Genomic DNA, 115,343 nt, shown 5'->3' with positions numbered 1-115,343 from the left:
TCTCGCGCATTTCCTCAACATGGGAATAAGTCGAGGCACACTGATCGGAGATCTGGCTGAAGGAGTCCTGGCGCGCCGATGCTCGTGCGGGCAGCAAGGCGAGATCGGAAACCGTCTTGCGAAGACCCTGCACGGTCTCCGTTGTCGTCTTGCCATCCAGAACACCGGTCAAATGATCGAGACTATCGACCAGGCTACCGAGATTATCCATCACCGATACCAGTACGGCGCCGCCATCGAGAAAGGATTTCTCGATCCGCGAATGGGCGGAGGCAAGCTTCACCTCAAAATCGGAGTGCGGATTGCCGGTCGAATGGGCCTTGAAAACTGGTCGCACGAAAACACCTCACAAGAGCGATATTTCGGCACATTAGCTCCAATTCAAGAATGACAGGTAAATTCTGCAAAACATTCGCATCGAATTCGAGATAATGACAAACCTTCAAGAGGACCCTCGAGCCGGATGCATTTTCGCACCCGGCCAGCGACTTAACAGCGACTTAAAACGCTTATTGTTCACCCAGCTTCATCAATGGATCATACTCCTTGCCCTCGACGGTCTTCACCACCGCCTGACCGCAATAGGTCTGGTTGACGGCAGGGTTGAATGTCAGACTGGGCGAGCCGTGCAGTTCCCAGCCCTTGTTAAGGGCATCGGTCACCCGGTGACAGAAGGTGGCGTCGTCAGGACCCGTGAGGAAACGATAGACTTTCATAGGGATCATCCTTTCTGGAGTGGAGATGATGGTCTTGGTTCAAGACAGAGACAGTTTGGACAAAAGATACTCGGCTTCGGCGACATGCAGCCGCTCGATCATCCGGCCATCCCGATTGATGACGTTGAGATGCGCTGCCTCAGGCGCGGCAAAAGCAGCGACAATCGCCCGCGCCTCGGCGACCTCGGCTTCCGATGGTCCGAAATACCGATTGGCCGCCTCGATCTGGGCCGGGTGGATCAGCATCTTTCCGTCAAAGCCCATCGAACGGCCCTGGCTGCATTCGGCTGCAAACCCGTCCAAATCGCGAAAATCGTTGGAAACCGCATCAATGACATCAAGTCCGTAAGCCCGGGCAGCCAGGACCACCTGCATCAGCCAGGGAGCCAGATATTGGCGGCCAAGGCCCGGTGGCACTCGGGTTTCCTTGCGCAGATCATTCAGCCCGACCACAAGGCATTCCAGCCCCAGCGCCGCGCTCGCCTTGGCAAGCTCCGCCGCCGCCAGCACAGCCTTCGGTGTCTCGATCATCGCCCAGAGAGCGGGCTCCGTCCCGGCACCCGCTCGAAGCCGGTCCAGATCTTCCACCCGTTCAGCTTTGGGCAGCAAAACAGCATCTGGCTTGATCGACTCGACAAAGGATAAATCCTCGGCAAACCAGCTCGTATCACTGCTGTTGACGCGGATAATGGCTTCACGACCGTTCAAATCCGCGTGTTGGAGAAACTGCCGCAGGTTGCTGCGTGCCTCGGTCTTGCTCTCCTCTGCAACCGAATCCTCCAAATCAAAAATCACTCCATCGCAAGGCAGTGACAAGGATTTTTCCAATGCGCGAAGGTTGATAGCGGGAACGCTGATCAGCGAGCGACGAAAACGCTGCCTGCGATTGGGCGGATTGATCTGCATGGCGCTTCGCCTTTCGGTTGTCTGACTTTCGCTGCGACAAGGGTTGCGACCTCAATAACTCTTGTAAAGCGTCAGGAGAAGCCCCACCTTCAAACCATTGAAAGGAACATACGATGCAGAACCTTCGTGCTCTTGGATTGCTCGGCCTCGGGGTCATTGCCTTGACTGCGGCAGCCTTATTGACTTTCTCGCTGACGCTTGTGCTCGGTGTCGTTTTGACGGGAACGCTGGCCTGGCGCGCTTTGACGCTTAAGCCCAAGCCGGTTGCCGTCCACGCCCGAAAGCGCCAGTCCGAAGAGCAGCAGCCGGTGCGGATCTGGAATGATGGGCGCGGTACCATTATTGATATGTAATGGTTCTTAGGACCCATATGACTCTACGTCGCTGAAAAGAGCGGTTCCAAGATTCTCCTTCAAATCAGAAGGCTTTTCGGTTATGCGAAAAGCCAATCTCATTCAGGTCCAGTGAAGGTAACGTCTATGGAAAAGTTCACGAAGCTCACCGGGGTCGCGGCACCGCTGCCGGTCGTCAATGTCGATACGGATATGATCATTCCCAAGGATTATCTGAAGACGATCAAGCGTACTGGCCTTGGAACAGGCCTGTTTGCCGAAGCCCGCTATAATCAGGACGGCTCGATCAATCCGGATTTCGTGCTCAACAAGCCCGCCTATCAAAATGCCAAGATCCTGGTCGCTGGCGACAATTTCGGCTGTGGCTCCTCGCGTGAACATGCGCCGTGGGCTTTGCTGGACTTCGGCATCCGTTGCGTGATTTCCACCAGCTTTGCCGATATCTTCTACAATAACTGTTTCAAGAACGGCATCCTGCCGATCGTCGTCAGCCAGGAAAACCTGGAAAAGCTGATGGATGACGCCCAGCGCGGCTCAAACGCAGTCGTGACCGTGGATCTGGAAAGCCAGGAAATCACCGGTCCGGATGGTGGCAGCATCAGCTTCGAAATCGATGAGTTCAAGCGCCATTGCATGCTGAATGGCCTCGATGACATTGGCCTGACCATGGAGAAATCCAGCTCGATTGCTTCGTTCGAGACGTCCAACGCAGCATCTCGCCCCTGGGCCTGATCTGAAGTCATTGCCCACAACCCGTGGCAGTCATACCGAAGGCGGAACGCAGGTTCCGCCTTTTTCTTTGCCATCGAGCATGGCCAAACCGTACCGTTAGCAGCGCTGGCGTCCTTGAATTGCCCTTGATCGCCCGATAAAACCGCCGCACTCCTGTTTCAAACGAGGTCGGCTCATGACAGTTCGCAAACTCTTCCTTCTTCCTGGCGATGGCATTGGGCCTGAAGCCATGAACGAAGTTCGCAAGATCGTTTCCTATATGAATTCCGCGCTGGGTGCGGGCTTTGAGACCGACGAAGGTCTGGTTGGCGGTTGCGCCTACGACGCGCATGGGGCCGCAATTTCCGAGGCTGACATGGCCAAGGCGATGGCTGCGGATGCCGTACTGTTCGGCGCTGTCGGCGGTCCGAAATGGGATGGCGTCGAGTATGACGTTCGCCCGGAAGCTGGCCTACTGCGGCTGCGCAAGGACCTAGAATTATTCGCCAACCTGCGTCCGGCGATCTGCTATCCGGCGCTGGCCTCTGCTTCCTCGCTGAAGCCGGAACTGGTCGAAGGCCTCGACATCCTGATTATCCGAGAGCTGACCGGCGGCGTCTATTTCGGTGAGCCGAAAACCATTACCGACATCGGCAATGGCCAGAAGCGCGCCATCGACACCCAGGTCTACGACACCTACGAAATCGAGCGGATTTCTGCTGTGGCCTTCGAACTGGCCCGCACTCGCCGCAATGCGGTCTGCTCGATGGAAAAGCGCAATGTGATGAAATCCGGCGTGCTCTGGAACCAGGTGGTGACGGCGCTGCACAAGGAGAAATTCTCCGACGTCAAGCTCGAGCATATGCTGGCCGACGCCGGTGGCATGCAATTGGTGCGTGCTCCAAAGCAATTCGACGTCATCGTCACCGACAATCTGTTCGGCGACATGCTGTCGGACGTCGCCGCCATGCTGACCGGCTCGCTCGGCATGCTGCCCTCCGCTTCGCTTGGCGCCCCGGATGCCAAGACCGGCAAGCGCAAGGCACTGTATGAGCCCGTCCATGGCTCGGCACCGGATATCGCCGGTCGCGGCATTGCCAACCCAATCGCAATGATCGCCTCGTTTGCCATGTGCCTTCGCTATTCCTTCGCCATGGTCGATGAAGCCGACAAGCTGGAAAAAGCCATCGCCAACGTGCTCGACAAGGGTATTCGCACCGGCGACATCATGGCGGACGGCTGCAAGCAGGTCGGCACTGTCGAAATGGGCGATGCAATCCTCGCCGAATTCCAATCCCTGATGAACTGATCGACGGGGTTGATGAGGATTTCCAGCGCAAGACGCAGGCTTGCGCTGGAACAGGATTGCAGTGTCACATAGCTGAAGACATACCCCTGTATGTGCTGGTTCTCTGATAAGGGACGCAGCGCACGGGGGTCGCGATGACAATTCTTGCCAGGATCAAGAACGGCCGACGACGTGTGCCGGATTGCCGGACGCGCCTGTGTCTGTTGGCGGGGTCAAGTCTGGTTGTGTTGATGGCGCTGCTGTTCGATAGCGCCATCGGCAATGCGGGCCGCCTGACCTGCCCGGTCTTTTACCGGATTGCCACCGTTCTGACCCGCATCGGCCAATCTGACTGGTGCCTGCTGGTCAGTTTCCTGATCGCCATTGAGGCCGCAGCGGCATCGCGATTGGCCAGAACGGCGGAGGACAGGTGCCGGGCGCTGTTCGTCAGCGCACTTAGCAGCTACGCTTTCCTGTCGATCGCTGGTTCCGGAATTGCTGCCAACCTGCTCAAGAGAGCCTTCGGCCGGGCTCGCCCCGATCAATTTTCGGATGCCGGTGCCTTCGACTTTCTGCCCTTTGCCGGTTCGGCGCGTTTTGAGAGCTTTCCGTCCGGTCACGCCACCACCATCGGAGCACTGATGATGATCGCTGCCCTGATCGCCCCACGCCATCGCCCGATCCTTGCCATCGCCGCTCTTTGGCTCGGCATGACAAGGGTGATGGTCGGTGCGCATTACCCGAGCGACGTGGTGGCCGGTCTGGGCTTCGGGGCCTGGTTTGCGTGGATCGTAGCGCTCGGCTTTGCCCGTCGTGGACTGGTTTTCCGCCTCTCTTCCGACGGCAATCTCGTTCTGCGGCAAAAACTGATCGGGGATGGCGGCCAACGGTATGACATGCCGCAGAGGGCGCAGACATCCCAACAGGAACCCAACCCGTCCTTGTCTGCGGCAGCAGCCTGAATAAGAAAGGCGCCCGGAAAGTCGATTTCCGGGCGCCTTGACGTGTGACAGGAAGGGATCAGCCGTCGATATCGTTATTCTTGGTTTCCTTCAGGAAGATCATGCCGATGATGAAGGACATCCCGGCGATGATAATCGGATACCAGAGGCCGTAATAGATATCGCCCTTGGCCGCGCTCATCGCGAAGGCCGTCGCTGGCAGCAGGCCGCCGAACCAGCCATTGCCGATGTGATAGGGAAGCGACATGCCGGTATAGCGAATACGGGTCGGGAACATTTCCACCAGCATCGCGGCAATCGGCCCGTAGACCATGGTGACATAGATCACCAGCACCGTCAGTACGGCAATCAGCGGCACCCATTTGACCTGGGCGGGGTCCGCCACCATCCTGAATGCACCGCCATTGGCAACGGTATAGACCGCCATTTCAGGAGCAGCCGCAGCTGTTGCCTCTTCCGGGGTCAGCAACTTGTCGGTGACGAGCTTTGCTGTAGGTACCATAGTCTTGGCCCCGGTGCGGACAGTGTCGGCACTCAGACCCAGTTCCGCATTGGCGGCGATAAAGCCGTCAAGCTTGCTATCGGGGACCTGAACCGGCGCCCGAACCAGCGGATAACCGTTCTGTTGCAGGGCGACATTGATCTTTTTCTGCAGGGCGGCATCCAGAGCCTTGGCATTGGCGCCAGCCTTGACGGCGTCATAGCTTTCAATCTGACTATCGCCAAGCTTTACCGTCGCAGCCGAGCCAGCCGGGCCGGGTACCACTTCATACGGCACGGAATTCTTGGTCAAAAGCGCCGTGGCTATGTCGCAAGAGGTGGTGAATTTTGCCGTGCCGGTCGGATTGAACTGAAAATTGCAATCCTTGGGATCGGCAGTCACCGTTGCCTTCAATGTATCCTGCGCCTGCGCCAGAGCTGGATTGCCAGCCCAGGTCATCGCCTTGAACAGCGGGAAATAGGTCACCATAGCCAGAAGCAGCCCCGCCATGATGATCGGCTTACGGCCGATCTTGTCGGAAAGCCAACCGAAGACCACGAAGAACAGGGTGCCGAACGCCAGCGCGATCGCCACCATGATATTGGCGGCCTGTGGATCGACCTTCAGAACATTCTGCAGGAAGAACAGTGCATAGAACTGGCCGCAATACCAGACAACTGCCTGGCCGGCGACAGCACCGAACAGGGCGAGAATGGCGATCTTGGCATTCTTCCACTGACCGAAAGCTTCAGAAATTGGCGCTTTCGACTGAGTACCCTCTTCCTTCATTTTCTTGAAGGCGGGCGATTCGTTCATCTGCATGCGAATCCAGACGGAAATCCCGAGCAGAATAACCGACAGAAGGAAAGGAAGACGCCAGCCCCAGGCAGCAAAGGCTTCCTTGCCCATGGCCGTCTGGATACCGAGAATGATCAGCAGCGACAGGAACAACCCAAGCGTCGCCGTGGTCTGGATCCAGGACGTATAGAAACCGCGACGGCCATGCGGCGCATGTTCGGCCACATAGGTCGCAGCACCCCCGTATTCACCGCCCAGCGCCAGGCCCTGCAACATGCGCAGCACGATCAGGATGATCGGGGCAGCGATGCCGATGGTCGCCGACCCTGGTAGAATGCCGACCAGGAAGGTCGAAGCGCCCATTATCAGGATCGTTACCAGAAACGTATATTTTCGCCCGACCAGATCGCCCAGCCGTCCGAACACCAGCGCGCCGAAAGGCCGCACCAGAAAGCCGGCGGCAAAAGCCAGCAGTGTGAAAATATTGCGGGTGGTTTCAGGATATTGGGAAAAGAAGGTCGCGCCGATGTAAATCGCCAGCGAACCGTAGAGATAGAAATCATACCACTCGAAAACCGTGCCGAGCGAAGAGGCGAAAATGACCTTTCGCTCCTCCTTGGTCATGCTGCGCGGCGCGGCGTGCAGGCTTGCGGCATTTGCCATTGCTGTTCCTCCAGAACGAGTTCTCCGATGGCCGCGCACCTTCCTCCAAGGCTCAATTCGCGGCTCCGAATTACCAACAGACTGACAGAATTCAGGGGAAATCGAGAGGCATGCTTTGGGCTTATGACTTTCGTCTAATGTTTCAGTCGGTTCGTCGACATGGAAATGGACGATCCGTTCGAGAATTTGCACGCGCGCGGCGCCTATTTGCAGCGTGAATTTCTTGACACCGGCACAAAACCCGGTAAAGGCAAGGACGAAAGGATCATGGAATGCGCGCACTTGGCTTTTACAGTGCTGACCATCTGGAACCGGCAGGCTCTGCCCGGGCGATGATGGCGTTTGCCATGTCCTCAACCACCAAGGCCAAAACGACGACCAAAACCGTCTGACGTCTCTGGCCTCCGCTCTCTCCCCGGCACGGCCGGGGACAAGGAAGACGCGGTCACGCGCCTTCCCCCTCAAAAAACCGAGGAGAGACAGAAAGAGAGCAGGAAAATGGGTTTCAAAGTTGCAGTCGTAGGCGCCACCGGCAATGTCGGGCGCGAAATTCTCAATATTCTCGTCGAACGCGGTTTTCCGGTCAGCGAAGTCGTGGCACTCGCCTCGTCCCGCTCGCAGGGCACCGAAGTGTCTTATGGCGACAAGGTTCTGAAGGTTCAAAACCTGGAGAACTATAATTTTTCCGATACGGATCTTTGCCTGATGTCGGCGGGCGGCACGATTTCGCAGAAGTGGTCGCCGAAGATCGGTGCTCAGGGCTGCGTGGTCATCGATAACTCCTCGGCCTGGCGCTACGATTCGGATGTGCCGCTGATCGTGCCGGAAGTAAACCCGGACGCCATCACCGCCTTCAAGAACCGCAACATCATCGCCAATCCCAATTGCTCGACGGCCCAGCTGGTCGTGGCCTTGAAGCCGCTGCATGATTTCGCAACCATCAAGCGCGTCGTCATTTCCACCTATCAGTCGGTGTCCGGCGCCGGCAAGGAAGGCATGGACGAGCTGTTCACCCAGACCCGCGCCGTCTTCGTGGCCGATCCGGTCGAGTCCAAGAAGTTCACCAAGCGGATCGCCTTCAACGTCATCCCCCATATCGATAGTTTCATGGAAGATGGCTATACCAAGGAAGAGTGGAAGGTCCTGGCCGAAACCAAGAAGATGCTCGATCCGAAGATCCGCGTGACCTGCACAGCCGTGCGCGTTCCCGTCTTTATCGGTCATTCGGAATCGGTCAATATCGAGTTCGAACGGGAAATTTCTCCTGACCAGGCCCGCGACATCCTGCGCGAAGCACCGGGCTGCCTGGTGATCGACAAGCATGAAGACGGCGGCTACATCACCCCCGTTGAATGCGCTGGCGAAGACGCCACCTACATTTCCCGGATCCGCGAGGACGCCACGGTTGAAAACGGCCTGAATATCTGGGTCGTCTCCGACAATCTGCGCAAGGGCGCGGCTCTCAATGCCGTTCAGATCGCAGAATTGCTGGTCAATCGCGGCTTGATCAAGCCAAAGGCCCTGGCAGCCTGAAGACGGGATTTCGGCAACGGCTGGACGCAATCGCGCTCAGCCGTTTTGCCTTGCTCGACTTGAATGCAGATAAGCCGGATGCAGCCGAAAGGCGGCTGCCCCCCTTCCCTTTTCCAGACGAGGTATCGATGCGAACCAGGACGTTTTTTGCCATAGCTTTCACGGCTCTTGCCACAATGGCGACAGCACAGGCTGCAAATGCCGCCCAATGCGGCAATACGTCCGCCGGTTTCGAGCAATGGGTGGAAGGCTTCAAGCGGGAAGCAGCAGGCCGTGGCATCAGCCAATCGGTTCTCGACCGCTCTTTTGCCAATGTCCGCTACAATGTCCCGACCATCCGGGCCGATCGCGGCCAGAAGAGCTTCAAGCTCTCCTTCGATGAATTCATGAAAAAGCGCGGTGGGCAAACCATTATCAGCCGCGGCAAGTCGATGAAAAGAGCCAATGCCCCGCTTTTCGCCAGCATCGAGCGGCGTTTCGGCGTGCCAGCTGGCCCGATCATCGCCATCTGGGGCATGGAAACCGGGTTTGGCAGCTACATGGGCAATGAACACACGCTGTCCGCTGTCTCGACCCTGACCTACGATTGTCGTCGCAGCGATTATTTCCGTGAGCAGCTTTACGCCGCCTTGAAACTGGTGGCCGATGGCGATCTGGACGTAAATTCCCGAGGTGCTGCCCATGGGGAAATCGGCCAGACACAATTCCTGCCGAAAAACGTCACGCTCTACGGCGTTGACGGCGACGGCGACCGCCATATCGATCTCATCCATTCCCGCGCCGACGCCCTGTCGTCTACGGCTAATTTCCTGAAAGGCCATGGCTGGCAGCCAGGCCTTGGTTATCAGCCGGGCGAGCCGAATTTCTCCGCCATCGGCGGCTGGAATGCGGCCACGGTCTACCAGCAGGCGATTGCCTATATCGGCAAGCAGATCGACGCTCCCTGAGAGCTACAGGACCGTGGAGAAAACCGGCATGGCTTTCGCTTCGTGTCTATAGATTAGAACAATCCATGAATGAAGGGCGGAGCATTGAAAAATGCACCGCCTTTTTGCTTAGAAGTGTACTAATTTGATATTATCTTATTGGTTGCAATTTCAGTTATTGCGTGCATTAATACCCTCTAAATTTCAAATTTAGGTTGATATGATCGAGGGGGGCTTCGTGAAAAATATCAAAGTCGCGACATCGTTTGTTGCAACACTCTGTCTTATCGCTGGCTCGGCCAGCGCCCAGAGCCTTGTCTATACGGATCAGGGCAGCAACTGGTCCGCGATGGATCGAGCGATCTATTACACTCAGGACCAAGGATCGCGCCTGATGCCGCTTTCCTGGATGCAGGCGCTCACCTTGCCGGATGGCACGCCGTTTCTCACCGACAATCTGACGCGATATGGCTATCTGACAATGGATGGCCCGAACAACGGGCTTCCGGTTGGCTTTACCGTGACGGGCCCGGATTCCCGCAAGGAGGTGGGCATGACTTGCGCCGCCTGCCACACACGGGAAATCGCCGTTTCCAATATCCGATACCGCATTGATGGCGGGCCAGCACTCTCCGATTTTCATAGCTTCCTGCTGGATCTAGATGCAGCCACACAGAAACTTGCCTCCAATCCAGCAGCCTTTGATAGTTTTAGCAAAACGGTTCTAGGAACGGATTACCAGGATCCCAGCAGCCGCGCGCAATTGCAGGTGGATTTTACGCTTTGGACCCAACGCTACCATGCTATCGTCAGCAAGGGCGTTCCCCATGAGAGTTGGGGTGTTGGCCGACTGGACGCAGTGGGGATGATCTTCAACCGGCTCACGGGCCTTGATCTCGGTCCGCCGCCATCACGGTTGATAGAAGACAATATCCAGCCCGCCGATGCGCCGGTCCGTTATCCGTTCCTGTGGAATGCCGCCATCCAGGACCGGACCCAATGGCCAGGCTTTGCCGCCAATGGCAGCGATATTCTGGGCCTGGCGCGCAACGTGGGTGAAGTCTATGGGGTATTCGGTGTTTTCGAACCCACCAAGGAAAAATGGTCGCTGCTCGGCTATGATTATTTGAAGGGTAACTCCGTCAACTTTGATGGGCTCAGCACTTTGGAGGATCTGATCAAGCAGATGGGGCCTCCCAAATACCCCTTTCCCGTCGATGCGACGCTCGCCAGCAAAGGCGAAACACTTTTCAACACTTGGCGCGGTACCAATGGAAATGGCAGCAGTTGTTTCGATTGCCATGGCCAGAAGCCCGGCACGCCCTCGCTCGGTAATGCCACCTGGGCCACACCCCTGGTGGATGTCGGAACTGACAGCCGTGAATATAATGTCATGAACTGGACGGCCTCACCCGGTGTGATGACAGGCGCCCGCATTCCCTTCGCCAACGACAAACTCGCCGCAACCTCGCCGTCCATCGATATTCTGACCGTTGCGGTCGAAGGCAGCATTCTACAGCATTATGCCGAGAGCATATTCGATCTGCGCGACCTGAAATTTCCGTTGTTGCAGAGTGCCATCGACGATGCGTTCGAGTCGAAGCTGCCAGAGCTCAACCTGTCCTCGGATCTCAGGGAGTTGCAGAATGCCTTCCCGCGCTCGCAGGGTCAGACATTGGCTGCGGTCCAGGCAAAAATCTCCACCGCAAGGAAAAATGCTGCACTCAAAGCAACCGGAAGTACGGCTGGCCAGGCACCGGACTCGTCGAATTCTCCGACCACCGAATTCAAATACGAGTCCCGGGTTCTCTACGGCATCTGGGCCACGGCACCCTATCTGCACAACGGTTCGGTTCCAACCCTTGCGGATCTGTTGAAATCGACCGCCCACAGACCACAGAAGTTCGCTGTCGGCGCCGATTATGACCCGAAGCTGGTCGGCATCGCCGCAACCCAAACCGGATTGAATACGATCACGCAGACGACGGATTGCAGCCAGCGAAATTCCGGCAATAGCCGCTGCGGCCATGAGTTCGGCACCGACCTGTCCGACAATGACAAGGTGGCACTGCTCGAATATCTCAAGACACTGTAATAAATTACGCCACTGTAAACAAACAACGGGACCGGTTTATCCGGTCCCGTTGCATAGAAGAGGCTCTCAAGCCTTCGATACATTGACGATGGGCGACGTTTTTCCGACCGAAATTACGGATCAAGCCGCCGGAAATCGCGGCTGTCGGGGTCCATTACCCATAATTCTCCATTGGAGATATCGAACCAGGCACCATGGATGGCCAATTTGCCCTCCTCTTCCAAAACCCTTACATTGGGAAAAGTGCGCAGGTTTTCAATGGAGTTGCGGATCGAGATCCGCTCCATCGCCGTCTGGCGCTCAGCATCAGTCATGACTGAGGCATTCTGGATCTGCTCGGCGGCGGGCTTGATCAGGTTCATCCATTTTCCGATGAAATCGCCAGGAGACAGCGGCTCGGAATCCGGGTCCAATGCAGCGCGGATACCACCGCAACGCCCGTGGCCCATGACGATGATGTTTTCGACCTTCAAGGCCTGAACGGCAAATTCGAGCGCCGCGGAGGTTGAGTGATATTGGCCATCCGGCTCATAGGGCGGCACCATATTGGCGACATTGCGCACCACGAACAATTCACCCGGACCACAGTCGAAGATGGTTTCTGGGGCCGATCGGGAATCGCAACAGGCGACGACCATGGTTTTGGGGTTCTGGCCCTGCTCGGCCAAGGCACGATACCGGTCCCGCTCGTCGCTGTAGCGGCCGTTCATGAAGTTGCTGTAACCGGCGAGAAGGGAAGCTGGAAAATCTGTCATGGCTCTGGATTATCGCGGCGCAGCACGGTTGACAAGCAAGGAAAACCACCAGTATCCGCGGCCTTCACACGTCATGGGCGAACTGGCCTGCTGGCCGGATGCAGCAGCCTGCGAATCTGCACCAGCGCCATCGGCGTGATCAGGCTCGATTGGTCCTGTTCCAGGGTCAGTTCGTCACTCTGGCGTTTCAGTGATCGTGCCAGGACCTCGTATACGCTGGCTGTCGCCAGTTGCAGGGCCTTTTCCTCGCTATGGCTCTGAAGAAGCCTCGCAAGAAGCAGTGCCGAAAACAGATCGCCCAACCCGTTCGGCACCCCGTCCATCGCCCGGTGTTCGGCCAGCAGCGCATTGCGGTTCGACAGAAGCAGGTTGCCGATACTGCCCGCCATCATCGGTACCGCTGAGGTAACCGCCATCAGCGACGGCCCGAGCGACAGGGCCGCATCGATGATCGCAGCGTTGGTTTCCAGCCCGGCACCGGCCATCCAGGCCAATTCATAGCGGTTGGGCGTCGCGATATCGGCCAGCGGGATCAGGTGATCGCGGATCGCAATCGCCGTCGCCTCCGGCACGTAGAGGCCTTGCAGATCGCCGATGACAGGATCGCAGAGATAAACGAGATCAGGATTTTGCTGCTTCAACGCCTGAACCAGTCGGGCCACAGCCAATGGCTGGCGAGCACTGCCGAAATAGCCCGTCATGACAGCCTTGACCTCGGATAACCAGGGAGCCCGGATCAGGTCATCGATGGCTGCATCGAAGACCTCATCTGGAAAGCTCATGCGGGTGGAGGGACCGTGGCCCGGATGCCAGGGCAAGACCACCGTTGGCATCGACCAGACTGGGAAGCCAAGGCTTTCAAGCGCGAAGACGGCGGCGCGATTGCCGACCGATCCGCGAATGACATGGCTGGAAATGGCGATGACGGCACCGGCGGGGCTTTCGGACATGGATGGATGAAACCTCGTGAACGTGTAATCCTACTCGACGCTTTTGAGGAAGTTTTGTCAAATTTTGATGGCTGGCGGCGTAAATTCGGATGCTTTTTGGGATTTTGTCTTCAGAAAAATGAAAAAAACAAAAAATCGGCTTGTGGAACCCACATTTGCCCTAACAGATATGATTCTGAAATCACTGGTAGTGCACAGTGACGATGATACCGCAGCAAAATGCCTTGGAGGAAAGTCGTGGTTGCAGCAAAACGGGTAAAACGGGACCAGCTTTTTGAGCTTGCCAGATCCACAGCCGGAGAAAACCAGCCCGGTCTCATCGATCCGGCCGCCCTTTTCGGACGCGCCAGCGATGACGATCTCCAGCATTACGACGCCGCAATGCTTCGAGCGGCGGCCCTTCGCGCCAGCCAGGACCTGCAAGACTGGCAAGGCAAGGCAGCACAAGTGCGCATTGCCCCCGTCGAAGGCATCGCCGCCGATGGCGCAAGCCTCAGCGTGCTGTCCATCGTCGATCGCAACAAGCCGTTTCTCTACGATTCTGTCATGGGCGAGGTCACGAGCCAGTTTCGCGATATTCATCTCACCATCCATCCAATTCTGGTCCAGACGGAGGGTCGCTGGGCACTCGCTGACACCCAGACCGAAGCCAGCGACCGGGTCAGCTATATCCAACTGCATCTGGCACCCTTGAACGAGGATCAAGCCAAGGGACTTGCGGAGCGGCTCCAGTCCGTCGTTGCCCAGGTCGGCACCGTTGCCAGTGACTGGCAGCCGATGATCTCGCTGCTCGACAGCGTCATGGCCGAATTGACTGAGCAGTCCAATGTCAAGCGCAAGACGGAACGGGCCGAAGCCATCGCCTTTCTGGAATGGCTGCGCGACGATAATTTCACATTCCTCGGCATGCGCGAATATCTCTATTCCGGCGAAGGCGCCGGTGCGACATTGGAACGCGACAAGGGCCGTGGACTGGGCATCCTCTCCAATCCCGATGTTCTGGTGCTGCGCCAGGGCCGTAATGCCGTGACAACCACGCCGGAAATCCTGGCTTTTCTTCAAGGGCCGGATGACCTGATCGTCACCAAGGCCAATGTCAAATCCGTGGTGCATCGCCGCGCCTATATGGATTATATCGGCATCAAGCGTTTCGATGCCGCAGGCAAGGTTGTCGGTGAGTTGCGGGTCGTCGGCCTGTTTACAGCCACCGCCTATACCCATTCCGTCAATCACATTCCTCTGCTGCGCGCCAAGGTCGAGAAGGTCACCGACCAGTTCAATTTCGACCCATTGAGCCATTCCGGACGGATATTGCAGAACACGCTGGAATCCTATCCACGCGATGACCTGTTCCAGATCGATACCGAAACGCTTTCGCGCTTCTGCGAGCAGATCATGGATCTGAGTGAGCGGCCAAGGGTGCGCGTGCTGCAACGCATCGACCATTTCGACCGTTTCGTCTCACTGCTGGTTTTCGTGCCACGTGAGGAATATAATTCGCTGGTGCGCGAAAAGATCGGCGCCTATTTCACCAAGGTCTACGATGGCCGCCTCTCGGCTTATTATCCGGCTTTCCCGGAAGGTGGCGTGGCGCGGGTGCATTTCATCATCGGCCGGTCGGAAGGCAAGACACCGCGCATCGCCCAGAACAAGCTGGAAGAAGCGGTCAAGGCCATTACCGCCCGATGGGATGACCGCTTCGCAAGCCTTGCGCCGCCGAAATCGCCGCAACTGGTCGTCAGCCGCGCCTTCGAGGATGCCTTTACGCCGGAAGAGACTGTCGCCGATCTCAGCCATATCCAGACCTGCCTGTCCGGTGCGAAAGCCTCCATCGCCTTCCACAATCGCCAGACGGCGGAAGGCCAGACGCTTTATCTCAAGGTGTTCCACGCCGGTCATCACCTGCCACTGTCGCGGCGCGTGCCGCTGCTGGAAAATCTCGGCTTCAGCGTCGTCAGCGAGCGAACCTTCGACATTACCGTCAAAGGTACTGGCCAAGCCGCTGGCAAGACCGGGGATCAGCTGGTCGTGTTGCATGACATGGAACTGGCGGTTCGCGCTGGCCAGGATTTCGACATTGCCCGGCATGGCGCCCGTGTGGAGGCCACGTTCCTTGCCGTCTTCAACGGCGTGGTCGACAACGATGCCTTCAACCGGCTGGTGTTGAGCACTGGGCTGAATGTCGGCGAAGTGGCTGTTCTGCGCGCCTATGCGGCCTATCTGCGCCAGGCGGGCTTGGTCTATTCCCTCACCTATATTGCCGAAACACTGAACAAATATCCTGAGATCACCGCCGATCTCTTCACTCTGTTCCACCAGTCTTTCGATCCGAAGCTTTCTGAAAAATCGCGTCCGCGCAAACTGGCGGAACTGCGCGACGGTATTGAGACGGCGCTCGCCTCCGTACCGAGCCTGGATGAGGACCGTATCCTGCGGCGTTACCAGAACGCTGTTGATTCGACCCTTCGCACCAATTATTTCCAGAAAAGCCCCTCTTCGCAGAAAAACAGCGGCAGCACTGTCAAGCCGATGCTGGCTTTCAAATTCGATCCGCAACAATTGGACGGCCTACCGCAACCGCGCCCGTTCCGGGAAATGTTTGTCTATGGGGTTGAGGTCGAGGGCGTGCATCTGCGCTTCGGCAAGGTTGCCCGTGGCGGCTTGCGCTGGTCGGACCGCGCCCAGGATTATCGGACCGAAGTGCTTGGCCTGGTCAAGGCGCAGCAGGTCAAGAATGCGGTGATCGTGCCTGTTGGCGCCAAGGGCGGCTTCTTCCCCCGGCAATTGCCAAGCCCCGCCAACCGTGAAGACTACCTTCGGATGAGCCGTGAAGCCTATATGACCTATATCCGCACACTGCTGTCGATCACCGATAATATCAAGGACGGTGCGGTCGTCGCCCCCGCCGATACGGTGCGGCTGGATGGAGACGACCCCTATTTCGTCGTCGCTGCCGACAAAGGCACAGCAACCTTTTCCGATACGGCCAACGGTCTGGCCCGCGAGGCCGGGTTCTGGCTGGACGATGCCTTCGCGTCCGGCGGCTCTGCCGGTTATGACCACAAGAAAATGGGCATCACCGCCCGAGGTGCCTGGGAAGCTGCCAAGCGGCATTTCCGCGAAATGGGTGTCGATATCCAAAAGACACCCTTCACGGTCGCAGGCGTCGGTGACATGTCGGGAGACGTGTTCGGCAATGGCATGTTGCTGTCACGCAAGATCAGGTTGATCGGTGCCTTCGACCACCGTGACATTTTCATCGATCCCGATCCGGACATGGAAAAATCCTTCCAGGAACGCAAGCGGATGTTCGGCCTCGCCCGCTCCAGCTGGCAGGATTACGATAAGACATTGCTGTCCAAGGGCGGGATGATCATTTCGCGGACGGAAAAGTCAGTCACCTTGACCCCGCAAGCCGCCGAGGCAATCGGCCTTGCCAAGAAAGTGGCGACACCGTTTGAAATCATGACCGCGATCCTGAAGGCGCCGGTCGATCTGTTGTGGTTCGGCGGTATCGGCACCTATATCAAGGCGCTGTCGGAAACTGACGCAGAAGTCGGCGACCGTGCCAACGACCCGATCCGCATTACCGCGGATGAGGTCGGCGCGAAGGTGATCGGCGAAGGTGCCAATCTCGGCGTCACCCAGAAGGGCCGCATCGCCTTTTCGCTGAAGGGCGGACGGTGCAATTCCGACGCCATTGACAATTCGGCAGGCGTCAACTCCTCCGACGTCGAGGTCAATATCAAGATTGCCCTGTCAACGGCGGTATCAAGCGGTCGCCTCGATCTCCCGGCGCGCAACAAACTGCTGGCCTCGATGACCGAGGAGGTCGGCGAGCTGGTCTTACGCAACAACTACCTCCAATCCCTGGCGATTTCGCTGGTGGCACGCCAGGGCAGCGGTAATCGTGATGAGCTGTCGCGGTTGATGACCGTATTGGAGGCTTCTGGCCGGTTGAACCGCAAGGTGGAAACCCTGCCGGATGATGCGGCGCTGGCGGAACGCTACGCCGGTGGTCAATCCCTCACCCGCCCTGAAATCGGCGTGCTTCTGTCCTACGCTAAGATCTCGCTGTTTGATGATCTGGTCGAAACCAGCCTGCCGGACGATCCCTATTGCGCCAGCATTCTCAGCAATTACTTCCCGAAGAAAATGCGCCGACCTTACGCCGATGACATTGCCACCCATCGGCTGCATCGTGAAATCATTGCGACGGTGCTTGCCAACCATATCATCAACCGTGGCGGCCCCGGCTTCATGGCGTGGATGAGCGACGCGACTGGCGGTACGGCGGAGGATATTGCCAGAGCTGCTCTTCTGACCCGCGATGGGCTGGATCTGCGGGCCTATTGGGACCGGATCGACGCGCTGGACGGGGAAATTTCCGGCGAAGCCCAGAACGATCTCTACCAGCGGGTCGCCACGGTCTACCGCGTCTTCACCAAACTGGCCATTGATACACGATTGGCCACCGGTGACCTGTCGGATGTAGTGCGCAAGTTGAAAAGCGCGATCAAATCCTTCAAGGGCTTCAGCCGCTCGGTCACGCCAGCCGATTTCTCGGCGCAAATTGGTGCCGAGGCCAGCGCCATGACCGCTGCGGGCGTGCCGGAGGATCTAGCCGAGGACCTCGCCGAATTGTGGAGCCTGACGGTTACCCCGGAAGTTATTTCTGTTGCACTTCGGGCCGATGCCAGCCTGCAAAAGGCAACCGAAGGCTATTACAAGGTCAGCGAAATCTTCCGGATCGGCAGGCTGCTGTCGTCGGTCGAAAAAATCCCGACCAGCGACCATTACGACAGCCTGGCCCGGCTGCGCAGCCTGGATCTGGTGCTGAAGGCGCGGCGCAATATCGTCGTCCAGGCCCTGACCCAGCACGGGGACAGCCGCGATCCGGTTGCGGCCTGGCGGTCTGCGGATACACTGCGGATCAACAGATTGGGCAGCGAGTTGATCGCGCTCACGGAAGGCGATCCGAGCCTGTCACGCTTGACCGTTGCCGCCAGCCTGCTGACGGACATCGCCCAAGGCGCTGCGTGAAGGCCCATTGAAGCTGTCATGAGATAATGCCAGTGTCGCCGCCGAGATCATCGGCGGCGACAGGTACGACAATGCAATCAGATGCACAGACAAGGCAGGCCAGCAGATCCGGCATATGGGGCTGGATGCTGTTCGACTGGGCCGCCCAGCCCTTCTTCACCGTGGTCACAACCTTTATTTTCGGTCCCTATTTCGTCTCCCGCTTCACCAGCGATCCCGTCAGCGCACAGGCTGCGTGGAGCAATGCAGCCACCGTCGCCTCGGTGGTGATCGCCCTGCTCTCCCCGGTCCTGGGTGCCATTGCTGACCGCAGCGGCTCGCGCAAGCCCTGGATCGCCTTTTTTGCTGTCATCAAGATCACCTGTCTGCTGCTGCTGTGGGAAGCCGTTCCCGGCTCTCCGGTGATCTTTCCGCTGGTGCTGTTCAGCCTTGCCTCAATCGCCGCCGAATTCTCTATCGTCTTTAACGATTCGATGATGCCGAGGCTGGTGAGTGCCAAAGATGTTGGGCGGATTTCCAACATGGCCTGGGGGCTCGGCTATCTCGGCGGGATGATTGTGCTGATTGCCGTCGTGCTGTTCGTTGCCGCCAACCCTGAAAGCGGCAAAACCATTTTGGGCAGCACGCCGCTGTTTGGTCTAGACGCCACGACGGGCGAGGATGCCCGTGTGACCGGGCCGGTCTCGGCGCTCTGGTATCTGCTGTTCATCCTGCCAATGTTCTTCTTCACACCCGACCAGCAGAAGGGCGATCCGTTTGGCAAGGCGGTGAGAGCCGGGCTTGCCGACCTCAAGGCCACGCTACGCGAGGTGCGGCGCCGGGCGGGTATCCTGAGGTTTCTCATTGCCCGAATGATCTATCAGGACGGTGTCAACGGCCTGCTGATCCTCGGCGGGGTGTTTGCCGCCGGCATGTTTGGCTGGTCAACGATGGAAATCGGTATTTACGGGATTATTCTCAATGTCGTCGCCATTTTCGGTTGCGCCCTTGCCAGCCGGTTGGATGCGGCGCTCGGCTCGAAAACCATGGTGATCATCAGCCTGATCCTGCTTTTAACGGCCACCTTCGGCATCATTTCCACCGGCCCCGGCTTCACCGCCTTCGGCCTGATACCGCTTTCGCCTGATAGTACCGGCAGCCTGTTCGGCACGGCGGCGGAAAAAGTCTATATTCTCTACGGCATTATGATCGGCCTTGCCTTCGGCCCAGTTCAGGCCTCGTCCCGCTCCTACCTCACCCGCAGCATCGCTCCTGAGGAAGCAGGCCGTTATTTCGGCATCTATGCGCTGTCGGGCCGCGCCACCAGCTTCATGGCAACCCTGTCATTTTCCCTGATCACCACCGCCACTGGCTCATCACGGGCGGGCATGGCGAGTTTGGTCATCTTTCTCGGCGTTGGGCTGGTGCTGCTGCTGGCGACGCCCTACCCGGCTGATAAGAAGAGCTGAAAAATCCAGCTTCAAATCTGAATACTGCATAAAAAACCGGCTGAGATCACTCTCAGCCGGTTTTCATGTTTCAGATAGCAGAACTCTTACAGGCTGATGGCGAAAGCTCCGTCCTTTTCAGTGACAGCTGCGCCGTTGGCCGTGACTTCGTAGCCAGAACCATCAGCCTTGCGGCTTGCAGTGATCGCCACGGCCTTGCCGCCGATGCTGACCTCTGCCTCATAGGAGGAGAGGCTGGACGGCAGCGCGGGCTTCAGGCTGATGCCCTCACCCTGACGGTGAATGCCGAGGAAGCCTTCCAGTGCGAAGCGGTAGAGCCAACCAGCCGAGCCGGTATACCAGGTCCAGCCGCCGCGCCCTTCATAGCCGGGGCCGCCATAGACATCGGCAGCCACGACATAGGGCTCGACCCGGTAACGATCGGCTTCATCGGTTGTCTCGGCATGATGAACCGGGTTCAGCATCGAGAACACTTTCCAGGCCTCGTCGTTGCGTCCAAGCTTGGACAGAGCTAGACCCGTCCAGATCGCCGCATGGGTATATTGACCGCCGTTTTCGCGCACGCCCGGCGGATAGGACTTGATATAGCCTGGGTCCAGACGGCTCTTTTCGAACGGCGGAGTGAAGAGACGAACGATCCCCACTTCGTCATCGATCAGCCGTCCGACCACCGAGTTCATAGCCTGCTGCTGACGCTCCGGCTCGGCAAAGCCAGACAGAACCGACCAGGACTGGGCGATGGCGTCGATCCGGCATTCATCCGACTGGTCGGAGCCCAACGGATCGCCATCGTCGAAATAGCCACGACGATAGTGATCGCCATCCCAACCGGCTTTTTCCAGCGCAGCCTTCAGGCTCTTCAGGTATTTCGCCCAAGCCTTGACGCGGCTTGAATCCTTGCGCTCCTCGGCAAAGGGCGTGAACACCGTCAAGGCATTGGCAAGGAACCAGCCGAGCCAGACGCTTTCGCCGCGCCCGGCAACGCCGACCCGGTTCATACCATCGTTCCAGTCGCCGCCAAGGATCAGCGGCAGACCGTTGGTGCCGGTGCGGGTGATGGCGAGATCGAGCGCCCGGGCCGCATGTTCATAGAGCGGTGCCTTTTCAGCGGAAATTTCCGGCTTGAAGAAGGCATCGTGACGACCGAGTGCCAGCGTCGGACCATCGAGGAAGCTGACGTCTGTATCCAGGATAGCCTTGTCGCCGGTGGCCGTGACATAGGAATGGACGGCATAGGCCAGCCAGACCACGTCATCGGAAATCGTGCTGCGAATGCCGGCACCGTTCTGCGGCAACCACCAATGCTGCACGTCGCCTTCTTTGAATTGCCGTGAAGCGGCATTGAGGATCTGATCACGAGCAAGTTCCGGCCTGTAGAGCAGGAAGGCAAGGCTGTCCTGCAACTGGTCGCGGAAACCATAGGCTCCCGATGCCTGATAGAAACCGGCGCGCGCCTTGATGCGGCAGGCCAGCGTCTGATAGGGCAGCCAGTGATTGACCATATGGTCGAAGGCCTTGTCGCCGGTCTTCACCTTGATATGGCCGGTGAAATCACCCCAGAACGACTTGGCTTCGGCCAGCGCCCCGTCAAAGCCCTTGGCTTTGGCAGCAGCAATCACGCTGCGGGCCTGTTCGATGCTCTCGGCGTCACCCAGCAGGAAGGTGACGGATGCTTCTTCGCCCGGCTGCAAGGTGATGTCGAAGGCCAGCGCCGCGCAGGGATCGCCTTCCGGATCGATGGAGCCGGACAGCGGCGAGCCCTTGGCCACGGCCTGCGGCATCTTGATATCCCCATGCCGACCGATGAATTCACGGCGGCTGGAGGCAAAGCCCGTTGCCGTTTCCACGGCGGTCAGGAAGGCGAAGCGACCCGAATAGTCGATGCTATAGGGGTTGGTCGCCAGCAGCGCTCCGGTTTCCGCATCATGGGACGGCAGCACAAAGGCAGCCGTCTTCTGCGGATTGTTGCCGAGAATCCATTCGACATAACCGTAGCTGCGCAGGCGACGAGCACTGTCGCCGGTATTGCGGATTGTAAGCCGGGTAAAGCGAACCGGCTCAACCTGATCGACCGTGACGGTCAATTCGACCGCAAGACCAGCAGCTTCGGTCGAGAACACCGAGTAACCAAGGCCATGACGGGTTTCATACACCACATCCTGCCGGTTGCTGGCTGCCGAAATCGGGCTGACCACTTCGCCGCTGTCGAGATCGGCCACATAGAAGGCCTCGCCCGTGCGGTTGGTGACGGCATCGTTCGACCATGGCGTCAGCTGATAGTCGCGCGAATTGCGGCTCCAGGTGAAGCCTGAGCCTTCGGCGGCAATATGGAAGCCGAAATTATCGTTGGAGATCACGTTGATCCACGGCTGCGGCGTCGATTGGCCGGGGCCAAGCCTCACCACATATTCGGCACCATCGGCAGCAAAGCCGCCATAGCCATTCCAGAATTCCAGATCGCTACCATCGATGGCAGGAGCAACAAGATCGGTCCGTCCGGCCATGACCGGCACCGGCGGATACCAGTCGGCGTCAATGGCATCCACTCCGCGCGGTGCTGCAAACAGCTCGGCGGCATGGGTCACCTGATCGGTGATCTTGCCATTGCGGGCATGTAGCACGACGCGGGCGGCAGCGAGCACGGCATTCCAGCCGCTGTCGTCCATCAGGTCGCGGCGTACTGCAAACACATGTTGCTGGCCGCCTTCGGCCTGCTTGGTGCGCATGCCCTCAGCCAACTGTTCCAGGGCATGCTGCATGTCCTGCGCATAGGATGCGGCCCGCTCGTTGAGAATCACCACATCGGTGACGACGCCATGACGTTGCAGGTAATCCTGGGCGCTCAAAGCTTCGCGGACCACTTCGGTGTCCATCTCGTCATTGATACGCACCGCGAAGATCGGGTAGTCGCCGGAGATCGAGTTTGGCCACAGCGCCGATTGCGGGGCGAGACCAGCGCGCACGGTTTCCGGATCGGCCCGCAGATGCATGTCGGGATAGACCAGATAGCGACCAAGCTGCTGGAAGGCGGCGGCCTGCTGCGAGGTGATGCCGATATGGCGCATCTCGACCTGGGTACGGGTCCAGGCATGCAGCATTTCGTGGTTGAACGCATCGGGATGACGATAGCGCTCGATGGCCACATCGACTTCCTGACGGCTCGGGGCGGCGATGGTCCAGTAGACCACGCTGACCTTTTTGCCAGCAGGAACGCGCAGCACGCGGCGGAAGGAGGCGATTGGATCGAGCGTAAACCCGTCCGAACCAGACAGAACCGCATTCGGATCGAAGGCCGCAGCCTCGGCCAGTGTGCGGCCACGGCCGATGAACTTGTAGCGGTCGGTCTCGAATTCGGTATTGCGGCCCGGTCCCGACGTATCGGAGACCAGATGCGCCACGCAGATATCCGGATCGCTCGGCGAACGCTTGTTACGCTCGATGCGGATCACGTCGCCCTTACGGCCAAGCTCGGTTTTCACGAACATCCGCGAGAACACCGGATGGGCATTGTCATTGTCGTCACTCGACAGGACCGGCTCCATATAGGAGGTCACTTCGATGAAGCGGTCCTCGGTGCCGGTGTTGAGCAGGGTGACACGACGGCCTTCGGCGTCATGTTCGGTGGCAACCACGCATTCGACAGTCGAGGTGATATCGCCAACCGTCTTGGTGAATTCAGCCTTGTCGTCGCTGAACACCACACGGGTCTTTTCCTCGGCGGCCCGACGCGGGGCAGCGGTCGTTGACCACCATTCGCCCGACGCCGTATCGCGCAGGAAGATGAAGGTGCCGTTGCGGTCTTCGGTCGGATCGGCCTTCCAGCGGGAAACGGACAGGCCGTTCCAGCGCGAGAAGCCGGAGCCGGTGGCCGTCAGCATCACTGAATAATGGCCGTTCGACAGCAGAACCAGTTCGCGGTCCTTGGACAGCGGATCGGTAATGGTGCGGATTTCCGGCCGCAGCAGGTCGGCCTGGCCCTTGCCGGGGGTCTGCGGCTCGTATTTGGCGCTCATCACAGGGATTTCGCGCGGTGCCTTTTCCTGCAACAGCAGTTCGGCTGCTTCGATCACCGGATCGGCGTGGAAGAGTTCACGCAACAAGCCATTGAAGGTGACGTTGGCAATCGCCGCAATCGACATGCCGTGATGGTGGGCATAATAATTGTAGACGACTGCGCAGGTCTTGCCCTTCGGCACCCGGGTCGGAGTGAAATCGACAGCGTCATGGAAACCATAGGCGCCAAGCGCGCCAAGCGCCCGGAGCTTTTTCAGGTTTTCAGCCGCTGCCTTCGGATCGTACTGGCTGGCGAGAATCGACGCATAGGGCGCGATGACCGCGTTCTGACCGAGACCCCGTTTCAGGCCGAGAGTGGGCACGCCGAAATTGGTATATTGATAGGCGAGCGCATGGTCGCGGGCGTTGAAGGCCGCTTCCGAAATACCCCAGGGGATATTGAGACGCTTGCCGTGGTTCATCTGTTCCTTGACGATCAGGTTGTTCGTCTGGTTCAGAATACCCCCCTGCCGTTCCTGCATGACCAGCGGCGGCATCAGATATTCGAACATCGAACCGGACCAGGACACCAGAGCCGCACGTGAGCCGATCGGCACCACCTGACGGCCCAGCTTGTACCAATGTTCGGTGGGCAGGTCGCCCTTGGCGATGGCAAACAGCGAGGTCAGACGGGCTTCAGAGGCCAAAAGGTCATAGCAGGCCTCGTCCAGTTCCATGGTCTCAACACGATAACCGATGGAAAGCAGACGCCGTTCCTTGCGGAACAGGAAGGCGAAATCCATCGAGAAGGCGAGATCGCGGCTGCGATCACGCAGGCTGGCCAGACGCTGACGCAGCGGCTCGATGTTGGACAGGTCGAAGGCGCTATCGGCGATATGCGATTCGCAGACCGCCACCAGCGCCTCACTCCAACGCAACAGGTCCGTGCTCTTGTCAGAGCGCAGCTCGTGGTGAAGATTGGCCGCCAGCTTCTGGATGTCGCGCGCCAGAACCGCGAGGTTGATGACCCGGATCGAGGCGAATTCATGCTCGCGCTTGACTGAGGCCAGCGCATTGTTGAAACCGATGATCCGCTCATAGAGACGGGTGCGCAACGGGCGCACGGTCTTGCGGTCGTCAGGCAGTTCCTTCAGCGCTTCCATCAGGATACCGCCGACATCGCCGATCCCGTCCAGGCTGCCCTGGAGATGGGCAGACGGGGCTTCGGCCCAATGGCGGCAGGCAGACGAAATCGCAATCAGATGACCAGCAAGATTGCCGCTATCGACCGCAGAAATATAGCGGTTGCCGAGCGATTTCAGCGTGTCGGTATGATACCAGTTGTAAAGATGACCCCGGAACTTGTCCATCTTCTCGACGGTGCCGATGGTCTGTTCCAGCTTTTCGATGGTCTGCTCGAAACCGAGCCAGCCAAAATGACGGGCAGAGACAATCGACAGAAGATAGACGCCGATATTGGTCGGCGAGGTCCGGCGTGCCACCACAGGCTCCGGCGTTTCCTGGAAATTGTCCGGCGGCAGGAAATGTTCGCCTGCATTGGCGAAGGTCTCGTAATAGCGCCAGGTGCGGCGCGCGATGCGGCGCAGTTCGATAACGGTTTCTTCCGGCACCAGCAACCGGTCTTCCGTTTCGGCGGACTGGCTGACATACCAGGCAACCAGCGGCGACAGCACCCACATCAGCGTGAAGGGCAGGCCGATCAGCGCACCGTAACCGGCTTCATAGGCCGAGAGGCCGAAGGCGACGAGGGCCAGCGTCGGTGCATAGCGCATCGTGCGGTAATAGGTCGGAATACTGCCCTGGGCCACCGACTGGATGCTGGCGGCAGTGCGCCATTCCAGCAGCAACTTGCGGCTGACCAGCAGGCGATACATCGAGCGCACGATGGCATCGGCCATCATGCAGGCCATATCAGCGATGAAGACGATACGAAGTGCCACTTGCGCATTGGCGCCGCGCAAATCGGCCCAGAGCGACTGGAAGTGTGCGCTTGGCACGATATCCGTCTGACGTGGCACAAGCGCGTTGATCAGAGAGATTGTTGGCGCAACGAACAGCGAGAAGATCAACAGCAATTGCCAGATCAGCGTGTCGATCGGGCTCATGGCGAACCAGCCGATGACAGACGCGGCGAACCAGGCAATCGGGGTCAGCGACCGGCGCAAGTTATCGACCATTTTCCAGCGGCCAAGCGAGGTAATACCGCGCTTCGGATCGAGAATATAAGGCAGCAACTGCCAGTCGCCGCGCGCCCAGCGATGCTGGCGGGAAATTTCTACTTCATAACGGGTCGGGAAATCCTCGACCAGCTCGACATCGGTCACCAGCGCGCAGCGGGCAAACGAGCCTTCCAGCAGGTCGTGGCTAAGAACGGTATTCTCATCGATCTGGCCCTTGATGGCCCGCTCGAAAGCGTCGACATGGTAAAGGCCCTTGCCGGTGAAGCTGCCTTCGCCGGTAATGTCCTGATAGACGTCAGACACGGTAAAGACGTAAGGATCGAGACCGCGATTGATCGAAAACACCCGCTGGAATACCGAGGCGTCCTTGCCTGTTGTCAGCGAGGGGGTGACGCGCGGCTGGAGAATACCATAGCCGCTGACCACACGACCGGTTACCGGGTCGTGCACGGGGCGATTGATCGGATGATACATCTTGCCGACCATCTTGGTCACGGCATCGCGCATCAACCGGGTGTCGGCGTCCAGCGTCATCACATATTGCACGCCATCCGGCACCGTATTGGCACCGGGCAGGTAGGATGTATCCTTGTCGCCACGTAGCAAAAGGTTCAGCTCATGCAGCTTACCCCGCTTGCGCTCCCAACCCATCCAGCAATCTTCCTGGGGATTGAACAGACGGCGGCGATGCAGGAAATAGAAACGGGTCTTGCCGTCTTCATTGTAGCGGGCGTTCAGCGCAGCGATTTCCCGCTTGGCATATTCCAGCACTTCGAGATCGGCTTCGGTCTCTTCGACCTTGGCATCTGGCCAGTCGCTGAGCAGCGAAAAATACACCTCGCCACGCGGATTGGTGAGGTAATGGACTTCCAGATTGCGCACCAGTTCATCGACATGGTCACGCTTGGAGATCATGCAGGGAACGGCAACCAGCGTACGCGCATCGTCTGGAATGCCCTCCTTGAACTCATAGCCGACCAGACGGGCGGGCTTCAGAACAAAGGTGGACAGCGTGTTGAACAGGCCGGTCGCGCCTTCGGATGCCGGCAGGGCAAACAGCACGACGAGAATGGTGATCAGCGGCACCGAAAGACCAGCGTAAGACAGGTACCAGGCAACGAGTGCCAACGCCAATGCTGTCAGCGCCAGGACGGGCAGGGCGATGGCCAGCCAATGCAACCGCTTGAAGCTGCGGGTGACGGCAATATGCGCAGGCACGCGATAACCGACCGCACGCTCCAGCGCTTCCTTCTGTGCGCCCACGAGAACGCTGCCGACATTGGACGGCGCATCGGAGAGATCACCGGTCGACGCGGCAGCCTTCGACAGATCGATGGCGATCTGGGCTATTTCCAGCTCGCTCTTGTCGGAACGGCGCGCCAGCTTTTCAATCGTGTTGCGGTAGCTGTTGCGCGAGCCGAAATCCAGCGCTTCATAATCGCTGTGGCTGCGCAGGATCTTGTCGACATGGCTGACTTCTTCGACCCAGACCGACCATTCGGTATCGTCAATGGTGCGCAGGCCCTTGATGATGCTGCCCATGCTGACATTGCCGGACGAAAGCCGGTTATGCTCGGCGGCCATAGCCTCTTCGGTTGTACGGCCATTGGCCTCCAACCGCTTCTCCAACCAGCTGACGGCAACGGCGGATGTCTGCGAACCGTTGCGCAGGCGATAGAGAAATTGCGTCGCAAACGTATTGTCGTCGGCGAGTGATTCCAGCTGCTTCAAATATTCGCGGCAGGCGGCCTCGTCATTCAGCCGGACGATTTCGTCGGCGGCCTCATTGGCCTTGCGCCGCATCTGCCGGGATTTTTCCACCCGGGTCGAAATGCGCCGCAGGTTTTCCACCAGCACAAAGCGCACCATGGAGGGCAGGGCCCACAATTCGCCGATTTCAAGCGAATGCTCGGACTGATAGCCTTCCGCCAGCGCCGTCATGCTTTCGCGCGTCACTGTGGAATGGGTATGAGCCACATAGAGCCAGGCCAGCGCCATGACGCGGGGAATGATCCGGTCGCCGACCTTGACCGTCGGCAATTGCCGATAGAATTTTTTGGGAAAGTCGCGGCGGACTTCCTGAATCGCTTCTTCGATAATGTAGTGATTGTCCAGCAGCCATTCGGCAGCAGGCGTAATCGTCGCCCCCGCCTCGACATCGGCGGCGGTGGTGCGATAGACGCGCAGGATTTCCCGCTCGTTTTCCTTATGCCGGGCGAAGAAATCGAAATCGAAGAAACCCGGAAGCGTGCTCATCACCGAAGTGGCGAGAGCCTTGGATTTCTCCTGCAACTCATCGATTGTCAGATAGGTAGCCCGGATCGAATCGTTGTGATCGATATTGCGGGTTTCTGTATCGCGTGGCGCTGTGGATGGCGTCATAGATGGGGACATGTTTTCGAATCTGTTACCAGCAAGAGTGAAATCTGCCGCATTGGGATGATGCAGCACTTACATATGCGCAACTGGGCCTAGGGAAAGGCCCGCGGCTGCGGGAAAATCAATGCGGCCATGACGCGCGCCTTTAATAAAGGCTTGGTCAGGCCGGGTAATCCGTCAATCCGGCAAGACGGGCGGAGATGCTCTAGACAGAGTTTCACGTCGATAAACACTTCCTTTGCTTGGGCTCATCCATCTGCCGGTCTTTTGCAAATGATGTCTTCCCGACATTTTTGTCGGCACGACTGTTCATCCTAAGTCTGCCACCCTGCAATGCTCAGTTTGAACCGAAGCTGAACGGATGTTAGGGTCTCCCTCTATAAATTCAGCGAGAACAAATCCAAGATCCTCTGCCCGAGGCGGAGCTTACGAATCGGAAACAGACCATCCACACTTTAGGTTAACTATGTCTCTCTTTTTCTCCAATGCCATGAAAGATGTCGTCGAGATCAGGCGCTACCTCCATCAGCACCCGGAACTGGGACTATCGGAGTTTCACACCTCCGATTATGTGGCGGGAAAACTGGAGGCCATGGGCTATGAGGTCACCAGGGGTTTGGCCCGCACCGGCATTGTCGCCACCTTGCGCAATGGGACCAGCCAGCGTTCCATCGGACTACGCGCGGATTTCGATGCTCTGCCAATCACTGAAGAGACCGGCCTTGATTATGCCAGCCTCACGCCCGGCCTGATGCATGCCTGCGGCCATGACGGTCACACGGCCATGCTGCTGGGTGCTGCCGGTATTCTGGCGGAGCGCCGCAATTTCGATGGCATCGTGCATCTGATTTTCCAACCGGCGGAAGAAAATTTCGGCGGCGCGCGGCTGATGATCGAAGACGGCTTGTTCGAGCGCTTCCCCTGCGATGCGGTCTTTGGCCTGCATAACGACCCCGGCATTGCATTCGGCCACTTCGCGTTCCGGGAAGGGCCGATCATGGCTTCGGTCGATGAATGCAAGATCACCGTGATTGGCCGGGGTGGCCACGGTGCCGAACCACAAAGCACCAGCGATCCGATCGTCGCAGGCGCCAGCATCGTCATGGCGCTGCAAACCATAGCGTCACGCAATATCCACCCGCTCGACCCCGTCGTCATCACTGTCGGCGGCTTTCATGCCGGTGCCGCCAGTAATGTGATCCCGGAGCGGGCGGAAATGGTCCTGACCATCCGCAGCTTTGACGATCATGTGCGCGATGAACTGGAACGCCGCGTTCGAGCTATCGCCGAAGGGCAGGCGGCCAGCTACGGCATGACCGTGGAGATTGACTATGAACGGGGCTATCCAGCCACCGTCAATCACAAGGCGGAAACCGATTACGTGCGCGATCTTGCCAGACGCTTTGCCGGCGAAGGCAAGGTTTTCGATATGCCGCGTCCGACTATGGGCGGCGAGGATTTCGCCTATATGCTCCAGGAAAAGCCCGGCACCTACTTCTTCCTCGGCACCAAACGCACCGAAAACGACCCGCCGCTCCATCATCCGCGCTATGATTTCAATGACGACATCATCCCGACCGGCACGGCATTTTGGGTGGAACTGACTGAGAGCCGGCTAAAACCGGAATAGAGCATTGACAGACTAAAGGCGCGGCTCCTTTCGGAGCCACGCCTTTTTACCAGATAGAATGATTGATTTATCAGGCCTTCACCGCGACCTTGTCGTCATCGTTCAACAAGCCGCTGGTGTGCAGCAAGGCTGCAAAACGGCCACCCTTGGAGCTCAATTCATCATAACCACCCATTTCGACAATACGGCCATGGTCCAGGAACAGGACCTGGTCGGCTTCACGCACAGTCGATAGCCTGTGGGCAATGATAAAGGTTGTGCGGTTCTGGCGCAGCCGGTCGATAGCGGATTTTACCCGCTCTTCGGTCTCCACGTCGAGCGCACTGGTTGCCTCGTCCAGTACCAGGATCGGCGCATCCTTCAGGATGGCACGGGCAATGGCGATACGCTGCCGCTCGCCGCCCGACAGACGGTTGCCACGCTCACCGACGTCAGTATCGAAGCCAGACAGACGGCTTTCGATGAAGTCGGTGGCCGCAGCAGCCTCCGCCGCCTTGACGATATCCTCGTCCGTCGCATTTTCGCGCCCGATGCGAATGTTATCGGCAATCGACCGGTTGAGAATGCCTGCATCCTGAAACACGGTCGCAATCGAGTTGCGCAGCGACTGGCGGGTAATGGTGGAGATATCGGCACCATCGATCAGGATCTGCCCATGCTGCGGCTCATGCACCCGTTGCAGCAGGTTGATCAGGGTGGTCTTGCCGGCACCGGTCGGCCCGACGATGGCAATCGTCTGTCCGGCCTTGACCGTGAAGGACACATCCTTGACGCCCTGGGTGGTATTGGCGAAATCGAAGGAGACATGGCGGAATTCAACATCGCCACGTACAGACTGCAAATCGCGATTGCCAGCCGGCTCATCACGATCCTGCACGGAATCCTCCAGCACGTAGAAATCTTCCAGCTTGGCGCGCGCCTCGAAGATCTGCGTCGAAAACTGGCGCATCTGGTCGAGACGGGCGATCAGCAGATTGGCAAAGCCGATGAAGGCAATAACGTCGCCGACCCGCAATTCGCCGCTCTGCACCAGCATGGTGCCGATAATCAGGATGATCAGCATCGAAGCGGTAGAGGCGATGCGATTGAGGCCGCTGGCAATCGCCCACCAGTCGAGCACCGGATACTGAGCATCGAGCAGCTTGCTGGTAAAGGTCTTCAGGGCCGAGGTTTCGGCCTGGATACGATTATAGCTATGCACGACAGAGACATTGCTGATCGTGTCGCTGACATGGGAAAACACCGTATGGTAGTGGCTCTCGACGGAGGCCTGACCATCCTTGGTCTTGTCCATCACCATCTTGCCGATCGCCACATAGATCAGACCAAGCACGATCAGCACCAGCGTCAGGCGCACGTCCATGGAAAAGGCGGTCGGCACCAGCAACACGAGCGCCACGGCCGTGGCCAGATGGGTTCTCATGAATTCCAGCCAGAGACCAAACAGCGTCTCACTGGCGCGCAGCAGCGTATGCAGCGCGTTGGACGTGCCGCGCTGATGATGCCAGGACAGCGGCATGGAAATGATCCGGCCAAAGGCTTCGGTCAGAAGACTGGCCCGGCGGCCATGCGCCAGCCTGTCGGCTTCGCGGGCGACAAGCACGAAAGCAATCGTGTTGAATATACCAAAGCCGCCCCACAGGAACAGAATATCCTTGACTGGCTTGCCACTGGAAATTGCGTCGATGATCCAACCAAACAGGATCGGTTCGGCAATGGTGATCACCGCCAATATGACGTTGGCCGTCACCACGATGCTAACCTTCAGACGGTAAGCGGCAAGATATTGCAAGGCTCGCCAGTAAATTTGCAACAGGGACATGGCGTCAGTTTCTCCTGATCGGCTTCGAATTGGCCGGTTGAGGCATCGTATCACGATATTTTAAGGAGACGAACCTGAACGCTGCCTATACAGACCCGCAGATGTTGTGCAAAGTCCGGTTTTGGAATTCTCTTTTTCACCATGCTTGCTATGGGTAAAATTTCAGGTAGCCGAATTAACAAACACATAAGCTTAACGTGTATTTTAAGAAATAGTGTTTGATAATAATTAGAGAATGTTAATGTTCAGTCTGCTGCTGAACCTAGGGGGTGCGTGTGAGTGTCAATCATCTCATACAGTTTTTGGCTGTATCTCAGGGATGCCGAAGTCGAGAGGAGCTGATCCTCGAGTTGGAGAAACTTCTCGAGTTTTATAAATTCGATTATTACGGCCTAGTGCGCAGTCCAAAGCCTGACCAAAACCCCATGTCTCTGGTGCTTGCAGGACGGTGGCCGGAAAAATGGCCGCAAATTTATATTACGAAAAAATTTGTGCTGATCGATCCTGCCATTCGCTATCTCGCGCAAGCGCAACGGCCGTTCCGCTGGAGCGAAACGCTGACGGCGTTCAGCCAGGACCCGCATTTCAAACGCATGCAGCGGATGATGATGGATGCCCAGCGTTTTGGTCTCGAAGAAGGCTACATCTTCCCCATCCACGGACGGGGTGGACTGCTGGCCAACATGACCATTGGCGGACGACCGGTGGAGCTGACCCCGATTGAGATCATGCTCTTCGACACGGTGGCGAAATGCGCCTTCTGGCGGCTGGCGGAAATCAATGGCGAAGACGAATTGCTGTCGATGGTGCAAAAAGTCGATGTGCGCCTGACCCGGCGTGAGCTTGAAATTCTCAATTATCTCGGGGAGGGCATGACCTCGAACGAGATGAGCAAATTGCTTGAGATTTCGAACCACACCGTCGATTGGTATGTCAACGAATTGCAGGATAAGTTGAACGCCAAAAACCGGCAACATATGGTAGCAATTGCTTACCGCCTTGGCCTGATCAGCTGATATTTTCATCGTTCTGCTGACTTGCCTAAATTGCGCGATGTCTTGCAAACCGCTATGGATTCTCTTCGCAGGCGCACAATGAGCGCCTGATGAAGAGGAGGCCCATTTGTCTATTTCCAAGATCCTAGTTGCCAATCGCTCCGAAATCGCCATCCGCGTGTTTCGGGCTGCCAATGAACTCGGCATAAAAACGGTCGCCATCTGGGCTGAGGAGGACAAGCTCTCCCTGCATCGTTTCAAGGCAGACGAAAGCTATCAGGTCGGTCGCGGCCCGCATCTGAAGCGGGATCTCGGCCCGATCGAAAGCTATCTTTCCATCGAGGAAATCATCCGTGTCGCCAAGCTGTCCGGCGCGGACGCCATCCATCCAGGCTATGGCCTCCTGTCCGAAAGTCCTGAATTTGTCGATGCCTGCAACGATGCAGGCCTGATTTTCATCGGCCCGACGTCGGATACAATGCGGCAATTGGGCAACAAGGTCGCCGCCCGCAATCTGGCCGTCGAAGTGGGTGTTCCCGTGGTGCCAGCCACCGAACCGCTGCCTGATGACATGGACACCGTGGCCAAAATGGCAGGCGAGATCGGCTATCCGCTGATGCTCAAGGCGTCCTGGGGCGGCGGCGGGCGCGGCATGCGGGTGATCCGCTCCGAAAACGATCTGGCGCGCGAAGTGACGGAAGCCAAGCGCGAGGCAAAAGCCGCCTTTGGCAAGGATGAAGTCTATCTGGAAAAGCTGGTGGAAAATGCCCGCCATGTCGAAAGCCAGATCCTCGGCGATACCCATGGCAATGCCGTGCATCTTTTCGAACGCGACTGCTCGGTGCAGCGCCGCAATCAGAAAGTCGTGGAACGAGCACCGGCCCCCTATCTTTCCGAGGCGCAGCGCCAGGAACTTGCCGCCTATTCGCTGAAAATTGCCAGAGCCACCGGCTATATCGGTGCCGGCACCGTCGAATATCTGATGGATGCCGATACTGGAAAATTCTACTTCATCGAGGTCAATCCGCGCATCCAGGTCGAGCATACCGTCACCGAAGTGGTGACCGGTATCGACATCGTCAAGGCGCAGATCCACATCCTCGAAGGCTTTGCCATCGGCACGCCGGAATCGGGCGTTCCCCGCCAAGAAGACATCCGCCTGCATGGCCATGCCCTGCAATGCCGCGTCACGACCGAGGACCCGGAGCATAATTTCATTCCCGATTACGGCCGCATCACCGCCTATCGCTCGGCGGCAGGTTTCGGCATCCGGCTTGATGGCGGCACCGCCTATACCGGCGCGATCATCACCCGTTTTTATGATCCGCTACTGGTGAAAGTGACCGCTGCTGGGGCATCGCCGCAGGAGGCGATCAGCCGAATGGATCGGGCGCTGCGCGAATTCCGTATCCGCGGTGTCGCCACCAATCTCACCTTCCTGGAAGCGATCATCGGCCATCCGAAATTTCGCAACAACACCTATACGACACGCTTCATCGATACCACGCCGGAACTGTTCGCCCAGGTCAAGCGCCAGGACCGGGCAACCAAGCTGCTGACCTATCTGGCCGACGTGACCGTCAACGGCCACCCGGAAACCAAGGGCCGTCCCAAGCCCTCAGACAAGGCAGCAAAGCCGGTCATTCCCTATATTGATGCCAGTATCACCGATGGCACCAAGCAGAAGCTTGATACGCTGGGGCCCAAGGGCTTTGCCGAGTGGATGCGCAACGAACCGCGTGTGCTTTTGACCGACACGACCATGCGCGACGGCCATCAATCGCTGCTGGCCACCCGGATGCGCACAAATGACATTGCCCGGATTGCCAGCGTCTATGCCCGCGCCCTGCCCAATCTGCTCTCGCTAGAATGCTGGGGCGGCGCAACCTTTGACGTCTCAATGCGGTTCCTGACGGAAGATCCGTGGGAGCGGTTGGCACTGATCCGCGAAGGTGCACCCAACCTGCTCTTGCAAATGCTGCTGCGTGGCGCAAACGGCGTCGGCTATACCAATTACCCTGACAATGTCGTGAAATATTTCGTCCGCCAGGCGGCAAAGGGCGGCATCGACCTGTTCCGGGTGTTCGACTGCCTGAACTGGGTCGACAATATGCGCGTCTCCATGGACGCCGTGCAGGAAGAAAACAAGCTGTGCGAGGCGGCAATCTGCTATACCGGCGATCTCCTGAACAGCGCCCGGCCAAAATACGACCTGAAATATTATACCGCTCTCGCCGCCGAGTTGGAGAAGGCAGGCGCCCATATCATCGCCGTCAAGGACATGGCCGGATTGCTCAAACCCGCTGCCGCGAAAGTCTTGTTCAAGGCGCTGCGTGAGGCGACAAGCCTGCCGATCCATTTCCACACCCATGACACATCGGGTATTTCCGCCGCCACCGTGCTGGCCGCTATTGATGCCGGTGTGGATGCGGTGGATGCGGCTATGGATGCGCTGTCGGGCAATACATCCCAGCCCTGCCTCGGCTCGATCGTCGAGGCTTTGGCCGGGACCGAACGCGATCCGGGGATCGATCCGGAATGGATCCGTCGCATTTCCTTTTATTGGGAGGCGGTCCGCGGCCAATATGCGGCCTTCGAAAGCGATCTCAAGGGTCCAGCCTCCGAAGTCTATCTGCATGAAATGCCCGGCGGCCAGTTCACCAACCTGAAGGAACAGGCTCGTTCGCTGGGGCTGGAAACCCGCTGGCACGAAGTGGCGCAGACCTATGCCGACGTCAACCAGATGTTCGGAGATATCGTCAAGGTCACGCCATCTTCCAAGGTGGTGGGCGATATGGCACTGATGATGGTGGCGCAGGACCTGACGGTGGACGATGTCGAGAATCCGGATAAGGATATTGCCTTCCCCGATTCGGTCGTCTCGATGCTGAAGGGTGACCTCGGGCAACCACCCGGCGGCTGGCCGCAGAGCCTGCAAAAGAAGGCGTTGAAGGGCGAAAAACCATATACGGATGTGCCGGGCTCGCTTTTACCGCCCGCCGATCTCGATGTCGAACGCAAGACCATCGAGGACAAGCTGGAGCGCAGTGTCAGTGATTTCGAATTCGCGTCCTACCTGATGTATCCGAAGGTGTTCACGGATTTCGCCCTGGCCTCCGATACCTATGGCCCGGTCTCGGTCCTGCCGACCCATTCCTATTTCTACGGCATGGGCGACGGCGAGGAATTGTTTGCCGAAATCGAAAAAGGCAAGACGCTGGTCATCGTCAACCAGGCCGCCAGTGCTCCCGATGCCCAGGGCCTGGTGACGATGTTTTTCGAGCTGAACGGTCAGCCACGCCGTATCAAGGTGCCGGACCGCAGCCATGGGGCTTCAGGGGCCGCCGCCCGCCGTAAGGCGGAGGCCGCCAATGCCGCCCATATCGGCGCGCCGATGCCCGGTGTCATCTCGCGGGTCTTTGTCTCGGCAGGGCAGTCTGTAAAAGCCGGAGACGTGCTGCTCTCTATCGAAGCAATGAAGATGGAAACCGCGCTGCATGCCGAACGCGATGGCAAGATTGCCGAAGTGCTGGTGAAGGCCGGTGACCAGATCGACGCCAAGGATCTGCTGATTGGCCTTGAGGCATAACAAACAAAGCGGCGGCGCGCCCATCAGAGTGCGCCGCCCTTATCGCGAAAACTTTTTCTTCGAAATTTTGCAGACGTTACGACCGGTCGGCCATTCCGTCGTCAACGCTTTCCTCGATCCGCTCCATATCATCGTCGGACAGACCGAAATGATGGCCGATCTCGTGGATCAGCACATGGGTGACGATATCGCCCAGTGTTTCCTCATTTTCGGCCCAATAGTCGAGAATGGGGCGGCGATAGAGGGTGATTTTATTTGGCACCTCGCCGGTTTCCATGCTGAAACGCTCGGAAATGCCGCGCCCTTCGAACAGGCCCAACAGATCGAAGGGCGTTTCGAGGGCCATGTCTTCAAACACGTCGTCGGTAGGAAAATCGGCAATCTCGATGATCAGGTTTCCGGTCAGGTCGCGAAATTCCTTCGGTAAATTGCCGAAAGCTTCGATTGCCAGCGACTCGAACGTGCTGATGGTCGGCGCGTGTTTTTCGCGCCAGTCGTCGGATTGGTCTACCCGGGCCATGGGAACTCCTACTACAGCGCCGCGCAGGACTGACATCGCGCACCCGCCATAACACTCGAATGGACTGTGGAGGCCTGTCACCGACCGGCTCGAAGGTCAGGTAAGGGTCGTTCCGCAGTAAGATCCCCCATATAGTCTGTTTAATTGCACTTTACGAGTGCCATTCAAAACCCGGCCAGTTCCGCTTGAAAATGCTGGTAATATGAACTGCCATTGAAGCCGACAGTTCATTTTCTTATTCGTTCACAGCGAGAATGCGTGAGCGGCTTGGTAAAGGGGCGGAGAGACCCCGCCCCCTTTGCAAAGCCTGAGAGAAATAGTCTCAGGCGGATGCCTTGTTCTGCCGGTTGGCAATCAGGTCGTCGACAACGCCAGGATCGGCGAGCGTCGAGGTATCGCCCAGCGCGCCGAAATCGTCCTCGGCGATCTTGCGAAGGATACGACGCATGATCTTACCGGATCGGGTTTTCGGCAGGCCGGGGGCAAACTGGATCTTGTCAGGAGCCGCAATCGGGCCGATTTCGGACCGAACATGTTTCACCAATGTCTGGCGCAAGTCTTCATTGCCCTCATGGCCCGCCATCAGCGTGACATAGCAATAAATGCCCTGACCCTTGATGCCATGCGGATAACCGACCACGGCAGCCTCTGAAACCAGATGATGGGAAACCAGTGCCGATTCCACCTCGGCAGTCCCCAGACGGTGGCCGGAGACATTCAGCACGTCATCGACGCGACCGGTGATCCAGTAATAGCCGTCCTCGTCACGACGGCAGCCGTCGCCGGTGAAATATTTACCTTTATAGGTCGAAAAATAGGTCTGAACGAAGCGATTGTGGTCGCCGTAAATCGTCCGCGCCTGTCCCGGCCAGCTGTCGATCAGGCAAAGATTGCCGTCGGCCGCCCCTTCCAGCACCTTGCCTTCATTGTCCACCAGCTCCGGCTTGACGCCGAAGAACGGCCGGGTCGCGGAACCGGGCTTGAGATCCGTGGCGCCGGGCAGGGGGCTGATGAGAATGCCGCCAGTCTCGGTCTGCCACCAGGTATCGACAATCGGGCAGCGCTGATCGCCGACCACGTTATAATACCATTCCCAGGCTTCCGGATTGATTGGCTCACCGACCGAGCCCAGCAATCGCAGGCTGGAGCGCGAGGAACGCTTGACGAAATCGTCTCCGGCCCCCATCAGCGAGCGGATGGCGGTGGGCGCGGTATAGAAAATATTGACCTTGTGCTTGTCGATGATTTCCCAGAACCGTCCCTGGTCGGGGAAATTCGGCACGCCTTCGAACATCACCGTCGTCGCGCAATTGGCGAGCGGCCCATAGACGATATAGGAATGGCCGGTGACCCAGCCCACGTCTGCCGAGCACCAGAATATCTCGCCGTCCTTGTAATCGAACACATATTCGTGGGTCATCGCCGCATAGACGAGATAGCCACCGGTCGTGTGCAGCACGCCCTTTGGCTTACCGGTGGAGCCGGACGTGTAGAGAATGAACAGCGGATCTTCCGCCTTCATCTTCACCGGCGGGCAATCCGGCTTCACCTTGGCGATTTCCTGATGGTACCAGAGATCGCGCCCCGGAGCCCAGCCGACCTTGCCGCCCGTACGGCGCACCACCAACACCTTGTTGACGATGACATATTGTTTCGCCGCAATGTCGATGGCGACATCGGTGTTTTCCTTGAGCGCCACCGGCTTGCCGCCGCGCACCCCTTCGTCACAGGTGATCACGAAGGTCGATTCACAATCGACGATCCGGCCAGCCAGCGCTTCAGGCGAAAAACCGCCAAACACCACCGAATGCACAGCACCGATACGCGAACACGCCAGCATGGCGTAGGTCGCTTCCGGCACCATCGGCATATAGATGGTGACGCGGTCGCCTTTCTTAACGCCATGCGCTTTCAGCACATTGGCGAGCCGGCAGACATTGTCATAAAGCTGATTATAGGTGATACGCTTGTCGATATAGGGATTGTCCCCTTCCCAGATGATCGCGGTGCGCTCACCGTGGGTTTTCAGATGCCGGTCGATGCAATTATAGGAGACATTGGTCAGCCCGTCCTCGAACCATTTGATCGGTACCTTGCCCTTGAAACTGGTGTTCTTGGCCTTGGTATATGGCTTGAACCAATCGATCCGCTTGCCGTGCTTGGACCAGAATTTCTCCGGCTCCTCAATGCTTTCCTCGTACCATTTCAGGTATTTGTCGTTATCGATCAAAGCCTGGGCCTTGGCGGCCTTTAAAACGGGATAGGTCTTCGCAGACATGAATTCCTCCTGATGTGACGCAGCCATGACAGGCTGCGGAGAGCTCCTCACCTCTCTCAACATGCGACCTGGCATGATGCGGTGCAGTGGCTCTGCATCATGATATAGGTGTCATACTGTCAATTCTTATCAGGTCGCCACATGGCGGCAATTAGACAAAGGTCATTTGTCTTTCAAAGAATTGCATTTCTGCGTCAACCGGCGTATATAGCCGGTGATTTCCCGGAAATTCTGGTTGTATCCACGGCTCGCGCCCGACGGCGCGTACCTACAGAAGGATTGTAATTGCATGGCCCAGACACTGCTTATGCCAAAGGCAACGGCCGTATGGCTCGTAGACAATACGGCGCTGTCATTCGAGCAGATCGCCCAGTTCTGCAAGCTGCACCCGCTTGAGGTAAAAGCCATTGCCGATGGCGAAGCCGCACAAGGCATCAAGGGTCTTGATCCCATTGCCACCGGCCAGCTTTCCCGCGACGAGATCGCGCGCGGCGAAAAAGACATTGCCCACAAGCTGAAGATTTCCGAGCCAAAGGTGCGCGTGCCTGATTCGAAGCGCCGTGGCCCCCGCTATACGCCGGTCTCCAAGCGTCAGGACCGCCCGAACGCCATTCTCTGGCTGGTGCGCAATCATCCTGAACTGAAGGATGCGCAGATTTCCCGGCTGGTCGGCACCACCAAGAGCACGATTGAGCAGATCCGCGACCGCAGCCACTGGAATTCGGCCAATCTCGCACCGATGGACCCTGTGACGCTTGGCCTGTGCAGCCAGATCGATCTGGACATGGAAGTGGAAAAGGCCTCGAAGGGCCGGCCTCTGCCGACCGCTGCCGAGCTTGGTGCCACCCTGCAATCGGCATCGCAGACCGAACATCTCGATTTCTACGCCCAGGAAGAGGAAAAGGAAATCGACGCCAATGCGGTGTTCAAGAAGCTGCAATCGCTGAAATCGACCACTCCCGAAGAAGAAGACGATCAGTATTGATCCGGCATATCAGCGTTGGAAAATTCAAACCCCGGTGGCTCAGCCCCGGGGTTTTGTTTTGAGGGTTTTGTTGGTGAAATCAACAGTACTCAGCGATGGCCGAAAATCGCCGATCCCACCCGCACACTGGTGGCGCCAAAGGCAATAGCCGTCTCATAATCACCTGACATGCCCATCGAAAGACGCTCGACGCCGCATTGCCCGGCCAGCTTCGCCAGAAGAGCGAAATGTGGCCCGGGATTTTCATCGGCTGGCGGAATGCACATCAGTCCGACAATATCGAGGCCGAGTTCCGACCGGCAAAGCGTGACGAAATCCACCGTGTCCTGCGGGGCAATGCCCGCCTTTTGCGGCTCCAACCCGGTATTGACCTGCACATAAAGCCGCAGACGGCGGTCCTGCTTGGCCATTTCCTCGGCCAGCGCGCGCGCTATCTTTTCCCGGTCCACCGTTTCGATCACATCGAACAGCGCCACGGCTTCCGCTGCCTTGTTGGATTGCAAAGGTCCGATCAGATGCAGTTCGATCCCAGGTGTTTCGGCTTTCAGCTCCGGCCATTTTCCTTGCGATTCCTGCACCCGGTTTTCACCGAACACCCGCTGGCCATGTAGGATGACCGGGCGGATCGCCTCCGCATCGAAGGTTTTGGAAACGGCGACCAGCGTCACCGCCGCCGGGGTCCGATCAGCTTCGCGGGCCGCAGCGGCGATCCGGGTCCGCACCTCATCCAGTCGTTCTTCAATGGTCATCGCCAGCCATCCATATTTTGAAATTCCGCCTGTTTTCGCGGCACTGGCCGCGAAAGGCAAGAGGCTTGCAAGCGCATTATCGGCACCGCAGCAAGGAATGCGCCCCAGACTGGCCCGATTCCGGCGCAAAACCTTGACGCTAGGGCTGTTTCATGGTGAAGGTCCACCCAAATTTTCAAGCAATCCGGACGTAGCATCCCATGAGTACAGAACGTTACAATCCGCGCGATGCGGAACCTCGTTGGCAGGAAAAATGGTCTGAAGCGAAAATCTTCGAGACCGATAACGACGATCCTCGCGAAAAATACTACGTACTCGAGATGTTCCCCTACCCGTCTGGCCGCATTCATATTGGCCATGTGCGCAATTATGCCATGGGCGATGTTGTGGCTCGCTACAAACGCGCCCGCGGCTATAACGTTCTGCATCCGATGGGTTGGGACGCTTTCGGCATGCCAGCCGAAAACGCCGCCATGCAGAACAAGGTTCATCCCAAGGACTGGACCTATCAGAACATCGCCTCCATGCGCGCCCAGCTGAAATCCATGGGCCTGTCGCTGGACTGGTCGCGTGAATTCGCCACCTGCGATGTCGAATATTACCAACGCCAGCAATATCTCTTCCTCGACATGATGGAAAAGGGCCTGGTCTATCGCAAGCAGTCCAAGGTTAACTGGGACCCGGTCGATCAAACGGTTCTGGCCAATGAACAGGTGATCGATGGCCGTGGCTGGCGCTCCGGCGCACTAGTCGAGCAACGCGAACTGACGCAATGGTTCTTCAAGATCACCGATTTCGCCCAGGATCTGCTGGACGCCCTGGACACGCTGGATCACTGGCCGGAAAAGGTTCGGCTGATGCAGAAGAACTGGATCGGTCGCTCCGAAGGCCTGGCCATTCGCTGGGAGATCGCAGCTGGCACCGGCCCGCAGGGCTTTACCGACGTGCAGGTCTATACGACCCGCCCTGACACACTGTTCGGCGCCAGCTTCCTGGCAATCGCCGCCGACCATCCGCTGGCCAAGGCACTGTCGGAAACATCCAGCGACATCGCTGCCTTCTGCGACGAATGCCGCAGGGCAGGGACCTCGCTTGCTGCGCTGGAAACCGCCGAAAAAAAGGGCTTGGACACCGGCATCAAGGTCAAGCATCCGCTCGATCCCAGCTGGGAATTACCAGTCTATATCGCCAATTTCGTGCTGATGGACTATGGCACGGGCGCGATCTTCGCCTGCCCGTCCGGAGACCAGCGCGACCTGGATTTCGCCCGCAAATACGGTTTGCCGATCGTGCCGGTCGTCATGCCGAAAGATGGTGACGCCGCAAGCTTTACCGTTGGCGATACCGCCTATGACGGTGACGGCGTGATGATCAATTCCCGCTTTCTGGACGGCTTGACGACACAGCAAGCCTTCGATGTCGTCGCAGGAAAACTCACCGCTGCACAGCTCGGCAATGAACCTGTCGCAGAGCGCCGGGTGAATTTCCGCCTGCGCGACTGGGGCGTATCACGCCAGCGCTATTGGGGCTGCCCGATCCCGGTTATTCACTGTGATGACTGTGGTGTTGTTCCGGTTCCGAAACAGGATTTGCCAGTCAAGCTGCCGGATGATGTCACTTTCGACGTACCTGGCAACCCGCTGGACCGCCACCCGACCTGGCGCAACGTTTCCTGCCCGTGCTGTGGCAAGCCAGCCCGGCGTGAAACCGATACGATGGACACATTTGTCGATTCCAGCTGGTATTACACCCGTTTCACCGCACCATGGGAAGACAAGCCGACCGATCCGGCTGTGGCCAATCATTGGCTGCCAGTCGATCAATATATCGGCGGCATCGAGCATGCGATCCTGCACCTGCTCTACTCCCGCTTTTTCACCCGAGCCATGCGCGAGACCGGCCATGTGGCCGTCAACGAGCCTTTCAAAGGTCTGTTTACCCAGGGCATGGTCGTCCACGAGACCTACCGTCTTGGTAGCGGCACGAATGGCGAATGGGTCGCGCCTGCGGATATCCGCGTCGAGGATGTCGATAGCACACGCCGCGCCTTCCTTCTGTCCTCCGGCGAGGAAGTGACAATTGGCTCCGTCGAAAAAATGTCGAAGTCGAAAAAGAACGTCATCGACCCCGACGATATTCTGGGCTCCTACGGTGCCGATACCGCCCGCTTTTTCGTTCTGTCTGATTCACCACCGGATCGCGACGTGATCTGGTCGGAAGCCGGTATCGAAGGATCGCACCGCTTCGTCCAGCGGCTTTGGCGGCTGGTTTCCGAGGCTGCCGACGTGCTGAGAACCTCTGCATCGACTCCGGCTAAGGATGGTGCGGGTAGGGCGGTTTCCCAGGTTGCCCACAAGACCTTGCAGGCTGTCGGCGCAGATCTGGACAAACTGGCCTTTAACAAGGCCGTGGCGCGGATTTACGAGTTGCTCAATGCTCTGGCAGCCCCGCTGACGCAGGTGGCATCTGGACAGGCCGATGCTGACTTCGCCGCTGCGGTGCGCAACGCCACGGACATACTGATCCAAATCATTGCTCCGATGATGCCGCATCTGGCCGAGGAATGCTGGGCGGTACTGGGCCATTCAGGGATGGTAGCGGAAGCGGATTGGCCGGTTTTCGACGCTGAATTGGTGGCGGAAAACGAAGTGGTCATGCCGGTGCAGATCAACGGCAAGAAGAAGGCCGAATTGACAATTGCGCGCGATGCGGATCAGAATGCCGTCAGCCAAGCGGTGCTCGATCTGGATGCCGTCAAAGCCGCTCTTCAAGGGCAGGCGCCTAAGAAGATCATTGTGGTTCCGCAGAGGATTGTGAACATTGTCGTCTGATTCACGCGTAAATTTATCCCGCCGCGCGGTTCTCGCCGCATCCGTTGGCCTGCTTGGCGCCCTCGCGGGCTGCCAGGTCCGACCGCTCTACGGCGAAGCGCTGGGCACCCGTAAATTGATGGCCTCCATCGGCTTCTCTCCGGCAACGGACAGAGTTGGACAAGAGGTTCGCAACCGGTTGATCTTCCTTGCTGCCGGTGGGCAGGGTGAACCGGCCCATCCCGAATACTTTTTAACGCTTGCCGTTAAAACTGACACGACGGAAGTTCTGATCAACGAAAGCACCGACCGAGCAACAGCTGGCCGCGTGACGGTCAGCGCTGACTATACCCTGAAGAAGGCAAGCGACCTTTCAGTCATGCGTATCGCCCATCGTCAGGCCGTGGCGCTGGTGGACTTTCCGACCCAGGAATTTGCCAAGCTTCGCGCTGTAAGAGATGCTGAAAATCGCGCTGCACGGGAATTGGCCGAGTTGATCTCTGCGGATTTGGCTAGCCTGCTGGTTCGCAAATAATAAACGTGGGTTTTGCCAACATGGAGAGCCCGGTAATCTTCGATGGGATGTTCTTGAACTCACAATGCACAGCGCTATAGGTTGCTTGGGATCACGTTGAGCCGGACAACCTATAGACCTCCTTCAATCCGGCTTGTCTCTTTGGAAAACCGATTCTACTTTTTCCTGACGAACTCTACGGCATCATACGTTTACTCAAACGCATGATGCCGTAGCATTTTAACTTTGCTGCACTGCCTGTCTGACTGACGGTCAAGCGGAGAGACTTGAAGCCATGGTTGAAGTCAAGTCACACGAATTCGATGGCTTTCTGCAAAAATCGGTCCGTCACTACAAGATGTTCCTGGTCTATGGCCCGGATGTCGGCCTTGTGGCTGAGCGGGCCGCAGCGCTCGCCAAATCGACTGGCGTTGCGCTTGACGATCCCTTCTCGGTCATTCGGCTGGATAGTAGCGACCTGCAGAGCGATCCGGGGAAACTATTGGATGAGATGAATGCCCTCGGCCTCTTCGGCGGGGACAGGCTTGTCTGGATCCGTGGTATCGCCAATGAAAAAAGTGTGGTGGATGGGCTACAAATTCTTGCCAAGGACCCGCCTGAATCCAGTTGCCTTATCCTTGAAGCTGGGGATCTCAAAAAGGGATCGGCGACCCGCAAAATAGCCGAACCATCCCGCAATATTGCAGTTATTCCTTGCTACCAGGACGATGCGCGCGCCATCAATGCCTTGATTGACGCGGAGTTCAGCGCCGCTGGAAAAAGACTAACGCCTGCGGCTCGCTCCCTGCTCAGTGAAAGTCTGGGCGGTGACCGTCGGGCCTCTCGCAATGAGATATCCAAGCTGCTGCTCTATTGTCTGCATGACGATCTCGTCGATGAAACCCATGTCGAACAGATTATCGGCGATGCGAGCGCCGTTTCAACGGATGAGGCGGTGGATGCCGTGCTTGCCGGCAATGCCGATGCCCTGCTGCATGCCGTCCAGAAAATTGCCACCTCCAAAACGCCCATGTTCCTTGTTCTCCAGGGTTGCCTCAGGCAGTTTCAGTTACTGGACATCATGCGGAGTGAAATGGACGAAAAGCGTCAACAGGCTGGCCAAGTCATGCAAACGCTTGGCCGTCAGATCCATTTCAAGCGAAAGCCACTGTTTGAAAAATCTTTAAAGAATTGGCCATCCGACGCTCTTGCAGTCGAGATGCGGCGATTACAGGCGGCCATTCTGGCCAGCAGACGTCAGCCATCATTGGAAGATAGCTTATCGCTTCAAACACTACTGGCCATTGCCCTGCAATCAGCGCGGAGGAGCCGCTAACGGCTTCTCCCATTGGCCTTTTCAAGGTCGGAAATGTCAAAGAAAATGATCTTCGGCTCTATTCCATAGATAAACGGTAGCAGAAAAATCCATTCAGAGGTTAGCGCGCCTCGAGCAACCGGCAGATTTCCTCAAGTTGCTCCAGGGTTTTGTAATTGATTCGAAGCTGGCCACCGCCACCTTTGTGATTGATCGATACGTCCAATCCCAAACGGTCCGACAGGCTTCTCTCCAATGCGACCGTATCTGAATCCTTTGCGGGCACCACGTGTGGCTTCGGCTGACCTTGACCCTTGATGTCGTTTTGCGCCAGACGTTCAGCATCTCGGACCGACATACCCTTGGACACGATCTGGCGTGCCAAGCTATTCGGATCGGATGTCGAGACCAAAGCCCGAGCATGGCCAGCAGATAGAGAACCATCGGCCAGCATATCGCGCACGGGATCAGGAAGCTTCAATAGCCGCAAGCTATTGGCCACATGGCTTCGGCTCTTGCCGATGATCTCGCCGAGATCGTTCTGGGTATATCCGTGTTCTGCGATCAGCTGCTCATATCCCATCGCTTCTTCGAGTGGATTGAGATCGGCACGTTGAACGTTTTCGACAATTGCCAATTCCAGAGCGGTGCGATCATCCACATCGCGAACGATGACGGGAATTTCCACCAGTCCCGCCAACTGGGCTGCACGCCAGCGTCTTTCGCCAGCAATGATCTCGTAGCGGCCTGTCCCAATCGTTCGCACGACGACCGGCTGCACAATGCCGTGCTGGCGAATGGAGCCAGCAAGCTCCTGAAGAACCGTTTCGTCAAAGTAACGACGAGGATTGCGTGGATTACGGGACACAAACTCGATCGGCACCATCCGGTCGGCAGAGACCAAGGCTCTACTCTCATCGACAGGAACGGGTTGATCCATCTCGCCAATCAAGGCAGCCAAACCACGACCAAGACGCCGTTTCGAAATATCGTCGTTCATCACGAACCTCTTCGTTCACTCTTCACGCTGGAGTAGGTTTTTACTCGCCACGTCAACACCATTCAAATCGTCAAAACTATACCGATAGGCGCAGGACAGACGATCTAAGCCGCGCGACGTTGCCGCTCCCTTTGGATAACTTCTGACGCCAATTGCAGATAAGCCTGGCTGCCTGCGCATTTCAGGTCATAAAGAATAGCCGGCTTGCCATAAGATGGTGCTTCCGAGACCCTTACATTGCGCGGAATGAGCGTGTGATAAACCTTTTCACCCAAATGGCTGCGGACGTCTGTTACCACCTGCTGAGCGAGATTATTCCGGGAGTCGAACATTGTCAGAACAATGCCTTGGATATCCAAAGTGGGATTAACGTTGCGCCTGACCTGACCAATCGTTTCAAGCAATTGACTAAGGCCTTCCAGTGCAAAAAACTCACATTGGAGCGGCACCAGAATAGAATGCGCCGCAGCCATGGCGTTCATTGTCAGCAAATTAAAAGACGGAGGGCAATCAACCAGCACATAGGAATAGGCCAATCCATCTTGCGACTGCAAGGCAGCCTTCAAACGAAACACTCGATCAGCCTTCTGGGCGATTTCCATCTCAAGCCCTAACAAATCGAGGGTGGAGGGAACAATCGACAGGTTAGGTACAGCCGTATCGATAACCGTTTCGGAAACGCTATGGCTTCCAATCAGCAAATCATAGGAGGACAATTTGCGGTCACGGCGGTCAATCCCTAACCCCGTGCTTGCATTGCCTTGGGGATCAAGATCGACAATCAACACTCGTTCGCCAATCGCAGCCAATGCGGTTGCAAGATTAATAGCGGTCGTCGTCTTACCGACACCGCCCTTTTGATTGGCAATGGTTATGATCCGGTTCTTCTCGTAGGGCATGAGGTCACCTGACTGATCTTACTTTGATCGTGCAAGCCCGCTCACTTCCAGGATGACAGAGTCGGCTTCAAGCACGCTAGGATGTATTACCAGATCGAACGTCCATCGGTCACGCGCATTGTTAACTTCAGACTGGTAATCCCGGCCTTTATGCAGGAGAAAATTAAGATTTTTGTTTTTTTCGGCCCAGGGAGACGCATAAGAGAAAAGCAGATCGAGATCCGCAAGCGCTCGTGCCGAAATTAAATCGCAGTCCGACAGATTTTTATGTGCCTCTTCGATTCGCGCGGGATGAACCCTGCCTCGGGCGCCGGTTTCCATCAGAGCCGTGCGGAGGAAAGCTGCTTTTTTGTTATTGCTCTCGACCAAATCAACCCAGCCGGTGCTAGTTTCCGACAATAAAATCGCAGTAATGACGCCTGGAAATCCACCACCACTTCCCAAATCAATCCAGTGCTGAGGGTTCGGGCGAAGTTTAAACAGCTGTGCGCTATCAACGACGTGCCTGTGCCAGACCTGATCTTTCGTGGAGTTGGCAACAAGGTTGATGACTTTGGACCACTTTCCAAACAGATCAACGAAATGGTCCAGTTTTTCATATGTTTCACGTGAAACACGTAGGCCGGTAAGCCGCTGAAAGAGACTCGCGGACATTGCATCAACCGACATGTCGCAACACACCTTTGTTCAAGAAAGCGATAAGTAAAGAAATAGCCGCTGGGGTCATGCCCTCAACCTTGGCGGCCTGGGAGAGATTTTCAGGACGGATCTTTTCCAATTTCTGCTTTAACTCGTTGGATAGGCCCGATAACGAAGCATAATCGAAATCCTTTGGAATCAACCTGTCTTCATCTCGTTTGGTTGCGGCAATATCGGCATTTTGTCGATCCATATAAACAGCATAGGTCGCATGGATTTCAACGGCCTCCGCGACCTTACTATCCAGAGCAGAAAGTTCAGGCCAGATCCGGGAGAGATTGACAATCGAAATGTCGGGATAAGCCAATAGCTCAAAGGCAGTGCGACGGCGCCCATCCTGATTAACAGGGATGCCAGCGGCAGCCGCTTCATTGGGTGTTAGTTTCCTCGTCTCAAGCATACTGATCGTGTCATCAATCTGATGCTTGTAGTCTTTAAACCGTTTCTCTTGGTCTGAAGCGATACATCCGAGCGCGATACCAATAGGCGTCAAACGCATATCGGCATTATCTGCCCGAAGCGACAAACGAAACTCGGCACGCGAGGTGAACATCCTATAGGGTTCAGTCACGCCATGGCTGATCAAATCATCAATCATCACGCCAATATACGATTGAGCCCGGCTGAAATGAACCACATCCTGGCCGCCTGCCGTGCGTGCAGCATTCAACCCCGCTACCAAACCTTGTGCCGCAGCTTCTTCGTAACCAGTGGTTCCATTAATCTGCCCAGCGAGATAAAGTCCACTCAGCCGTTTCAACTCGAGGCTCGCCGACAATTCACGCGGGTCTATGTGGTCATATTCGATTGCGTAAGCGCTCTGGAGAATCGTAACGTTCTCCAAGCCGGGCAGGGTTCTCATGAACTCCTTCTGTACGGACTCCGGCAAAGAGGTCGATATTCCATTCGGATAGACCGTATGGTCATCCAGACCCTCCGGTTCCAGAAAAACCTGATGGCCATCCCGATCTCCAAACCGGCTGATCTTGTCCTCAATCGAAGGACAGTAACGTGGGCCAACACCTTCGATCTGCCCGGAATACATGGCGGAGAGATGAATATTATCTCGAATGATTTTGTGGGTTGCGGCAGTGGTACGGGTGATTCCACATTCGATCTGCGGATTGGTAATCCGGTCGGTCATGAAAGAGAACGGGACTGGTTGCTCATCAGCCGCCTGCATTTCAAGCTGGGACCAATTGATGGTTCGACCATCCAACCTGGCTGGTGTTCCTGTTTTCAACCGCCCCAGCCTCAGCCCCAACCGCCCCAATGTCACGCTTAAACCGAGTGAAGGGGCTTCCCCCACACGTCCGGCCGGAATTTTTGTTTGTCCAATATGGATCAGACCGCGCAAAAAAGTACCGGAGGTCAATATCACTGACGCGCTGGACAGGCTTTTCCCGTCAGCCAAAATGACCCCTTTAACCGTGTCATTTTCAACATCAAGATCGAACACATCCCCTTCAATGATCTCGAGCTGCGGATGATTGAAAAGAACATTCTGTACGGCTTGACGGTAAAGCTTTCGGTCGGCCTGAGTTCTCGGCCCTCGCACAGCCGGTCCCTTTTTCCGGTTAAGCAACCGGAACTGAATACCTGCGGCATCGGCACATCTGCCCATTAACCCGCCCAGGGCATCAATCTCCCGGACAAGATGCCCTTTGCCCAAACCGCCAATGGCCGGATTACAGGACATAACGCCAATCGTATCGCGCCGATGTGTTACAAGGCAAGTCCGCGCACCAAGCCGCGCGCTCGCATAGGCAGCTTCACTGCCAGCATGCCCACCGCCAATCACAATCACATCAAATCGCCGCGGCATCATTTTCATCTCGACCACCAATGTTTCACGTGAATCATTTTCCGACACAAAATTCCGAAAAGATTTTGCCCAAAAGCGTTTCGGTATCGATACGCCCAACCAGGCGACCCAGTGAGTCACTGGCCAAACGGAGGAAATCCGCCCTGATTTCCAAGCTCAGTCGCCCATCCAAGGCCTGATCAATGAAAGAAACTGCATCTCGCAGGCATTCAATATGTCGCAAGCGACTTGGGATGACAGATTCACTCTGACCAAACCGTTTCCGAATCGAATCAAGAATTACGCTTCGAACCCTATCCACATCGTCAGCAACGTAAGTTGAAATGACGAGATCTCGTTCAGTTTCATCCTTTGCCGATCCAAGATCGACTTTTGTACCGATCGTGATAACCGGAACCGAAACAATATTGATTGTTTGGCCTGGAGATGAAACGTCATCAAGCAACAAAACGAGATCGGCTTCTTCGACCTTGCGCAACGCCCGCCGTATGCCTTCCTGTTCGATGACCTCTTGGGTCTCTCGAATACCGGCGGTGTCATACAAGCGAACGACATAACCTTCAAGATCTATATCACATTGCAGAATGTCCCGTGTCGTCCCGGCATAATGCGTCACAATCGCTACATCCCGACCGGCAAGCGCATTGATGAGGCTCGACTTGCCAGCGTTAGGAGGCCCAGCAATCACAACGTTGAAACCGTCACGAATGATCTCACCTCGCCGGTCATCGACAATAGCCGCTGAAATCTGCGTGCGGAGGTCTATAATGGTATCCCAAACTTGGTCTGACACGGACCCGGGAATATCGCCTTCATCGGCAAAATCCAACTCAGCCTCAATCATCGCACGGCCATAGATCAATTTTTCTCGCCATCCCTCATAGATACCAGTCGCGTTGCCGCTGGCCTGGGCTAGAGCTTGACGCCGCTGCATCTCTGTTTCCGCTGCCAGCAGATCAGCCAGACCTTCAATTTCGATCAAGTCCAGCTTGCCGTTTTCGAAAGCCCGTCTCGAAAATTCTCCTGGCTCTGCAAGTCGGCAACCGGAGAACGAGGCCAGCATAGAGAGCAATGCGCTCACCACGGCGCGACTTCCATGCACATGCAGTTCCCCGCAATCCTCACCAGTGAAGGAGGAGGGGCCGGAGAAGAAAAGGACCAGTCCGCGGTCAATCACCAGTCCATCACGGTGCCGAATCGATCGTAACGTGGCCTGGCGTGGCACAGGCACCATCCCACAGAGTTCTGTTAAAACGGCTTGGACATCATGACCCGATAACCGAATGACGGCTACACCGCTCGGAAGCGATCCGGTCGAGAGGGCAAAAATAGTATCGCCTGCCATTGCTTGAACTCACTCCCTAAGCGCAACCTGTCCTGTGCCCGGATGCACGCCGAAACCTTCATAATCAACAGTGTACCTCAAATGCAAAACCCCCGGCCTTTCGGTCGGAGGTTGTAACTATGAATCCGGCTTAAGAACGCGATAGCGATCAGGTATTCATCGACTCGAAGAAATCGCCGTTGGTCTTGGTCTGCTTTAATTTGTCGATCAGGAATTCGATTGCGTCGGTTGTTCCCATTGGGGCGAGAATCCGGCGAAGAACAAAGATCTTCTGCAGATCCTGACGTGGCACCAGCAGGTCTTCTTTGCGCGTTCCAGATTTCAGAATATCCATGGACGGGAAAATACGCTTGTCGGCGACCTTGCGGTCAAGCACGATTTCCGAATTGCCGGTGCCTTTGAACTCTTCAAAGATCACTTCGTCCATACGGCTGCCAGTATCGATCAATGCCGTTGCGATAATAGTCAGCGATCCGCCTTCTTCGATATTACGCGCGGCGCCGAAGAAGCGCTTGGGGCGTTGCAATGCATTGGCATCCACGCCACCGGTCAGGACCTTGCCAGAAGACGGAACAACGGTGTTATAGGCGCGGCCAAGGCGGGTAATGGAATCGAGCAGGATGACAACGTCACGACCGTGCTCAACCAACCGTTTGGCCTTCTCAATCACCATTTCCGCGACCTGAACGTGGCGCACGGCCGGCTCGTCGAAGGTGGAGGAAACGACTTCGCCTCGCACGGAACGCTGCATATCCGTCACTTCTTCAGGACGCTCATCGATCAGAAGAACGATCAGGTAGCATTCCGGATGGTTGGCGGTAATGGAATGAGCGATATTCTGGAGCAGGACGGTTTTACCGGTCCGCGGCGGCGCGACGATCAAGCCACGCTGGCCTTTACCAAGCGGTGCAACGAGATCAATAACCCGCGAAGAAAGATCCTTGGAGGTTGGGATCTCCAGTTCCATCTTGAACCGCTCATTGGGATAAAGCGGGGTCAAGTTATCGAAGTGAACCTTATGGCGGATCTTTTCCGGATCCTCGAAATTGATCGTATTGACTTTCAGCAGCGCGAAGTAGCGCTCGCCTTCCTTGGGTCCCCGAATTGGACCTTCGACGGTGTCGCCGGTCTTCAGGGAAAACCGCCTAATCTGCGATGGCGAAATATAAATATCGTCCGGACCTGGCAAATAATTGGCATTGGCCGAGCGCATGAAACCGAAACCATCCTGCAGGACTTCGACAACGCCTTCACCAATGATCTCAACATCCTGGCTAGCCAGCATTTTCAAAATGGCAAACATCAATTCCTGTTTGCGCATGGTGCTGGCATTTTCGACCTCAAGCGATTCCGCAAAGGCCAGCAGATCGGTTGGCGATTTGCTCTTGAGTTCTTGTAGCTTCATTTCAGCCATGAAGGGGACCATAATTTAAAACTGTTGGGGAAGGCGTGCGGGGGATAAATTCGGTTCTGCCAGCGAAACCGGCGAAGACGAGAAATGCATGCCATGAAGAGGGGTAGCGGGAAAATAGCGATTCACAGGGCGCGCCGCAAGAGGCGGCGGAAATTTCATTCACATTTTGGTCAACTTGTCAGCGAGAACCCTGCTTTAGAAGGGTTTTACAATGACCAGAATAACAATCACGATCATGAGGACTGTCGGAATTTCATTGAAAGCCCGCCAAAATCGCGGGGTTTTCAGATAATTGCCTTTTGCAAAGGATTTTGTGGCCATGCCGAGATATTCATTCGCGAGGGTGAGACAAACAACCGCAGCCAGTTTGGCATGCAGCCATCCGCCTTGGAATCCGAACACCGACCAGGCGAGGTAGAGACCCAAAATCCAGGAAAGAGCCATGGCCGGGCGCATGATTACATTCATCAGGCGACGCTCCATAACCGCAAATGTCTCGGCCTGGAGCGATCCCTTCGGTGCATCGAAATGGTAGATCAGGAGCCGAGGCATATAGAGCAGGCCCGCCATCCAGGAGATGATCGCGATGACATGCAAGGCCTTTATCCAGAGATAGGATTGATCGGGACCGGCCCAAAACAAGGCAATAGCGATCAGGCAAAAAATGGCAAGGGCCACCAAGGCCCGCAGGCGTGCGGTCTTCCCAGCTGTTTCTCCGCTTTGCCTGCCATTCATCTCATTGCACCTTTTGCCTGACATGCTGCACGAGCTCTCGCACCGTTTCCGGATCGGCTTGTGGCGTAATCCCATGGCCTAGATTGAAGATCAACGGACCGGCGCCAAGCCGATCGAGGATCCTGTCTATGCCATCGCGCATTGCTTGGCCACCGGCAACCGCCAGCATCGGATCGAGATTACCCTGAACAGGTCCGTCTTTTTGCAACTCGGCGGCAAAGGACAAAGGCACACTCCAATCCAGTCCAATTGCATCGGCTCCGGTCTGGCGACGGTAATCCTTCAGGAGCGTTCCAGCCCCTTTCGCAAAACTGATGATTTTTGCGTCGGGACGGTTGAGACGCAGTTTGTCGATGATCCGTTTGACCGGCTTGACGCAAAAATCCGCAAATTCCTCTTCGCCCAGAACCCCAGCCCAGGAATCGAAGATTTGCACGGCATCTGCACCAGCATCGATCTGGGCCTGCAAATATTCGGCAGAAAGATCGGCGAGGTGATCCAGAAGCCGCAGGAAAGCCTGCCGATGACGATAGGCAAACAGGCGGGCCGGGGCCTGGTCGGGGGTGCCGTGGCCAGCGATCATATAGGTTGCCACCGTCCAGGGGGCGCCGCAAAATCCAAGCAGGGTGGTTTCATCCGGCAATGTCTGGCGCAATCGGGACACTGTTTCGATCACCGGGTTCAGATGCGGGAAAACCGATTGTTCCGGTAAAGCCAAAATCTCATCGGCGGTGATCGGCGTCATTTCAGGGCCTTTGCCTTCGGTGAACGTGACGTTTCGATTCAAGGCATCTGGAATGACGAGAATGTCGGAAAATAGAATGGCAGCGTCGAATGCGTAACGACGGATTGGCTGGAGCGTTACTTCCGTTGCCAGTTCTGGTGAATAACAGAGATCGAGAAAACTTCCGGCCTGTGCTCGCGTTTGACGATATTCGGGAAGATAGCGGCCAGCCTGACGCATCAGCCAGATTGGCGGCGGTGAAAGGCTCTGGCCTTCAAGCACTTTCAGGACTTTACGATTTTCAGCGCTCAAAGTCATGCCTTTCAAATTATAAAAAGAGAGATCTTTCTTTTTTCTATTTCTAAGAGTCTGTGAGTAGCAAGGGTTAAAGACAATGCACAGATTAACGATGTTTTAAGGCGCGAGCATGTGCGGCGGGGAGTGCGTTGGGGGCAATTGGGATAATTGTACCGAGATATCAAAAAAATCTAATCAAAATCAAAGTGATAAAGATAGCGTAAAGAGTAGATCGGCCTGTGGATGGATTGGGGATCTCGGCTGAACAGATAAAAATCAGCCACCTTATGCACAGGGCCTGTGAAAACGACGCTGAACGGGTTAGTGCTGTGGAAAAACTGGCTGATATCCCCAGGGCGAAAAGCCAGGGGGAAAGTAAGGCCGATTTCTACAGGTCTATCAACAGCAGGGTCAGGATAGCGTGGAGAACAGAAAAAACTTCTTTCATCTGCACCTGATTTCTGACTCAACAGGAGAAACCCTGATCTCGGCTGGACGGGCAGCGGCGGTTCAGTTTCAGCATTCCAATCCGATCGAGCATGTCTATCCCTTGGTGCGCAATCGTCGGCAGGCCGATGCCGTGCTCCAATCGATCGATAAGGAACCCGGCATCGTTCTTTACACCATCGTCGATCCGGAACTTGCGGACTTCATCGATCGGCGTTGTATCGAGATCGGTGTACCCAGCGTTAACGTGCTAGAGCCGATTATTGGGACATTTCAGACCTATCTTGGTCCACTGGCGCGTCGGCGCGTCGGCGCCCAGCATGTGATGAATGCCGATTATTTTGCGCGTATCGAGGCGCTGAATTACACGATGGATCATGATGACGGCCAGATGGCCGAGGATTACGATCAGGCCGATGTCGTGTTGGTCGGGATCAGTCGAACGTCCAAAACTCCGACGAGTATCTATCTCGCCAATCGCGGCATCAAGACCGCCAATATTCCTATCGTGCCAAACGCGCCGTTGCCCGAAGCCCTGCTCGGTGCAAAAGATCCATTGATTGTTGGATTGATCGCGACATCCGATCGGATTTCACAAGTTCGCGGCCATCGTGAATTGGGCACTGTCAGCGGTTTCGACCCAAGCGACTATACGGACAGGGCCAGCATTGCAGAGGAATTGAAATATGCCCGTTCGCTGTGTGCTCGTCACAACTGGCCGGTGATTGATGTGACGCGGCGATCAATTGAAGAGACGGCGGCGGCAATCATTGCGCTACGCGCCAAGCCGCGCTAATGCCGGACGGTTTTTTAAAGTTGAGGCAATCATGACTATTCCCGTTATTCTTGCATCGACCAGTCCTTTCCGCCGGCAATTGCTGGAACAGGCTGGTTTACGCTTCACGGCGATGGCACCCGATATCGATGAGCGCGAAATCGAAGGTCGGGCCGAACATCAGAACGTGTCACCACAAGAGCTTGCACAGGTCCTCGCCTGCGAAAAGGCCTCGGCCGTGAGCCGGCAGGTGCCGAACGGCCTGGTGATTGGCGGCGATCAGGTTTTGGCGCTAGGCGAACGGATTTACCACAAACCGAAGGATCTGACATTCGCTCGTGGCCAATTGCTCAGCCTGCGGGGTGAAACCCACGTGCTGTATAGCGCGCTGGCACTGGCGAAACAGGGTGAGGTTGTCTGGCGACATGTCTCGACGGCACAAATGACCATGAGGATGTTCAGCGAGACATTTCTCGATGATTATCTCGATCGGGTAGGCGAGGGGATCTTGAAAAGCGTTGGTGGCTACCAGATCGAAGGCTTGGGCGTGCAATTGTTTTCAGATATCGTCGGGGACTATTTTACCATCGTCGGCGTACCACTTTTGCCCCTGATGGAGAAACTACGCGAATTGGACATTGTACATGCATGATTCACGTGAAACATTTTTGACCGGTGCCTTTGTTGCCGGCTACCCAATCAAGCATTCGCGTTCGCCTGTTATTCATAGATATTGGCTTCAGCAGCACGGTCTGGTGGGTGGCTACGAGAAACTCGAGATCAACCCGGCGGACATAGCGGATTTTTTCACCAGCCTCAAAACGGGCAAGACCCGCTATCGAGGCGGCAACATTACCATTCCCCATAAGGAAGCCGCTTTTCAAATGGCGGATGTGCCAGATATGGTCGCAAGGCAACTTGGGGCTGCCAATACGCTTTGGCTTGAAAATGGTCTTATCCACGCCACCAATACCGACGTTTACGGCTTTCTCGCCAATCTGGACCAGGGCCATGCAGGCTGGGACAAGGCGCGCAAGGCTATCGTGCTGGGGGCGGGTGGTGCCAGTCGAGCGATCATTCAGGGATTACTCGATCGGGGATTGGACCATATTCATGTTGTCAATCGAACTCTGTCCCGAGCGCAAGATCTGGCGGATCATTTCGGCGTTGCTGTCCAGGCGCATGGGAGGGATCAGTTGCAGGAGGTTTTGCAGGGCACGGACCTCTTGGTCAACACCACGTCTCTCGGCATGAACGGGGAAGATGTTCCACAGATCGACTGGGACAAGCTTTCTCCCAGCGCTTTGGTAACGGATATTGTCTACACGCCGCTTGAAACCGGTCTGCTACGGCAGGCGAGGGCGGCGGGCTTTGCCACGGTGGATGGTCTTGGCATGCTTTTGCATCAGGCCGTACCGGGATTTGAAAAATGGTTCGGCGTCCGGCCACAGGTGACGGATGATTTGCGGCAGTTGTTGATTGCCGATCTGGAGAAGCAGCCATGATCCGCATCGGTCTGACCGGCTCGATTGGCATGGGCAAGACAACGACGGCAGATTTTTTTCGCCAGGAAGGTGTGCCGGTCTACGATGCGGATGCGGCCGTGCATGACCTGTACCGGGGTGATGCGGTCGCTCCGATCGGCTCGGTGTTTCCCGAAGCGGTTGTTTCTGGAGTCGTAGATCGGGAAATTCTCAGTCGGACTCTGGCTCAGAATCCGGGTAAACTTAAGCAGCTCGAGGCAATCGTTCACCCGCTGGTGCGTGACAAGCAACAGGACTTTCTGGAAGATCAGGAATTGGCGGGCGCCGATCTGGTGGTTTTCGATATTCCGCTGCTGTTTGAAACCGGCGGAGAAAAACGGCTTGATAAGGTCGTTGTCGTCAGTTGCGATGCCGATACTCAAAGGCGTAGGGTTCTGGCGCGACCAGGCTGGAGCGAAGAAAAACTTGCGCTGGTTTTGTCGCGGCAGATGCCGGATGCTGAAAAGCGGGCCCGTGCGGATTTCGTGATTGACACCGGACAAGGCCTTAAGGTGGCACAGACCCAGGTAAAAGCCATCGTTTCCACCCTACGTGGGGAAACTTGACATCAAATCACCAGTGTTTTCTTGGGAAATGACGTGGCGTCTGGAATAGCGATCTGCCAGCAGCCAAAGCTAAACACAAAATCAAGTGACGGAGCAATAATGCGGGAAATCGTTTTCGATACGGAAACCACCGGACTGGAAAGCAAGCTGGACCGGGTGATTGAAATCGGTGGCATTGAACTGTTCAATCATTTCCCGACCGGCCGCAGTTTTCACGTCTATATCAATCCTGCCGACCGGGCCATTCACCCGGATGCCTTGGCAGTTCACGGCATCACACCTGAGTTTTTGAAGGACAAGCCGGTCTTCGCCGATATCGTTGAGGATCTGGTGGCGTTTTTCGATGGCGCGAAATGGGTGGCGCATAATGCCACATTCGACATGGGATTTATCAATGCCGAGTTCGAGAGGTTGGGTCGTCCGCCGGTCGGGCCGGAACATGTTGTCGATACACTGTCTCTGGCGCGGCGCAAACACCCGATGGGTCCCAACTCGCTTGATGCGCTTTGCCGACGCTATGGCATCGACAATTCCCATCGCACCAAGCATGGCGCCTTGCTCGACTCCGAACTTCTGGCCGAAGTTTATATCGAAATGCTGGGCGGCCGTCAGGCGACCTTCGGTCTTGAGCAGTCGGGAAACAGCGACAAGCGATCCCGCACTCAGGATAGCAATATTACGGTAGAAATTGCCGCCCGCCCAAAAACACTGGCACCGCGTCTAACCGAGGCCGAACAGGAGCGCCATGCTGCCCTGGTCAAGCGGCTTGGCCAAAAAGCGATCTGGGCGTATTATAATCAAGTCGAATAATCGTCATTGCCTTATTCGATATAAAAAAAAGCCCGGATCGACCGGGCTTTTTTGTGCTGAGATAAACAGCGAGATGACGCAAGGATCAGTTGACCCGACCCTGCTCCTCGGCAAAGCGCTGGGCAAACATCTGAGCAAAATCGATCGGATCGATCATCAGCGGCGGGAAACCGCCATTGCGTGTGGCATCAGCGATGATCTGGCGCGCGAACGGGAAGAGCAGGCGTGGGCATTCGATGAACAGCACCGGCAGCATATGTTCCTGCGGGAACCCGGTGATGCGGAAGACGCCGCCATAAACCAGTTCGGCTGCAAAAACCACTTTGTCGTCGTCGCGGGCTTCGGCGGTCAGCGACAGGACCACGTCGAAATCATTGTCCGACAAAGGATTGGCGTTGACGTTGACATTGATATTGATCGAAGGGGCCTTGTCCCGGGCCTGGAGCGAGCGCGGCGCACCCGGATTTTCGAAGGACAGATCCTTGATATATTGTGCAAGGATATTCAGGGACGGGCTTTCCGCCCCATTGCTGTTTTCATTGGCCATTGGGGTTCCTCAAGGCTTTTATGGTTCGAGGCCATCTATCATTTCAAGGTGGGCCTTACAAGCCTTTCGCCCTGGCGCTTATCTCTTGCCGTCATCCCCTGGCAACCGAGTCCAGGGCGAGGAGCCGTTGGAATTGTGCCTTTGATAGTCCTTTTCATCGAGATCGATGATGTCCTCTGCTTTTGCCGGCCCTGGTTCCGAGGATGACGGACCGTTTGGGCCTTGCCAGCCAGGCCCCCGTCCGCCACGTTGTACGAAGACAAGTCTTGGGCTGATGATCTTCCAAAGCGCAGAGCGCACCATTGGCACTAGGAGCAGCAGGCCAAGAATATCCGTGATGAAGCCCGGCAATATCAGCAATAGTCCGCCGAACATCTGTGCCGTGCCACTCAGGACGCCTTTGGCCGCTCGTTCCGGGTCGTTTGACCGCGGACGGCGCAGGCGCTGGGCAAGACTGATCCCCTGGCTCCTGAGCACCAGCAGGCCGAGCAGACTGGAGCCGATCACCAGCGCCATCGTGGGCAGAACACCCAGCCATTGCCCGACCAGGACAAAGCCGGCGATCTCCATCAAAGGCAGTAGCAACAGGAAAAGGGCGGTCAGTCGCATTTGGTTTCCTTTAAACGATTATCGTGAGACTCTAAAGAAGTGGCATCGGCTATTTGAATGCAGCATCCAGGCAGACTATATGGAGTGAGAAAGCTTCAAATTAAACAGCGGTGCGGTGGCAATGGGTTCTAATGATTTTGTGACTCTCTTCTTTCTGGTGGCTGCGGTCCTGATTTTCTGGCAGCTGCGCAGCGTATTGGGACGTCGCACTGGCAATGAAAAGCCACCGAAAGATCCTTTCGCCGGACGTCCGGACGCTGCATCTCCAGCAGCGGAAGATGCGCGGGTGGTGACTTTACCCCGACGCGACGAGGCCGATGGCGAGGAACGCCAGACGGCGATCGACGCCTATGCCCCGGCCGGCACCCCGCTGAACCAGCAATTGCGCCAGGTCGTGGAGGTTGATCCGAGCTTTGTGCCAAAGGAATTCCTTAACGGTGCGCGCATGGCCTACGAAATGATTGTCACGGCCTTTGCAACTGGCGACAGGAAGAGCTTGAAGGATCTGCTGTCGCGTGAGGTCTATGACGGTTTTGATGCAGCGATCACCGAGCGCGAACAGCGCGGTGAAGTGATGAAATCCACTTTTGTCGGTATCGACAAGGCGGAAATCACCGGTGCCGAAGTCCGGGGCCAGGAAGTCCAGATCACCGTACGGCTGGTTAGCCAGTTGATTTCCGCGACTTATGACAGTCAAGGTGCGGTGATCGAGGGTGACGCGGAATCAGTTGGCGATGTCAACGATATCTGGACCTTTGCCCGCGACACGCGCTCACGCGATCCGAACTGGAAGCTGATCGCCACCGAATCCGACCAATGAGTGGTGAAGCGACGAAGTTTCGGCTGGAGCCGGTTGGCTTCGACCAACTCCCCGGTTGGGACGCTGACGATCCCTCGGCGCTTTTGCCGGCAATGGCCGATTGCCTGGATTATCTGACCACGGTCAAGCCTTACCGGCCCGGCCAGTTGGGTTTGACTGCGCAGGATCTTGTGCCGCTGCTTGAAAAGGCAGCGGCATTACCACGAGCAGACGGCGACGCATTGCGGCGCCTGCTGGAAGACGAATGCCAGGTTTTTCATGTCGTGCGCACGGATGGGAAGGCGGGTTTCGTTACGGCTTTTTACGAGCCCGACATCGAGGTTTCCGATCATCCTGACGATCTCTATCGCTTTCCGTTTTACCGCAGACCTGATGATTTGATCGATCTTGACGATCAAAACCGGCCTGAAAATATCGATTCGTCCTATGTGTTCGGGCTGAAGAACGATGACGGCGTGACCTATTATCCGGATCGTCAGGCCATCGACCAGGGCGTTCTGCAGGGACGCGGGCTGGAAATCGCCTGGGCCAAATCGAAAGTCGATGTATTTTTCGTCCATGTCCAGGGTGCCGCACGGCTGCGTTATGCGGATGGGCGGGTTGGACGGATTACCTATGCCGCCAAGGCGGGTCATCCTTTTTCCGGTATCGGCGGATTACTGCTAAAGCGCGGTGAAATTGCTGCCGAGGCGATGTCGATGCAGGCGATCCGCGTCTGGCTCGCGTCTCATCCCGATCAGGTCGATGACGTCTTGTGGCATAATCGGTCCTATATCTTTTTCCGAGAAGCCGAGGTTGGTGACCTGTCACGCGGTCCGATCGCGGCGGCGAAAGTGCCGCTGGTGGCAGGACGATCCTTGGCAGTGGACCGGACGATCCATACATTCGGCTTTCCGTTTTTCATTCATTCCCCCACCCTGACGTCCCAAGATCCGACGGGTTTGGATAGCGGCAAGCCTTTTGCGCGATTGATGCTGGCGCTCGATACGGGCTCGGCGATTGTCGGACCGGCGCGCGGCGACATCTTCACCGGCTCTAGCGATGAAGCAGGAAATCTTGCCGGGGCGGTGCGCAACGACGCGGATTTCTATATCCTGATCCCGAAGCAGGCCGCTAAAAGGGTCGAGTCGAGGTTTGGTTGATGGCGGGCAGGGACAGGATCAGTACGGAAGACCGTATTTTGTGGGGCAAGGTGGCGCGCACCACACGACCCATGGCCGGTCGCCTGGAAGAGTTGACCGCCTTTGAAGACGCCTTGACGGAGTTGGAAGCGTCTAAAGTGTTGGAACCCGGCCTTGCTGCCATGCGCGCCTCGCTGGAAAGTTCCGCCGCAAAGCCTGAGCCGAAGAAGCCCTCCGGTCTCCACCATCCGCTGGAGCGTCCTGTCAAGCGCAAGTTGTCGCGCGGCAAGCTCAAGTTGGAAGCCCGCATCGATCTGCACGGACTGTTCCAGAGCGAAGCCCATGCGATCCTGTTGGAGTTTCTTGTGCGCGCCCATGAGCGTGGACTTCGCCACGTCTTGATCATCACCGGCAAGGGCAGTTCGATGGGCAGCGAAGGTGCCTTGAAACGGGCGGTGCCGCTGTGGTTTTCTAAGCCGGAGTTCCGTTACTTGATTTCTTCTCATGAGCCAGCAGCCCATCATCACGGCGGGGAGGGCGCGCTTTATGTCCGCTTGGCGCGCCAGGGCGGAGAGCGATTTGGTGGGGATGGACAATGACCCCCTTCGGCGATGCGGTGCGTGGACTTCGGGAGCGTAAGGGTGTGAGCCAGAAAGACATGGCCAAGGCGATTGGGGTGACCCCAGCCTATCTTTCGGCGCTCGAACACGGACGGCGTGGCAAGCCGAGCTTCGACCTCTTGCAACGCATCGCCGGCTATTTCAACATCATCTGGGATGAGGCCGATGACCTGTTTGCCGTAGCGGGCCTTTCCCATCCCCGGGTGACGCTGGATACCGCTGGTCTGCCTGCTGCCCATACCGCTTTTGCCAACCGGCTTGCAGGGATGATTCGCACCTTGTCGCCCGATGTGATAGAAGATCTCAACGCACTCCTGAGCAGAAGCGAGCGGGACCGTCAAAACCCTGGAAATCCCGTGGAAGCCTGCTGAATTTCATGGCTGCGATTTGGAAGTCGCCGCAAAATCCCTATAGTCGGAAAGTGCCAACGTGTGTGATTCGCCATAATTTTTGTCGTGGCCACGCATATTGCTTATGACACTGGAAAGATCGCTGAATGACTGAAACAACCGATGAAGCAAATGCCGCCAGCACTGCCTATAGTGCTGACTCCATCAAGGTGCTGAAAGGCCTCGATGCTGTCCGCAAACGTCCCGGCATGTATATCGGTGATACGGATGATGGGTCCGGCCTGCATCATATGGTCTATGAAGTCGTCGACAACGCCATTGACGAGGCGCTTGCCGGTCACGCCGATATTGTCACGGTAACGCTGAACGCCGATGGATCGGTGACCGTGACCGACAACGGTCGTGGTATTCCCACCGACATCCATACCGGCGAAGGCATTTCGGCCGCCGAAGTCATCATGACCCAGCTTCATGCCGGTGGTAAGTTCGACCAGAATTCCTACAAGGTCTCCGGCGGTCTGCACGGCGTTGGCGTCTCTGTGGTCAATGCGCTGTCCGTCAAGCTTTCCATGAAGATCCGCCGCCATGGCAAGGTTCATGAAATGAGCTTCACCCATGGCGTTGCCGATGCGCCGCTGGCCGTGACTGGCGATTATCAAGGTCGCTCCGGTACGGAGATCACCTTTCTGCCCAGCACAGAAACCTTCACCCAGGTCGAGTTCGACTATGGAACGCTGGAGCATCGCCTGCGCGAGCTCGCCTTCCTCAATTCCGGCGTCCGCATTTTGCTGACCGACAAACGCAAGTCCGACATCCGCCAGGAAGAAATGCTGTACGACGGAGGCCTTGAAGCCTTCGTGCGTTATCTCGATCGTTCGAAAAAGCCGCTGGTCAGCAATCCTGTCGCCATTCGTGGTGAGAAGGATGGCATTACCGTCGAAGTGGCGATGTGGTGGAACGACAGTTATCATGAAAATGTGCTGTGTTTCACGAACAACATTCCCCAGCGCGATGGCGGCACGCATATGGCCGGGTTCCGCGGTGCGCTGACCCGCCAGATTACCTCCTATGCCGACAGTTCCGGCATTACCAAAAAGGAAAAGGTCACACTTCAGGGCGAAGACTGCCGTGAAGGCTTGTCGGCTGTTTTGTCCGTCAAAGTACCCGATCCGAAATTCTCGTCGCAGACCAAGGACAAGCTGGTTTCGTCGGAAGTCCGGCCCGTGGTCGAAAGCCTGGTCAACGAAGCGCTCAGCACCTGGTTCGAGGAACATCCGACTGAAGCGAAGATCTTGGTGGGCAAGGTTGTAGAAGCTGCCGTCGCCCGCGAAGCCGCCCGCAAGGCGCGCGAACTGACCCGCCGCAAAGGTGCATTGGATATTGCCTCGCTGCCCGGCAAGCTTGCCGACTGCTCCGAGCGTGATCCGGCCAAATCCGAACTCTTCCTCGTCGAGGGTGACTCGGCTGGTGGTTCCGCCAAGCAAGGCCGTTCGCGTGAGCGCCAGGCGATCCTGCCCCTGCGCGGTAAGATCCTTAATGTGGAACGCGCCCGTTTCGACAAGATGCTGTCCAGCCAGGAAATCGGCACGCTGATTACCGCGCTCGGCACGTCCATCGGCAAGGACGAGTTCAATGCCGACAAGCTGCGCTATCACAAGATCATCATCATGACCGATGCTGACGTCGACGGCGCTCATATTCGCACATTGCTGCTGACCTTCTTCTTCCGCCAGATGCCGGAACTGATCGAGCGCGGCCATCTCTATATCGCCCAGCCGCCGCTCTATAAGGTGACGCGCGGCAAATCCATTCAGTATCTGAAGGATGAAAAGGCGCTGGAAGAATATCTGATTGGCATGGGCCTGGACGATGCATCGCTGAAGCTCGGCAGCGGCGAAGTGCGCGCCGGACAGGATCTGCGTGAAGTGGTGCAGGACGCGCTACGCCTTCGCAGCCTGATCGATGGCTTGCATTCCCGTTACAATCGCAATGTCGTGGAACAGGCCGCCGTCGTCGGTGCATTGAATCACGAACTGACCGCCAACCGCGAACGGGCCGAGCAGACGGCGGCGGAAGTCGCCAAGCGTCTCGACCTGATCGCCGAGGAAACCGAACGGGGCTGGGAAGGTTTTGTGACGGAAGAGGGCGGCTTGCGCTTCGAGCGCATGGTGCGTGGTGTCAAGGAAGTGGCGGCGCTGGATGTGGCGCTGATCGGTTCCTCCGACGCCCGCCATATCGACCAGCTCGCCACCCGCTTGAACGATATCTATGGCCAACCGCCAGTCCTGACCCGCAAGGATGGTCAGCAGACCATTTCCGGTCCGCGCAACCTGCTGGATGCCGTGTTCTCCTTCGGTCGCAAGGGCCTGTCCATGCAGCGCTATAAGGGTCTTGGCGAGATGAATGCCGAGCAGCTGTGGGAAACCACGCTCGATCCGAATGTACGCTCGCTGTTGCAGGTTCGGGTCAATGACGCCACCGATGCCGATAGCCTGTTCTCCCGCCTTATGGGCGATGAGGTGGAACCACGCCGCGATTTCATCCAGGAAAACGCCCTAAATGTCGCCAATCTGGACATTTGACGGACCTCACAGATAGCAAAATAAAAAGGCCGTGCTTTGTAAAAAGCACGGCCTTTTTCGTGACTCACGTGAAACATTCGGCCTCACAGCACCGCACAGGCCTCTTTGGTGGACGGTGCGATAAGAGAAGGATCATTTCACTGACCCTTCCGAATAGCCATTCAGGCCTTGAATTTGCCTTCGAAAACCACGGTTTCCAGTGGTTTGCGGTCATTGGGCACTTCCTTTGCCTGCAAGCCTTCAGGCAGGATCGATTTATCCCCCAGCTTGCCAATCGCAACGGCGGCCTCGATATGGAAATCGGCGGGAACACCAAGCACATTGGCAGCCTTGTCGAAATCCACGCCGGTCATGCCATGGGCATGGAAGCCGGAATGGATGGCCTGGAGTGCCAGATAACCCCAGGCGGCGCCGGCATCGAAGCTGTGGCTGCGCGAAGGCTTCGGCGCGGAGCCATCGGGCGCGCGGCTCAGCGTATCGGAAATGACGAAAACCAGAGCGGAGGCATTCTTGGCCCAGCCTTGGTTGAATTCAATCAAGGCACCCAGCAGGGCATCGAAATGTTCGTCGCCCTTCAAGGCATAGACGAAGCGCCAGGGCTGGTAGTTAAAAGCCGACGGCGCCCAATGCGCCGCTTCAAGGATGGTCAGCAATTCGGTTTTGCTCATGGTCTCGCCTGTGAAGGCGCGGGGCGACCAGCGATCGAGGAAGATCGGGTGAATGTCATGGGTGGCGTTACGATGATTGCTGCTTGTCATTATCAAACCTCAAAAATGTGGGAGTCTCGAAACAAGGCGGCACAGGGGTCGCATCATTGCGATCAGCATATGTATCCCGAGACATTGTCACTGATTTTACGGCAGAGTTGCGAAACACCTGACCAAACCTCTTCGCGGCACATAGGGTGTGTGGCCGCAACCGGCAAGGTGTGGCAACCAAGGCCGAAACGCACCGGAAAGCTCCATCACTCCTTTGTCAAGGTGTGAAATCCCATGGGCGGATTCGCGCAATAAAATCTATGAAGTATAAAGGTTTCTGTGCATACTATCTGGTCAAAGGTTGGATAGTGGTGGAGCTAAGCAATTTCTTTACCCCTTTGAACTCCGGCCGGAACCTTGGCTCGACTGGTCCAGTTTAGCTTTGGATGAGTGACAACAGGGAAGAGGCGGATCGCATCGATGTTTTATCAACTGTATGAAATGAATCACGCAGCCATGGCTCCTTTGCGTGCCACGGCAGATGCCATGCGTCTGGCCTTCCGCAATCCGCTAAACCCGCTGACCCATACTGTTATCGGCCGGACAATGGCCGCAGGCTTCGAGGTGATCGAGCGCAACACGCGGCGCTATGGCAAGCCCGAATTCGGTCTTCCGACCACGGTGATCGACGGATCGCCGGTGAAGATCACCGAGGAAATCACGTGGTCCAAGCCGTTCTGCAATCTCATTCATTTCAACCGGAGCCTGACCCAGCCCCGGAGTGACGACCCAAAAATCCTGATCGTCGCGCCGATGTCAGGCCATTACGCCACCTTGCTGCGCGGCACGGTCGAGGCATTGCTGCCGAGTGCCGATGTTTATATTACCGACTGGATCGATGCCCGCATGGTGCCGATGACGGACGGAACTTTCGACTTCGATGACTATGTCGATTACGTGATTGAGATCCTGCATCATCTCGGCCCAAACACCAATCTCGTCGCCGTCTGCCAGCCCTCCGTTCCCGTACTGGCGGCCGTGGCCCGGATGGAGGCAGAAAACGATGAATTCGTGCCGTCCTCCATGACATTGATGGGTGGCCCGATCGATACGCGCATCAATCCGACAGCCGTTAATGAGCTGGCCAAGAACAAGCCGATTGAGTGGTTTGAGGAAAACGTCATCATGAACGTTCCTTGGCCACAGCCGGGTTTCCTGCGGCCCGTTTATCCGGGCTTCCTTCAGCTTTCAGGATTCATGTCGATGAATCTCGATCGGCATATGATTGCCCAGAAAGATTTCTATGTGCATCTGGTGAAGAACAACGGCGATTCCGCCGAAAAGCACCGGGAATTCTATGATGAATATCTGTCGGTTATGGATCTGACCGCTGAGTTCTATCTGCAAACGGTAGAAGCCGTGTTCATGCGGCATGCCCTGCCGAAGGGCGAGCTGATGCATCGTGGCAAACCGGTCGATTGCGGCGCCATCCGCAATGTGGCTCTTTTGACGGTCGAAGGCGAGAACGACGATATTTCCGGCGTCGGCCAGACAAAGGCGGCACAAACGCTCTGCACCAATCTCGCCGATGACAAGCGCATGCATTACATGCAGCCGGATGTCGGCCATTACGGCGTCTTCACCGGGTCTCGGTTCCGTCGCGAGATTGCGCCGCGCATCGTTGCTTTTGCCAAGCAGCATTCCAATCAACCGACCTCGGCAGCAAAGCGGGCAACGATGGTGAAGCGCGTTATCAAGGGTGGAAAGTCGGCCTGAGGGAAAATCGAATTTCCCGAATTTTTCGAGTGATTTAGCAAATTGCGAATGACGCACGCTTGAAGGTTGTACCCGCCATTCCCATCTCGAATATGTCCGGTCGCATGGTGCTTGCCGGACATAACGAGGATAATGGAATGAACCAATCAGCATTGCTGCGTCCAGGCTGGACGCCTGCGACGATTGCCATGATGGTGCTCGGCTTCGTGATCTTCTGGCCGCTTGGCCTTGCCATGCTTGCCTATATTTTATGGGGCGATCGCTTCCGCACATCGAAACGGAACGCAAATGAGGCTATGGACGCCATGTTTTCAAAATGCTGCGGCAGCCGCCGCTCACGCAATCGCAACCGCTTTAGCGCTTCCAGTGGTAACCTCGCCTTCGATGAATGGCGTGTCGCAGAACTGGAGCGCATCGAGCAGGAACGTCGCAAGCTTGAAGAAATGCGTGAGGAATTCGAGGCCTATGTCCTGGAATTGCAGCGCGCCAAGGATCAGGATGAATTCAACCGCTTCATGAACCAGCGTAATGCCAACCGCCGGGATGAGCGCGGCAGCGATGTCCAGACCTTCACTCAGGACTGATCATCATGTATTTCGATAAAGGCCGAGGTCCTTTTGGATCTCGGCCTTTTTTATGAGCTCTAGATCAGTGATATAAGGCCAAGACTGGAGCGAATCAGGTAAAAGACCCAGATGTTTCCCTTGTTTTTGCGAAGTCCGACCACAGCGGTGAAAAAGCCGAAAGTTCCGGAAAGCCGCGAGTTGATCGTGGCCGGGCGTGCGGTGCCGCTTGCCATTCGCGAAAACCTGCGCGCCACCCGCATTACCCTGCGGATCGAGCCCGGTGGTCGGGGCCTGAAAATGACCATTCCCAAAGGGGTGCGTAAAGGCGACGTCAACGATTTTATCGAGCGGCATCGCGGCTGGCTGGAAAACAAACTGGCACGCTTTTCCGATGATACGAAAGTCAGGGCAGGGGGCATGATCTCGCTGCGCGGCGTTGCACATCGTATTGTGCATACCGGTCAGCTGCGCGGTATCAGCCAGACGGCGGTAGAGGATGGTGAGCCGGTGATCCGCATCAGCGGCCTGCCGGAACATGCCGGTCGCCGGCTGTCGGCTTTTCTGAAAAAGGAAGCACGGCTTGATCTGGAGCGGCTGGTCGCCATTCATACCGGGCGACTTGGAAAACCGGCAAAAAGCCTGGCCCTGAAGGACACCCGAAGCCGTTGGGGCTCTTGCTCCTGGGAGGGGAATTTAAGCTTTTCCTGGCGCATTGTCATGGCGCCCCCCTCGGTGATCGACTATCTCGCTGCCCATGAGGTGGCGCATTTGAAGGAAATGAACCATGGCCCGCAATTCTGGGCGCTGTGCAAACGTCTTTGCCCGGGCATGGATGAGGCCAAGACCTGGTTGAAGCGGCATGGATCGGAATTGCATGCCCTCGATTTTGACTGATTTGGCTCGACTCCGCGGCGATTTCATGTCACTTCGCTGACATGAAACCTGATGTCAAAATTTGTGGATTGAAGACCGAGGAAGCCGTCGAAAAGGCTGTCACCCTTGGCGCCACCCATGTCGGCTTCATCTTCTTTGAGAAAAGCCCAAGACATATCGAACCCGATATCGCCGGACGCATTGCCGAAAAGGCGCGAGGCAGGGCAAAGATCGTTGCCGTCACCGTCGATGCGGACACCGATGACCTTGATGATATCGTCTATCTGCTGAAGCCGGATATCCTGCAATTGCATGGCCATGAAAGCCCGGAACAGGTGCTGACCATCAAGGCGCTCTACGGTCTTCCTGTCATGAAGGTGTTTTCCATCCGCGAACCCGCTGATCTTTTGCAGATTGATGCCTATATAGGGATAGCAGACCGTTTTCTGCTGGATGCCAAGGCGCCTGAAGGCTCCGATCTGCCGGGCGGCAATGGTGTCACCTTTGATTGGCGTCTGCTGCGCGATCTTGACGCAGACGTCGATTACATGCTTTCGGGTGGGCTCAACAAGGACAATGTCGGGCAAGCCCTTGCCGAGACGGGAGCGCGAGGCCTGGATGTATCTTCCGGCGTCGAAAGCGCGCCAGGCGTCAAGGATCTCGAACGGATGGATCAGTTCTTCGCCGCCGTCAGGCTGGCAACGGCCACAGCGCCGGTTTCAGGGAGTGTACAGTGAACCAGAACCCAATCCCGAATTCCTTCCGGTCCGGGCCGGATGAAGATGGCCGTTTCGGCATTTTCGGAGGCCGCTTCGTGGCCGAAACCTTGATGCCGCTGATCCTCGATCTGCAGGCGGAATGGGAAAAGGCCAAGACCGACCCCAGCTTCAAGGCTGAACTCGATCACCTCAACACTCATTATACCGGGCGTCCGAGCCCGCTCTATTTTGCCGAGCGGCTGACGGCGGAGCTTGGTGGCGCCAAGATCTATTTCAAGCGCGATGAGTTGAACCATACCGGTTCGCACAAGATCAACAATTGTCTCGGTCAGATCTTGCTGGCCAAGCGCATGGGCAAGACCCGGATCATCGCCGAGACCGGTGCCGGTCAGCACGGCGTGGCCTCGGCCACGGTCGCAGCCCGCTTCGGCCTGCCCTGCATCGTCTATATGGGCGCCACCGATGTGGAGCGCCAGGCACCGAACGTGTTCCGCATGAAGCTGCTCGGCGCGGAAGTTCGCCCGGTGAGTTCAGGGCATGGCACCTTGAAGGATGCGATGAACGAGGCCCTGCGCGACTGGGTCACCAATGTCGATGAAACCTATTACATGATTGGCACGGCTGCCGGTCCGCATCCCTATCCGGAAATGGTCCGCGAGTTCCAGTCGGTGATCGGCAAGGAATCCCGCGACCAGATGATGGCTGCCGAAGGCCGCCTGCCGGATATGCTTGTGGCTGCTGTCGGTGGTGGGTCCAACGCGATCGGCCTGTTCCATCCGTTTCTGGACGATGAGAGCGTACGGATGATCGGCGTCGAAGCTGGCGGCAAAGGGCTTGATGGCAATGAACATTGCGCCTCGCTGACTGCTGGAACCCCTGGCGTCCTGCATGGCAACCGCACCTATCTGCTGCAAGACAGCGATGGACAGATCAAGGATGGCCATTCGATTTCCGCCGGGCTTGATTACCCGGGTATCGGTCCTGAGCATTCCTGGTTGAAGGATATGGGCCGCGTTGAATATGTGCCGATCATGGATACCGAAGCGCTTGAGGCTTTCCAGCTTCTGACCCGTACGGAAGGCATTATTCCGGCTCTCGAACCCAGCCACGCCCTGGCCGAAGTGATGAAGCGCGCTCCGAAAATGGGCAAGGACGAGATCATCCTGATGAACCTCTGCGGGCGCGGTGATAAGGACATCTTCACAGTCGGCAAGATTCTGGGAATGGGGCTCTGATATGACGCAGCGTATGGACAAGCGGTTCGCCGATCTGAAGGAAGAGGGCCGTCCGGCTCTCGTCACTTATTTCATGGGCGGCGATCCGGATTTCGAAACGTCGGTCGCCATCATGAAGGCCTTGCCGGGGGCCGGTGCTGATGTGATCGAGCTGGGAATGCCGTTTTCCGACCCGATGGCGGATGGTCCAGCCATCCAAATGGCCGGTCAGCGCGCTCTGAAGGCCGGGCAGACCCTGGTAAAAACCCTGGATATGGCGCGGGAATTCCGCAAGGACGATCAGGCTACGCCGATCGTCATGATGGGGTATTACAATCCGATCTACGTCTACGGCGTCGAAAAATTTCTGGATGACGCGTTGGAAGCGGGCATTGATGGCTTGATCGTCGTCGATCTTCCACCGGAAATGGATGATGAATTGTGCCTGCCCGCCCGCCAGCGCGACATCAATTTCATCCGTCTGGCGACACCGACCACGGATGAGAAGCGCTTGCCGATGGTGCTGCAAAACACCTCTGGATTCGTCTATTATGTGTCTATGAACGGCATTACCGGCTCGGCTTTGCCCGATCCGTCCAAGGTTGCCGGTGCTGTCGGACGGATCAAAGCCCATACCGATCTGCCGATCTGCGTTGGCTTCGGCGTGAAGACGGCGGAACATGCAAGGCTGATTGGCGCCAGCGCCGATGGCGTCGTGGTTGGTACGGCCATCGTCAATCAGGTCGCACTCAGCCTGACCAAGGATGATAAGGCAACGGCGGATACCGTGCAATCGGTGGTAACCCTAGTGCGTGGGCTGGCAAGCGGCGTCCAGACCGCCCGGCTTGCGGCTGCGCAATAGTCCTTCTAAAATGGGCTATTGCCTTGGAAGACGCGGAGCCCGAACGGGCTCTACCTCTTCCTGATTGTCTGTTTTCAGCCTTTTCGGATGCCGGCCCGCCGATCCCGGAAGTGCTCGATCAAGGAGTATTCAAAGTGAACTGGATTACCAATTACGTTCGCCCCCGCATCAATTCCATGCTGGGCCGTCGCGATGTTCCGGACAATCTCTGGATCAAGTGCCCCGAAACCGGCGAAATGGTCTTTCATAAGGATCTGGAAGAGAACAAATGGGTTGTTCCCGCCTCCGGCTATCATATGAAAATGCCTGCCAAGGCGCGGCTGGCCGACCTGTTTGATGGTGGCAAGTACGAAGCATTTGCCCAGCCGAAAGTGGCGCAGGACCCCCTGAAGTTCCGCGATTCGAAGAAATACAGCGACCGCCTGAAGGATAGCCGCACCAAGACCGAGCAGGAAGACACGATTGTCGCCGGTCTCGGCACGGTCGAGGGCCTGAAGCTGGTGGCCGTCGTGCATGAATTCAACTTCATGGGCGGGTCGCTCGGCATTGCTGCCGGTGAAGCCATCGTCAAGGCGTTCGAGCGTGCCATTGCGGAGAAATGCCCGCTGGTGATGTTCCCGGCTTCGGGCGGCGCCCGCATGCAGGAAGGCATCCTGTCGTTGATGCAATTGCCGCGCACCACGGTTGCCGTCGATATGTTGAAGGAAGCGGGCCTGCCTTACATCGTTGTGCTGACCAATCCGACCACGGGCGGGGTCACGGCTTCCTATGCCATGCTCGGCGATCTGCATATCGCTGAGCCGGGTGCTGAAATCTGCTTTGCCGGTAAGCGTGTGATCGAGCAGACCATCCGCGAAAAGCTGCCGGAGGGCTTCCAGACCTCGGAATATCTGCTGGAGCACGGCATGGTCGATATGGTGGTCAAGCGTCACGATATTCCAGCGACCCTGGCTCGTACTCTGAAAATCCTGACCCGGCAGCCTGCAACGGTGGTTGGTGCCAATGATGACAAGACCTTGTCGGTCATCGAGGCTTCGCGCGCCGTTTCCGCTTGATCGCCTTGGATGATATACTGACGGCATGTGCCGGATGACATGCTTAAAGCCGGGAGCAGTTTACTGTTTCCGGCCCTTAAAACGACTTGCAAGCCTGGAACCGCCCCATGATAGAGAATACGCTGAGCCAGGCTGAACAGGTCATCAATGAATTGATGCAGTTGCATCCCAAGGGTTTTGATATGACCCTGGAGCGGATGCGGCGCTTGCTCGAAGTGCTGGGCAATCCACAGGACAGATTGCCGCCGGTCATCCATGTGGCTGGCACCAATGGCAAAGGCTCCGTCAGCGCCTTTTCCCGGGCGCTGCTGGAAGCTGGCGGCCTTGCCGTTCATGTCCACACCTCCCCGCATTTGGTCAATTGGCACGAGCGCTACCGGATTGGCGTTAAAGGCGGCAAAGGGCAGATCGTTGACGATGGATTGCTGGCCGATGCCTTGAGACGGGTGGCTGTCGCCAATGCGGGCCAGCACATCACCGTTTTTGAAATTTTGACGGCTGCCGCTTTCCTGCTGTTTTCTGAAATTCCCGCCGATGCGGTCATCATGGAAGTCGGCATGGGTGGGCGGCTGGATTGCACCAATGTGGTGGATCGGCCCGCTGTCTCCGTCATCATGCCGATCTCTTTTGACCATCAGGCCTATCTGGGCGACCGAGTGGAACTGATTGCCGCTGAGAAAGCCGGGATCATGAAAAGACGGCGACCGGTGGTGATCGGCCACCAGGAATTTGCCGCTGCCCGCGAGGCGCTGGTGGATATTGCCGAGCGATTGGGCTGTCCGCTCTCGGTGTTCGGCCAGGATTATCTGGCGTTCGAGGAACATGGGCGGCTGGTCTATCAGGATGAAACTGGCCTGATGGATCTGCCCCTGCCAAAACTTCCGGGCCGCCACCAGTTCGCCAATGCCGCAGCAGCCATCCGCGCCGTGCGCTCGGCTGGCTTCACTGTCACCGAAGCCATGGCCGAAGCGGCGATGCACAGCGTCGAATGGCCGGGCCGCCTGCAAAGACTGACGGAAGGCGCATTGCTGGCCCATGCGCCGAAGGGCGCCGAAATCTGGGTGGATGGCGGCCATAATCCCGGTGCCGGAGAGGTGATTGCCGAGGCCATGGCGGGCTTTGAAGAGCGCCAGTCCCGCCCGCTCTACCTGATTACTGGCATGCTCAACACCAAGGATCCGCTTGGCTATTTCAAAGCGTTTGAAGGCCTGGCCATCCAGGCCTTCACCGTGCCAATCCGCGGCACCGACGCCGCCTTAGACCCAGTGGCGCTGGCCAGCTCTGCCTACGATGCCGGAATTCCCGCAGAACCGGTCTCGTCGGTCGCGGAAGCGCTGGAGGCAATTCGTAGCCGGGTTAATGCAGAAGAGATTGCACCGCGAATCCTGATTGGTGGGTCGCTTTACGTGGTCGGCAATGTGTTGGCGGATAATGGCACGCCGCCGAGATAGGGCAGATTGGTAATTCGACCCAAGTGCTGCGGCTACCTTGGAACAGGGTGACGGTCAGCCATCGAATCATGGTGTTCCCGCCATTGCGGTATAGGGTGGTCGGATGCGTCTCCATATTAGAGCGTTCAGTTTTTCATGGAAACATAGTCCGCGACCAGCTGTTTTCGGCTTCGCCGCCCCCTCTTGCCTCTGCCGCCACCTTCTCCCCGCTGGGGAGAAGAGGGAAAGAACCGCAGCGTTTCGGATCTCCTCTCCCCAGCGGGGAGAGGTCCGCCGAGCAAAGCGGAGGAGGGGTGAGGGGGAAGCCAAACACGCTGAGCTAAATTGTTGTGTCCTGTCTCATGAAAAACTGACGCACTCTATCCTATTGTTTTTACGCCTTTCCGGACGGAAACCGTTACGCAATTTCCTGGAAATACTCTGGTATGCTATCCCCTATGGAAACATCCCTTTATCTACCCGTGAAATCGTTTCTCGAAAAAGCAGGCTATACCGTCAAAGGCGAAATCGGCGGCTGCGATCTCGTTGGCCTGAGTGCCGACGATCCATCCGTCGTGGTGATCTGCGAACTGAAACTGAGTTTCAATCTGGAACTCATCCTCCAGGCCGTGGACCGGGCAGCCATATCCGACGAGGTCTGGATTGCCGCGAAAATCTCGGCCAAGGGCAGGGGGCGGGAGGCCGACAAGCGCTACCGCGACCTCTGCCGCCGTCTCGGCATCGGCATGCTCGGCGTCTCCGCCACCGGCGACGTCAGCATCATCGTTGGCTCCGTCTCGCCCATGCCACGCACCAATCCGAAACGACGCTCACGCCTAATGCGCGAACACCAGACCCGGCGCGGCGACCCCGCCCTTGGTGGCAGCACCCGGATACCTGTGATGACCGCCTACCGCCAAAACGCCCTTTCCTGTGCCGCAATTCTTGTCGCTGGGCCGATGCGGGTTGGCGATGTGCGCAAAGCGGTCCCGGATGCGGGCAAGATTTTGCTGTCCAATGTCTATGGTTGGTTTGAGCGGGTTGGGCGCGGCGTTTATGGGTTGACGGATGCGGGGCGAGAGGCGTTGAGACGGTGGCCGCAGGGGGAGGTGAGGTCAGAATGATCTTACGAAAGAGCATGGTGCTGACGTTTGGCTGCAAGGAGATAGGTAGCACGACCGGGCTGTGGGTATATTTATGTTGAGATGCTAGCGGCTATTGTTGGCAAACGAGCGCCTTGATCCGCACAAGGCGGGGATTTTTTACTCTAACTCTGCGCAACCCTTAATATTTTTTGTAAAAAATACACGAAACTTATGATGGAAAATTTATTTAAATACACGTCTAGTGTGCTATTTTTTTGCTATGAAGATACACGATAGCACATATGAGAAACTGCTTTATTTGGTCGGGACAACTGACAAAGAACTATTTGATGCAGGAGAAGACATAAAGCAACGTTACGAGAGTGTGCCTATAGCGGTTATGAAAAAGCTTGGTTATGGCGGCGATTACGTGATTGCCGGACACGGAAAGTCTGAAATCCTCCAACGAATTGAAGGTGCTTTTGCGTCGATTTACCGTAAGCAGGATATTGCAATGGGAGGCCACATTGGCGTTTTCATGTACCGGGACATCTTCGCACGTGTCGGCGTTCCGCATGTGTTTGGGCAAGCCGTTATAAACCCTTTTGAATTTGTAGACCTTACTCCTGTTCAACTTCGAATTATCCAAACCGAACAAGAGGAGGTCGAGACTTTTTTCGATCAGTTTTCAGACATAGCCGACGTCCAATACGGAACGCAGGAATTGAAGGAACCGTTCGTCAAAAACGAGCTTGTTGTTCGCTACGTTGGACTTTCGCGGCTACACCTACATTCTGCCTCTGCTGTTTTAACAGGTGGTTATGATTATAGGGGAGCCGTGCAGAGTTCACTCCTTGCCACCGAATTGGCGTTAAAATCCGGCGCGGCGGCGCTGGGCCTAAATGAGCTTGAGATTAAAATGCAGTTCAACCACAACAATGCTAAGATTGCCGACTTCGTGCAGGCTGGTTGGAGCAAATTCGATGGTGCTCGTGTGAATCGAGTGATTGCGAAACAGCCTCCTTATGTGCCGAACCGATACTCGGCCACACAACCTAATCGAAGAGAGGTCGGTCATCTTGTGATGGGCGCTCAATACATTGTGTCAGAGATTGTCAGACAAATGTCGGACCGGAATTTCCGAAATGGTGTTCAACCGCCAATGGCACGGCGCTATCCCGCCTGACTTAAGAATTTAAAACCCCAACAAAAAAGCCCGGAAAAACCGGGCTTTTCGCATTCAAAATTCTCACACACCACTCAAGCAGCGCCAGCGATCCAGCTGGACAGGGCCGTCTTCGGGGCGGCACCGACTTTGATATCGGCTACTTCGCCGCCCTTGAACATGGCGAGGGTGGGAATAGAGCGGACGCCGAATTTGGCGGCGAGTTCTGGGTTTTCGTCAATGTTGAGCTTGGCGATCTTGACCTTGCCGGCCAGTTCCGTGGAGATTTCATCCAGGCTGGGGGCGATCATCTTGCAGGGGCCACACCATTCGGCCCAGAAGTCCACCACGACAGGCTCTACAGACTGTAGAACTTCCGCTTCGAAATTGTTTGCATCAACTTTTACCGTAGCCATTGGCTGCTCCTTGGAGAAATCCTGTTGTCACATATATGATGGTTATTATGCGGAATTCAACTTAAAGCGCATGCAATAGTCGGGCGTCAGCCAACACAAAACGGTATAGCGCAGTGCCGATTGTCGCTTCGTATAGCCATGCGATTGAAATGCTTAAGCTTACAGAGGACATTACACAAATGAGGCCCCACAGGGCCTAGAGCAGGCCTTCAAGTTCTTTCAGCCGGTCATTGACCAGCCAGCCATAGTAATTTTCTTCCGGCAGGCCGCCGCGCCGTCCCAGCGCCCGGGCGCGCGCCTCGGAATTCCCGACATTGTAAAGCGTCGCCGTCAGGCCCGGATTGTTGGAAATATCCACATTGGCATAGGTTTTATAGTCATCGATGGATTTGCGGATGATCGCGGCGATATAGGCGAGTGAGGTATCCGGATCCATGATGGCCTTATAGAGCCCTGCCGCATCGTTCTCGTCCAGCTTGGGATAGCCAGATGTCTTGTGGACCATATCGGTCAGCATCAATGCCGTCAGCGGATTGATCTGGCCAAGGCCAAAGGTTTGCCCGGCATAGAAAGGCTGGAAAAACACCGCGCTGAAGCGATTATTGGGAAAGCTCTTGTTGCCGACCCGCTTGCCCTGGAATTTGTCTTCCCAGACATTTTCCCGGCAGGTCCAGAGTTTTGCCGAATCCTTCAAGTCGGCGCAGGCGGCAAATTCCGGGCGGGCGACGAAATCATCGACATCCTCGCCATCATAGGCAAAGCGAAACGTGTGACCGGCATAGGAAGCGGCCTTCACATAGTAACTCTGCAATGTGTCATAGGCATCGACATTATAGGTATGCTCACCGACCAGCGCGCCAACGATGTGGATCGGATCGATATCATAGGCTGCCGCGGTTTTCTTGATCTTGCCGATCAACTGGCGGTCCTTGATGAGCAGATCGCGAATCTTCTCGTATTTCAGATCGAAGGTGGTCTTGGTTTCCTTGGTGCGCTGCTTCGATGCGCCGGGAATCGACGGCTGTTCAGCATTGCGATTGCCCGCAGGCACCATTCGCACCTCGGCAGCCTGGATTTCCGGCACGAAGGCAGCGGAAAAAGCACATGAAACCGAGAGAATAAAGACCAGAGCTAAGCGACGCACCATTTCCATCCCGTATATATTGCAGATCGGAACGATGTTTCACCAACCCGATACCGCCTTGCCCTATTACGGCGAGCGGCCCTCCTTATAGAGGGAGGGCCGCTGCTGTCGACTGTCGACCGGTCACAAGGCCGAATTAGGGCGGTGATTTGCCGATTTCACCCCATTCCGGTGCGAAAACATCACAGAATATAGCGCGACAGATCCGCATCGGCAGCGATTTCGCCGACATGCTCGCGCACATAGGCCGAATCGATCATCACTTTCGCCCCGCCGCGATCCGGCGCGTTGAAGGAAATGTCGTCGAGAACCCGCTCCATCACCGTCTGCAAACGCCGCGCGCCGATATTTTCAATCGAGCTGTTGAGGTTGACGGCAACATCCGCCAGCGCATCAATGGCATCCTCGGTAAATTCGAGATCCAGCTGTTCAGTGGCCATCAGCGCGATGTATTGACGAATGAGGCTGGCCTCGGTTTCCGTCAGAATCCGGCGAAAATCCTCCTTGGTCAGCGCCTTTAGCTCAACGCGAATCGGCAACCGGCCCTGCAATTCCGGCAGCAGGTCGGATGGTTTGGAGACATGGAAAGCCCCCGATGCGATAAACAGGATATGGTCGGTTTTCACCGGCCCATATTTGGTGGCAACCGTGGTGCCTTCCACCAGGGGCAGAAGGTCGCGCTGCACGCCTTCGCGGGAGACACCGGCGCCCATGGCGCCTTCCCGGTTGGCGATCTTGTCGATTTCGTCGAGGAAGACGATGCCGTCGTTTTCAACGGATTTCACCGCCTCGCGCTGGATCACTTCATTGTCGATCAGCTTGTCGGATTCGTCACGGATCAGATCGGCGTAAGAAGTCTTGACGGTGGTGCGGACCTTCTTGGTGCGGCCGCCCATCGCTTTGCCAAACATGTCGGACAGGTTGAGAATGCCGACATTGGCCCCCGGCATGCCGGGAATTTCAAAGCCCGGCATGCCGGAGCTTGTCTCTGCAACCTCGATATCGATTTCCTTGTCGTCCAGCTCTCCGGCCCGCAGTTTCTTGCGGAAGCTATCACGGGTCGCGGGCGAAGCGGTGGCGCCGACCAGCGCATCCAGCACCCGCTCTTCGGCACCGGCATGGGCCTTGGCTTCCACCTCCAGCCGCTTTTTTTCCTTGATCAGGCCGATGCCGATTTCCACGAGATCGCGGATGATTTGTTCCACGTCGCGGCCGACATAGCCGACCTCGGTGAATTTTGTGGCCTCGACCTTGATAAAGGGTGCGCCAGCCAGTTTGGCGAGGCGCCGGGAAATTTCGGTCTTGCCGACGCCGGTCGGGCCGATCATCAGGATGTTCTTGGGCATGACTTCGTCGCGCAGGCTCTCATCGAGCTGCTGGCGGCGCCAGCGGTTGCGCAGCGCAATCGCCACGGCACGCTTTGCATCGTTCTGACCGATGATATAGCGGTCGAGTTCCGAGACGATTTCGCGGGGTGAAAAAGTTGTCATTGAGATTACACCTGGGAAGAGGGGAGAAGAAGAGCGGTCAGTTGGCGCTTTCCAGCGTTTCGACCAGCACGTTTTCATTGGTATAGACGCAGATATCGGCGGCGATCTTCATGGCCTTGCGGGCCACGTCTTCCGCCGATTTGTCGGTATCCATCAAGGCCAGAGCCGCAGCCAGCGCGTAATTGCCGCCGGAACCGATGGCAATCGTGCCATGTTCGGGTTCCAGCACGTCGCCATTGCCGGTAATCGCCAGCGTCACCGTCTTGTCGGCCACCAGCATCATCGCTTCCAGATTGCGCAGATATTTGTCGGTGCGCCAGTCCTTGGCAAGCTCGACGGCGGCGCGCATCAGCTGGCCGGGATATTGCTCCAGCTTCTTTTCCAGCCGCTCCAGCAGGGTGAAGGCATCCGCCGTCGCGCCAGCAAAACCGGCGATCACCTCGCCCTTGCCAATGCGGCGCACCTTGCGGGCATTGCCCTTCATCACGGTCTGGCCAAGGCTGACCTGACCGTCACCGGCCATCACCACCATGCCGCCCTTGCGCACCGTGATAATCGTGGTGCCATGCATGGTTCCATAGGGATTATGTTCGCTCATATCGATCCGTTCCAGTCCATCGCCGTCCAATCCGGCGCTTCGATTGACCTTTATGTAAGCGGCCAAAACACAATTGCAAACGCCAAGGCCCGGCTGCGAGGCCAAGCCGCCGGATCACCGAAAAACCCGGCCCGTCCTTCTGGATATTTCAACCCCCGCCTGATAAGGAACGGCATATTTTCAAGGAGAAGGCCATGGCAGAGAGCCGCAGCGCCAGCATTTCGCGCAAGACCAACGAAACTTCGGTCTCGGTTTCCGTCACTATCGACGGCACCGGCACCTCGAAGATTTCGACGGGGGTCGGTTTCTTCGACCATATGCTGGACCAGCTCAGCCGCCATTCGCTGATCGATATGGATATCGACGTCACGGGCGATCTGCATATCGATGATCACCACACCGTCGAAGACACCGGCATTGCCATCGGCCAGGCGATTTCCAAGGCATTGGGCGACCGGCGCGGCATCGTGCGCTATGCCTCGATTGATCTCGCCATGGACGAGACCATGACCAAGGCGGCTATCGATGTTTCAGGCCGGCCTTTTCTGGTTTGGAACGTCGCTTTCTCGGCACCGAAGATCGGTACATTCGATACCGAACTGGTACGGGAATTCTTTCAGGCGCTGGCGCAAAATGCCGGTATTACCCTGCATATCCTCAATCATTACGGCGCTAATAACCACCATATCGCCGAAACCTGCTTCAAGGCCGTCGCCCGCGCCCTGCGCAGCGCCACTGAAATTGACCCGCGCCAGGCGGGCCGCATTCCGTCCACCAAGGGAATGTTGTAAACGATCAAGCTGAGGATCTGAGCCTCCATGCGTGTTGTGATTATTGACTATGGATCGGGAAACCTGCGCTCCGCCACCAAGGCGTTCGAGCGGGCCGTCCGGGAATCCGGCCTTGATGCCGAAATCGAACTGACCGACAAGGCAGACCGGGTGGCAACCGCCGACCGGATCGTCCTGCCCGGCGTCGGTGCCTATGCCGATTGCAAGCGGGGTTTGGATGCCGTGCCTGGCATGCATGAAGCGCTGGTCGAAGCGGTCGAGGTCAAGGCTCGACCGTTCCTTGGTATCTGCGTCGGTATGCAGCTGATGTCGTCGCGCGGGTTGGAAAAAACCGTGACCGAAGGCCTCGGCTGGATTGCGGGCGATGTAGTGGAAATGACCCCTTCCGATCCGGCCCTGAAGATCCCGCAGATCGGCTGGAACACGCTGACACTTACCCGTCCGCATCCGCTATTTGACGGGATTGCCACCGGCAATGACGGGTTGCATGCCTATTTCGTCCATTCCTACCATCTGGCGGCCACCAATGCCGATGAGGTTATTGCCACAACCGACTATGGCGGCCCGATGACTGCTTTTGTGGGGCGTGACAATATGGCAGGCGCGCAATTCCATCCGGAAAAGAGCCAGACGCTAGGCCTCCAGCTGATTTCTAATTTTCTCAATTGGGCGCCGTGAGCCCGTGCCGATGGATAGCATACGATGATCCTCTTTCCTGCCATCGACCTTAAAGACGGCCAATGCGTTCGCCTCAAGCTGGGCGATATGGAGCAAGCCACGGTCTATAATCCCGATCCCGGTGCGCAGGCCAAGGCCTTTGAAGACCAAGGCTTTGAATGGCTGCATGTCGTTGACCTGAACGGCGCTTTTGCCGGTGAAACCGTCAATGGTGCAGCGGTGGATGCCATTCTCAAGGCCACGAAAAATCCGGTCCAGCTGGGCGGTGGTATCCGCAGTCTTGCCCATATCGAAACCTGGCTTCAGCATGGCCTGTCGCGCGTCATTCTCGGCACGGTCGCCGTGCGCGATCCGGCCCTGGTGATTGAGGCCTGTAAGTTGTTCCCCGGCAAGATCGCTGTTGGCATTGATGCCAAGGGTGGCAAAGTTGCCGTGGAAGGCTGGGCGGAAGCCTCCGAACTCGGCGTGGTCGAGCTAGCGAAGAAGTTTGAAGGCGCAGGCGTTGCGGCAATCATTTATACGGATATCGACCGGGACGGCATTCTGACCGGAATAAACTGGGCTTCGACACTGGAACTGGCGGATGCGGTCTCCATCCCTGTCATCGCGTCTGGCGGGTTGGCGTCAATAGAGGATATCCGCCGGATGTTGGAGCCGGATGCGCGCAAACTGGAAGGTGCAATTTCCGGTCGCGCCCTTTATGATGGACGGATCGACCCGGCGGAAGCGCTGGCCTTGATTGCCGATGCGAAAAAGGATGCCATCCTGTGACACTCAAGGCCCGTATTATTCCTTGTCTCGATGTAAAAGATGGCCGCGTTGTCAAGGGCGTGAACTTTGTCGATCTGATCGATGCCGGTGATCCTGTCGAAGCGGCCAAGGCCTATGACGCAGCCGGTGCCGATGAGCTTTGCTTTTTGGACATTACTGCCTCATCTGATAATCGCGAGACGATTTTTGATGTCGTCGCCCGCACCGCAGATCATTGCTTCATGCCGGTTACGGTGGGGGGCGGTGTGCGGGCGGTTGGCGATATTCGCAAGCTGTTGCTGGCCGGTGCCGATAAGGTTTCAATCAACTCGGCAGCCGTGAGTAATCCCGATTTTGTCGCCGAAGCCGCCGATAAATTCGGCAATCAATGTATTGTGGTTTCGATTGATGCAAAACGTCGCCGGAGCCAGGCCAGCGGTGGCGACAATCTCAGCGCCTGGGAGATTTATACCCATGGAGGGCGCAATGCGACCGGCATTGACGCTGTCGAATTTGCGGTCAAAATGGTCGAGCGTGGCGCAGGCGAATTGCTGGTCACCTCGATGGATCGTGACGGCACCAAAAGCGGTTATGATTTGGAACTGACCCGCGCTATTGCTGATGCGGTTCGGGTGCCGGTGATTGCCTCTGGCGGCGTTGGCACGTTGGACGATCTGGTGGCGGGTGTCAGGCAAGGCCACGCCACTGCCGTTCTCGCAGCGTCGATTTTCCATTTCGGTACCTATTCGATAGCCGAGGCCAAGGCCCATATGGCCAATGCCGGTATCCCCATGCGTCTCGACCAGGCCTGAAAGGGCAATTTCATGACCACATTCACGCTGTCCGATCTGGAGACCATCGTCGCCACCCGTGCCAAGGCTTCGCCGGATGAAAGCTGGACGGCAAAGCTGGTCACAGCGGGCCAGGACAAGGCCGCTAAGAAGCTTGGCGAAGAGGCTATCGAGGCCGTGATGGCAGCGGTCAAAAATGACCGCGCCAACCTGATCTATGAGAGTGCCGATTTGCTTTATCACCTGTTGGTCGTATTGAAAATTGCCGATATCCCGATAGAAACGGTGATGGAAGAGTTGCAACGGCGCACCGCCCAATCGGGCCTCAGCGAAAAGGCCAGTCGGTAGGACACATGACGACAGCGATCAGGCAGGCCGAGGGGGAGGAAGCCCTTGATCATTTCCAGGTAGGCAGCTACTCGCCCTATCTGTTCTTTTCGTCGGAGGAATGGGCGCGGTTTCGGGCCGATACACCGCTGACCCTGACATTGGACGAAGTCCATCGCCTGCGATCCATCGATGACCCGATCGATCTTGCCGAGGTACGGCGGATCTATCTGGCGTTGTCGCGGCTGTTATCCTCGCATGTCGAATCGTCGCAATTGCTGTTTGAGCAGCGCAACCGCTTTCTCAGCACCAATGTGACCAAGACGCCGTTTATCATCGGTATTGCCGGATCGGTGGCGGTGGGAAAATCCACCACGGCGCGCGTGCTGAAGGAGCTTTTGGCCCGCTGGCCCTCCAGCCCGAAAGTTGATCTGGTCACCACCGATGGCTTTCTGTATTCGAACGCAACGCTGGTGCGCGACAACAAGCTCAATCGCAAAGGGTTTCCCGAGAGTTACGATACGGCGGCCCTGCTGCGGTTTCTGTCGGCCATCAAGGCCGGGCAGCAGAATGTCAAGGCGCCACGCTACTCTCATTTGACCTATGACGTGCTGCCTGACCAACATACCATCATCGACCGGCCGGATATCCTGATTTTCGAGGGCATCAATGTGCTGCAATCGCGCGACCTGCCGCGCGATGGCAAGATCGTGCCGATGGTCTCGGATTTCTTCGACTTCTCGATCTATATCGATGCCGAGGAAAGCCTGATCCATAATTGGTACGTAAAACGGTTCATGAAGCTGCGGCAAACGGCCTTCCGCGATCCGAATTCCTACTTTCACCGTTATGCGACGATCAGCGAAGATGAAGCTCTAACCATTGCCGAAAATCTCTGGAGCCACATCAACCTGATAAATCTGCGCGACAATATTCAGCCGACCCGGCCCCGGGCCGATTTGATCCTGCGTAAGGGAGAAAATCATCTGGTTGAACAGGTGGCACTGCGGAAATTATAGGGCAAGCGCCCATCTATTGTTATAGGTTGATGTTTTCATAAGGTTTTATCTCTGGGAGGAGAGTTATGACATTCATTGATCCCAACAAAGCCGCGCTGGTTTCCGGCAGGCGTGTGTTTCTGGGTGCGGCAGCAACAGTGATAGCCGCGACCGCCGCAGGGCAGAGCGGACAGGCAGCGGATACAAAAACCGGCGGCGGTCCGCTATCAGATATTCCCATCGCTTTGCCCCGGATAGAATTCGTCTATGAGGCGATTTTTACCCTTCAAGATACGATCGAGATCGGCGCGTCTCCGCTGGGCGACAGACGTATTATCAATATTACCGGCGGAGAATTTGCCGGGCCGCGGATCAAGGGCAAGGTCATGCCTGGCGGTGCCGACCGGCAAGTGCTGCGCAAGGACGGTGTGCGGCTTCTCAACGCCCTTTATGAATTGCAGGCAGATGACGGTGCCGTGATTACCGTCAACAACAGGGTGTTGATCGACCGCCAACCGGATGGCACGCAATATGCTTTTTCGCATATCGATATTACCGCACCGGACGGACCCCATGACTGGCTGAATCGCCGTGTGTTTGTTGGAACCCTGCACAGCTTACGGCCCAAACCGATGGTTTTGATTCGCGTGTTCAGTCTGGTTTAAGTCCAGGGAATCGAGGAGGCGTTGGCCTTGGAGGTTACTGCGCGACGAGAGCGATCAATCCTGATCCGGCTTCTCGCGCATTTTCTTGATTTCACCGCGTCCCACCTTCGCCTTCAACCGGCGCTCGATGGAGCCCTTGGTGGGTTTGGTCTTCCGGCGCGGCGGCGGCGGTGGTTTGGCTGCTTCGCGCAGCAATTCCTTCAGCCTCTCGCGGGCATCTTCCCGATTGCGCTCCTGGCTTCGGAAGCGGCTGGCCTCGATCAACAGCACACCTTCTTTTGACAGGCGGCGGCCCGCCAATTTGATAGCATTGGTCTTGATACGGTCCGGGAGCGAGGGAGAGCTTGTCAGCGGAAAGAACAATTGGACGGCAGTTGAGACCTTGTTGACATTCTGCCCGCCCGGACCACCGGCCAGCACGAATTGCTCGGTCAGTTCCCAACCGGCAATCGTAATCCTGTCATTGATATAGAGCGGGTCGCTCGCCATGGTCCTGTCCAGCCTTTTCGCCGTGAGGCTGTAGCGGAAAACGCCAGTTCAGGCAAATCTCGGTTCTTTGGTATCTCAGGCTGTTTTCCTGGAGCCTAAGCACCATGGAAAAAGCCCGGCGATGATCATCGCCGGGCTTTCCAAAATCGTCACACGTGAAACGTTTACTGCGCAGCAACAGCCAGAACCGGAGCCGCATCGCGGACATTGCTGTCCACATGGGCTTCGAATTTCTCGAAATTGGCGATGAACATGCCGACCAGTTTCTTGGCCTGCGCGTCATAGTCAGCCCCATTTGCCCAGGTCGAGCGTGGGTCGAGAATGCTGGTATCGACGCCTTCGACAGAAACCGGTACCGCGAAGCCGAAATTGGCATCGGTGCGGAACTCGACCTTCTTCAACTCTCCGGAGAGAGCCGCCGTCAGCAGCGCCCGAGTTGCCTTGATCGGCATACGGTTACCAACGCCGTAGGCACCGCCGGTCCAGCCGGTGTTGACCAGCCAGCAATCCACTTCGTGGCGGGCAATCAACTCCTTGAGCAGATTGCCATATTCTGCCGGATGACGCGGCATGAACGGTGCGCCGAAGCAAGTCGAGAAGGTTGCTTCCGGCTCGGTTACGCCGCGCTCCGTGCCAGCCACTTTCGCGGTGTAGCCGGAAAGGAAGTGGTACATCGCCTGTTCTGGTGTCAGCTTGGCGATCGGCGGCATGACGCCGAAGGCATCTGCGGTCAGCATGATGATGGTCTTCGGATGCCCGGCGCGGCCGGTGGGCGACGCGTTGGGAATGAAGTTCAGCGGATAGGCGCAACGGGTGTTTTCGGTCTTCGAGCCATCGTTGAAATCCGGTACCCGATTTTCATCCAGAACGACATTTTCCAGCACCGTGCCGAACCGCTTGGTGGTCGCGTAGATTTCCGGCTCGGCTTCTGCCGAAAGGCGGATGGTCTTGGCGTAGCAGCCACCTTCGAAGTTGAAGATGCCGTCCTCGCCCCAACCATGTTCGTCATCGCCGATCAGCGTGCGGGCAGGGTCGGCAGACAGCGTGGTTTTGCCGGTGCCGGACAGACCGAAGAACACAGCCGAATCGCCAGCCGGGCCGACATTGGCCGAGCAGTGCATTGGCATGACCTGTTTGGCAGGCAGCATGTAGTTCAGCGCGGTGAATACCGACTTCTTCATTTCACCGGCATAGTAGGTACCGGCGATCAACACGATATTGTTGGTGAAGTCGCAGGCGATCACCGTTTCGGTCCGGCAGCCGTGACGGGCCGGATCAGCCTTGAAGCTGGGCAGGTCGATAATGGTGAATTTCGCTTCGAAATCGGCAAGCGCGGCGCGATCCGGACGAATGAGCAGGTTACGGATAAACAGCGAATGCCATGCAAGTTCCGTTACCACGCGGGTTGGCAAAGCGTTGGCGGCGTCGGCACCACCAATCAGATCCTGGACGAACAGGGTCTTGCCAGCCACATGCGCCAGCATGTCCTGATGCAGGATGTCGAAATGCTCTTTCGACATCGGCTTGTTATTGTCCCACCAGATCTGGCTATCGGTATTGGCGTCACGCAGGATGAACTTGTCCTTGGGTGAGCGGCCCGTATGCTGTCCTGTCTCGGCCAAAAGCGCGCCGTCCGCAGTCAGCACGGCTTCGCTATTGCGGATCGCATGCTCATAAAGGGCGGCGGGCAGCAGATTATAATGGACATTGGCGGCCTTGCCCAAGCCAATGGTCTCGATCCCAAGACGGCTATTGTTCACTCCAAGCTCCTCCATGATGCAATTCCTTCTTCAGCGGGATGGCCAGATGATTATGGGTCAACGCTAATGACCAAGTTTTAAAAACGCAAGAGCAAAATCTTAAAAACATCAATAATATCATATATTTAATCGTTTTAAACTGGTATGTTAGTTTTAAATCGGTTCAGTTTAAATGGGATGCGCCTCTGTCTTTTGCTATCGAAACGAGACTGCGTTGAGGCTGGGCAGGCTTGCCCCCTTTATCTTTGCCACAATTTGTTCCACCTTTACCCTCATGAAGCGCTTCGCGGCCCTATATAGAATGTAGCTGCGGCTCGTCACCTCTTGATGGGGGATGGCGGCAATCGGTAATGACGGAGATAAACGGCATGCAGACAATTGCGCTTGTTGACGACGACCGGAATATTCTGACGTCGGTTTCGATCGCTCTCGAAGCCGAGGGCTATAAGGTCGAAACTTATACGGATGGAGCTTCGGCGCTGGACGGGCTTCTGGCGCGGCCGCCACAGCTGGCGATCTTCGATATCAAGATGCCGCGCATGGACGGGATGGAACTGCTGCGTCGCCTGCGGCAGAAGTCCGATATCCCGGTGATTTTCCTCACCTCCAAGGATGAGGAAATCGATGAATTGTTCGGCTTGAAAATGGGGGCCGACGACTTCATCACCAAGCCGTTTTCGCAGCGCTTGCTGGTGGAGCGGGTCAAGGCCATTCTGCGTCGGGCGGCCAATCGCGAAACCGGAAACGCACCCGGCAATGTCAAGACTGCTGCCGAGCAGCAGGCTCGCAATCTGGAGCGCGGCCAACTGGTCATGGACCAGGAGCGCCATACCTGCACCTGGAAAGGCGACCCGGTCACGCTGACAGTCACCGAATTTCTGATCCTGCATTCGCTGGCCCAGCGGCCCGGCGTGGTGAAAAGCCGTGATGCGCTGATGGATGCCGCCTATGACGAGCAGGTCTATGTCGACGACCGGACCATTGACAGCCATATCAAGCGCCTGCGAAAGAAGTTCAAAATGGTCGACAATGATTTCGACATGATCGAAACTTTGTACGGCGTTGGATATCGCTTCCGCGAAACGGCCTGATGCCGCCTGCGGGCAATGCTTGCGGATTGAGAAGCTGTCAGGTTGATGTTGAACCAGGCAGACTCTCAATTCTCTTGTTTTCGTTTGTCTTTTTGGGAAAACCGGTTTCCCTGACAAACTCTAGGACCAGGCCCGGTTGAGAATGAACGTTTACGGCAGATATGACGGTGTTCAGTGGGGTTCTTCTGTCCCGCTGGACAAGTGTGCCGTGTGAAGGGTTATCTTTTCAAAAGGCCGATGGACGACAAGGAGGGTGAGCCCGGCGACAGCCGCAGGCTGCCCTTGCGCCTGTCCTTTTCTCATCCCTTTACCCTGATTAGGCGAATCTTCGGCAATGCCGTTTTCTCCAGTCTGACGCGGCGCATCGTCTTCTTCAATCTCGCGGCGCTGATCGTTCTGGTCGCCGGTATCATGTATCTCAATCAGTTTCGCGAAGGGCTGATTGATGCGCGGGTGGAAAGCCTGCTGACCCAGGGGGAAATTATCGCGGGTGCGATTTCCGCCTCGGCCTCGGTCGACACCAATTCCATTACCATCGATCCGCAAAAGCTGTTGGAATTGCAGGCGGGGCAAAGCATTACCCCGGTGCCGAATGACGAAGACCTGGAATTTCCCATCAAGCCGGAACGGGTCGCCCCGGTGCTACGCCGCTTGATCTCGCCGACCCGCACCAGGGCGCGGCTGTTTGATGCCGACGCCAATCTGCTACTGGATTCGCGTCATCTTTATTCCCGCGGTCAGGTACTACGCTACGATCTTCCACCGGTCGAAGGTGATACCGGCAGTTGGACGGAATGGCTGGCCAAGCAATTCAACCGCATGCTGCAACCAAGCAATGTTCCGCTCTACAAGGAAGCGCCGGGCGGGGATGGATCGATCTATCCTGAAGTGATGAATGCCCTGACCGGGGTGCGCGGCGCCGTGGTGCGCGTGACCGAACAGGGCGAGTTGATCGTCTCCGTGGCGGTGCCTGTCCAGCGGTTCCGTGCCGTGCTTGGCGTGCTGCTGCTGTCCACCCAGGCTGGCGATATCGACAAGATCGTCCATGCGGAACGCCTGGCGATCCTGCGGGTGTTCGGCGTGGCCACGCTGGTCAATATCGTGCTGTCGCTGCTGTTGTCCTCCACCATTGCCAATCCGTTGCGGCGCCTGTCGGCAGCGGCCATTCGGGTGCGGCGCGGCGCCAAGGAGCGGGAGGAAATCCCGGATTTCTCTGCGCGTCAGGATGAAATCGGCAATCTGTCGGTGGCCCTGCGGGAAATGACCACGGCGCTTTACGACCGGATCGACGCCATCGAGAGCTTTGCCGCCGATGTCAGCCACGAGTTGAAAAATCCGCTGACGTCGCTGCGCAGCGCTGTTGAAACCCTGCCGCTTGCCAAGACCGATGTGTCGAAGCAGCGGCTGCTGGACGTAATCCAGCATGACGTGCGCCGGCTAGACCGGTTGATCAGCGATATCTCGGATGCCTCGCGGCTGGATGCGGAACTGGCGCGCACGGATGCGGCACCGGTCGATATGGAAGTCGTGCTTGGCAATCTGGTGGAGATTTCCAGGCAGATTCGCAGCAGCAAGAAGCCGGTCGATATTGAATATGTCGTGGAGCACAAGCAGGGCCAGAAGGTCCGCTATATCGTCAACGGTCATGATCTGCGTATTGGCCAGATCGTCACCAACCTGATTGAAAATGCCCGTTCCTTCGTGCCTGAAAAGCAAGGCCGGATCATGGTACGCCTGTCGCGCACCCGCAGCCGCTGCGTTGTGCAAGTAGAAGACAATGGACCCGGCATCCTGGTTGAGAATATCGACCGGATCTTCGAGCGCTTCTATACCGACCGCCCCGATGGCGAAAGCTTCGGCCAGAATTCAGGGCTTGGCCTCTCCATCAGCCGGCAGATCGCTGAGGCGCATGGTGGTTCGCTGCGGGCCGAAAACATCCTTGAACCGGAAACTGCGCGAATCCTCGGGGCCCGCTTCATCCTGACCCTGCCGGCAGAGCCGTCTCCATGAGCGAGAGCCGGCTCAACCTGCATGCAACCGGTGTCGTGCTGGGCAGGCGAGGCTATTTGATCATGGGGCCGAGCGGATCGGGGAAATCGCAACTGGCCCGCCTGTTGTTGGAAAACGCGCGGCAAAATGGCCTTTTTGCCGCTCTGGTGGCCGACGATAGGGTATGGCTAGAAGCCAGAGGCGGAAGAGTGATCGCGTCCCGACCCCAGACAATTGCCGGGTTGATGGAAATCCGATTCAGCGGATTGGTAACCGTTCCAAGCCTGGATGCGGCGGTGATCGATGCCGTCGTCTTTTCGGTAGAGCCATCGTCGATGACGGAACGCCTGCCGCAAAGCGCTGAAAGCAGGTGTTTTTTCCCGGGTCAATCCTTGCCTGTTCTGCGGCTATGCCCAGCCCATCATCCAAGCGTTGCGGGGCTGCAACGGTTGCTTGAGGCGTGGGGGTCAGATTAAAGGCGTGGCCTCAAGACTATTTTACACTTGCACTTCGTGTTTTCATCGCCAAGATGCACTGCACAGAATTGATCGGACAATATTGGAGTTTGTTAGGGAGAAGTGGAACGCGGTTTTCCCAAAAAGACAAACGAAAGCAAGATAAGCGAGAGCGTGTCAGGTCCAAACCGAACCTGACAGACTTCAGGGGTAAGTTATCGTTGATCAGCAAGGTGCTGTTGCGCGTACAGGTTGTGTATTGGGTTTTCAAATAGGGCTTTCTTGTGCCAGCGCGTATCTTGCAACTCAACAGATCGGTGGACGAAACTATTGCAGTGCGATAACTGGCAGTCAGCAGTTGAGCAGGGAGCTATAAGCGAATGATCGGACTTGTGCTTGTCACCCATGGCAAGCTGGCTGAAGAATTTCATTATGCCGTGGAACATGTCGTTGGTCCGCAGAAATTCATCGAGACAATCTGTATCGGTCCGGAGGACGATATGGATCAGCGCCGCCAGGATATCCTGGATGCTGTGATGCGCGCCGATGACGGGCATGGGGTAATCATCCTGACGGATATGTTCGGGGGAACACCTTCCAATCTCGCAATTTCGGTGATGAATACCGGGCGTATCGAAGTGATCGCTGGCGTCAACCTGCCCATGCTGATCAAGCTGGCAGGTGTGCGTGGCGAAAACGACATGGAAAAAGCACTCGTCGATGCGTCGGAAGCCGGCCGCAAATACATCAATGTGGCCAGCCGCGTTCTGAGCGGCAAATAGGAACGGCGAGTAAGATGACCTCCTTCACCAGAGACCTGCTGATCGTCAACAAGCGTGGCCTTCATGCCCGGGCGTCAGCCAAATTCGTCCAGACTGTGCAGGGCTTCAATGCCGAAGTCACCGTCAGCAAGGATGGAACCACCGTCGGCGGAACCTCGATCATGGGTCTGATGATGTTGGCGGCGAGCCCCGGCTGCACGATTACCGTCGTTACGTCGGGCGAAGAGGCTGAAAAGGCAATCGACACGCTGGATGCGCTGGTGCGCGACAAGTTTGGCGAGGAAATGTAAACCAAGATCGAACATAAAGATATAAAGACCTCTTTATGTGATTATTGCCTTCCTCGACGTTCCCTGATACACGGATGACACTGGCCTGCCGCAGAATGGCGGGCGGCGCATAGGCTTGGCCATCTTTTCGGATGGTCGCTGGCCTTGCGTTTCAACCCGGTCTGGAGAACGCCATGAGCACTGAACAGGATTACATCGTCGCCGATATCGGCCTTGCTGATTATGGTCGCAAGGAATTGGATATTGCCGAAACCGAAATGCCAGGCCTGATGTCCTGCCGCTCGGAGCTTGGCGAAACCAAGCCGCTGAAGGGCGCCCGCATCAGCGGCTCCCTGCACATGACCATTCAGACAGCCGTGCTGATCGAGACCTTGACGGCGCTGGGCGCCGAAGTGCGCTGGGCCTCCTGCAACATCTTCTCCACCCAGGACCATGCCGCTGCCGCAATCGCTGCCTCGGGTGTGCCGGTCTTTGCCGTCAAGGGTGAAAGCCTGACGGAATATTGGGATTATACCGACCGGATCTTCCAATGGACCGATGGTGGCCAGTCGAACATGATCCTCGACGATGGCGGCGACGCCACCATGTATATCCTGCTCGGTGCGCGCGCCGAAGCCGGTGAGAATATTCTGGTCAACCCTTCGTCCGAAGAAGAAGAAATCCTATTCGCGCAGATCAAGAAGCGCCTGGCGGCAACACCGGGCTTCTTCACCAAACAGCGCGACGCCATCAAGGGTGTGACGGAAGAAACCACTACGGGCGTCAATCGCCTCTACCAGCTCAGCCAGAAGGGCCTGCTGCCGTTCCCGGCCATCAATGTCAACGATTCCGTCACCAAGTCGAAGTTCGACAACAAATACGGCTGCAAGGAATCGCTGGTCGACGGCATTCGTCGCGCCACCGATGTGATGATGGCTGGCAAGGTTGCCGTGGTTTGCGGCTATGGCGATGTCGGCAAGGGCTCGGCTGCCTCGCTGAGCGGCGCTGGCGCCCGCGTCAAGGTCACGGAAGTCGATCCGATCTGCGCTTTGCAGGCCGCCATGGACGGTTTTGAAGTGGTGCGGCTTGAAGATGTCGTCAAGACGGCGGATATCTTCATCACCACCACCGGCAACAAGGATGTCATTCGTATCGAGCATATGCGCGAGATGAAGGACATGGCCATCGTCGGCAACATTGGCCATTTCGACAACGAAATTCAGGTTGTTGCGCTGAAGAACCTGAAATGGGTCAATATCAAGCCGCAGGTCGATATGATCGAGTTTCCGGGCGGCAAGCGGATGATCCTGCTGTCGGAAGGCCGCTTGCTCAACCTTGGCAATGCCACGGGCCATCCGTCCTTCGTGATGAGCGCGTCTTTCACGAACCAGGTTCTGGCCCAGATCGAGCTTTTCACCAAGCCCGACGCCTACAAGAACCAGGTTTACGTCCTGCCGAAACATCTCGATGAAAAGGTCGCGCGCCTGCATCTGGAAAAGCTCGGCGTCAGATTGACTGAACTCTCTGACGAACAGGCATCCTATATTGGCGTCACCCCCTCGGGCCCATTCAAGGCCGACCACTACAGATACTAATCCGTAGCCAGATATACACAAGATATAGAAATCGCAGCCTTGACAAAGGCTGCGATTTCTTTTTTTCTTTGCCCCTTTTTTCAAAATCTTATCCACAGTATTGTTTTAACACTTGATTCGTGTGCCTCGCAGGTGCGCAGGCAGTGTGTGGTGACCGGGTATTTTTCCGGTCGTGCTGCCTATGACCCCGTGAAGCAAAAAGCCGTTTGCATGACGTCACCTTCGGGTGATGCATTCGGCATGCGCACACGCGAAATGGGGATGTCTTGTCGGAATTGCGGCACAGTGGACGGAGACAGACCGGAAATGACGGTTCAGAAGAAATACCCGTTCCTACGGGGAAGGACGGGCGGCCTACGGAGACGTGCGGATAAAACCATGCTCACCGGATCTGGGGCCTTCAGGGATAGAGTGATTGGCGCTGAGGCGGCGAGCGGCATCGCTAAACGTGGCTTTCTGCGTTTATCGCGCTGGTGGCTGCACGGCACCACAGTGCTGGCCGGCGGGCTTGCCTGTCAGGCGGCTCTGGCGCAGACCCTCACCCAAACGATTGCGGAACCGCAACTGAATGCGGGCGGTATCGGCACGTTTTCATCCACTGAAATGATTGGCCTTTCCCTGGTAATTGGCGCGATTTCCGCGACGCTTCTCTCGACCCTCTGGCTGGTGCGCCAGCGCAACAGCATCGAGGCGGATAGCCGGGAGATACGCTCGGCCCTATCGGATGCCAACCAGCGCATTTCTCGTTATCAAGCCCTGATTGCCGACAAGAACCGCCGCATCGTGATATGGGACGGTGGTGAAACCAAGCCAGAGCAGCTGGGCCAATTGCCCGTGGAGACCGGAGCACCCCAGACAGAAGGCGATTTCCTGGCCTTTGGCCGCTGGATGAAGCCCGGTTCGGCTGCCGATCTGGACAATGCCATTGAAAAACTGCGCTTCAACGCCCAGAGCTTCGACCTGATCGTCGAGACCTACCGCGACGAGGTGCTGGAAGTGCAGGGCCGTGTTTCCGGCGGGCGGGCCTTTGCCCGTTTCGTAGCGCTCAATAACCTGCGCGCCGAACTGGCCGAGCTCAAAATCGAAAAGACCCGGCTCTCCACCGCCATCGAAACCTTCGAAAGCCTGCTGGAATCCGTCGAACAACCCGTCTGGCAGCGCGATTCCGAGGGACGTCTTGTCTGGGTCAATCAGGCCTATAGCGATGCCGTCGAAGCGCTCACCCCTGATCAGGCCGTGCAGGAAAGCCGTGAGATCCTCAATACCATTACCCGGGAAAAGATCCGCGCCACGCTAACGCCGGTTTCGCCTTACCATGACACGGTTTCCACCGTCGTGCATGGCAACCGAACGTTCTTTTCCGTGGTCGATACCAAGACGCCGAAGGGCTCTTGCGGCATGGCCATCGACGTATCGCGCGAAGAAGCTCTGCGCGAGGAGTTGAGTCGCACCCTGAAAAGCCACGCCGAAACACTGGATCATCTGGCAACGCCCGTGGCAATTTTCGACGGCGAGAGGCGGCTGCAATTCTACAATCAGGCTTTCCAGCAGCTCTGGGATCTGGATCTGGCTTTCCTCGAATCTCGCCCCGACCATGCCGAATTGCTGGACCGGCTGCGCAGCGCAGGCAAGCTGCCGGAACAGTTGAGCTGGAAGGCATGGAAGGAAAATACTCTTTCCGTCTATCGCTCCATCGACACCCAGACCGTGCTCTGGCATCTGCCCAACGGCCAGACCCTGCGCGTCATCGCCTCTGCCCATCCGCAGGGCGGCGCCACCTGGGTGTTCGAGAACCTGACCGAACAGGTGGATCTCGAAACCCGCTATAATACGCTGGTCCGGGTTCAGGGTGAAACCATCGATCATCTGTCCGAAGGCGTTGCAGTCTTTGGACCTGATGGCCGAATCCGGCTATCCAATCCGGCTTTCCGGGCGCTTTGGGGCATTACCGAGACGCAGGCCGCACCCGGCACTCATATCCGCGCCATCGAAGAGGCTTGCGCTCTTTCCTATGAAAAATCAGATGGCTGGCGCGCCTTCGGCAAGATGATTACCAGTTTTGAGGACGAGCGGCCGTCCAGCCAAGGCACGATTGAGCTGATGTCCGGCCTGGTGCTGGATTACGCGGTCATCCCGCTGCCCAACGCCCAGACGATGCTGACCTTCGTCAACATTACCGACAGCGTTCGGGCCGAACGAGCACTGCTTGAAAAGAACGAAGCCCTGCGCAAGGCTGACGAATTGAAGAACGATTTCGTCCAGCATATTTCCTATGAGCTGCGCTCGCCGCTCACCAATATTATCGGCTTTACCGACCTGTTGAAATCGTCGGCCATCGGTCCGCTCAATGAACGGCAGGGGGAATATGTCGATCATATCTCCACCTCGTCTGCGGTGCTGCTGACCATCGTCAACGACATTCTCGACCTTGCCACAGTCGATGCGGGCATCATGCGGTTGACCTATTCGGATATCGATCTCACCGACCTTCTGGACGATGTGTCGATGCAGATGACCGACCGGTTGCAAGAAGGCGGCGTGACGCTGGAAATCCTTGCTCCCTCGCATCTGGGCGACATTGTCGCCGACCAGCAACGGTTGAAGCAGATCCTGATCAAGATCATCACCAATGCCGTGAACTTCTCGCCCGAAGGCGCCAAGGTCGTGCTGAAATGCTGGCGCGAAGATGCGGACTTCGTATTTTCGGTTTCCGATACCGGATGCGGCATTCCCGAGGACATGTTGCCATCGGTGTTCAAGCGCTTTTCCTCAAATGCCAAGGGCGGCAAGCGCACCGGGGCTGGCCTTGGCCTGTCGATTGTCGAAAGCTTCGTGCATCTGCATAACGGCACCGTCTCGATCAACAGTGTTCCGAACCAAGGCACCACGGTTCTTTGCCGAATTCCGTCCGGTGTGCTTGTCCATTCCGTCGCCGCAGAATGATCGCATCCACAACATCGCTTCATGTTTCGCTTGCCGATGAGGCGGCGACGATCCAGCTCGGGGAAGATCTTGCGCTTGCCCTGAAGCCGGGGGACTGTCTTGCCCTGCATGGTGATCTCGGAGCGGGAAAGTCTACCCTTGCCCGGGCATTGCTGCGGGCCTTGGCCGATGACGACGATCTGGAAGTGCCAAGCCCAACCTTCACGCTGGTCCAAAGCTACGAATTGCGCATTCCAGCCGCTCATTTCGATCTCTATCGGTTGGGCGATGCCTCTGAGCTTGATGAACTGGGCTTCGATGAGGCGCTGGATACCGGCATTTGCCTCGTTGAATGGCCGGAGCGGGCCGAAGGTCGGCTGCCGAAGACGACAATCGGCCTGCATTATGGGTTTCCCCCGGATGGTGGGCGCGAGCTGACCATCACTGGGCCTGAAGACAGGCTGGGACGAATAAGGCGCGTGCTCGCTATCCGCACCTTCCTCGATGCCAATGGTATGGCGGGCGCAAGACGCCGCTTCCTGACTGGCGATGCGGACTACCGCGCCTATGAAACGGCAAGGATGGACGGTCAACCGCAGCGTATCGTGATGGACAGCCCCAAACGACCGGCCACACCGATCATCCGTCTCGGCAAGACCTACCCGGAACTCGTGCATTTGGCAGAAGACCACCGTGCTTTCGTGGCTATCGATCAGCTGTTGAAGGATGCCGGGCTTACTGTTCCGGAGATTTATGCCAGTGATCCCGATGGCATTCTGCTGATCGAAGATCTTGGTCAGGATGGCATTCTGGATGCACAGGGTCAGCCGGTCGCCGAGCGCTACATGGAGGCGGTTGCAGCGCTTGCTTTCCTGCATGGGCAGAATGTTTCACGTGAAATTCCTGTCTCGCCGGACCACATCCACCGCATTCCCGATTTCGATGCAGCGGCCATGGGGTTCGAGACGGAATTGCTGCTCGACTGGTACATGCCCTTTACGCTGGCACGGCAACCCAGTGACGAGGAGCGGCAGGCCTATCTCGCGCTTTGGTCGGACATGTTTAGCCAGGTCAGTGACCGCAGCGGTCTGGTCCTGCGCGATGTCCATTCCCCCAATCTTCTGTGGCAGGCAGGGAAGCAGGGTATCGCCCGAGTCGGCTTGATCGATTTTCAGGATGCGATGATCGGCCCGGCGGCCTATGACGTCGCTTCCCTGGTTCAGGATGCGCGTGTCACCATCGAGCCGGAGCTACAAAAGCGCCTGCTTGAGCATTATCTGACGCTGCGCCAGGCCGAAGCCGGATTTGATGAAAGCGCTTTTCGACGGGATTTTGCCATTATGGCTGCCCAGCGCAATTGCAAGCTGGTCGGGCTTTGGGTGCGGCTGATGAAACGGGATGGCAAGCCCGGCTATATGCAGCATATGCCCCGCACTCTCACCTATCTCGCGGGCGTGCTGGAGCATGAGGCGCTCACGCCTTTGAAAGACTGGCTTTCGACACACGGCCTGTTGCCGCGCGCTTGAACCTCATCCCCTGGAACAGTGGGTTCTGGTCCTTCGATAGTGGCTCTCTGGCGGGATTTGCGATAGAGCGTGTCTCGTAAAGATGACGCGTCATACACGCAGATCGCCGACAGATACGAGAGCCATGAAGATTTCCCAAGCCATGGTGCTGGCCGCAGGGCTCGGCACAAGAATGCGTCCCATCACCGAAACCCTGCCGAAGCCCTTGGTGCGGGTGGCGGGCAAGACGCTGGTGGATTATGCGCTGGATCATTTGCAGCAGGCGGGCGTAGAAACCGCTGTGGTTAATATCCATCATTTTCCAGAGCAGATGCTGGCGCATCTGACTGGGCGCGATCAGCCGCGCATCGTGATTTCCGATGAGCGCGATGGCCTGATGAACAATGGCGGCGGTCTGGCCAGAGGCATCAGGCATCTCACTTCCGGTCCCCTGCTGGTGATGAATGCCGACCTGTTCTGGATCGGTGAGCCGAAGGACCAACCCACCAATCTGCAAAGACTGGGGGACGCCTTTGACCCGGTACAGATGGACATGCTGATGCTCTGCGTTACGCTCGAACAGACCACCGGGCATAACGGCAAGAATGATTTCAACCTCGGTGCCGATGGTAGGCTGACACGCTACCAGCCCGGCGATCCGAATCCGGTGGTTTATGCCGGGGCCTTGGCCATGGAGCATTCCCTGCTGGACGATGCACCAGAGGATGCCTTCAATCTCAACATCTATTTCGACCGGGCCATTGCCAAGGGCCGGCTGTTCGGCCTGATGCTGGAAGGCCATTGGTTGACGGTTGGCACGCCGGAGGCGATTGACGAGGCGGAAACAGTGCTGGCCCGCCACCGGCAGGACGCTTGAGCTGATGTCCAGCCTGCAAGCCCGCATCTTCACCATTCCGCCGGATCGGCCTTTCCTGCGGCTGATTGCCGAGACGCTATGCGATGGGCGTCTTGCCCCCGGCTTTCGCTATGATCCGGCTGATCCCCTGTCTCTCTCCAAGGTCACGATCCTGGTGCCGACCCGGCGTGCGGTGCGCGTGCTGCGTGCTCAGTTCGTTGAGGTGCTGGGTGGCCAATCCGCGATCCTGCCGATGATCAAGCCCTTAGGCGAAGCCGAGGACGATGCCAGTTATTTCGACGCCGAGACCCCGGCGCTGCTTGCGTTGAACCCGCCGATCAGCAATACGGTGCGGCTGCTGGAACTGGCGCAGTTGATTCTTGCCTGGCGCAACAAGCTGCCGGATATCGTGCTGAGCATTCACACCGAAACCCCGCTTGTCGCTCCGGCCAGCCCCGCGGATGCCGTGTGGCTGGCGCGGGCATTGGTCGAACTGATCGATTCGGTGGAAACCGAGGAGCGTGACTGGGCCGATCTCGACAAGCTCGATGCCCGTGATTTTGCCTCCTGGTGGCAATTGACGCTGGCTTTCCTCGGCATTGCCAGTGCCTATTGGCCAGCCCGGCTGGAAGAGCTGAACCGGTCTTCGCCGGTTCTCCACCGCAATGCCTTGCTGCGTGCCGAGCGCGACCGTGTTGGTCAACTGTCCGATTCTCATCCGGTGATTATTGCTGGTTCGACCGGCTCGATTCCCGCCGCGTCCGAGCTGATCGCGGCGGTGGCGCGTCTGCCTCAGGGGGTGATCGTGCTGCCGGGGTTGGACAAGGCCATGCCTGATGACCAGTGGCAAAGCGTTGGCGGTGAACAGCCTCCCGGCATGCCGCCGGAGCCGACCGCCCGCACTCATCCGCAATACGGCCTGCACCGGCTTTTGGGCCGTCTCGGCCTGACCCGTGACGATGTGGGCGTGCTGGAAGAGGCAGAACCCGAGCTTGCCGACCGCAGCGAAATTCTCTCCCGGGCGCTATCGCCTGCCAAGGCGACCGATCAATGGACGGCCTGGCGGCAGGCATTCGGAGATAACAGGTTTCAGGCCGCCTTTGCCGATGTGGCGCTGATCGAGGCGGCCAACGAGCGGGAAGAGGCGATTGCTATTGCCATTGCCCTCAGGCTTGCCCTGGAGCGGCCCGGTGCCGATGGTGGCGAGAGCCGCGCCGCGCTGATTACCCCTGACCGCAACCTTGCCCGCCGGGTCGCGTCAGAACTCGCTCGGTTCGGCATCGAGGCCGACGATTCGGCGGGTACGCCGTTTTCGGCGACGCCGCAGGGTACGTTGCTGGTGTTGGTGCTGGAAGCCGTATTGCAGCCCGGCGATCCCGTTGCCATCGTCTCCTTGCTCAAACATCCACTCGCCCGGTTTGGCCTGACTGATGATAGACATCGCGACGCCGCTGATGCTCTGGAAGCTATTGCGCTGCGCGGCGGCACCGGTGCCATTGACATCGCCGCGCTGGCACCGCTGTTCGATGAGCAGGTGGTCGCCCAGTTCGACGACCGACATCCACCGGCCTGGCGGCGTTCTTTTACCGAACAGACCCGGCAGCAGGCACGGATACTGGCTGAGGCTGTCGCAGTGGCGGTGGAACCGCTAGCCGGTCATGTGGTTGCCAAGCCGGATGGCCACCATTTCACCACCCGCTTGTCGTTGAGAGAATGGGCCGAACGCACCGGTCAGGTGCTGGAGGCTGTGGCTCGCACCGATGCGGGCGATCTTGCCCCCCTTTGGGCCAATGAGGCCGGTGCCGTTCTGGCGCGGCTGCTCAGCGAAATCATGGAAACTGACGGCCAGTTGAGTGCCGATGGTCCGCAATGGATCGAGATTGTCGCGGCGCTGACCGCCAGCGAATCGGTCAAACCGAAATCGCTGCGCCATCCGCGGGTCTTCATCTTCGGTGCGCTGGAATCGCGGCTGCAAAACGTCGATACGATGATTCTCGGTGGGTTGAATGAAGGGTCTTGGCCTGGCACCACCACCAATAATCCATTTCTGTCACGCAGCATGAAAACCGAAATGGGGCTGGAGCCGCCGGAACGGCAGATCGGCCAGCTTGCCCATGATTTCGAAATGGCCAACGGCACCCGCCACTTGATCTATTGCCGCGCCTTGCGGCAAGGGTCGGCCCCCACCGTTGCCTCCCGCTGGCTGCAAAGGCTGCTGGCGCTGGGTGGCAAGGATTTTGCTGAAGCGCTGAAAGCCAGAGGGGAGCGATACCGGCATTTTGCCGAGTTGCTCGATAAAGGCGCAGATCAAGCGCCAGCCCAACGGCCGCAACCAAAGCCGCCTGCCGATCTGCATCCGAAAACCTATTCCTTCAGCGAGGTCGGGCGTCTCAGGCGCGATCCCTATTCGATTTATGCCCGCCGCATTTTGAAGCTCGATCCGGTCGAACCGTTCAACAGCGATCCCGGTGCCTCCGAACGCGGCACGCTCTACCATGCGATAGTCGAGCAATTCGTGGCGCGCATGCCCGAAAAGCTGGGGCCTGATGCTGAGACGCTAATGAGCGAGATTGCCGACACCCTGTTTGCCGAAGAAAATCTGCCGCCGCATATCCACGTCGTCTGGCGCAAGCGCTTTGCAGAAGTTGGCCTCGCTTTCATTGACTGGCAGCGTCAACGCGATCCTGCCAAGCTGGTCACGGAGGCCCGCGCCGGGGTGGAACTCGGCGAGATCGATATCCGGCTCACTGGTGTTGCCGACCGGATCGATATCCGGGCAGGCCACGCCGATATCATCGATTACAAAACCGGTCTTAACCCCAGTGTTTCCCAGGCCCGCAGCCTGCTTGACCCGCAATTAGCTTTGGAAGCTGCTGCTCTGACTATGGGCGCCTTCAAGGATGTCGGAAGGCTGAATCCGGATAACCTGATCTATGTCCGGCTGCGGCCCGGCGGGCGCTTCAAGGCCGATCAGGTTAATAACGAGCTGACCGGCAAGGGCGACAAGGCAAAGTCGGCACTGGATCTGGCGCATGAATCCATCGCCCAACTGACCCGTTTCGTTACCCTTCTGCAATCGGGCGAGCGAGGCTATGTCTCGCGGCTGATGCCGGCGATGATGAATGACTTTAGCGGCGACTACGATCATCTGGCCCGCGTCGCTGAATGGTCCACCGCAGAAGCGGCAGAGGAGAGCGGTGGCGATGAGTGATCCGGACATGCTGCGCGATGGCGACGATCCCATTGACTGGACCACCCGGCAGCAATCTCTAGCCTCCGACCCGGCCCGGTCCGCCTGGGTCTCCGCCAATGCCGGGTCCGGAAAGACCCATGTGCTGACGCAGCGGGTGATTCGCCTGCTGCTGGCGGGGGCGCGACCCTCTTCGATTCTTTGCCTGACCTATACAAAGGCCGCTGCTTCGGAAATGTCGAACCGGGTGTTCGACCGGCTTGCCGAATGGGCGACCCTTCCCGACGAGGAGCTTGCCCGGCGCATTGAAACCATCGAGCGCCGACCGCCGGACCGCATGAAGATTGCCGAGGCGCGACGGCTGTTTGCCCGCGCCCTGGAAACGCCGGGCGGCTTGAAAATCCAGACCATCCATGCCTTTTGCGAGGCGCTGCTGCACCAGTTTCCGCTGGAAGCCAATGTGGCCGGGCATTTTTCCGTGCTGGACGACCGCGCCGCGTCAGTGCTTTTGGCCGATGCCCGCCGGTCGCTTTTGACGGCAACCGCTGCCGAAGACGATGCAAACCTCGCCGAAGCCTTTGCCGAAGTGTTGAGCCTTGGCGATGAATTCGGGCTGGAAAACCTGCTGTCGGACATCGTTTCCAACCGCCATGCGGTGCGTGGTTTTCTGGCCACGGCCCGCCGCAAGGGCGGCGTGGAGAGTGCTTTGCGCAACGCCTTGGGCCTGGAGCCTGAAGAAACCGAGATATCGCGGGCCGAGGCCTATTGGCCGCTTCCAACTCTCTCCGGTCCGCAGCTTTCCACCTATATCGATCTGGCGCTCACCAAGGGCGGTTCCCTGGTGCAGGGCGTCGCTCTGACACTGGAGCGCGCCGTGCGCCAGCCTGACGCGCTGATCCGGGCGCAATTGCTGGAAGAGGCCTTCTATACCGGCTCCGATAAACCAAAAGCCGACCGCTCCTTGATCGCGGCAGCCATGAACAAGGCGGCACCTTATCTGTCCGATGCCATCTTTGCGGCCCGCGACCATGTTGTCGCCTGCCGCGAACGCCTGCGGCTGTTTCGGCTGTTCAAGGCGACACGGGCAGCGCTAACGCTGGCCGAGCGGCTGGACCATGATTATGAAGAGCTGAAAAAGCGCAGCAGCCAGCTGGATTTCGAGGATCTGATTGCCCGCACCGCCGAGCTTTTGACCCGCAGCACGGTCGGCCCCTGGGTGCATTACAAGCTGGACCAGGGCATCGACCATATTCTGGTCGATGAGGCGCAGGATACCAGCCCAGTACAATGGTCGGTGATCCGCTCGCTGCGAGAGGATTTCTTCTCCGGCCTGAGCGCCCGTCCGGTACGACGAACCTTCTTTGCCGTTGGCGATGAGAAGCAATCGATCTACTCCTTCCAAGGTGCAAAGCCGGAACGGTTTTCGCAGGAAGCCCGCGAGACGGAGCAGGAGGTGGCGCGTGGCGGCGAAAGTTTTAGCGCGGTGCGCCTGCCGCTATCCTTCCGCTCCACCAATGCAGTGTTGTCAGCCGTCGATCAGGTGTTTTCGGTCACCGAGAATGCCAGGGGCCTTTCGGCTGTTGCGGAACCAGTGGTGCATATGTCGAGCCGCATCGGCCATCCCGGCGCAGTCGAAGTTTGGGAGATGATCGCGCCGGAAGGCAGCGAAAGTGAAGAGGATTGGACCGCCCCCTTCGATGCAACCCCGGAAAATGCGCCCTCTGCCATGCTGGCGCGGCGGATCGCCCAGCGGATCGAGATCATGCTGGCCCGCGAGACCATCGTGGAAAAGGGTGTGGAGCGGTCCATAGAAGCAGGCGACATCCTCATTCTGGTGCGCAAGCGCGGCGCTTTCGTCAATGCGCTGACGCGAGCCTTGAAGCGGCGCAGCAATATTCCGGTGGCCGGTGCCGACCGTTTGCGATTGACCGGCCATATCGCCGTGCAGGATCTGCTGGCACTGGGGCGGTTCGTGCTGCTCACCGCCGATGACCTGTCGCTGGCGGCACTGCTGAAAAGCCCGTTGTTCAACTTGAGCGAAGACGATGTGTTTGAAGTGGCAGCACGGCGCGGCGAAATCTCGGTCTTTGCCGAGATCGCCCGGCTGGCGGAGGCCGGGTCGGAAAAATGGCAGGCGGCCCTTGCTCGTCTGCATCGCTATCTGGCCTTGGCGCGGGATCTTCTGCCCCACGATTTCTATGGTCGGGTGCTTGGTCCTTTGGGGGGACGACGCGATTTTCTGGCTCGGCTTGGCAGTGAGGTCAGCGATATCATCGATGAATTCCTGACCTTTACTCTGTCCCATGAGCAGGCGGGCCTACCGGGCCTGCAATCCTTTATCACCACGCTGGAGCAGGAAGCCCCGGAAGTGAAGCGCGAACAGGACAAGGAGCGCAGCGAAGTGCGCATCATGACCGTTCATGCCTCCAAGGGGCTGGAAGCGCCCATCGTGTTTCTGGTCGATGACGGCTCCAAAGCCTTCAACCATACCCATCTGCCAAAATTCCGGATGATCGACACCGAGGCGCAGCCCCCGGAATGCCCGGTCTGGGTACCGGTGAAGGCGGTTGATAATCCCTTGACCGCGCAGGACGTGGCAAAGCGAAAACAGGCGATTGAGGAGGAATATCGACGCCTGCTCTATGTCGGCATGACGCGGGCTGCCGACCGGCTGGTGGTCTGTGGCTATCGCGGCAAGCAGGTGCAGACCGAAATCTGGCATCAGATGGTCTGGTCTGCGCTGGAATTGGACACGGAGCGGTGCCGTCAGCAGCGCTTTGGCGGGCCAGAGGGCGACTGGACCGGGCTGCTTTGGGAAAATGCCGTCGTTCCGGGCCGATTCGAACGCCAGGAAAAACGCCAGGAAAAACGGGAGCTGGAAGCCTTGCCAGAGGCGCTAATGCGGCCCGCGCCGCCACCGCCGCGCCTGCCACGGCCGTTGAGCCCGTCCGGGGCGGGGATCGAGGTGAATGATGAGGACGGCGATCTGATGCTGCGCTCACCGCTGTTCAGCAAGGGTGAGGACGCAGGCCTTGCCCTGCAAAAGGGCCGGTTGGTGCACCGGATGCTACAAATGCTGCCGGGTCTGCCTGCCGATGAACGAATGGCCGCAGCCCGCCGTTATGGCGAGCGCGCCGCCCGGTTCTGGCCCGCCCATGAGCGTGTCCGCTTGGTAGATAGCGTTCTGGCTATTCTTGACCATCCGGCCTTGAGCGAGGTGTTTTCCAGCCATGCGCAGACGGAATTTTCGCTGATGGGCACCATTCGGCTTGGCACAGAACAGCGCGCCGTCTCGGCGCGGGTGGACCGGATGGCTGTCACGGAGGAGAAAGTGATCCTGCTGGATTACAAGACCAATCGGCAGCCGCCGCGTCAGGAAAGTGAAGTGCCGCTATCCCATTCGGCCCAGCTTGCCATTTACCGCGAGCTGTTGAAGCCGCTCTATCCGGGAAAAGAGATCGAGTGCCTGCTGGTCTATACCGAAGGGCCGCATGTGGTGGCGCTGACGGAGGCGGGTTTGCACGGCGCATTACAGGAGCTTCAGACTTTTCAAAACACCTGAACGATTGTGCCGATTTTCACGTCTTGCACGATGCTTTCAGGCGCAACAAAAGGCTTATTTCCTGTTTTGCCCAAATTAGCATCGATATTTCAGATTTATGCCCGGTTGACAGTCAATCAAGAACGGGGATGGTAGCGTGGGCGGCGAAAGCGGCTGGTGGCAGGGCTGGATAGCGTCGGCGCATAGTGCACCGCGAACAGGCTTTGCGCCTTGAAGAATGGATGACCGCAGGAGGTTGAAATGGCGCGTGTCGAACAGTTTGGTCTGGCTATCGAGCAGGATCTCTATGATTTTCTGGTGAGCGAGGCCTTGCCGGGGACAGGCGTGGAGCCAGAGGCCTTCTTCCAGCATTTCTCCAGCCTCGTGCACGAGCTTGCCCCGAAGAACCGCGCCCTGCTGGCCAAACGCGACGCGTTTCAAGCGCAGCTGGACAATTGGTACAAGCAAAACGGCGCTCCCTCGGATCTTGCGGCTTACGAAGCTTTCCTGCGCGATATCGGCTATCTCCTGCCGGAAGGACCGGATTTCTCCGTGACGACCAGCAATGTCGATGCGGAAATTGCTTCGATTGCCGGCCCGCAGCTTGTCGTGCCTGTGATGAATGCCCGCTATGCCCTGAATGCCGCCAATGCGCGCTGGGGTTCGCTTTACGATGCGCTCTACGGAACGGATGCGATCTCCGAGGCTGACGGTGCCGAAAAGGGCAGAGGGTATAATCCCAAACGCGGTGAAAAGGTTATTGCCTGGGCGCGGGCTTTCCTCGATCAGTCCGTGCCGCTGGCGGGTGGACGCTGGGCGGATGTGGCAGGGCTTGCGCTTGCCAATGGCTATCTCGATGTGACGCTGACTTCCGGCGACAAGACCGGATTGATGGACCCTTCACAACTGGCGGGAACGTTCAGCGAAGACGACAGCGTGACGTCCTATCTTCTGCGCCGCAACGGCCTGCATGTGGAAATCTGCATTGACTCGCAGGGTGCGATCGGCGCTGCCGATAAGGCGCATATCAACGATATCAGACTGGAATCGGCGATTACCGCCATCATGGACTGCGAGGATTCGGTTGCCGCCGTCGATGCCGAGGACAAGATCCTGGCCTATTCCAACTGGCTCGGCTTGATGAAGGGTGATCTGGAGGAAGTGGTTGCCAAGGGCGATCATGTCTTTACCCGCGCCCTCAATCCCGACCTCGAATTCACCGATCCGCAGGGCAAGCCCTTTACCGTCGCGTGCCGGTCGCTGATGCTGATTCGCAATGTCGGGCATCTGATGACCAATCCGGCCATTCTGGATCGCGACGGTGCAGAGGTGCCGGAAGGGATCATGGACGCAATGGTGACCGCGCTGATTGCGCTGCACGATATTGGCCCGAACGGACGGCGGCAGAATTCGCGCCAGGGCTCGATGTATGTGGTGAAGCCGAAAATGCATGGGCCGGAAGAAGTGGCTTTTGCCGTTGAAATCTTCACCCGTGTCGAACAGGCGCTGGGCATGGAACCCAATACCATCAAAATGGGAATCATGGACGAGGAGCGCCGTACCACGGTTAACCTCAAGGAGTGCATCCGTGCCGCTAAGGACCGGGTGGTGTTCATCAATACCGGCTTCCTCGACCGCACCGGCGACGAAATCCATACGTCGATGGAAGCCGGGCCGATGATCCGCAAGGGTGACATGAAACAGGCCGCCTGGATTGCGGCTTATGAAAACTGGAACGTCGATATCGGTCTGCAATGCGGCCTGTCCGGCCATGCCCAGATCGGCAAGGGCATGTGGGCCATGCCGGACCTGATGGCAGCGATGCTGGAACAGAAGATCGCCCATCCGAAAGCGGGTGCCAATACTGCCTGGGTTCCATCACCAACGGCGGCAACGCTGCATGCCACTCATTATCATCAAGTGGATGTCGCGGGTGTCCAGGCTGGATTGAAAAGCCGGACACGGGCCAAGCTCGTCGATATTCTCTCGGTGCCGGTGGCCTCCCGCCCCAATTGGACAACGGAAGAAATTCAGCGCGAGTTGGATAACAATGCCCAGGGCATTCTCGGCTATGTGGTCCGCTGGATCGACCAGGGCATCGGCTGCTCGAAAGTGCCTGACATCAACAATGTCGGGTTGATGGAAGACCGCGCAACCCTGCGCATCTCCGCCCAGCACATGGCCAACTGGCTGCATCATGGCGTTGTCACCGAGACGCAGGTGGTCGAAACGCTGAAACGCATGGCAGCCATCGTCGATAAGCAGAATGCGGGTGATTCGGCCTATCGCCCGATGGGTGCCGATTTCGACACCTCCATCGCTTTTCAGGCGGCACTCGATCTGGTGTTGAAGGGCAGGGAACAGCCGAACGGTTATACCGAACCGGTTCTGCACCGTCGTCGGCTTGAGTTGAAGGCCACAGCAATTCCAGCAAAAGTGTGAAACGGTTTTGTGTCCGGAATTGCGCCAGCAAGACGCCAATTCCAGCAAAAGTGAAACGGTTTCGCGTCTGGTGCGATCCGGCGAAGCGGACTGAAATTTTCACGTGAAACAAAAAAGCCGCCGGAGCGATCCGGCGGCTTTTCAGTCGAAGCTATCGATTGGCTGACATCAGGACTGCTGAACGATGACCTTGGTGGCCTTGCCCGGCAGGACGCGGCTGTAGAGGTCGATAACGTCCTGGTTGATCATGCGAATGCAGCCCGAAGAGGCGGCGGTGCCGATCGAGGCCCATTCCGGCGAACCGTGGATGCGGAACAGCGTGTCCTGGCCCTTGTCGTTGAACAGATACATGGCGCGGGCGCCAAGCGGATTGCTGATGCTGGGGCCCATGCCGTTTTCGACGTATTTGGCCACTTCCGGCTTGCGCACGGCCATTTCCTTCGGCGGATGCCAGGTTGGCCATTCCTGCTTCCAGGCAACATAGGCCTGACCCTGCCAGGCGAAGCCGTCCTTGCCGACGCCGATGCCGTAGCGGATCGCCTTGCCATTAGGCAGAACGTAATACAGGAAGCGTTCCTTGGTGTTGACGATGATCGTACCGGGCCGCTCTGTCGTGTCGAAGGCAATGATCTGGCGGCGGAACTTCGGATTGACCTTCTGGATCGGAATGCCTGGCAGTGCATAGCCAGCATCCGTGACCGGACCATAGGAATCATCGAAAATCTGTGCTGTTTCGACGGCGGCGGGGGCGACAACAGGCGCGGCCTCAGCGGTCTTTTTGCTGTCGGCTTCCGACGTGGTGGAGCAGCCAGTGATGGCGAGGGTGGAGAATAGACCGAGCACGGTCAGTGCATTGCGGATTCGCATGGGAGGCTCATCGACTTTCGGGCGGGAAATGATCTGTGTTACCAGCTTTGATAGTGGTATATTTTTGATTACAGTGGAGTTTGCAAGGGAACAGAAGACCCATGCCGTCTCTGGCTTCGCAAATTGCTGAAGACTGGCTTTTTTGCAACAGACTTGGGGCCAGCTAAGAGAAGATTATGACGATTCTTACTATTTCCGTTAAGAATACATTAATCGACGGAAGGCAGTCCGAACGTGCCTTAATGATTCGCCGTGGCACGCAATTGCTTCTCGATCAGATGCGCCATGCCGTGTTGCCGGAGCTTTCGCTGGCCAGCGGCCGACGCGCCGACCTGATCAGCGTTTCGGATAAGGGTGAAATCTGGATTACCGAGATCAAATCTTCTATCGAGGATTTCCGGGTCGACCGCAAATGGCCGGACTATCGCCAGCATTGTGACCGGCTGTTTTTCGCCACGCTGCCCGATGTGCCCCAGGAGATTTTTCCGCAAGACTGCGGTCTGATCGTTTCAGACGGCTATGGTGCGCATCTGTTGCGCGATGCACCGGAACACAGGCTTGCTCCCGCCACCCGCAAATCCGTGATGCTGGCTTTTTCGCGTGCGGCAGCCCAACGGTTGATGCGGGCCGAATGGGATGCCGCCCCGCAATTTCTGCCCTGATGATTTCGGCGCACGCGTGTTACTTTGGTGCGCGCTTGGCCAGAATCCGTTGCAGCGTGCGGCGGTGCATGTTCAGCCGCCGTGCGGTTTCCGAGACATTGCGCTCGCAGGCCTCATAGACCCGCTGGATATGTTCCCAACGTACCCGGTCGGCAGACATCGGGTTTTCCGGCACATCGGCCTTTTCGCCCGGACGCTGGGTCAGGGCGTTGAAGACATCGTCGGCATCGGCAGGTTTCGACAGATAATCCACCGCGCCGAGTTTGACGGCGGTAACGGCGGTGGCAATATTGCCGTAGCCGGTCAGCACGATAATCCGCGTGTCGGTTCGGCTTTCGCGAATTGCCTGGATCACATCAAGACCATTGCCATCGCCAAGCCGTAGGTCGACCACCGCATATTTCGGTGCTGCGGTCTTGGCCTTGGCAATGCCTTCCGCCACAGAAGAGGCGATATCCACTTGAAAGCCACGGGTTTCCATGGCGCGAGCCAGCCGTCGCAGAAAGGGCTGGTCGTCATCGACTATCAACAAGGTGGCGTCCGGGCCGAGATCGGCAGCGCCCTCTTCGTGGGTGATCGGCATATCCTGGGTCATGTTCTTTCAATCCTAGAGCATTTCCAGGAAAAGAGGAAACCGGTTTTCCGTCCGGAAATGCTAAAACAAAGAGCTAGAGCGTTGCTGCGATTCCATGAAGAGCAGAAACGCTCTAACGTCCGCAGCGTTATTGCGCACTCGCCTCTGTCGGTAAAGTCACTTTGTCGGTGTTTCCATTTCCCGGCGTGGCCAGCGCACCGTTACCCGTGCGCCCGGGCTGGAAGCGCCCCGGTTTTCAAAGGTCAGGACAGCGCCGGAACGCTCCAGCAGGGTCTTGGCAATGAACAACCCCAGCCCAAGCCCGCCCGCTCGCGCATCGCTTTTGCGGCTGGTGACATAAGGCTCGCCGATTCTCAGCAGGATATCGGGCGCAAAGCCTTCTCCATCATCCTCGATCATGATCGTCACATGACGGTTGTCATGCTCCACGGTCACGATCACCTGTTTCCGTGCATAATCCAAGGCGTTTTCGATCAGGTTGCCAAGCCCGTAGAGAATGCCGGGATTGCGGTTGCCTACCGGCTCGCCGTCGTGGCCCGAAACCTCTACCACCGTCAGCTTGATGCCGAAGTCCCGGTGAGGCGCGATCACTTCCTCAATCAGCGACGAGAGCGGCAATTGCCGCATATGCGCCTCATCCTCGGCGGACAGGGTGGTCAACCGTTTCAGGATATCACGGCAACGTTCGCTCTGGCTGCGCAGCAGCTGGACGTCCTCGCCAAATCGTGGGTCCTTGCCCAATTCCCGTTCCATTTCCTTGGCAACGACGCTGATCGTCGCCAGAGGCGTCCCCAATTCATGGGCCGCTGCCGCCGCCAGCCCATCCAGCTGGGAAAGATGCTTTTCCTTTTGCAGCACCAATTCGGTTGCCGCCAGCGCATCGGCCAGAAGGTTGGCTTCTTTGGACACGCGATAGGCATAGAAAGCAGCAAAGGCGGTCATCGACACAATCGAGCACCAGATCGCCACCAGCATGACCGGGCCGCCGCGATCAATATAGTCGGCATACCAGGGCAGGGGAAAAGGCGTGAAAGCCTGAACCGAAATGCAGACCATCGCCAGACCCAGCAAGGCCATGGAATGGCGCAGCGGTTGGGAGGCAAAAACCACGATGACCGGTACGCAGATCAGCGGTGCGAAGGGATTGGCCAGCCCGCCGGTGATGAACAGCAGCGCTCCCATCTGGAAAAGGTCCAGCGCCAAGATTGCCAGTGTCCAGATTGGCTCTAGTCTCTGGGTGGAGGGAAAGGCCAGTTGCAGCAGGAAATTCACAACTGCTAATGCGCCGATCAGGATGGCTGCGGCCAGTACCGGCATTGGAAATTGCAGAACCAGCGCGACAATTGCCAGGGTGATGGTCTGCCCTGCGACCGCCAGCCAGCGAAGCCGGACGAGCGTTTCAAGCCGCAATCTGCGGCTGGATGTACCAAAATGCATGCGAATATCCGTCTTTGCGCTCATTCACGTTCCCCCGCCCGTCCTCCTTCGGGCAGGATCTATGTACCACGCGGTTTGGCCCGTGTCGTGGGGGCAGCAGCAGCAGGGTCGTCGGGCCAGGGATGGCGGGGATAGCGTCCGCGCATGTCGGCGCGCACGTCGCTCCATGATCCGGCCCAGAAAACAGGCAGGTCGCGGGTCGTCTGGATTGGCCGATGCGCTGGCGACGTCAGTTCCAGCAGCAGCGGCAACCGTCCACCGCCAATAGCCGGATGGTTTTTCAGGCCGAACAATTCCTGGACGCGGATCGTCAGCTTCGGCTCGTCGCCGTCATATTGGATCGGATGGCTCATGCCGGTCGGCGCGGTAAAATGGGTCGGCGCCATCCGGTCCAGATCACGCTGCGCCTCGTAAGGCACCAGCGCCTTCAGCCCATCGATGATCCCGCCCATGGAAATATCGGCAAGGCTGCGCACACCGGTCTGGAAGGGAATGAACCAGTCCTCAAGCCGATCCAGCAGGGCCTCGTCACTCATATCCGGCCAGGGCGTTCCGAGCGTGCGGTGAAGAAAACCGATGCGCTGGCGCAATTGCTCGGCATTTTTGCTGAAATTCAGGCGGTCGAGGCCCAATTGCCGCAATCCCTCGGCGAGGGCCTTGGTGGCACCTTCGCCACTGGGTCGCCCTAGCGGTGTTTCCTCCAGAATGATCGCACCGATCCGCTTGACGCGCCGCGCCCGGACCTGGCCGCTTGGCGGGTCGAAAAAGCTCTCATCGCCCTGAATGATTGCCGCCGGCAGGCTCTCTTCTATATCGGAAAGGCGGATTTCCGCCGCGCTGAGGATTCGCCCCTGCGCTGCCCGCCCGGTCAGATCGGCAATGACAAGCATATCGCTTGCCGCCAGCCGTTCGGTTTGCGCCAGTTCCGCGCCGCGCCCGTTTGCCATCACATATCGCCCTGGCGCGCCTCGTTTCAGCGCGATCCGGTCGGGATAGGCATATAAAAGCAGCATTCCGACCAGCGCCGGGGTGGCAGCAGCCTGATGTTTCGGCAGGTCTTTCGTCAACCGATCCGCCAGCTTGCGCGCTGCACTGGCCCGCTCGCTGCGGTCCGACCGAAACCGGCGCAGGCGTTCTTCCAAATCGATATCCGTTCCACCCAATCCTTGTTCTGTCAGCAGGACGGCGATTTCGCTGGCTGTTTTGGCCTGTCCCTCTTCTGTGGCGGCAATTACCATGGCGGCTAGCCGCGGCGGCAGGCCAAGGCCACGCATGATCTTGCCTTTGGCCGTCAAATGTCCCTGATCATTTAGGGCGCCAAGAGCCAGCAGCAGGTTTCGCGCTTCCTTCAAGGCGGCGGCAGGCGGTTGGTCTATAAAGGATAGTGCGGAGGCATCGGTCACACCCCAATGGGCCATGTCCATCACCAGACCGGACAGGTCACTGGCGAGAATTTCCGGCGGGGTAAAGGCTGGCATCGCTGCCGTTTGACCGGCATGCCACAGTCGGATGGCGATACCCGGCTCGGTTCGACCGGCACGTCCGGCCCGCTGGTCGGCGGAAGCCCGCGAAACGCGGGTGGTTTCCAGTCGCGTGATACCCGTCGAGGGTTCATAGACCGGCAGGCGTTGCAGCCCACTGTCGATAACGATCCGCACTCCATCGATGGTGATCGATGTCTCTGCGATCGATGTGGCCAGAACCACTTTGCGGGTGCCGGGTGCGGTGGGTTTGATGGCCTGATCCTGCTCGCCTTGTGAAAGATTGCCATAAAGCGGCGCAATCAAAGTTGCTGCTGGCAAACGGCCTTCCAGCCGCTCCGCCACGCGGCGGATTTCGGCCTGACCGGGCAAAAAGGCAAGGATCGACCCGCTTTCATTGGCATGGGCATCGAGAATGGCACTGGTGACGCTGTCTTCGATCCGCTCGGTGCCGGGTCGGTCGCGGTGGCGGATATCGATGGGAAAGCTGCGCCCCGCACTTTCCAGCACCGGCGGGTCCTGCATCAGGCTTGCCACCCGCTGCACATCCAGCGTCGCGGACATAACGATCAGCCGCAAATCGTCGCGCAGGGCGGATTGGCAATCCAATGCCAGCGCCAGGCCGAAATCGGCATCCAGCGACCGTTCGTGAAATTCGTCAAACAGCACGGCGGCAATGCCTGACAGTTCGGGGTCCTCCAGAATCATCCGGGCAAATACGCCCTCCGTGACCACTTCAATCCGCGTCTTGGCGGAGATGCGGTTATCGAGCCGCATTCGGTAGCCCACGGTTTCACCGACAGTCTCACCGATCAGGGAGGCCATGCGGGACGCTGCAGCACGCGCGGCCAGCCGCCTTGGCTCCAGCAGAATGATGCGGTTGTCGCCGCGCCATGGCTGGTCAAGCAGATAGAGTGGAACAAGTGTCGTCTTTCCTGCCCCCGGAGGAGCCGAAAGCACAGCGCGGTTTCCCTCTCGCAATGCCTTCGCCAAAGGAGGCAGGATTTCACTGACGGGATAAGGAGGAAGAGAGAATGCCATGGAATTGCGTATCACTGTGTATGTCAGGGAAATCGGAATCGGCTCAACCGATCGGCATCCGTTCCTTGAAAGAGCGTGCCTTCATAGTCGTCCCTGCCGGGCCATTATGGTTTCATACGCCAGGATGGCGCCTGCGAGATCTTCTAGCGCAGCGCCAACGGATTTGAACAGCGTAATTTCCTCTGCGTGCTTTCGCCCATCGACAGTGCCTCTGACAAGCTCCGCGAGTTCACCTTGAATCAGCTCGGCCGTCAGACTGCCATTCTGGAGCGGCTGTACGATATCACCCGCCTCAGCCATCGCGCCCGCACGGGTATCAACATAGACGCGCGCCCTGCGAATTGCCATATCATCCGCCTCGCGCATGGCAGGCCGGAAACCGCCGACGAGATCGACATGGGCACCAGGTTTCAGCCAGTCTCCTTTAATCAACGGATCGGTCGACAGGGTGGCGCAGGAAATAATATCTGCCTGCCGCGCAACCTGTTCGATCTCTGTCACTGCCTGAGCGGAAAATCCGAGCGCACGGGCCGCTGCTGCCGTTTCTTCTGCCTTGGCTGAGTTGCGGCCCCAGACGGAAATCCGGGTGAGGGGCCTGATGGAAGCATGGGCTTCTATAAGATGAAGTGAAAGACGCCCCGTTCCCACCATCAGCAGATGCGATGCATCTTGCCGCGCCAGATAGCTCGCCGCCAGGGCAGACGCTGCCGCAGTGCGCCGTGCCGTCAGAACGCCACCATCGATAACAGCCAGCATCACTCCTGTTTGGCCCGAGGTCAGCAGATAGCCTCCTTGCACGGCGGGGAGACCAGAGAGGTGATTGTCTGGAAAAACCGAAACCAGTTTGACCCCACAATATTTGCCGGGCAGCCAGGCGGGCATCAAAAGCAGGGTCGCATCGGCACGTCCGGGCACTTCCACTGTATGATGATGCCGGACCGGCATCTGGCAGTCGCAAGCGAACATATCCTTCAAGGCACCGATCAGATCAGCCCAACCCAGCGCATCCGCCGTATCATCCTCATTCAACACAAGCATAGTGTGGTCTCCAAACCAATGATTGGTCAGAACCTTAGCAAGTTCGCCGTCACGGAGAAGAAAAGAAGGTGTTTTAAGATGGTGATTCCCATCGAAAACCGTTCCACACGCATACCTTCCATAAAAATC

The 115,343-nt window shown here is 57.5% G+C and carries 90 protein-coding genes (1 of these 90 running past the window's edge); 57 read left to right on the top strand and 33 right to left on the bottom strand.

Annotated features, from left to right (window positions below; translation table 11 throughout):
• From ASB66_RS17865 to ASB66_RS17855, 3 genes are all read right to left on the bottom strand, one after another.
• Positions 1 to 337: the beginning of a hypothetical protein gene (locus ASB66_RS17865; protein WP_060718801.1), read on the bottom strand. The gene continues 1,391 nt to the left of window position 1, outside the view; the window shows 337 of its 1,728 coding nt (coding positions 1–337); the start codon lies at positions 335 to 337; its stop codon lies beyond the left edge, outside the window.
• Positions 338 to 509: 172 nt separating this feature from the next.
• The gene (locus ASB66_RS17860; RefSeq protein ID WP_060718802.1) at positions 510 to 716 is read right to left on the bottom strand and encodes a DUF1737 domain-containing protein; all 207 of its coding nucleotides are present in this window, start codon (positions 714 to 716) and stop codon (positions 510 to 512) included.
• Positions 717 to 755: 39 nt separating this feature from the next.
• Complete coding sequence (locus ASB66_RS17855) at positions 756 to 1,622, bottom strand: HpcH/HpaI aldolase/citrate lyase family protein (RefSeq protein WP_060718803.1); 867 nt, start codon at positions 1,620 to 1,622, stop codon at positions 756 to 758.
• Positions 1,623 to 1,735: 113 nt separating this feature from the next.
• Here ASB66_RS17855 and ASB66_RS17850 point away from each other — a divergent pair, with 113 nt between their 5' ends.
• The 4 genes from ASB66_RS17850 (at position 1,736) to ASB66_RS17835 (ending at position 4,936) form a co-directional block, all read left to right on the top strand.
• A complete protein-coding gene (locus tag ASB66_RS17850) occupies positions 1,736 to 1,975 on the top strand; it encodes a hypothetical protein (protein ID WP_060718804.1) in 240 nt (79 codons plus the stop codon).
• Between the two features lie 126 nt (positions 1,976 to 2,101).
• Positions 2,102 to 2,707, top strand: a complete 606-nt coding sequence (gene leuD, locus ASB66_RS17845; protein ID WP_060718805.1) for a 3-isopropylmalate dehydratase small subunit — start codon at positions 2,102 to 2,104, stop codon at positions 2,705 to 2,707.
• 175 nt (positions 2,708 to 2,882) lie between these two features.
• Complete coding sequence (gene leuB, locus ASB66_RS17840) at positions 2,883 to 3,995, top strand: 3-isopropylmalate dehydrogenase (RefSeq protein WP_060718806.1); 1,113 nt, start codon at positions 2,883 to 2,885, stop codon at positions 3,993 to 3,995.
• A 134-nt stretch (positions 3,996 to 4,129) separates the two neighbouring features.
• The gene (locus ASB66_RS17835; RefSeq protein ID WP_060718807.1) at positions 4,130 to 4,936 is read left to right on the top strand and encodes a phosphatase PAP2 family protein; all 807 of its coding nucleotides are present in this window, start codon (positions 4,130 to 4,132) and stop codon (positions 4,934 to 4,936) included.
• A 58-nt stretch (positions 4,937 to 4,994) separates the two neighbouring features.
• Here ASB66_RS17835 and ASB66_RS17830 read toward each other — a convergent pair whose 3' ends face one another.
• Positions 4,995 to 6,878, bottom strand: a complete 1,884-nt coding sequence (locus ASB66_RS17830) for an MFS transporter (protein ID WP_060718808.1) — start codon at positions 6,876 to 6,878, stop codon at positions 4,995 to 4,997.
• 159 nt (positions 6,879 to 7,037) lie between these two features.
• On the opposite strand from ASB66_RS17830, the gene ASB66_RS26275 reads away from it, so the two are divergent.
• The 4 genes from ASB66_RS26275 (at position 7,038) to ASB66_RS17815 (ending at position 11,432) form a co-directional block, all read left to right on the top strand.
• Entirely contained in the window at positions 7,038 to 7,214 is a 177-nt protein-coding gene (locus ASB66_RS26275) for a hypothetical protein (protein ID WP_156544734.1), read from the top strand.
• Positions 7,215 to 7,376: 162 nt separating this feature from the next.
• Positions 7,377 to 8,411, top strand: a complete 1,035-nt coding sequence (locus ASB66_RS17825) for an aspartate-semialdehyde dehydrogenase (RefSeq protein WP_060718809.1) — start codon at positions 7,377 to 7,379, stop codon at positions 8,409 to 8,411.
• 128 nt (positions 8,412 to 8,539) lie between these two features.
• Positions 8,540 to 9,358: a lytic murein transglycosylase gene (locus ASB66_RS17820; RefSeq protein WP_060718914.1), complete on the top strand. Its 819-nt coding sequence runs from the start codon at positions 8,540 to 8,542 to the stop codon at positions 9,356 to 9,358.
• Between the two features lie 217 nt (positions 9,359 to 9,575).
• Positions 9,576 to 11,432: a di-heme-cytochrome C peroxidase gene (locus ASB66_RS17815; protein WP_234613287.1), complete on the top strand. Its 1,857-nt coding sequence runs from the start codon at positions 9,576 to 9,578 to the stop codon at positions 11,430 to 11,432.
• 113 nt (positions 11,433 to 11,545) lie between these two features.
• On the opposite strand, the gene ASB66_RS17810 is transcribed toward ASB66_RS17815, so the two are convergent.
• Both ASB66_RS17810 and pdxY read right to left on the bottom strand, forming a co-directional pair.
• Positions 11,546 to 12,187 carry a carbonic anhydrase gene (locus ASB66_RS17810; RefSeq protein ID WP_060718811.1) on the bottom strand — a complete coding sequence of 214 codons (642 nt, stop codon included), beginning with the start codon at positions 12,185 to 12,187 and terminating at the stop codon, positions 11,546 to 11,548.
• Positions 12,188 to 12,258: 71 nt separating this feature from the next.
• Positions 12,259 to 13,137, bottom strand: coding sequence for a pyridoxal kinase PdxY (gene pdxY / locus ASB66_RS17805; protein WP_060718812.1), 879 nt, complete (start codon positions 13,135 to 13,137; stop codon positions 12,259 to 12,261).
• A 237-nt stretch (positions 13,138 to 13,374) separates the two neighbouring features.
• Between pdxY and ASB66_RS17800 the strand changes: the two genes are divergently transcribed.
• The gene (locus ASB66_RS17800) at positions 13,375 to 18,180 is read left to right on the top strand and encodes an NAD-glutamate dehydrogenase (RefSeq protein WP_114386811.1); all 4,806 of its coding nucleotides are present in this window, start codon (positions 13,375 to 13,377) and stop codon (positions 18,178 to 18,180) included.
• Between the two features lie 71 nt (positions 18,181 to 18,251).
• Positions 18,252 to 19,628, top strand: coding sequence for an MFS transporter (locus ASB66_RS17795; protein WP_060718814.1), 1,377 nt, complete (start codon positions 18,252 to 18,254; stop codon positions 19,626 to 19,628).
• 86 nt (positions 19,629 to 19,714) lie between these two features.
• Here ASB66_RS17795 and ASB66_RS17790 read toward each other — a convergent pair whose 3' ends face one another.
• Positions 19,715 to 28,216, bottom strand: coding sequence for a glycoside hydrolase family 94 protein (locus ASB66_RS17790; protein WP_060718815.1), 8,502 nt, complete (start codon positions 28,214 to 28,216; stop codon positions 19,715 to 19,717).
• A 475-nt stretch (positions 28,217 to 28,691) separates the two neighbouring features.
• Here ASB66_RS17790 and ASB66_RS17785 point away from each other — a divergent pair, with 475 nt between their 5' ends.
• Positions 28,692 to 29,831 carry a M20 aminoacylase family protein gene (locus ASB66_RS17785; RefSeq protein ID WP_060718915.1) on the top strand — a complete coding sequence of 380 codons (1,140 nt, stop codon included), beginning with the start codon at positions 28,692 to 28,694 and terminating at the stop codon, positions 29,829 to 29,831.
• 70 nt (positions 29,832 to 29,901) lie between these two features.
• Here the strand turns inward: ASB66_RS17785 and ASB66_RS17780 are convergent, their stop codons facing one another.
• Positions 29,902 to 31,653: a glucan ABC transporter ATP-binding protein/ permease gene (locus tag ASB66_RS17780; protein ID WP_060718816.1), complete on the bottom strand. Its 1,752-nt coding sequence runs from the start codon at positions 31,651 to 31,653 to the stop codon at positions 29,902 to 29,904.
• Between the two features lie 275 nt (positions 31,654 to 31,928).
• Between ASB66_RS17780 and ASB66_RS17775 the strand changes: the two genes are divergently transcribed.
• Together ASB66_RS17775 and pyc are read left to right on the top strand one after the other, a co-directional pair.
• The gene (locus tag ASB66_RS17775; RefSeq protein WP_060718916.1) at positions 31,929 to 32,669 is read left to right on the top strand and encodes a helix-turn-helix transcriptional regulator; all 741 of its coding nucleotides are present in this window, start codon (positions 31,929 to 31,931) and stop codon (positions 32,667 to 32,669) included.
• A gap of 106 nt (positions 32,670 to 32,775) precedes the next feature.
• Positions 32,776 to 36,237 carry a pyruvate carboxylase gene (gene pyc, locus ASB66_RS17770; protein WP_060718817.1) on the top strand — a complete coding sequence of 1,154 codons (3,462 nt, stop codon included), beginning with the start codon at positions 32,776 to 32,778 and terminating at the stop codon, positions 36,235 to 36,237.
• Between the two features lie 76 nt (positions 36,238 to 36,313).
• On the opposite strand, the gene ASB66_RS17765 is transcribed toward pyc, so the two are convergent.
• On the bottom strand, positions 36,314 to 36,757 hold the full coding sequence (locus tag ASB66_RS17765; protein WP_015917590.1) for a metallopeptidase family protein: 444 nt from the start codon (positions 36,755 to 36,757) through the stop codon (positions 36,314 to 36,316).
• A 322-nt stretch (positions 36,758 to 37,079) separates the two neighbouring features.
• A complete protein-coding gene (gene acs / locus ASB66_RS17760; protein ID WP_060718917.1) occupies positions 37,080 to 39,035 on the bottom strand; it encodes an acetate--CoA ligase in 1,956 nt (651 codons plus the stop codon).
• A 289-nt stretch (positions 39,036 to 39,324) separates the two neighbouring features.
• Here acs and ASB66_RS17755 point away from each other — a divergent pair, with 289 nt between their 5' ends.
• Positions 39,325 to 40,020 (top strand): DUF1013 domain-containing protein, encoded by a 696-nt coding sequence (locus ASB66_RS17755; protein WP_015917592.1) that lies wholly within the window; start codon positions 39,325 to 39,327, stop codon positions 40,018 to 40,020.
• A gap of 89 nt (positions 40,021 to 40,109) precedes the next feature.
• On the opposite strand, the gene ASB66_RS17750 is transcribed toward ASB66_RS17755, so the two are convergent.
• Positions 40,110 to 40,769, bottom strand: coding sequence for a YggS family pyridoxal phosphate-dependent enzyme (locus tag ASB66_RS17750; RefSeq protein ID WP_060718918.1), 660 nt, complete (start codon positions 40,767 to 40,769; stop codon positions 40,110 to 40,112).
• A 200-nt stretch (positions 40,770 to 40,969) separates the two neighbouring features.
• Here ASB66_RS17750 and leuS point away from each other — a divergent pair, with 200 nt between their 5' ends.
• The 3 genes from leuS to holA all read left to right on the top strand — a co-directional run bounded on the left by leuS (position 40,970) and on the right by holA (position 45,429).
• Positions 40,970 to 43,600 (top strand): leucine--tRNA ligase, encoded by a 2,631-nt coding sequence (gene leuS / locus ASB66_RS17745; RefSeq protein ID WP_060718818.1) that lies wholly within the window; start codon positions 40,970 to 40,972, stop codon positions 43,598 to 43,600.
• Positions 43,590 to 44,114, top strand: a complete 525-nt coding sequence (gene lptE / locus ASB66_RS17740; protein ID WP_060718819.1) for an LPS assembly lipoprotein LptE — start codon at positions 43,590 to 43,592, stop codon at positions 44,112 to 44,114. Before leuS ends, lptE begins: the two co-directional genes overlap by 11 nt.
• A 274-nt stretch (positions 44,115 to 44,388) precedes the next feature.
• A complete protein-coding gene (holA, locus tag ASB66_RS17735; RefSeq protein WP_060718820.1) occupies positions 44,389 to 45,429 on the top strand; it encodes a DNA polymerase III subunit delta in 1,041 nt (346 codons plus the stop codon).
• A gap of 100 nt (positions 45,430 to 45,529) precedes the next feature.
• Here the strand turns inward: holA and ASB66_RS17730 are convergent, their stop codons facing one another.
• From ASB66_RS17730 to hemE, 8 genes are all read right to left on the bottom strand, one after another.
• Positions 45,530 to 46,408, bottom strand: a complete 879-nt coding sequence (locus ASB66_RS17730; protein ID WP_060718821.1) for a ParB/RepB/Spo0J family partition protein — start codon at positions 46,406 to 46,408, stop codon at positions 45,530 to 45,532.
• Positions 46,409 to 46,512: 104 nt separating this feature from the next.
• Positions 46,513 to 47,307, bottom strand: coding sequence for a ParA family protein (locus tag ASB66_RS17725; RefSeq protein ID WP_015917598.1), 795 nt, complete (start codon positions 47,305 to 47,307; stop codon positions 46,513 to 46,515).
• Between the two features lie 18 nt (positions 47,308 to 47,325).
• Positions 47,326 to 47,961: a 16S rRNA (guanine(527)-N(7))-methyltransferase RsmG gene (rsmG, locus tag ASB66_RS17720; RefSeq protein ID WP_060718919.1), complete on the bottom strand. Its 636-nt coding sequence runs from the start codon at positions 47,959 to 47,961 to the stop codon at positions 47,326 to 47,328.
• 4 nt (positions 47,962 to 47,965) lie between these two features.
• Positions 47,966 to 49,831 carry a tRNA uridine-5-carboxymethylaminomethyl(34) synthesis enzyme MnmG gene (gene mnmG, locus ASB66_RS17715; RefSeq protein ID WP_114386855.1) on the bottom strand — a complete coding sequence of 622 codons (1,866 nt, stop codon included), beginning with the start codon at positions 49,829 to 49,831 and terminating at the stop codon, positions 47,966 to 47,968.
• Between the two features lie 34 nt (positions 49,832 to 49,865).
• Positions 49,866 to 51,176, bottom strand: a complete 1,311-nt coding sequence (mnmE, locus tag ASB66_RS17710; protein WP_060718822.1) for a tRNA uridine-5-carboxymethylaminomethyl(34) synthesis GTPase MnmE — start codon at positions 51,174 to 51,176, stop codon at positions 49,866 to 49,868.
• A 148-nt stretch (positions 51,177 to 51,324) separates the two neighbouring features.
• The gene (rho, locus tag ASB66_RS17705) at positions 51,325 to 52,590 is read right to left on the bottom strand and encodes a transcription termination factor Rho (protein WP_015917602.1); all 1,266 of its coding nucleotides are present in this window, start codon (positions 52,588 to 52,590) and stop codon (positions 51,325 to 51,327) included.
• A gap of 195 nt (positions 52,591 to 52,785) precedes the next feature.
• Positions 52,786 to 53,325: a protoporphyrinogen oxidase HemJ gene (gene hemJ / locus ASB66_RS17700; RefSeq protein WP_060718823.1), complete on the bottom strand. Its 540-nt coding sequence runs from the start codon at positions 53,323 to 53,325 to the stop codon at positions 52,786 to 52,788.
• Between the two features lies 1 nt (position 53,326).
• Positions 53,327 to 54,367 (bottom strand): uroporphyrinogen decarboxylase, encoded by a 1,041-nt coding sequence (gene hemE / locus ASB66_RS17695; protein ID WP_060718824.1) that lies wholly within the window; start codon positions 54,365 to 54,367, stop codon positions 53,327 to 53,329.
• A gap of 400 nt (positions 54,368 to 54,767) precedes the next feature.
• Here hemE and ASB66_RS17690 point away from each other — a divergent pair, with 400 nt between their 5' ends.
• The 5 genes from ASB66_RS17690 to dnaQ all read left to right on the top strand — a co-directional run bounded on the left by ASB66_RS17690 (position 54,768) and on the right by dnaQ (position 58,467).
• A complete protein-coding gene (locus ASB66_RS17690) occupies positions 54,768 to 55,589 on the top strand; it encodes a pyruvate, water dikinase regulatory protein (protein WP_060718825.1) in 822 nt (273 codons plus the stop codon).
• Between the two features lie 31 nt (positions 55,590 to 55,620).
• A complete protein-coding gene (locus ASB66_RS17685) occupies positions 55,621 to 56,220 on the top strand; it encodes a Maf family nucleotide pyrophosphatase (RefSeq protein ID WP_060718826.1) in 600 nt (199 codons plus the stop codon).
• A complete protein-coding gene (locus ASB66_RS17680; RefSeq protein WP_060718827.1) occupies positions 56,213 to 57,073 on the top strand; it encodes a shikimate dehydrogenase in 861 nt (286 codons plus the stop codon). The genes ASB66_RS17685 and ASB66_RS17680 overlap by 8 nt, the downstream gene beginning before the upstream one ends.
• A complete protein-coding gene (gene coaE / locus ASB66_RS17675) occupies positions 57,070 to 57,657 on the top strand; it encodes a dephospho-CoA kinase (RefSeq protein WP_060718828.1) in 588 nt (195 codons plus the stop codon). Before ASB66_RS17680 ends, coaE begins: the two co-directional genes overlap by 4 nt.
• A 99-nt stretch (positions 57,658 to 57,756) precedes the next feature.
• Positions 57,757 to 58,467 carry a DNA polymerase III subunit epsilon gene (gene dnaQ, locus ASB66_RS17670; protein ID WP_060718829.1) on the top strand — a complete coding sequence of 237 codons (711 nt, stop codon included), beginning with the start codon at positions 57,757 to 57,759 and terminating at the stop codon, positions 58,465 to 58,467.
• Positions 58,468 to 58,552: 85 nt separating this feature from the next.
• Here the strand turns inward: dnaQ and secB are convergent, their stop codons facing one another.
• Both secB and ASB66_RS17660 read right to left on the bottom strand, forming a co-directional pair.
• Positions 58,553 to 59,014 carry a protein-export chaperone SecB gene (gene secB, locus ASB66_RS17665; protein ID WP_012654504.1) on the bottom strand — a complete coding sequence of 154 codons (462 nt, stop codon included), beginning with the start codon at positions 59,012 to 59,014 and terminating at the stop codon, positions 58,553 to 58,555.
• A 78-nt stretch (positions 59,015 to 59,092) separates the two neighbouring features.
• Positions 59,093 to 59,623 carry an FxsA family protein gene (locus ASB66_RS17660; protein ID WP_060718830.1) on the bottom strand — a complete coding sequence of 177 codons (531 nt, stop codon included), beginning with the start codon at positions 59,621 to 59,623 and terminating at the stop codon, positions 59,093 to 59,095.
• A 121-nt stretch (positions 59,624 to 59,744) separates the two neighbouring features.
• Here ASB66_RS17660 and ASB66_RS17655 point away from each other — a divergent pair, with 121 nt between their 5' ends.
• From ASB66_RS17655 to gyrB, 5 genes are all read left to right on the top strand, one after another.
• The gene (locus ASB66_RS17655; RefSeq protein ID WP_060718831.1) at positions 59,745 to 60,443 is read left to right on the top strand and encodes a Tim44/TimA family putative adaptor protein; all 699 of its coding nucleotides are present in this window, start codon (positions 59,745 to 59,747) and stop codon (positions 60,441 to 60,443) included.
• Positions 60,440 to 61,585 carry a murein transglycosylase A gene (mltA, locus tag ASB66_RS17650; protein WP_060718832.1) on the top strand — a complete coding sequence of 382 codons (1,146 nt, stop codon included), beginning with the start codon at positions 60,440 to 60,442 and terminating at the stop codon, positions 61,583 to 61,585. Before ASB66_RS17655 ends, mltA begins: the two co-directional genes overlap by 4 nt.
• Complete coding sequence (locus ASB66_RS17645) at positions 61,585 to 62,163, top strand: Smr/MutS family protein (protein ID WP_041696027.1); 579 nt, start codon at positions 61,585 to 61,587, stop codon at positions 62,161 to 62,163. Before mltA ends, ASB66_RS17645 begins: the two co-directional genes overlap by 1 nt.
• Positions 62,160 to 62,555, top strand: coding sequence for a helix-turn-helix domain-containing protein (locus ASB66_RS17640; RefSeq protein ID WP_060718833.1), 396 nt, complete (start codon positions 62,160 to 62,162; stop codon positions 62,553 to 62,555). Before ASB66_RS17645 ends, ASB66_RS17640 begins: the two co-directional genes overlap by 4 nt.
• Before the next feature lie 125 nt (positions 62,556 to 62,680).
• Positions 62,681 to 65,116: a DNA topoisomerase (ATP-hydrolyzing) subunit B gene (gene gyrB, locus ASB66_RS17635; RefSeq protein ID WP_060718834.1), complete on the top strand. Its 2,436-nt coding sequence runs from the start codon at positions 62,681 to 62,683 to the stop codon at positions 65,114 to 65,116.
• Between the two features lie 161 nt (positions 65,117 to 65,277).
• Here gyrB and ASB66_RS17630 read toward each other — a convergent pair whose 3' ends face one another.
• Positions 65,278 to 65,874: a nitroreductase family protein gene (locus ASB66_RS17630; protein WP_060718835.1), complete on the bottom strand. Its 597-nt coding sequence runs from the start codon at positions 65,872 to 65,874 to the stop codon at positions 65,278 to 65,280.
• Between the two features lie 420 nt (positions 65,875 to 66,294).
• Between ASB66_RS17630 and ASB66_RS17625 the strand changes: the two genes are divergently transcribed.
• The 10 genes from ASB66_RS17625 (at position 66,295) to ASB66_RS17575 (ending at position 76,580) form a co-directional block, all read left to right on the top strand.
• Positions 66,295 to 67,590, top strand: a complete 1,296-nt coding sequence (locus ASB66_RS17625) for a polyhydroxyalkanoate depolymerase (protein WP_060718836.1) — start codon at positions 66,295 to 66,297, stop codon at positions 67,588 to 67,590.
• Positions 67,591 to 67,727: 137 nt separating this feature from the next.
• Positions 67,728 to 68,174: a DUF2852 domain-containing protein gene (locus ASB66_RS17620; RefSeq protein WP_060718921.1), complete on the top strand. Its 447-nt coding sequence runs from the start codon at positions 67,728 to 67,730 to the stop codon at positions 68,172 to 68,174.
• 111 nt (positions 68,175 to 68,285) lie between these two features.
• Positions 68,286 to 69,050, top strand: a complete 765-nt coding sequence (locus ASB66_RS17615) for a M48 family metallopeptidase (protein ID WP_060718837.1) — start codon at positions 68,286 to 68,288, stop codon at positions 69,048 to 69,050.
• Between the two features lie 41 nt (positions 69,051 to 69,091).
• Positions 69,092 to 69,766: a phosphoribosylanthranilate isomerase gene (locus ASB66_RS17610; RefSeq protein WP_060718838.1), complete on the top strand. Its 675-nt coding sequence runs from the start codon at positions 69,092 to 69,094 to the stop codon at positions 69,764 to 69,766.
• A complete protein-coding gene (gene trpB, locus ASB66_RS17605) occupies positions 69,763 to 70,983 on the top strand; it encodes a tryptophan synthase subunit beta (protein ID WP_060718839.1) in 1,221 nt (406 codons plus the stop codon). Before ASB66_RS17610 ends, trpB begins: the two co-directional genes overlap by 4 nt.
• A gap of 1 nt (position 70,984) precedes the next feature.
• On the top strand, positions 70,985 to 71,824 hold the full coding sequence (gene trpA, locus ASB66_RS17600; RefSeq protein ID WP_060718840.1) for a tryptophan synthase subunit alpha: 840 nt from the start codon (positions 70,985 to 70,987) through the stop codon (positions 71,822 to 71,824).
• 134 nt (positions 71,825 to 71,958) lie between these two features.
• Positions 71,959 to 72,879 (top strand): acetyl-CoA carboxylase, carboxyltransferase subunit beta, encoded by a 921-nt coding sequence (accD, locus tag ASB66_RS17595; protein WP_060718922.1) that lies wholly within the window; start codon positions 71,959 to 71,961, stop codon positions 72,877 to 72,879.
• Between the two features lie 107 nt (positions 72,880 to 72,986).
• On the top strand, positions 72,987 to 74,330 hold the full coding sequence (locus tag ASB66_RS17590) for a bifunctional folylpolyglutamate synthase/dihydrofolate synthase (protein WP_234613292.1): 1,344 nt from the start codon (positions 72,987 to 72,989) through the stop codon (positions 74,328 to 74,330).
• A gap of 437 nt (positions 74,331 to 74,767) precedes the next feature.
• Positions 74,768 to 75,433: a DUF2161 domain-containing phosphodiesterase gene (locus ASB66_RS17580; protein WP_060718841.1), complete on the top strand. Its 666-nt coding sequence runs from the start codon at positions 74,768 to 74,770 to the stop codon at positions 75,431 to 75,433.
• Between the two features lie 241 nt (positions 75,434 to 75,674).
• Positions 75,675 to 76,580 (top strand): hypothetical protein, encoded by a 906-nt coding sequence (locus tag ASB66_RS17575; protein WP_147274053.1) that lies wholly within the window; start codon positions 75,675 to 75,677, stop codon positions 76,578 to 76,580.
• A 74-nt stretch (positions 76,581 to 76,654) separates the two neighbouring features.
• Here ASB66_RS17575 and trxA read toward each other — a convergent pair whose 3' ends face one another.
• The 4 genes from trxA to hslV all read right to left on the bottom strand — a co-directional run bounded on the left by trxA (position 76,655) and on the right by hslV (position 80,207).
• The gene (gene trxA, locus ASB66_RS17570) at positions 76,655 to 76,975 is read right to left on the bottom strand and encodes a thioredoxin (RefSeq protein WP_060718843.1); all 321 of its coding nucleotides are present in this window, start codon (positions 76,973 to 76,975) and stop codon (positions 76,655 to 76,657) included.
• A gap of 196 nt (positions 76,976 to 77,171) precedes the next feature.
• Positions 77,172 to 78,128: a DUF1402 family protein gene (locus tag ASB66_RS17565; RefSeq protein ID WP_114386807.1), complete on the bottom strand. Its 957-nt coding sequence runs from the start codon at positions 78,126 to 78,128 to the stop codon at positions 77,172 to 77,174.
• Between the two features lie 173 nt (positions 78,129 to 78,301).
• Positions 78,302 to 79,609: an ATP-dependent protease ATPase subunit HslU gene (hslU, locus tag ASB66_RS17560; protein ID WP_060718844.1), complete on the bottom strand. Its 1,308-nt coding sequence runs from the start codon at positions 79,607 to 79,609 to the stop codon at positions 78,302 to 78,304.
• A 37-nt stretch (positions 79,610 to 79,646) separates the two neighbouring features.
• The gene (gene hslV, locus ASB66_RS17555) at positions 79,647 to 80,207 is read right to left on the bottom strand and encodes an ATP-dependent protease subunit HslV (RefSeq protein WP_060718925.1); all 561 of its coding nucleotides are present in this window, start codon (positions 80,205 to 80,207) and stop codon (positions 79,647 to 79,649) included.
• 194 nt (positions 80,208 to 80,401) lie between these two features.
• Between hslV and hisB the strand changes: the two genes are divergently transcribed.
• The 7 genes from hisB to ASB66_RS17520 all read left to right on the top strand — a co-directional run bounded on the left by hisB (position 80,402) and on the right by ASB66_RS17520 (position 85,207).
• Positions 80,402 to 80,998 carry an imidazoleglycerol-phosphate dehydratase HisB gene (gene hisB, locus ASB66_RS17550; protein ID WP_012654526.1) on the top strand — a complete coding sequence of 199 codons (597 nt, stop codon included), beginning with the start codon at positions 80,402 to 80,404 and terminating at the stop codon, positions 80,996 to 80,998.
• A 27-nt stretch (positions 80,999 to 81,025) separates the two neighbouring features.
• Positions 81,026 to 81,676, top strand: a complete 651-nt coding sequence (gene hisH, locus ASB66_RS17545) for an imidazole glycerol phosphate synthase subunit HisH (protein ID WP_060718845.1) — start codon at positions 81,026 to 81,028, stop codon at positions 81,674 to 81,676.
• Between the two features lie 24 nt (positions 81,677 to 81,700).
• Positions 81,701 to 82,447, top strand: a complete 747-nt coding sequence (gene hisA, locus ASB66_RS17540; protein WP_060718846.1) for a 1-(5-phosphoribosyl)-5-[(5-phosphoribosylamino)methylideneamino]imidazole-4-carboxamide isomerase — start codon at positions 81,701 to 81,703, stop codon at positions 82,445 to 82,447.
• A complete protein-coding gene (gene hisF / locus ASB66_RS17535) occupies positions 82,444 to 83,238 on the top strand; it encodes an imidazole glycerol phosphate synthase subunit HisF (protein ID WP_060718847.1) in 795 nt (264 codons plus the stop codon). The genes hisA and hisF overlap by 4 nt, the downstream gene beginning before the upstream one ends.
• Before the next feature lie 12 nt (positions 83,239 to 83,250).
• Positions 83,251 to 83,565 carry a phosphoribosyl-ATP diphosphatase gene (locus ASB66_RS17530; RefSeq protein ID WP_060718848.1) on the top strand — a complete coding sequence of 105 codons (315 nt, stop codon included), beginning with the start codon at positions 83,251 to 83,253 and terminating at the stop codon, positions 83,563 to 83,565.
• A gap of 5 nt (positions 83,566 to 83,570) precedes the next feature.
• Complete coding sequence (gene coaA, locus ASB66_RS17525; RefSeq protein ID WP_060718849.1) at positions 83,571 to 84,563, top strand: type I pantothenate kinase; 993 nt, start codon at positions 83,571 to 83,573, stop codon at positions 84,561 to 84,563.
• A 65-nt stretch (positions 84,564 to 84,628) separates the two neighbouring features.
• On the top strand, positions 84,629 to 85,207 hold the full coding sequence (locus tag ASB66_RS17520) for a DUF3237 domain-containing protein (protein ID WP_060718850.1): 579 nt from the start codon (positions 84,629 to 84,631) through the stop codon (positions 85,205 to 85,207).
• Between the two features lie 54 nt (positions 85,208 to 85,261).
• Here ASB66_RS17520 and arfB read toward each other — a convergent pair whose 3' ends face one another.
• Both arfB and ASB66_RS17510 read right to left on the bottom strand, forming a co-directional pair.
• Positions 85,262 to 85,696, bottom strand: a complete 435-nt coding sequence (gene arfB / locus ASB66_RS17515; RefSeq protein WP_060718851.1) for an alternative ribosome rescue aminoacyl-tRNA hydrolase ArfB — start codon at positions 85,694 to 85,696, stop codon at positions 85,262 to 85,264.
• Positions 85,697 to 85,860: 164 nt separating this feature from the next.
• Entirely contained in the window at positions 85,861 to 87,471 is a 1,611-nt protein-coding gene (locus ASB66_RS17510) for a phosphoenolpyruvate carboxykinase (RefSeq protein WP_060718852.1), read from the bottom strand.
• Between the two features lie 353 nt (positions 87,472 to 87,824).
• Here ASB66_RS17510 and ASB66_RS17505 point away from each other — a divergent pair, with 353 nt between their 5' ends.
• The 12 genes from ASB66_RS17505 (at position 87,825) to ASB66_RS17450 (ending at position 108,093) form a co-directional block, all read left to right on the top strand.
• On the top strand, positions 87,825 to 88,547 hold the full coding sequence (locus tag ASB66_RS17505; RefSeq protein ID WP_012654535.1) for a response regulator transcription factor: 723 nt from the start codon (positions 87,825 to 87,827) through the stop codon (positions 88,545 to 88,547).
• Positions 88,548 to 88,784: 237 nt separating this feature from the next.
• A complete protein-coding gene (locus ASB66_RS17500) occupies positions 88,785 to 90,557 on the top strand; it encodes a sensor histidine kinase (RefSeq protein ID WP_060718853.1) in 1,773 nt (590 codons plus the stop codon).
• Complete coding sequence (locus ASB66_RS17495) at positions 90,554 to 91,012, top strand: HPr kinase/phosphorylase (protein ID WP_060718854.1); 459 nt, start codon at positions 90,554 to 90,556, stop codon at positions 91,010 to 91,012. The genes ASB66_RS17500 and ASB66_RS17495 overlap by 4 nt, the downstream gene beginning before the upstream one ends.
• 359 nt (positions 91,013 to 91,371) lie before the next feature.
• Entirely contained in the window at positions 91,372 to 91,773 is a 402-nt protein-coding gene (locus ASB66_RS17490) for a PTS sugar transporter subunit IIA (RefSeq protein WP_012654538.1), read from the top strand.
• A gap of 14 nt (positions 91,774 to 91,787) precedes the next feature.
• Positions 91,788 to 92,063, top strand: coding sequence for an HPr family phosphocarrier protein (locus ASB66_RS17485; RefSeq protein WP_012654539.1), 276 nt, complete (start codon positions 91,788 to 91,790; stop codon positions 92,061 to 92,063).
• Positions 92,064 to 92,236: 173 nt separating this feature from the next.
• Positions 92,237 to 93,637, top strand: coding sequence for an adenosylhomocysteinase (gene ahcY, locus ASB66_RS17480; RefSeq protein WP_060718855.1), 1,401 nt, complete (start codon positions 92,237 to 92,239; stop codon positions 93,635 to 93,637).
• A 378-nt stretch (positions 93,638 to 94,015) separates the two neighbouring features.
• The gene (locus tag ASB66_RS17475) at positions 94,016 to 96,580 is read left to right on the top strand and encodes a sensor histidine kinase (protein ID WP_081089096.1); all 2,565 of its coding nucleotides are present in this window, start codon (positions 94,016 to 94,018) and stop codon (positions 96,578 to 96,580) included.
• Entirely contained in the window at positions 96,577 to 98,085 is a 1,509-nt protein-coding gene (gene tsaE, locus ASB66_RS17470) for a tRNA (adenosine(37)-N6)-threonylcarbamoyltransferase complex ATPase subunit type 1 TsaE (protein WP_060718857.1), read from the top strand. Before ASB66_RS17475 ends, tsaE begins: the two co-directional genes overlap by 4 nt.
• Before the next feature lie 124 nt (positions 98,086 to 98,209).
• Positions 98,210 to 98,941 carry a nucleotidyltransferase family protein gene (locus ASB66_RS17465; protein ID WP_060718858.1) on the top strand — a complete coding sequence of 244 codons (732 nt, stop codon included), beginning with the start codon at positions 98,210 to 98,212 and terminating at the stop codon, positions 98,939 to 98,941.
• A gap of 4 nt (positions 98,942 to 98,945) precedes the next feature.
• A complete protein-coding gene (gene addB / locus ASB66_RS17460) occupies positions 98,946 to 102,131 on the top strand; it encodes a double-strand break repair protein AddB (protein WP_114386805.1) in 3,186 nt (1,061 codons plus the stop codon).
• Positions 102,124 to 105,672, top strand: coding sequence for a double-strand break repair helicase AddA (addA, locus tag ASB66_RS17455; protein WP_114386803.1), 3,549 nt, complete (start codon positions 102,124 to 102,126; stop codon positions 105,670 to 105,672). Before addB ends, addA begins: the two co-directional genes overlap by 8 nt.
• 240 nt (positions 105,673 to 105,912) lie before the next feature.
• Positions 105,913 to 108,093, top strand: coding sequence for a malate synthase G (locus ASB66_RS17450; RefSeq protein ID WP_060718861.1), 2,181 nt, complete (start codon positions 105,913 to 105,915; stop codon positions 108,091 to 108,093).
• A gap of 168 nt (positions 108,094 to 108,261) precedes the next feature.
• On the opposite strand, the gene ASB66_RS17445 is transcribed toward ASB66_RS17450, so the two are convergent.
• Positions 108,262 to 108,960 carry a L,D-transpeptidase gene (locus tag ASB66_RS17445; RefSeq protein WP_060718862.1) on the bottom strand — a complete coding sequence of 233 codons (699 nt, stop codon included), beginning with the start codon at positions 108,958 to 108,960 and terminating at the stop codon, positions 108,262 to 108,264.
• A 176-nt stretch (positions 108,961 to 109,136) separates the two neighbouring features.
• On the opposite strand from ASB66_RS17445, the gene ASB66_RS17440 reads away from it, so the two are divergent.
• Complete coding sequence (locus ASB66_RS17440) at positions 109,137 to 109,622, top strand: MmcB family DNA repair protein (RefSeq protein ID WP_060718863.1); 486 nt, start codon at positions 109,137 to 109,139, stop codon at positions 109,620 to 109,622.
• Positions 109,623 to 109,641: 19 nt separating this feature from the next.
• On the opposite strand, the gene ASB66_RS17435 is transcribed toward ASB66_RS17440, so the two are convergent.
• The 4 genes from ASB66_RS17435 to lhpI all read right to left on the bottom strand — a co-directional run bounded on the left by ASB66_RS17435 (position 109,642) and on the right by lhpI (position 115,214).
• Complete coding sequence (locus ASB66_RS17435) at positions 109,642 to 110,217, bottom strand: ActR/PrrA/RegA family redox response regulator transcription factor (RefSeq protein WP_012654549.1); 576 nt, start codon at positions 110,215 to 110,217, stop codon at positions 109,642 to 109,644.
• Positions 110,218 to 110,373: 156 nt separating this feature from the next.
• A complete protein-coding gene (locus tag ASB66_RS17430) occupies positions 110,374 to 111,678 on the bottom strand; it encodes an ActS/PrrB/RegB family redox-sensitive histidine kinase (RefSeq protein ID WP_060718864.1) in 1,305 nt (434 codons plus the stop codon).
• A 35-nt stretch (positions 111,679 to 111,713) separates the two neighbouring features.
• Positions 111,714 to 114,176 carry an ATP-dependent helicase HrpB gene (hrpB, locus tag ASB66_RS17425; RefSeq protein ID WP_060718865.1) on the bottom strand — a complete coding sequence of 821 codons (2,463 nt, stop codon included), beginning with the start codon at positions 114,174 to 114,176 and terminating at the stop codon, positions 111,714 to 111,716.
• 81 nt (positions 114,177 to 114,257) lie between these two features.
• Positions 114,258 to 115,214 carry a bifunctional Delta(1)-pyrroline-2-carboxylate/Delta(1)-piperideine-2-carboxylate reductase gene (gene lhpI / locus ASB66_RS17420; RefSeq protein WP_060718866.1) on the bottom strand — a complete coding sequence of 319 codons (957 nt, stop codon included), beginning with the start codon at positions 115,212 to 115,214 and terminating at the stop codon, positions 114,258 to 114,260.
• Positions 115,215 to 115,343: the final 129 nt, after the last annotated feature.

This window comes from Gillisella vitis, assembly GCF_001541345.2.
Classification (GTDB): domain Bacteria; phylum Pseudomonadota; class Alphaproteobacteria; order Rhizobiales; family Rhizobiaceae; genus Allorhizobium; species Allorhizobium vitis.
This window is presented reverse-complemented; position numbering and strand designations above follow the sequence as displayed.

What these genes read in the sequence shown, in the direction of transcription:
- leuD (WP_060718805.1), top strand. Translation starts at nt 2,102, where the DNA reads ATGGAAAAGTTCACGAAGCTCACCGGGGTCGCGGCACCGCTGCCGGTC.
- ASB66_RS17860 (WP_060718802.1), bottom strand. Translation starts at nt 716, where the DNA reads ATGAAAGTCTATCGTTTCCTCACGGGTCCTGACGACGCCACCTTCTGT.
- secB (WP_012654504.1), bottom strand. Translation starts at nt 59,014, where the DNA reads ATGGCCAATGAAAACAGCAATGGGGCGGAAAGCCCGTCCCTGAATATC.
- ASB66_RS17825 (WP_060718809.1), top strand. Translation starts at nt 7,377, where the DNA reads ATGGGTTTCAAAGTTGCAGTCGTAGGCGCCACCGGCAATGTCGGGCGC.
- arfB (WP_060718851.1), bottom strand. Translation starts at nt 85,696, where the DNA reads ATGGCGAGCGACCCGCTCTATATCAATGACAGGATTACGATTGCCGGT.
- ASB66_RS17430 (WP_060718864.1), bottom strand. Translation starts at nt 111,678, where the DNA reads ATGAGCGCAAAGACGGATATTCGCATGCATTTTGGTACATCCAGCCGC.
- ASB66_RS17610 (WP_060718838.1), top strand. Translation starts at nt 69,092, where the DNA reads ATGAAACCTGATGTCAAAATTTGTGGATTGAAGACCGAGGAAGCCGTC.
- ASB66_RS17510 (WP_060718852.1), bottom strand. Translation starts at nt 87,471, where the DNA reads ATGGAGGAGCTTGGAGTGAACAATAGCCGTCTTGGGATCGAGACCATT.
- trpA (WP_060718840.1), top strand. Translation starts at nt 70,985, where the DNA reads ATGACGCAGCGTATGGACAAGCGGTTCGCCGATCTGAAGGAAGAGGGC.
- pdxY (WP_060718812.1), bottom strand. Translation starts at nt 13,137, where the DNA reads ATGTCCGAAAGCCCCGCCGGTGCCGTCATCGCCATTTCCAGCCATGTC.
- hslV (WP_060718925.1), bottom strand. Translation starts at nt 80,207, where the DNA reads ATGAGCGAACATAATCCCTATGGAACCATGCATGGCACCACGATTATC.
- hrpB (WP_060718865.1), bottom strand. Translation starts at nt 114,176, where the DNA reads ATGGCATTCTCTCTTCCTCCTTATCCCGTCAGTGAAATCCTGCCTCCT.
- mltA (WP_060718832.1), top strand. Translation starts at nt 60,440, where the DNA reads ATGAGTGGTGAAGCGACGAAGTTTCGGCTGGAGCCGGTTGGCTTCGAC.
- trxA (WP_060718843.1), bottom strand. Translation starts at nt 76,975, where the DNA reads ATGGCTACGGTAAAAGTTGATGCAAACAATTTCGAAGCGGAAGTTCTA.
- ASB66_RS17450 (WP_060718861.1), top strand. Translation starts at nt 105,913, where the DNA reads ATGGCGCGTGTCGAACAGTTTGGTCTGGCTATCGAGCAGGATCTCTAT.
- ASB66_RS17795 (WP_060718814.1), top strand. Translation starts at nt 18,252, where the DNA reads ATGCAATCAGATGCACAGACAAGGCAGGCCAGCAGATCCGGCATATGG.
- ASB66_RS17685 (WP_060718826.1), top strand. Translation starts at nt 55,621, where the DNA reads ATGACTATTCCCGTTATTCTTGCATCGACCAGTCCTTTCCGCCGGCAA.
- leuB (WP_060718806.1), top strand. Translation starts at nt 2,883, where the DNA reads ATGACAGTTCGCAAACTCTTCCTTCTTCCTGGCGATGGCATTGGGCCT.
- ASB66_RS17855 (WP_060718803.1), bottom strand. Translation starts at nt 1,622, where the DNA reads ATGCAGATCAATCCGCCCAATCGCAGGCAGCGTTTTCGTCGCTCGCTG.
- ASB66_RS17445 (WP_060718862.1), bottom strand. Translation starts at nt 108,960, where the DNA reads ATGCGAATCCGCAATGCACTGACCGTGCTCGGTCTATTCTCCACCCTC.
- ASB66_RS17520 (WP_060718850.1), top strand. Translation starts at nt 84,629, where the DNA reads ATGACATTCATTGATCCCAACAAAGCCGCGCTGGTTTCCGGCAGGCGT.
- lhpI (WP_060718866.1), bottom strand. Translation starts at nt 115,214, where the DNA reads ATGCTTGTGTTGAATGAGGATGATACGGCGGATGCGCTGGGTTGGGCT.
- ASB66_RS17505 (WP_012654535.1), top strand. Translation starts at nt 87,825, where the DNA reads ATGCAGACAATTGCGCTTGTTGACGACGACCGGAATATTCTGACGTCG.
- ASB66_RS17750 (WP_060718918.1), bottom strand. Translation starts at nt 40,769, where the DNA reads ATGACCATTGAAGAACGACTGGATGAGGTGCGGACCCGGATCGCCGCT.
- ASB66_RS17680 (WP_060718827.1), top strand. Translation starts at nt 56,213, where the DNA reads ATGCATGATTCACGTGAAACATTTTTGACCGGTGCCTTTGTTGCCGGC.
- ASB66_RS17500 (WP_060718853.1), top strand. Translation starts at nt 88,785, where the DNA reads ATGGACGACAAGGAGGGTGAGCCCGGCGACAGCCGCAGGCTGCCCTTG.
- ASB66_RS26275 (WP_156544734.1), top strand. Translation starts at nt 7,038, where the DNA reads ATGGAAATGGACGATCCGTTCGAGAATTTGCACGCGCGCGGCGCCTAT.
- hslU (WP_060718844.1), bottom strand. Translation starts at nt 79,609, where the DNA reads ATGACAACTTTTTCACCCCGCGAAATCGTCTCGGAACTCGACCGCTAT.
- mnmG (WP_114386855.1), bottom strand. Translation starts at nt 49,831, where the DNA reads ATGCCGCGGCGATTTGATGTGATTGTGATTGGCGGTGGGCATGCTGGC.
- ASB66_RS17725 (WP_015917598.1), bottom strand. Translation starts at nt 47,307, where the DNA reads ATGCCCTACGAGAAGAACCGGATCATAACCATTGCCAATCAAAAGGGC.
- coaE (WP_060718828.1), top strand. Translation starts at nt 57,070, where the DNA reads ATGATCCGCATCGGTCTGACCGGCTCGATTGGCATGGGCAAGACAACG.
- ASB66_RS17620 (WP_060718921.1), top strand. Translation starts at nt 67,728, where the DNA reads ATGAACCAATCAGCATTGCTGCGTCCAGGCTGGACGCCTGCGACGATT.
- rho (WP_015917602.1), bottom strand. Translation starts at nt 52,590, where the DNA reads ATGGCTGAAATGAAGCTACAAGAACTCAAGAGCAAATCGCCAACCGAT.
- gyrB (WP_060718834.1), top strand. Translation starts at nt 62,681, where the DNA reads ATGACTGAAACAACCGATGAAGCAAATGCCGCCAGCACTGCCTATAGT.
- ASB66_RS17465 (WP_060718858.1), top strand. Translation starts at nt 98,210, where the DNA reads ATGAAGATTTCCCAAGCCATGGTGCTGGCCGCAGGGCTCGGCACAAGA.
- ASB66_RS17765 (WP_015917590.1), bottom strand. Translation starts at nt 36,757, where the DNA reads ATGGCCCGGGTAGACCAATCCGACGACTGGCGCGAAAAACACGCGCCG.
- ASB66_RS17790 (WP_060718815.1), bottom strand. Translation starts at nt 28,216, where the DNA reads ATGTCCCCATCTATGACGCCATCCACAGCGCCACGCGATACAGAAACC.
- ASB66_RS17810 (WP_060718811.1), bottom strand. Translation starts at nt 12,187, where the DNA reads ATGACAGATTTTCCAGCTTCCCTTCTCGCCGGTTACAGCAACTTCATG.
- ASB66_RS17565 (WP_114386807.1), bottom strand. Translation starts at nt 78,128, where the DNA reads ATGGAAATGGTGCGTCGCTTAGCTCTGGTCTTTATTCTCTCGGTTTCA.
- ASB66_RS17640 (WP_060718833.1), top strand. Translation starts at nt 62,160, where the DNA reads ATGACCCCCTTCGGCGATGCGGTGCGTGGACTTCGGGAGCGTAAGGGT.
- addA (WP_114386803.1), top strand. Translation starts at nt 102,124, where the DNA reads ATGAGTGATCCGGACATGCTGCGCGATGGCGACGATCCCATTGACTGG.
- ASB66_RS17755 (WP_015917592.1), top strand. Translation starts at nt 39,325, where the DNA reads ATGGCCCAGACACTGCTTATGCCAAAGGCAACGGCCGTATGGCTCGTA.
- tsaE (WP_060718857.1), top strand. Translation starts at nt 96,577, where the DNA reads ATGATCGCATCCACAACATCGCTTCATGTTTCGCTTGCCGATGAGGCG.
- ASB66_RS17490 (WP_012654538.1), top strand. Translation starts at nt 91,372, where the DNA reads ATGATCGGACTTGTGCTTGTCACCCATGGCAAGCTGGCTGAAGAATTT.
- ASB66_RS17820 (WP_060718914.1), top strand. Translation starts at nt 8,540, where the DNA reads ATGCGAACCAGGACGTTTTTTGCCATAGCTTTCACGGCTCTTGCCACA.
- ASB66_RS17495 (WP_060718854.1), top strand. Translation starts at nt 90,554, where the DNA reads ATGAGCGAGAGCCGGCTCAACCTGCATGCAACCGGTGTCGTGCTGGGC.
- ASB66_RS17615 (WP_060718837.1), top strand. Translation starts at nt 68,286, where the DNA reads ATGTTTCCCTTGTTTTTGCGAAGTCCGACCACAGCGGTGAAAAAGCCG.
- ASB66_RS17625 (WP_060718836.1), top strand. Translation starts at nt 66,295, where the DNA reads ATGTTTTATCAACTGTATGAAATGAATCACGCAGCCATGGCTCCTTTG.
- hisA (WP_060718846.1), top strand. Translation starts at nt 81,701, where the DNA reads ATGATCCTCTTTCCTGCCATCGACCTTAAAGACGGCCAATGCGTTCGC.
- ASB66_RS17530 (WP_060718848.1), top strand. Translation starts at nt 83,251, where the DNA reads ATGACCACATTCACGCTGTCCGATCTGGAGACCATCGTCGCCACCCGT.
- hisB (WP_012654526.1), top strand. Translation starts at nt 80,402, where the DNA reads ATGGCAGAGAGCCGCAGCGCCAGCATTTCGCGCAAGACCAACGAAACT.
- acs (WP_060718917.1), bottom strand. Translation starts at nt 39,035, where the DNA reads ATGTCTGCGAAGACCTATCCCGTTTTAAAGGCCGCCAAGGCCCAGGCT.
- ASB66_RS17435 (WP_012654549.1), bottom strand. Translation starts at nt 110,217, where the DNA reads ATGACCCAGGATATGCCGATCACCCACGAAGAGGGCGCTGCCGATCTC.
- holA (WP_060718820.1), top strand. Translation starts at nt 44,389, where the DNA reads ATGGTTGAAGTCAAGTCACACGAATTCGATGGCTTTCTGCAAAAATCG.
- hemJ (WP_060718823.1), bottom strand. Translation starts at nt 53,325, where the DNA reads ATGAATGGCAGGCAAAGCGGAGAAACAGCTGGGAAGACCGCACGCCTG.
- hemE (WP_060718824.1), bottom strand. Translation starts at nt 54,367, where the DNA reads ATGACTTTGAGCGCTGAAAATCGTAAAGTCCTGAAAGTGCTTGAAGGC.
- ASB66_RS17730 (WP_060718821.1), bottom strand. Translation starts at nt 46,408, where the DNA reads ATGAACGACGATATTTCGAAACGGCGTCTTGGTCGTGGTTTGGCTGCC.
- ASB66_RS17850 (WP_060718804.1), top strand. Translation starts at nt 1,736, where the DNA reads ATGCAGAACCTTCGTGCTCTTGGATTGCTCGGCCTCGGGGTCATTGCC.
- ASB66_RS17785 (WP_060718915.1), top strand. Translation starts at nt 28,692, where the DNA reads ATGAAAGATGTCGTCGAGATCAGGCGCTACCTCCATCAGCACCCGGAA.
- ASB66_RS17780 (WP_060718816.1), bottom strand. Translation starts at nt 31,653, where the DNA reads ATGTCCCTGTTGCAAATTTACTGGCGAGCCTTGCAATATCTTGCCGCT.
- ASB66_RS17440 (WP_060718863.1), top strand. Translation starts at nt 109,137, where the DNA reads ATGACGATTCTTACTATTTCCGTTAAGAATACATTAATCGACGGAAGG.
- ASB66_RS17485 (WP_012654539.1), top strand. Translation starts at nt 91,788, where the DNA reads ATGACCTCCTTCACCAGAGACCTGCTGATCGTCAACAAGCGTGGCCTT.
- ASB66_RS17590 (WP_234613292.1), top strand. Translation starts at nt 72,987, where the DNA reads ATGATAGAGAATACGCTGAGCCAGGCTGAACAGGTCATCAATGAATTG.
- ASB66_RS17580 (WP_060718841.1), top strand. Translation starts at nt 74,768, where the DNA reads ATGGAAACATCCCTTTATCTACCCGTGAAATCGTTTCTCGAAAAAGCA.
- mnmE (WP_060718822.1), bottom strand. Translation starts at nt 51,176, where the DNA reads ATGGCAGGCGATACTATTTTTGCCCTCTCGACCGGATCGCTTCCGAGC.
- ASB66_RS17475 (WP_081089096.1), top strand. Translation starts at nt 94,016, where the DNA reads ATGCTCACCGGATCTGGGGCCTTCAGGGATAGAGTGATTGGCGCTGAG.
- leuS (WP_060718818.1), top strand. Translation starts at nt 40,970, where the DNA reads ATGAGTACAGAACGTTACAATCCGCGCGATGCGGAACCTCGTTGGCAG.
- ASB66_RS17835 (WP_060718807.1), top strand. Translation starts at nt 4,130, where the DNA reads ATGACAATTCTTGCCAGGATCAAGAACGGCCGACGACGTGTGCCGGAT.
- coaA (WP_060718849.1), top strand. Translation starts at nt 83,571, where the DNA reads ATGACGACAGCGATCAGGCAGGCCGAGGGGGAGGAAGCCCTTGATCAT.
- ASB66_RS17830 (WP_060718808.1), bottom strand. Translation starts at nt 6,878, where the DNA reads ATGGCAAATGCCGCAAGCCTGCACGCCGCGCCGCGCAGCATGACCAAG.
- ASB66_RS17645 (WP_041696027.1), top strand. Translation starts at nt 61,585, where the DNA reads ATGGCGGGCAGGGACAGGATCAGTACGGAAGACCGTATTTTGTGGGGC.
- ASB66_RS17655 (WP_060718831.1), top strand. Translation starts at nt 59,745, where the DNA reads ATGGGTTCTAATGATTTTGTGACTCTCTTCTTTCTGGTGGCTGCGGTC.
- hisH (WP_060718845.1), top strand. Translation starts at nt 81,026, where the DNA reads ATGCGTGTTGTGATTATTGACTATGGATCGGGAAACCTGCGCTCCGCC.
- addB (WP_114386805.1), top strand. Translation starts at nt 98,946, where the DNA reads ATGTCCAGCCTGCAAGCCCGCATCTTCACCATTCCGCCGGATCGGCCT.
- rsmG (WP_060718919.1), bottom strand. Translation starts at nt 47,961, where the DNA reads ATGTCCGCGAGTCTCTTTCAGCGGCTTACCGGCCTACGTGTTTCACGT.
- ASB66_RS17630 (WP_060718835.1), bottom strand. Translation starts at nt 65,874, where the DNA reads ATGACAAGCAGCAATCATCGTAACGCCACCCATGACATTCACCCGATC.
- ASB66_RS17660 (WP_060718830.1), bottom strand. Translation starts at nt 59,623, where the DNA reads ATGCGACTGACCGCCCTTTTCCTGTTGCTACTGCCTTTGATGGAGATC.
- ASB66_RS17575 (WP_147274053.1), top strand. Translation starts at nt 75,675, where the DNA reads ATGAAGATACACGATAGCACATATGAGAAACTGCTTTATTTGGTCGGG.
- ahcY (WP_060718855.1), top strand. Translation starts at nt 92,237, where the DNA reads ATGAGCACTGAACAGGATTACATCGTCGCCGATATCGGCCTTGCTGAT.
- dnaQ (WP_060718829.1), top strand. Translation starts at nt 57,757, where the DNA reads ATGCGGGAAATCGTTTTCGATACGGAAACCACCGGACTGGAAAGCAAG.